At 39.5% G+C, this 115,343-nt stretch carries 102 protein-coding genes and 1 pseudogene (1 of these 103 running past the window's edge); 38 read left to right on the plus strand and 65 right to left on the minus strand.

All coding sequences use genetic code 11. The features are described from left to right. The 3 genes from B5G52_RS08915 to B5G52_RS08925 form a co-directional block, all read left to right on the plus strand. On the plus strand, positions 1-442 hold a 442-nt coding region (locus B5G52_RS08915), incomplete at its 5' end, for a dienelactone hydrolase family protein (RefSeq protein ID WP_140394312.1). A gap of 176 nt (positions 443-618) precedes the next feature. Next, a complete protein-coding gene (locus B5G52_RS08920) occupies positions 619-987 on the plus strand; it encodes a hypothetical protein (RefSeq protein WP_176372530.1) in 369 nt (122 codons plus the stop codon). Next, a complete protein-coding gene (locus B5G52_RS08925) occupies positions 984-1,367 on the plus strand; it encodes a hypothetical protein (protein ID WP_087532319.1) in 384 nt (127 codons plus the stop codon). Before B5G52_RS08920 ends, B5G52_RS08925 begins: the two co-directional genes overlap by 4 nt. A 54-nt stretch (positions 1,368-1,421) precedes the next feature. Here B5G52_RS08925 and B5G52_RS08930 read toward each other — a convergent pair whose 3' ends face one another. After that, positions 1,422-1,895, minus strand: a complete 474-nt coding sequence (locus tag B5G52_RS08930; RefSeq protein ID WP_087532320.1) for a VOC family protein — start codon at positions 1,893-1,895, stop codon at positions 1,422-1,424. A 166-nt stretch (positions 1,896-2,061) separates the two neighbouring features. After that, on the minus strand, positions 2,062-2,970 hold the full coding sequence (locus tag B5G52_RS08935) for a LysR family transcriptional regulator (RefSeq protein ID WP_087532321.1): 909 nt from the start codon (positions 2,968-2,970) through the stop codon (positions 2,062-2,064). 105 nt (positions 2,971-3,075) lie between these two features. On the opposite strand from B5G52_RS08935, the gene B5G52_RS08940 reads away from it, so the two are divergent. The 4 genes from B5G52_RS08940 (at position 3,076) to B5G52_RS08955 (ending at position 8,694) form a co-directional block, all read left to right on the plus strand. Then, entirely contained in the window at positions 3,076-4,251 is a 1,176-nt protein-coding gene (locus tag B5G52_RS08940) for an MFS transporter (RefSeq protein ID WP_087532322.1), read from the plus strand. Next, positions 4,251-5,417, plus strand: coding sequence for an MFS transporter (locus B5G52_RS08945; RefSeq protein ID WP_087532323.1), 1,167 nt, complete (start codon positions 4,251-4,253; stop codon positions 5,415-5,417). Before B5G52_RS08940 ends, B5G52_RS08945 begins: the two co-directional genes overlap by 1 nt. A 69-nt stretch (positions 5,418-5,486) precedes the next feature. Further along, complete coding sequence (locus B5G52_RS08950) at positions 5,487-6,116, plus strand: SDR family oxidoreductase (RefSeq protein ID WP_087532324.1); 630 nt, start codon at positions 5,487-5,489, stop codon at positions 6,114-6,116. 205 nt (positions 6,117-6,321) lie between these two features. Continuing rightward, positions 6,322-8,694 (plus strand): TonB-dependent receptor, encoded by a 2,373-nt coding sequence (locus B5G52_RS08955; RefSeq protein ID WP_087532325.1) that lies wholly within the window; start codon positions 6,322-6,324, stop codon positions 8,692-8,694. 65 nt (positions 8,695-8,759) lie between these two features. Here B5G52_RS08955 and B5G52_RS08960 read toward each other — a convergent pair whose 3' ends face one another. Genes B5G52_RS08960 through B5G52_RS08970 form a run of 3 tightly spaced genes read right to left on the minus strand, consistent with a single transcriptional unit; the run spans position 8,760 to position 12,154 of the window. Continuing rightward, positions 8,760-9,905, minus strand: coding sequence for an ABC transporter permease (locus B5G52_RS08960; protein WP_087532326.1), 1,146 nt, complete (start codon positions 9,903-9,905; stop codon positions 8,760-8,762). Then, on the minus strand, positions 9,902-10,636 hold the full coding sequence (locus B5G52_RS08965) for an ATP-binding cassette domain-containing protein (protein ID WP_087532327.1): 735 nt from the start codon (positions 10,634-10,636) through the stop codon (positions 9,902-9,904). The genes B5G52_RS08960 and B5G52_RS08965 overlap by 4 nt, the downstream gene beginning before the upstream one ends. A gap of 3 nt (positions 10,637-10,639) precedes the next feature. Then, positions 10,640-12,154 (minus strand): alpha/beta fold hydrolase, encoded by a 1,515-nt coding sequence (locus B5G52_RS08970; protein WP_087532328.1) that lies wholly within the window; start codon positions 12,152-12,154, stop codon positions 10,640-10,642. Positions 12,155-12,248: 94 nt separating this feature from the next. On the opposite strand from B5G52_RS08970, the gene B5G52_RS08975 reads away from it, so the two are divergent. The 4 genes from B5G52_RS08975 to B5G52_RS08990 all read left to right on the plus strand — a co-directional run bounded on the left by B5G52_RS08975 (position 12,249) and on the right by B5G52_RS08990 (position 15,676). Beyond that, positions 12,249-12,623, plus strand: a complete 375-nt coding sequence (locus tag B5G52_RS08975; protein ID WP_087532329.1) for a GntR family transcriptional regulator — start codon at positions 12,249-12,251, stop codon at positions 12,621-12,623. Between the two features lie 2 nt (positions 12,624-12,625). Continuing rightward, positions 12,626-13,462, plus strand: a complete 837-nt coding sequence (locus B5G52_RS08980) for an ABC transporter ATP-binding protein (protein ID WP_087532330.1) — start codon at positions 12,626-12,628, stop codon at positions 13,460-13,462. Next, positions 13,459-14,703 (plus strand): hypothetical protein, encoded by a 1,245-nt coding sequence (locus B5G52_RS08985; RefSeq protein WP_087532331.1) that lies wholly within the window; start codon positions 13,459-13,461, stop codon positions 14,701-14,703. The genes B5G52_RS08980 and B5G52_RS08985 overlap by 4 nt, the downstream gene beginning before the upstream one ends. A gap of 169 nt (positions 14,704-14,872) precedes the next feature. Beyond that, on the plus strand, positions 14,873-15,676 hold the full coding sequence (locus B5G52_RS08990) for an ABC transporter substrate-binding protein (RefSeq protein WP_087532332.1): 804 nt from the start codon (positions 14,873-14,875) through the stop codon (positions 15,674-15,676). A gap of 102 nt (positions 15,677-15,778) precedes the next feature. On the opposite strand, the gene B5G52_RS08995 is transcribed toward B5G52_RS08990, so the two are convergent. The 5 genes from B5G52_RS08995 to betI all read right to left on the minus strand — a co-directional run bounded on the left by B5G52_RS08995 (position 15,779) and on the right by betI (position 21,573). Further along, the gene (locus B5G52_RS08995; protein ID WP_087532333.1) at positions 15,779-16,486 is read right to left on the minus strand and encodes a TorF family putative porin; all 708 of its coding nucleotides are present in this window, start codon (positions 16,484-16,486) and stop codon (positions 15,779-15,781) included. A 9-nt stretch (positions 16,487-16,495) separates the two neighbouring features. Continuing rightward, positions 16,496-17,713 carry a choline transporter gene (locus B5G52_RS09000; RefSeq protein ID WP_087532334.1) on the minus strand — a complete coding sequence of 406 codons (1,218 nt, stop codon included), beginning with the start codon at positions 17,711-17,713 and terminating at the stop codon, positions 16,496-16,498. Between the two features lie 134 nt (positions 17,714-17,847). Continuing rightward, positions 17,848-19,518: a choline dehydrogenase gene (betA, locus tag B5G52_RS09005; protein WP_087532335.1), complete on the minus strand. Its 1,671-nt coding sequence runs from the start codon at positions 19,516-19,518 to the stop codon at positions 17,848-17,850. Further along, positions 19,518-20,981, minus strand: a complete 1,464-nt coding sequence (gene betB / locus B5G52_RS09010) for a betaine-aldehyde dehydrogenase (RefSeq protein WP_087532478.1) — start codon at positions 20,979-20,981, stop codon at positions 19,518-19,520. The genes betA and betB overlap by 1 nt, the downstream gene beginning before the upstream one ends. Before the next feature lies 1 nt (position 20,982). Then, entirely contained in the window at positions 20,983-21,573 is a 591-nt protein-coding gene (gene betI / locus B5G52_RS09015; protein WP_087532336.1) for a transcriptional regulator BetI, read from the minus strand. Between the two features lie 420 nt (positions 21,574-21,993). On the opposite strand from betI, the gene B5G52_RS09020 reads away from it, so the two are divergent. After that, on the plus strand, positions 21,994-24,144 hold the full coding sequence (locus B5G52_RS09020) for an exonuclease domain-containing protein (RefSeq protein WP_087532337.1): 2,151 nt from the start codon (positions 21,994-21,996) through the stop codon (positions 24,142-24,144). 89 nt (positions 24,145-24,233) lie between these two features. Continuing rightward, on the plus strand, positions 24,234-25,013 hold the full coding sequence (locus B5G52_RS09025; RefSeq protein ID WP_087532338.1) for a DUF2189 domain-containing protein: 780 nt from the start codon (positions 24,234-24,236) through the stop codon (positions 25,011-25,013). A gap of 4 nt (positions 25,014-25,017) precedes the next feature. On the opposite strand, the gene B5G52_RS09030 is transcribed toward B5G52_RS09025, so the two are convergent. Continuing rightward, positions 25,018-25,992 (minus strand): GNAT family N-acetyltransferase, encoded by a 975-nt coding sequence (locus B5G52_RS09030; protein ID WP_087532339.1) that lies wholly within the window; start codon positions 25,990-25,992, stop codon positions 25,018-25,020. Positions 25,993-26,097: 105 nt separating this feature from the next. Beyond that, positions 26,098-28,326 (minus strand): TonB-dependent receptor, encoded by a 2,229-nt coding sequence (locus B5G52_RS09035; protein ID WP_087532340.1) that lies wholly within the window; start codon positions 28,324-28,326, stop codon positions 26,098-26,100. Between the two features lie 167 nt (positions 28,327-28,493). Here B5G52_RS09035 and B5G52_RS09040 point away from each other — a divergent pair, with 167 nt between their 5' ends. Together B5G52_RS09040 and B5G52_RS09045 are read left to right on the plus strand one after the other, a co-directional pair. Then, on the plus strand, positions 28,494-28,958 hold the full coding sequence (locus tag B5G52_RS09040) for a DUF4920 domain-containing protein (RefSeq protein ID WP_254911174.1): 465 nt from the start codon (positions 28,494-28,496) through the stop codon (positions 28,956-28,958). Further along, positions 28,951-29,523, plus strand: a complete 573-nt coding sequence (locus tag B5G52_RS09045; RefSeq protein ID WP_087532342.1) for a PepSY-associated TM helix domain-containing protein — start codon at positions 28,951-28,953, stop codon at positions 29,521-29,523. Before B5G52_RS09040 ends, B5G52_RS09045 begins: the two co-directional genes overlap by 8 nt. 44 nt (positions 29,524-29,567) lie before the next feature. On the opposite strand, the gene B5G52_RS09050 is transcribed toward B5G52_RS09045, so the two are convergent. Next, a complete protein-coding gene (locus B5G52_RS09050; RefSeq protein WP_087532343.1) occupies positions 29,568-30,935 on the minus strand; it encodes an alkaline phosphatase PhoX in 1,368 nt (455 codons plus the stop codon). A gap of 295 nt (positions 30,936-31,230) precedes the next feature. On the opposite strand from B5G52_RS09050, the gene dps reads away from it, so the two are divergent. Next, positions 31,231-31,743 (plus strand): DNA starvation/stationary phase protection protein Dps, encoded by a 513-nt coding sequence (gene dps / locus B5G52_RS09055; RefSeq protein ID WP_087532344.1) that lies wholly within the window; start codon positions 31,231-31,233, stop codon positions 31,741-31,743. 107 nt (positions 31,744-31,850) lie between these two features. Here dps and corA read toward each other — a convergent pair whose 3' ends face one another. The 3 genes from corA to B5G52_RS09070 form a co-directional block, all read right to left on the minus strand. After that, positions 31,851-32,807: a magnesium/cobalt transporter CorA gene (gene corA, locus B5G52_RS09060; RefSeq protein WP_087532345.1), complete on the minus strand. Its 957-nt coding sequence runs from the start codon at positions 32,805-32,807 to the stop codon at positions 31,851-31,853. A 186-nt stretch (positions 32,808-32,993) separates the two neighbouring features. After that, complete coding sequence (locus tag B5G52_RS09065; RefSeq protein WP_087532346.1) at positions 32,994-36,104, minus strand: efflux RND transporter permease subunit; 3,111 nt, start codon at positions 36,102-36,104, stop codon at positions 32,994-32,996. Beyond that, positions 36,104-37,168, minus strand: a complete 1,065-nt coding sequence (locus B5G52_RS09070) for an efflux RND transporter periplasmic adaptor subunit (RefSeq protein ID WP_087532347.1) — start codon at positions 37,166-37,168, stop codon at positions 36,104-36,106. The genes B5G52_RS09065 and B5G52_RS09070 overlap by 1 nt, the downstream gene beginning before the upstream one ends. Positions 37,169-37,352: 184 nt before the next feature. Between B5G52_RS09070 and B5G52_RS09075 the strand changes: the two genes are divergently transcribed. Next, positions 37,353-38,078, plus strand: a complete 726-nt coding sequence (locus B5G52_RS09075) for a HugZ family protein (RefSeq protein WP_087532348.1) — start codon at positions 37,353-37,355, stop codon at positions 38,076-38,078. A gap of 93 nt (positions 38,079-38,171) precedes the next feature. On the opposite strand, the gene B5G52_RS09080 is transcribed toward B5G52_RS09075, so the two are convergent. From B5G52_RS09080 to B5G52_RS09090, 3 genes are all read right to left on the minus strand, one after another. Continuing rightward, positions 38,172-38,849: a glutathione S-transferase family protein gene (locus B5G52_RS09080; protein WP_087532349.1), complete on the minus strand. Its 678-nt coding sequence runs from the start codon at positions 38,847-38,849 to the stop codon at positions 38,172-38,174. Positions 38,850-39,027: 178 nt separating this feature from the next. Continuing rightward, on the minus strand, positions 39,028-39,255 hold the full coding sequence (locus tag B5G52_RS09085) for a hypothetical protein (RefSeq protein WP_087532350.1): 228 nt from the start codon (positions 39,253-39,255) through the stop codon (positions 39,028-39,030). A gap of 113 nt (positions 39,256-39,368) precedes the next feature. After that, positions 39,369-39,704, minus strand: coding sequence for a zinc ribbon domain-containing protein YjdM (locus B5G52_RS09090; protein WP_087532351.1), 336 nt, complete (start codon positions 39,702-39,704; stop codon positions 39,369-39,371). 160 nt (positions 39,705-39,864) lie between these two features. On the opposite strand from B5G52_RS09090, the gene B5G52_RS09095 reads away from it, so the two are divergent. Then, positions 39,865-41,562, plus strand: a complete 1,698-nt coding sequence (locus tag B5G52_RS09095) for a diguanylate cyclase (protein WP_087532352.1) — start codon at positions 39,865-39,867, stop codon at positions 41,560-41,562. Positions 41,563-41,622: 60 nt separating this feature from the next. Here B5G52_RS09095 and B5G52_RS09100 read toward each other — a convergent pair whose 3' ends face one another. Beyond that, the gene (locus tag B5G52_RS09100) at positions 41,623-41,868 is read right to left on the minus strand and encodes a hypothetical protein (protein ID WP_087532353.1); all 246 of its coding nucleotides are present in this window, start codon (positions 41,866-41,868) and stop codon (positions 41,623-41,625) included. 167 nt (positions 41,869-42,035) lie between these two features. Between B5G52_RS09100 and B5G52_RS09105 the strand changes: the two genes are divergently transcribed. Then, positions 42,036-43,184: a hypothetical protein gene (locus B5G52_RS09105; RefSeq protein ID WP_087532354.1), complete on the plus strand. Its 1,149-nt coding sequence runs from the start codon at positions 42,036-42,038 to the stop codon at positions 43,182-43,184. A gap of 41 nt (positions 43,185-43,225) precedes the next feature. On the opposite strand, the gene B5G52_RS22355 is transcribed toward B5G52_RS09105, so the two are convergent. From B5G52_RS22355 to B5G52_RS09115, 3 genes and pseudogenes are all read right to left on the minus strand, one after another. Beyond that, positions 43,226-43,564: a hypothetical protein gene (locus B5G52_RS22355; protein WP_254911175.1), complete on the minus strand. Its 339-nt coding sequence runs from the start codon at positions 43,562-43,564 to the stop codon at positions 43,226-43,228. Between the two features lie 45 nt (positions 43,565-43,609). Beyond that, positions 43,610-43,941: pseudogene (locus B5G52_RS22360) on the minus strand (catalase); the annotation flags it as partial. 352 nt (positions 43,942-44,293) lie between these two features. After that, a complete protein-coding gene (locus B5G52_RS09115) occupies positions 44,294-44,770 on the minus strand; it encodes a serine hydrolase domain-containing protein (RefSeq protein WP_369679923.1) in 477 nt (158 codons plus the stop codon). 107 nt (positions 44,771-44,877) lie between these two features. On the opposite strand from B5G52_RS09115, the gene B5G52_RS09120 reads away from it, so the two are divergent. Continuing rightward, the gene (locus B5G52_RS09120; RefSeq protein ID WP_087532355.1) at positions 44,878-45,393 is read left to right on the plus strand and encodes a hypothetical protein; all 516 of its coding nucleotides are present in this window, start codon (positions 44,878-44,880) and stop codon (positions 45,391-45,393) included. A 71-nt stretch (positions 45,394-45,464) separates the two neighbouring features. Here B5G52_RS09120 and B5G52_RS09125 read toward each other — a convergent pair whose 3' ends face one another. From B5G52_RS09125 to B5G52_RS09160, 8 genes are all read right to left on the minus strand, one after another. Then, positions 45,465-45,689, minus strand: coding sequence for a helix-turn-helix transcriptional regulator (locus B5G52_RS09125; protein WP_087532356.1), 225 nt, complete (start codon positions 45,687-45,689; stop codon positions 45,465-45,467). Continuing rightward, positions 45,689-46,246 carry a DUF2975 domain-containing protein gene (locus B5G52_RS09130; RefSeq protein ID WP_087532357.1) on the minus strand — a complete coding sequence of 186 codons (558 nt, stop codon included), beginning with the start codon at positions 46,244-46,246 and terminating at the stop codon, positions 45,689-45,691. The genes B5G52_RS09125 and B5G52_RS09130 overlap by 1 nt, the downstream gene beginning before the upstream one ends. A 1-nt stretch (position 46,247) precedes the next feature. Continuing rightward, positions 46,248-47,102, minus strand: a complete 855-nt coding sequence (locus B5G52_RS09135; protein ID WP_087532358.1) for an alpha/beta hydrolase — start codon at positions 47,100-47,102, stop codon at positions 46,248-46,250. A 250-nt stretch (positions 47,103-47,352) separates the two neighbouring features. Next, positions 47,353-47,586 (minus strand): ChaB family protein, encoded by a 234-nt coding sequence (locus B5G52_RS09140; protein ID WP_087532359.1) that lies wholly within the window; start codon positions 47,584-47,586, stop codon positions 47,353-47,355. 20 nt (positions 47,587-47,606) lie between these two features. Further along, the gene (sodC, locus tag B5G52_RS09145) at positions 47,607-48,176 is read right to left on the minus strand and encodes a superoxide dismutase family protein (RefSeq protein WP_087532360.1); all 570 of its coding nucleotides are present in this window, start codon (positions 48,174-48,176) and stop codon (positions 47,607-47,609) included. Between the two features lie 381 nt (positions 48,177-48,557). Beyond that, on the minus strand, positions 48,558-49,502 hold the full coding sequence (locus B5G52_RS09150; protein ID WP_087532361.1) for a diguanylate cyclase: 945 nt from the start codon (positions 49,500-49,502) through the stop codon (positions 48,558-48,560). 461 nt (positions 49,503-49,963) lie between these two features. After that, positions 49,964-50,386 (minus strand): hypothetical protein, encoded by a 423-nt coding sequence (locus B5G52_RS09155; RefSeq protein WP_087532362.1) that lies wholly within the window; start codon positions 50,384-50,386, stop codon positions 49,964-49,966. Between the two features lie 263 nt (positions 50,387-50,649). Further along, positions 50,650-51,882 (minus strand): cytochrome C, encoded by a 1,233-nt coding sequence (locus tag B5G52_RS09160; protein WP_087532363.1) that lies wholly within the window; start codon positions 51,880-51,882, stop codon positions 50,650-50,652. A 225-nt stretch (positions 51,883-52,107) separates the two neighbouring features. Between B5G52_RS09160 and B5G52_RS09165 the strand changes: the two genes are divergently transcribed. After that, positions 52,108-52,416 carry a hypothetical protein gene (locus B5G52_RS09165; RefSeq protein WP_087532364.1) on the plus strand — a complete coding sequence of 103 codons (309 nt, stop codon included), beginning with the start codon at positions 52,108-52,110 and terminating at the stop codon, positions 52,414-52,416. A gap of 77 nt (positions 52,417-52,493) precedes the next feature. On the opposite strand, the gene B5G52_RS09170 is transcribed toward B5G52_RS09165, so the two are convergent. Beyond that, positions 52,494-53,081 (minus strand): ACP phosphodiesterase, encoded by a 588-nt coding sequence (locus B5G52_RS09170; protein WP_087532365.1) that lies wholly within the window; start codon positions 53,079-53,081, stop codon positions 52,494-52,496. A gap of 107 nt (positions 53,082-53,188) precedes the next feature. Next, positions 53,189-54,319: an AraC family transcriptional regulator gene (locus B5G52_RS09175; protein WP_254911176.1), complete on the minus strand. Its 1,131-nt coding sequence runs from the start codon at positions 54,317-54,319 to the stop codon at positions 53,189-53,191. Positions 54,320-54,540: 221 nt separating this feature from the next. Here B5G52_RS09175 and B5G52_RS09180 point away from each other — a divergent pair, with 221 nt between their 5' ends. Continuing rightward, positions 54,541-55,344, plus strand: a complete 804-nt coding sequence (locus B5G52_RS09180; RefSeq protein ID WP_087532366.1) for a DUF2306 domain-containing protein — start codon at positions 54,541-54,543, stop codon at positions 55,342-55,344. A gap of 70 nt (positions 55,345-55,414) precedes the next feature. On the opposite strand, the gene B5G52_RS09185 is transcribed toward B5G52_RS09180, so the two are convergent. Then, positions 55,415-56,434 (minus strand): metal-dependent hydrolase, encoded by a 1,020-nt coding sequence (locus B5G52_RS09185; RefSeq protein ID WP_087532367.1) that lies wholly within the window; start codon positions 56,432-56,434, stop codon positions 55,415-55,417. Between the two features lie 221 nt (positions 56,435-56,655). Here B5G52_RS09185 and B5G52_RS09190 point away from each other — a divergent pair, with 221 nt between their 5' ends. From B5G52_RS09190 to B5G52_RS09210, 5 genes are all read left to right on the plus strand, one after another. Further along, positions 56,656-58,377, plus strand: coding sequence for a DUF885 family protein (locus B5G52_RS09190; protein WP_087532368.1), 1,722 nt, complete (start codon positions 56,656-56,658; stop codon positions 58,375-58,377). Positions 58,378-58,682: 305 nt separating this feature from the next. After that, complete coding sequence (locus tag B5G52_RS09195) at positions 58,683-59,063, plus strand: hypothetical protein (RefSeq protein WP_087532369.1); 381 nt, start codon at positions 58,683-58,685, stop codon at positions 59,061-59,063. A 253-nt stretch (positions 59,064-59,316) separates the two neighbouring features. Further along, the gene (locus B5G52_RS09200; protein ID WP_087532370.1) at positions 59,317-60,174 is read left to right on the plus strand and encodes a chitodextrinase; all 858 of its coding nucleotides are present in this window, start codon (positions 59,317-59,319) and stop codon (positions 60,172-60,174) included. Then, positions 60,171-61,325 carry a KTSC domain-containing protein gene (locus B5G52_RS09205; RefSeq protein ID WP_087532371.1) on the plus strand — a complete coding sequence of 385 codons (1,155 nt, stop codon included), beginning with the start codon at positions 60,171-60,173 and terminating at the stop codon, positions 61,323-61,325. The genes B5G52_RS09200 and B5G52_RS09205 overlap by 4 nt, the downstream gene beginning before the upstream one ends. A gap of 154 nt (positions 61,326-61,479) precedes the next feature. After that, positions 61,480-62,208, plus strand: coding sequence for a chitodextrinase (locus tag B5G52_RS09210; RefSeq protein ID WP_254911177.1), 729 nt, complete (start codon positions 61,480-61,482; stop codon positions 62,206-62,208). Positions 62,209-62,252: 44 nt separating this feature from the next. Here B5G52_RS09210 and B5G52_RS09215 read toward each other — a convergent pair whose 3' ends face one another. Both B5G52_RS09215 and B5G52_RS09220 read right to left on the minus strand, forming a co-directional pair. Beyond that, positions 62,253-62,867, minus strand: coding sequence for a bifunctional 2-polyprenyl-6-hydroxyphenol methylase/3-demethylubiquinol 3-O-methyltransferase UbiG (locus tag B5G52_RS09215; protein ID WP_087532372.1), 615 nt, complete (start codon positions 62,865-62,867; stop codon positions 62,253-62,255). Positions 62,868-62,898: 31 nt separating this feature from the next. Continuing rightward, a complete protein-coding gene (locus tag B5G52_RS09220; RefSeq protein WP_087532373.1) occupies positions 62,899-63,801 on the minus strand; it encodes an NAD(P)/FAD-dependent oxidoreductase in 903 nt (300 codons plus the stop codon). Between the two features lie 167 nt (positions 63,802-63,968). Here B5G52_RS09220 and B5G52_RS09225 point away from each other — a divergent pair, with 167 nt between their 5' ends. The 3 genes from B5G52_RS09225 to B5G52_RS09235 all read left to right on the plus strand — a co-directional run bounded on the left by B5G52_RS09225 (position 63,969) and on the right by B5G52_RS09235 (position 67,350). After that, positions 63,969-64,370: an Rrf2 family transcriptional regulator gene (locus B5G52_RS09225; protein WP_087532374.1), complete on the plus strand. Its 402-nt coding sequence runs from the start codon at positions 63,969-63,971 to the stop codon at positions 64,368-64,370. 308 nt (positions 64,371-64,678) lie between these two features. Next, a complete protein-coding gene (locus tag B5G52_RS09230; protein ID WP_217896182.1) occupies positions 64,679-66,364 on the plus strand; it encodes a cation:proton antiporter in 1,686 nt (561 codons plus the stop codon). 20 nt (positions 66,365-66,384) lie between these two features. Continuing rightward, positions 66,385-67,350 (plus strand): universal stress protein, encoded by a 966-nt coding sequence (locus B5G52_RS09235; protein WP_087532375.1) that lies wholly within the window; start codon positions 66,385-66,387, stop codon positions 67,348-67,350. A gap of 215 nt (positions 67,351-67,565) precedes the next feature. Here the strand turns inward: B5G52_RS09235 and B5G52_RS09240 are convergent, their stop codons facing one another. Beyond that, entirely contained in the window at positions 67,566-68,540 is a 975-nt protein-coding gene (locus tag B5G52_RS09240) for a transposase (RefSeq protein ID WP_087532376.1), read from the minus strand. A gap of 142 nt (positions 68,541-68,682) precedes the next feature. Between B5G52_RS09240 and B5G52_RS22525 the strand changes: the two genes are divergently transcribed. Beyond that, positions 68,683-69,150 carry a DUF6515 family protein gene (locus B5G52_RS22525; RefSeq protein ID WP_369679922.1) on the plus strand — a complete coding sequence of 156 codons (468 nt, stop codon included), beginning with the start codon at positions 68,683-68,685 and terminating at the stop codon, positions 69,148-69,150. Between the two features lie 394 nt (positions 69,151-69,544). Here B5G52_RS22525 and B5G52_RS09250 read toward each other — a convergent pair whose 3' ends face one another. The 12 genes from B5G52_RS09250 to B5G52_RS09300 form a co-directional block, all read right to left on the minus strand. After that, positions 69,545-69,892 (minus strand): hypothetical protein, encoded by a 348-nt coding sequence (locus B5G52_RS09250; protein ID WP_087532377.1) that lies wholly within the window; start codon positions 69,890-69,892, stop codon positions 69,545-69,547. A gap of 78 nt (positions 69,893-69,970) precedes the next feature. After that, the gene (locus B5G52_RS09255; protein WP_087532378.1) at positions 69,971-73,033 is read right to left on the minus strand and encodes a S8 family serine peptidase; all 3,063 of its coding nucleotides are present in this window, start codon (positions 73,031-73,033) and stop codon (positions 69,971-69,973) included. Positions 73,034-73,876: 843 nt separating this feature from the next. Next, positions 73,877-74,851, minus strand: a complete 975-nt coding sequence (locus B5G52_RS09260; protein ID WP_087532379.1) for a transposase — start codon at positions 74,849-74,851, stop codon at positions 73,877-73,879. A gap of 250 nt (positions 74,852-75,101) precedes the next feature. After that, positions 75,102-77,306, minus strand: coding sequence for a DEAD/DEAH box helicase (locus B5G52_RS09265; RefSeq protein ID WP_087532380.1), 2,205 nt, complete (start codon positions 77,304-77,306; stop codon positions 75,102-75,104). After that, positions 77,303-78,901: a dsDNA nuclease domain-containing protein gene (locus B5G52_RS09270; protein WP_087532381.1), complete on the minus strand. Its 1,599-nt coding sequence runs from the start codon at positions 78,899-78,901 to the stop codon at positions 77,303-77,305. Before B5G52_RS09270 ends, B5G52_RS09265 begins: the two co-directional genes overlap by 4 nt. Before the next feature lie 817 nt (positions 78,902-79,718). Then, complete coding sequence (locus B5G52_RS09275; RefSeq protein WP_087532382.1) at positions 79,719-80,003, minus strand: addiction module antidote protein; 285 nt, start codon at positions 80,001-80,003, stop codon at positions 79,719-79,721. Between the two features lie 5 nt (positions 80,004-80,008). Continuing rightward, entirely contained in the window at positions 80,009-80,152 is a 144-nt protein-coding gene (locus B5G52_RS22365; RefSeq protein ID WP_254911178.1) for a hypothetical protein, read from the minus strand. Further along, positions 80,137-80,304, minus strand: coding sequence for a hypothetical protein (locus B5G52_RS22370; protein WP_254911179.1), 168 nt, complete (start codon positions 80,302-80,304; stop codon positions 80,137-80,139). The genes B5G52_RS22365 and B5G52_RS22370 overlap by 16 nt, the downstream gene beginning before the upstream one ends. Before the next feature lie 348 nt (positions 80,305-80,652). After that, positions 80,653-83,544, minus strand: coding sequence for an aminomethyl-transferring glycine dehydrogenase (gene gcvP, locus B5G52_RS09285; RefSeq protein ID WP_087532383.1), 2,892 nt, complete (start codon positions 83,542-83,544; stop codon positions 80,653-80,655). 176 nt (positions 83,545-83,720) lie between these two features. Further along, the gene (gene gcvH / locus B5G52_RS09290) at positions 83,721-84,110 is read right to left on the minus strand and encodes a glycine cleavage system protein GcvH (protein WP_087532384.1); all 390 of its coding nucleotides are present in this window, start codon (positions 84,108-84,110) and stop codon (positions 83,721-83,723) included. A gap of 55 nt (positions 84,111-84,165) precedes the next feature. Beyond that, positions 84,166-85,248, minus strand: coding sequence for a glycine cleavage system aminomethyltransferase GcvT (gene gcvT, locus B5G52_RS09295; RefSeq protein WP_087532385.1), 1,083 nt, complete (start codon positions 85,246-85,248; stop codon positions 84,166-84,168). 161 nt (positions 85,249-85,409) lie between these two features. Beyond that, positions 85,410-86,009, minus strand: coding sequence for a hypothetical protein (locus B5G52_RS09300; RefSeq protein WP_087532386.1), 600 nt, complete (start codon positions 86,007-86,009; stop codon positions 85,410-85,412). A gap of 126 nt (positions 86,010-86,135) precedes the next feature. Between B5G52_RS09300 and B5G52_RS09305 the strand changes: the two genes are divergently transcribed. Beyond that, positions 86,136-86,981, plus strand: coding sequence for a LysR family transcriptional regulator (locus B5G52_RS09305; protein ID WP_087532387.1), 846 nt, complete (start codon positions 86,136-86,138; stop codon positions 86,979-86,981). A 94-nt stretch (positions 86,982-87,075) separates the two neighbouring features. On the opposite strand, the gene thrC is transcribed toward B5G52_RS09305, so the two are convergent. The 4 genes from thrC to B5G52_RS09325 form a co-directional block, all read right to left on the minus strand. Next, positions 87,076-88,359, minus strand: a complete 1,284-nt coding sequence (gene thrC, locus B5G52_RS09310; protein ID WP_087532388.1) for a threonine synthase — start codon at positions 88,357-88,359, stop codon at positions 87,076-87,078. An 18-nt stretch (positions 88,360-88,377) separates the two neighbouring features. Beyond that, entirely contained in the window at positions 88,378-89,304 is a 927-nt protein-coding gene (thrB, locus tag B5G52_RS09315) for a homoserine kinase (protein WP_087532389.1), read from the minus strand. A 9-nt stretch (positions 89,305-89,313) separates the two neighbouring features. After that, the gene (thrA, locus tag B5G52_RS09320; protein WP_087532390.1) at positions 89,314-91,731 is read right to left on the minus strand and encodes a bifunctional aspartate kinase/homoserine dehydrogenase I; all 2,418 of its coding nucleotides are present in this window, start codon (positions 91,729-91,731) and stop codon (positions 89,314-89,316) included. 229 nt (positions 91,732-91,960) lie between these two features. Further along, on the minus strand, positions 91,961-92,326 hold the full coding sequence (locus tag B5G52_RS09325) for a response regulator (RefSeq protein ID WP_087532391.1): 366 nt from the start codon (positions 92,324-92,326) through the stop codon (positions 91,961-91,963). 250 nt (positions 92,327-92,576) lie between these two features. Between B5G52_RS09325 and B5G52_RS09330 the strand changes: the two genes are divergently transcribed. Together B5G52_RS09330 and rdgC are read left to right on the plus strand one after the other, a co-directional pair. Continuing rightward, positions 92,577-94,340 (plus strand): HAMP domain-containing sensor histidine kinase, encoded by a 1,764-nt coding sequence (locus B5G52_RS09330; RefSeq protein ID WP_087532392.1) that lies wholly within the window; start codon positions 92,577-92,579, stop codon positions 94,338-94,340. A gap of 121 nt (positions 94,341-94,461) precedes the next feature. Next, positions 94,462-95,373, plus strand: a complete 912-nt coding sequence (rdgC, locus tag B5G52_RS09335; RefSeq protein WP_087532393.1) for a recombination-associated protein RdgC — start codon at positions 94,462-94,464, stop codon at positions 95,371-95,373. 60 nt (positions 95,374-95,433) lie between these two features. On the opposite strand, the gene B5G52_RS09340 is transcribed toward rdgC, so the two are convergent. Beyond that, complete coding sequence (locus B5G52_RS09340) at positions 95,434-96,273, minus strand: HDOD domain-containing protein (protein ID WP_087532394.1); 840 nt, start codon at positions 96,271-96,273, stop codon at positions 95,434-95,436. Positions 96,274-96,563: 290 nt separating this feature from the next. On the opposite strand from B5G52_RS09340, the gene B5G52_RS09345 reads away from it, so the two are divergent. Next, a complete protein-coding gene (locus B5G52_RS09345) occupies positions 96,564-98,258 on the plus strand; it encodes a Zn-dependent hydrolase (protein ID WP_087532395.1) in 1,695 nt (564 codons plus the stop codon). A 60-nt stretch (positions 98,259-98,318) separates the two neighbouring features. Here B5G52_RS09345 and B5G52_RS09350 read toward each other — a convergent pair whose 3' ends face one another. Further along, positions 98,319-98,894, minus strand: a complete 576-nt coding sequence (locus tag B5G52_RS09350; RefSeq protein WP_087532396.1) for a hypothetical protein — start codon at positions 98,892-98,894, stop codon at positions 98,319-98,321. A gap of 21 nt (positions 98,895-98,915) precedes the next feature. Further along, complete coding sequence (locus B5G52_RS09355; RefSeq protein WP_087532397.1) at positions 98,916-99,320, minus strand: HIT domain-containing protein; 405 nt, start codon at positions 99,318-99,320, stop codon at positions 98,916-98,918. 112 nt (positions 99,321-99,432) lie between these two features. Between B5G52_RS09355 and B5G52_RS09360 the strand changes: the two genes are divergently transcribed. After that, complete coding sequence (locus B5G52_RS09360; protein ID WP_087532398.1) at positions 99,433-101,658, plus strand: S9 family peptidase; 2,226 nt, start codon at positions 99,433-99,435, stop codon at positions 101,656-101,658. 186 nt (positions 101,659-101,844) lie between these two features. Next, a complete protein-coding gene (locus B5G52_RS09365; protein ID WP_087532399.1) occupies positions 101,845-103,482 on the plus strand; it encodes a methyl-accepting chemotaxis protein in 1,638 nt (545 codons plus the stop codon). A 65-nt stretch (positions 103,483-103,547) separates the two neighbouring features. Here B5G52_RS09365 and B5G52_RS09370 read toward each other — a convergent pair whose 3' ends face one another. The 6 genes from B5G52_RS09370 to B5G52_RS09395 form a co-directional block, all read right to left on the minus strand. Beyond that, positions 103,548-105,071 carry a leucyl aminopeptidase family protein gene (locus B5G52_RS09370; protein ID WP_087532400.1) on the minus strand — a complete coding sequence of 508 codons (1,524 nt, stop codon included), beginning with the start codon at positions 105,069-105,071 and terminating at the stop codon, positions 103,548-103,550. A gap of 127 nt (positions 105,072-105,198) precedes the next feature. Then, positions 105,199-106,881 (minus strand): carbon starvation protein A, encoded by a 1,683-nt coding sequence (locus B5G52_RS09375; RefSeq protein WP_087532401.1) that lies wholly within the window; start codon positions 106,879-106,881, stop codon positions 105,199-105,201. Positions 106,882-106,959: 78 nt separating this feature from the next. Continuing rightward, complete coding sequence (dinB, locus tag B5G52_RS09380) at positions 106,960-107,988, minus strand: DNA polymerase IV (RefSeq protein WP_087532402.1); 1,029 nt, start codon at positions 107,986-107,988, stop codon at positions 106,960-106,962. 445 nt (positions 107,989-108,433) lie between these two features. Further along, the gene (locus tag B5G52_RS09385) at positions 108,434-109,282 is read right to left on the minus strand and encodes a hypothetical protein (RefSeq protein WP_087532403.1); all 849 of its coding nucleotides are present in this window, start codon (positions 109,280-109,282) and stop codon (positions 108,434-108,436) included. A 29-nt stretch (positions 109,283-109,311) separates the two neighbouring features. After that, positions 109,312-110,094 carry a hypothetical protein gene (locus tag B5G52_RS09390; RefSeq protein ID WP_087532404.1) on the minus strand — a complete coding sequence of 261 codons (783 nt, stop codon included), beginning with the start codon at positions 110,092-110,094 and terminating at the stop codon, positions 109,312-109,314. Positions 110,095-110,184: 90 nt separating this feature from the next. Then, the gene (locus B5G52_RS09395; RefSeq protein WP_217896183.1) at positions 110,185-111,978 is read right to left on the minus strand and encodes a hypothetical protein; all 1,794 of its coding nucleotides are present in this window, start codon (positions 111,976-111,978) and stop codon (positions 110,185-110,187) included. Between the two features lie 650 nt (positions 111,979-112,628). Here B5G52_RS09395 and B5G52_RS09400 point away from each other — a divergent pair. Continuing rightward, on the plus strand, positions 112,629-113,219 hold the full coding sequence (locus B5G52_RS09400) for a class I SAM-dependent methyltransferase (protein WP_087532405.1): 591 nt from the start codon (positions 112,629-112,631) through the stop codon (positions 113,217-113,219). A gap of 20 nt (positions 113,220-113,239) precedes the next feature. On the opposite strand, the gene B5G52_RS09405 is transcribed toward B5G52_RS09400, so the two are convergent. The 3 genes in view from B5G52_RS09405 to B5G52_RS09415 are tightly spaced (at most 52 nt apart) and all read right to left on the minus strand, a layout consistent with a single transcriptional unit that may run on beyond the window. Continuing rightward, a complete protein-coding gene (locus tag B5G52_RS09405) occupies positions 113,240-114,079 on the minus strand; it encodes a helix-turn-helix transcriptional regulator (protein WP_087532406.1) in 840 nt (279 codons plus the stop codon). Between the two features lie 52 nt (positions 114,080-114,131). Next, positions 114,132-114,398: a hypothetical protein gene (locus tag B5G52_RS09410; RefSeq protein ID WP_087532407.1), complete on the minus strand. Its 267-nt coding sequence runs from the start codon at positions 114,396-114,398 to the stop codon at positions 114,132-114,134. Between the two features lie 8 nt (positions 114,399-114,406). After that, positions 114,407-115,343 carry the 3' portion of a hypothetical protein gene (locus tag B5G52_RS09415; RefSeq protein ID WP_254911180.1) on the minus strand. The gene runs 248 nt beyond the window's last position, so 937 of the gene's 1,185 nt are visible here — the last part of the coding sequence; its start codon lies off the right edge, out of view; it ends in the stop codon at positions 114,407-114,409.

Raw genomic sequence — 115,343 nt, forward strand, 5'->3', positions numbered from 1 at the left:
AGCGGCGGGGAATAAACCCGAAGAGATTCAAAATGATTTTGTCGCCGCCGCGCAGTTTTTAAAATCACACCCTCGTAGTAATGGCAAACTCGGGGCGGTTGGCTTTTGCTTTGGTGGTTATATTGTCAATTACTTAGCCGCCGTTGACTCGACTTTATTAAGTGCAGGCGTTCCATTCTATGGCACTCCAGCCAGTAAAGAGCTACGAAAAAATATTAAAGCGCCACTAATGATCCAACTTGGCCAATTAGATGAACGTGTAAATGCCACTTGGCCAGAATATGAAACCGATTTAAAAGCCCATAATGTCCCTTATCAAATGCATATGTACCCAGGTGCACATCATGGTTTTCATAATGACTCTACAGGCCGTTATGATGAAAAGAACGCAGAGCTTGCTTGGCAACGCACATTAGCGTTTTTCACGAAAAAGCTAGCATAAGTTTATCGCTTTATTATTTGGGCCTGTTGAACTTGTGAGCTAAATAGCTATTGTAAACTCAACGGACTCTAAATTACTTTTAACCTCAAATATATGTTTTGTATATATACTTCATAATGACGCTGTACTATTAACTATCTATAGATAATTTTTGCACGGTGATTTACTCTACCAGCATGACTAAATTCTTTATTTTAAAATATGTCGCTTTTTTTAGCGGTTGTGCCTCGTGCTTTATTTTACATACGCAATTTCCGATCCCCGCCGTGATTGCTTCATGCTTGGTCGGGTTAATTGGCACGTTTATACCAATGCCAAAGATCTATGGGCAACACCCCTATGCAGCGATATATGCAGGTAGCTTTGCAGGCATGTGTTCAGAAGGTCTTATCTCAAGTTACTGGGAACTAGCCGGCATCTCTGTAATCGGTGCGGTTTTATACGCTATTACAACTAAGGTTTTTACTGGTTTTGGTGGGAAGCTAGGCAGCATTGCTTTTGTAAGTGTGGCGCTCTTTATTCTAGCAAAAGGCATCATTATATGAACTTAATCACGATATTAATTTCACTACTTGGCGCGTTTTTAACCTTTCTTTTGGCTAAGCACGATAAAATTGGCGCTATCAGAGCATCTGCTATTTTATCAATTATTGCTTACCTCGCTTTTTCTGCCGCAGAACTAAATTCAGAGCTCTATGGAACGCTCTTTTTTGGTGGTACATTCATCGGAATGAGCACTCCTAAGCGCTTTGGCATTTATACACTATGCTCAGCCAGTATCATGTTCTCTTTATTATTTTATTACTTTGTACCATTAATTAAGAGCTACGGCGGAGCGTTAGGACTCAGCGCTTTTATCTCTGTTTGTATTTGTCATTTGGCAATTTTATTCGGTGCACCGAGAAGCAAGAAACACCTAGAATAATTTAAACTTAAGATAAACTATAGCCGCATTGCTGGCTTTTATAGGACATTGTTGCTATGCATCTTGCTCTTTACTCATAAGGTCAACCATCCGTTGGTTTATCTCCTCATCAGTCAAATCTTCTTTATGAGTGCCTATCGTCCATACATGTCCAAATGGATCTTGTAAAGTACCCGCTCTATCACCGTAAAACTGATCATGTAGCGGGCGTACTTCTGTCGCACCTAAACTAATAGCGAGTTTAAAAACGGTATCAACATCTTCAACATACAACATTAAACTGATCGGTGTGCCACCTAATTCATGGGGACTTTTAAAGTGTGCTTCTGGGCACGTATCTGACAGCATAATGTGAGAATCGCCAATTTTAATTTCCGCGTGAGCAATACCACCATCAGGCAAAGGCATTTGCATAATCAACTGTGCCCCCAACGCTTTACAATAAAAATCAATTGCTTTTGCCGCCCCATCAATAATTAAATAAGGGGTCACGGCATGGTAACCTTTTGGTATCGCTGAAACGGCCATCATTGTCTCCATTAATTAATACTTTCTATAAGCATAGTCAAAAAAACGATAAAGTCAGCTATTCAATTGTATGAATAGCTCTTTAGATAAACTAAAACAAAAGCCAAATAAACTCGCAGCAAAAAATAATTGAATGGTTTCCTCTTGGCTAAAGGCACCTTCACTTTTATTCCATGTTCTTTTTGATCACGGCCTTGTTCTTTAAGGTGATACTTACAAATTCAGCAACCGTTGCACTTAGCTGTGTATTTTTAAACTGTAACTGAGTTGGAATGGCTTTTTCTATATCTGATAACTGTAAAAAGTAACACCCTTCGTGGAATAACTTGCGAATACAATATGGGGCTATTGCGATACCAAGCCCTGCTGAAACTTCTGTTAATAAGGTTTGCATATGCCTTGGTTGACTGACAATGTTTGGCGAAAACTCTGCTCTTTTACACAAACTAATTACATCATCGAATAAGCCAACCGCTTCTTCTCTATTAAATAAAATGAACTTATCATTACTTAATTGCTGTAGCTGGGCTTCTTCATTTTGCCAAAGAGGATGATACTTAGGCACCACAGCCACCAGCCGATCAGTATAAATTTCATGACTTGTAAACCCCTCAACAACTTCTTGAGGTAACGGCCTAGAAAACCCAATATCAATTAAATCATCCTTAAATGCTGAAACTTGATCTGAAGCGGTCATCTCAAATAAACTCACGTGCACATTTGGGTATTGATGCTTGTATTCTCTAACTAAACTTGCCATAAAACTTAAGCATGCCGAGCTTAAATAGCCGATTCTTAACGTGCCAACTTGTCCATTTTGTGCTTGTTTTACTTGGCTTTTAGCTTGCTCAGTTAATGCCAAAATATGTTTTGCATCTTTTAATAACTGTTCCCCAGCACTCGTTATATTTACTTCCCGAGAGTTTCGAACAAACAATGTAACGCGTAAATCAGCCTCAAGCATTCCGATATGACGACTAATTGCAGGCTGAACTGTATGTAGTTCACGCGCAGCAGCAGAGAAGCTCTTATGAGTTGCCACACTGACAAAACTTCTTAGTATTTTTAGGTCCACATATCACCAATACAAATTCGTTATAGATTCTATAAAATAACATCATTTTTATTATAGTCTAATACATTTTATCCTAGTACTACACTTACTAAAGATAAGATCAAGATGACTACGACGCCCACTATCAGCAAACTATTGTTATTTTTGATGACCGCCGCTATTGCGGCTACAGCAGCTAACTTATATTACAGCCAACCCATATTGCCATTAATAGCGCAAGAGTTTTGTTTAACAAATACAAAGACCGGCAGTGTTATCGCATTAACTCAATTTGGCTATGCAGCGGCGTTATTATTTATATCGCCATTAGGTGACTCAGTCCCGAGAAAACGCCTTATTGCTATACTCTCTATTTTACTTGTTTTATCTTCTCTACTCGCCGTGACAGCACCAAACTTAACAGTCTTACTCATAGGCGTGTTCTTTATAGGTTTAAGCGCTAATATTACCCAGCAGCTTATCCCATTTGCAGCATCTTTAGTTACACCAAAAGAAAAAGGGGCAACGCTAGGCACCCTAATGATGGGCCTTACTTTAGGTATTTTATTATCAAGAACCCTTAGCGGCTCAGTTGCTGAATACTTCGGCTGGCGCGCTGTATTTGTGATGTCTGCCTTATTAGCCACTATATTTGGCTTATTGCTTTATAAAGCACTGCCTCACAATACAGTCCATACAAATTTAAAATACACCCAGTTGCTTAAAAGCACATTCGTCCTGTTTAAAAAACACAGGTCATTACAAATCTTTACCTTTGCCGGCGCCAGTTGGTTTGCTGCTTTTAACGCGCTTTGGGCAACGCTTGCAATTCATGTTAGCCATGAACCATTTAATTATAATGCGCAGCAGGCGGGGTTATTCGGTGTTATTGCTTTAGCTGGCGTCATTGGCGCAAAATCATCCGGTAAATGGGTGAACAAATTAGGCTCTAAATCATTGGTAAAAATTGCATTATTTATCATTGCAATTGGTTTCATAATAACTGGGGTGTATGCAAATATTTTAACCGCGCTGATCATAGGAATTATCTTAATCGATTTTGGTGTATTTAGTGCACAAGTCGCCAATCAAGTACGAGTTTTTTCAATAGACCCAAACGCGCAAAGCCGGATAAATGGAGTCTATATGCTCGGCTACTATCTAGGTGGTGCTCTCGGCTCACTGGCTGGTGTTAAAGCGTATCAATATTATGCTTGGCCAGGTGTTGCCTGCTTAAGTATTGGCTTTGTATTACTCGCCTTAACGTTTAACTACTTTGCACCAAAACAACAGGAGTTATAATGAATAAACTTTCGAGCCTTGGCGGCTTTAGCCTACTTTGTATCGCCAGTTTAACGATTATGGTCGGCTCGGTCGTTGCCCCTGGCTTATTAAATATTGCCCATGCTCTAGGCGTAGCTGAACATTCATCATGGTTGATAACCCTCCCCTCACTAGGAGCCATTTTATTTGCGCCCTTTGCCGGTAAGTTGATTGATAAATATGGCGCATACCCAAGTTTAGTTATTGGCTTAATTTTATATGGTGGCGTGGGTGCTACTGTATTTTGGCTTTACGGACCAGAACTGGTTTTTGTAAACCGAATTTTCCTTGGTGCCATCACAGCCGTTGTTATGGCCAGTGGCACGGTATTAATTTCACAGTGGTATCAAGAAAAACAACGCTTGGCGATGATTGCTAAACAAGGGATGGCTATTGAGCTTGGCGGCGTAGTATTTTTGTTTCTTGGTGGTCAATTTGCAGCATCACACTGGGGGTTACCACTAACCCTTTATTTGTTCGCATGGGTGTTTTTAGCTATGTTGCTATTGTGGGTGCCAAGACAACCGCCAAAGTCAACTGAGTCTATTGAAATAGATACACCGGCTCAAGTATCTCGCAACGGTTTATCGTTATTTGGCGTGTACCTAGTTACTTTACTCGCAATGGTTACATTCTTCTCTGCATTTATTTTGCTGCCAAAAAGTATGGCAGGCCAAGGGTACAATGAAAAAGTAATCGGGTATGTGTTAGCCTTTATATCTTTAATAGCAGTCATCGCTGCCCATTCAATACCTAAAATTGAGCAACGGATCGGCGAAATCAAATTACTTGCTCTGGCGTTTATTAGTTATGCCCTTGCATATTTTGCTTTTAGCTACGCAACGGGGTTACCGCTTTTAGTGGCAGGCTCTATTTTAATGGGTATTGGCTTTGGCTTCAGTATTCCGTTACTCAATTACCTAACAGTACAAAAAAGCCCTGCTTCAGTCAGAGGTCGTAATTTATCTTATTTTACTATGGCCGTTTTTTCAGGACAGTTTTTAACGTCATTTCTCGAGTTTTTAAATAGTGAGACTAGCACTATCTTTATCTCATACATGTTGCTGGCCGGTTTTATCGCCGCGGTATTATTGGGTCGTGAACTCTTTATCAAAAAAGATAAAAACGTAATTAATTTACATTAAAGACTTTAAAAAGCAATTTAACCCCCAAGGTCTCTTGTAGGTGATAAATTTAATCAGAAGGAGTTAATTATGAGCAAAACTTTGGTAATTGGAGCAAGCGGTCAAATAGGTAAAATGACCACCAAATTATTACTATCTCAACAACAGCATGTAGTTGCTCTTGTTCGAGATAAAAGTAAGTTAAACGACATAGAGAACTCTAACCTTAGTGTCGTTGAACAAGACCTTGAAGGCGATTTTAGTCAAGCCTTTACAGGCTGCGACCAAGTGATTTTTGCAGCAGGCTCTGGTGGAAATACAGGCGCTGATAAAACGATTTTAATCGATTTATGGGCCGCTACTAAAGCGGTAAACTATGCAAAAAATCATGATATAAAACACTTTATCATGGTCAGTTCGATTGGTGCAGATGATCCCGATGCTATTGAAAGTGAGTTAAAACCTTATTTAGTTGCAAAGCATATGGCTGATGAGCATTTAAAGCTAAGCGACTTAAATTACACGATAGTAAGACCTGGTGCGCTTACTGACGAAAGTGCATCCATGAAGATAAGCTCTGAGCGCCCCAGCGACAGAAGTGACGCAAAAATTAGCCGTGAAAATGTTGCTAATACCTTGGTTCATATTGCAACAAAAACTTTTTCTGACAATAAAGTTTTTGAATTATTTGACGGTGATAAATCTATTTCAGTACTATAAAATATCAGCTAGCGACCCTAATAGGGTCGCTATTTCAAGACTTACTACTCACTTTACTTATGCCCCTAAAATAACACTTAAGTTTACCTGTTTATAATAGAAAAAAACCAATACAAATAGAAATAGTTCTTGATTAGATTTCTACCTTCTGTATCATACCCGCCGTTGTACCTAATTGTTGTAAAATAATAAAGAGATGAAATCAATGTCATACCTAGTAAAACCTAGTTTAATCGCACTTGCTGTGGCTGCTAACTTTTCTGTTCACGCTGATGAAAAAATCCCCGAAAAAAACATGGAACGTATGGTTGTTACAGCAACCGGCTTTGAACAGAAAGTCACTGAAGCACCTGCGAGTATCTCTATCATTACTAATGAAGACATTAAGTCTCATGCTTTCACATCCGTATTAGATGCTGTGCAATACCTAGAAGGTATTGATATAGGTACAACTCGAGATAAAACCGGTCAAGGCAGTGTCAGCATGCGAGGCCTAACTGGCGAATACACTTTATTGCTCATTGATGGAAAACGTCAAAATAACCATGGTGATATTTACCCTAATAACTTTGGCGGTAATGCCTTTAATCACGTCCCCCCTGTTGATGCTATTGAGCGTGTAGAAGTTATTCGTGGTCCAGCTTCGACCCTATATGGTGCTGATGCACTCGGTGGCGTTATCAATATCATCACTAAAAAGCACATGGCTGATTGGGGTGGCGCAGTCTCATTTAGCCGTTCATTACAGCAAGGTGATAGTTTTGGTGACGATATCACCACTGACTTTAACGTTTCTGGACCATTGATCAAAGATGTACTTAGTTTAGGCGTGCGTGGCAGTATTTACGAGCAACAAGCTTCATCACCCAGCTTTGAACCTGCAACAGACCCTAATGGTGAAGTACATTTACGCTCACTCGGTTTTGGTAGCGGTGGCCGTACTGTTGATAATACCAATGAGCAGTTTGGATTTACGATTAATTACTCACCGTTTAAAAATCATCATTTAAGTTTTGATTATGATAACTCAAGCCAAGTATATGATAATACACCAAGCTATGATATTGAATCAGGCACAATCACTTACCCTCTTGGTACAAAAGACAACATTGAATCTATCTGGGCAAGCCGCGGTGGCCAAGTTAGCCCTCGTGCTGGTTATGCTGCGGACCAAAAATTTGACCGCCAATGGTGGTCACTTAGCTACGATGGCGAGCTTAGTTGGGCAACAATGAAAGCGTCCGTGTCTTATGTGGATACACAAAATAATGGCCGAACGTTACCATTAAGTGTTGCTGAGCGACTGAAATTACAAGAAATGTATGATGGTACAGGCGAATACGCCAATATGGACGAGCAAACACGCAAAGACCTTGCTGAAGAAACGTTTTTACCACGCCCTGTTCGTCCACTTGAAAGTAGCCAATATACATATGATCTTCGCTTTGATATCCCATACAGCGGCGCATTAGGCGATCACAACTTTGTGGTTGGTGGTCAATTAATTGATGGTGAACTAAAAGACGGTGTGTTTGGACTAGAAAGCAATGAATCGGGTAAAATCCAAGAGCAAAACATGTACTCTCTTTTTGCTGAAGACAACTGGATGATGACCGACAGCTTCACGCTTACAGCCGGTGCTCGTTTTGATGATCACGACGTGTTTGGTAGCCAAGTCTCACCTCGTTTATACGGTGTGTATAACGTTAATAATACGTGGACTGTAAAAGGTGGTATCAGCACGGGTTATAAAACGCCACAAACAACTGATTTATACGATGGGATCACAGGCTTTGGCGGTCAAGGCACTAGCCCATTTGCTGGTAATCCAGAGCTTGAGCCTGAAACCAGTGTGAACTCTGAAATTGCTTTATATTGGAATTCATTAGAAGGTGCGCATAACTTTAACATCACCTATTACAACACCAAGTTTGAAGACAAAATCGCCCGTGGTGATACGATTTTTAGCTGTGAGCAAACCAACGATGTTCGCCCTTGTGTTAATTTAGGCCAATATGATCAACTTGGATACCAAAGCTACAGTCAAAAAATCAATATCGATGAAGTTGATTTACAAGGTATTGAAATTGCGGGTCAATATGTAATCTCTGAAACAATTTCATTAAATGGTAACTACACGTGGACTGATAGCGAACAACAAAGTGGCTCAGAAGAAGGTCAACCATTAACAAATAGCGCTGAGCACATGGCTAACATAACCCTGAACTGGGAAGCCACTGACTTTATGGAAGTATACTTACAAGGTGTATACCGCTCAGACCGTTACCGTGGTTGGGATAACGTGCACGACCAAGCGCTTTATTACAAAAACTATAACCTATTTAATTTAGGTGCACAGTTTTACGTTAATGAGTACGTGCAAATAAATGCCCGCGTTAACAACTTGCTTGATGAAGACTTTACATCGTATAGCACAAGCTACACTGATTTAAACAATGATGGTCAATACGAATACTTAACAGGCCGTGGTGTAGTAAGCGAAGTAAGCTTTACTGATGACTACAACGTTAAAGATAAAGGTCGTAACTTTTGGGTTGGCGTAACTGCTTACTTCTAAGCGAAGCGATTTAAAAACGACATACTTAAAAGCGGCCAACTGGCCGCTTTTTTAGTCATTACTCTTTATAAACCAAATACCACCTTTTCACTTTTCAGCATTCTTGCACTTAAAAAGCTAAATACGGCACATAATATCAGTGTAATGAGTGTTGATAACAATAACTGCGGAACTGGAATAGGATTACCTTTTATAAATTCCATTAATGCAAATTGCTGCGCGGCTATAGGCAGCCATTGCATAACATCCGTCGCAATGTCATAGGTTGTGATCATACTTAATGCCATTGGAATAAATAACACCATGGTGACGTAAGATTGCGCTTCTTTAAACGATTTTGCCATAAAAGAGACAAACACTTGCAAGCTTGACGACATCAAAGCAATCGGCAAACATATCGCAATACAAAACAGCATAAACTCTGGTGTAATCGTTATGCTAAACCCTAATTGCTCCCATGCAACCATAGGGTAAACCACTTTAGACACAACCAAAATAACAATCAAACCTAACATTGAAAACGCCGCTATTGCGCCCACTTTGGCTAGTACTATATGCAAGCTACTTAACGGGTGGCTTAACAATAAACTTAAAGAGTTACGCTCTCGTTCGCCCGCACTGGTATCAATGGCTAAGCTCATTGCCGCATAAAATAAAGTTAGAATAATAGTGAGAACTACGAACCCTAAGATCATCCCACCTTTAGAATCAGGGGTTGCTTGATCATTGACTTCAATCGCGAGTGCACGCATTAGGTTTGGATCTATACCGCGAGATACCAAGCGTAAACTGGCAATCTCTGAGCCATAAACGGCCATCGCTTTTTCAACGCGATTAATATGTTTACCCAGTTTATCATCTGACTTATCAGCGATAAGCGTCACTGTAGCTGGGCGACCCTCACTCAGATTTTGCTTATAGTCATCACTAATAGACAGCGTAATCGGTTTAAGTAGCGGATCGTTTTTATCATCCGCCATTTTAATATCACTACTGGCTAAATGAGCGACTAAACCCGGTGCATTACTGGCATTTTCAATGGTAATTTTAAGCGCTTCAGGAGAAGCTAATTGCTGTAGTAAAATACTCATCAGCAAGCACATACCAATCGGCGCACCAATCGCATAATAAAGTCCTGCCATAACAGAGCGTTTGTCACGACTTGCATCCATGACTTCTTTTTTAAACAGTACTTTTATTATATTGATCATGCTGCAATCCCCTCATCGCTACCTATTAACGCAATAAATGCTTCTTCTAATGTATCTTTACCTGCTTGCTCACACAGCTGCTCTATGGAGCCCTGAGCAATTACCTGCCCTTTTGCCATAATAACGACGTGGTCGCACAAAGCCGCGACTTCTTGCATCACATGCGATGAAAACAAAACACAATGCCCTTGCGCTTTAAGTAGCAATAACAGCTCTCTTAGAATACGTGTGCTCATTACATCGAGGCCTCGCGTTGGTTCATCCAAAATAACGTTTGTTGGGTTATGAACAACGGCTTGTGCTAATGCCGTTTTCATTCTTTGGCCTTGCGAAAAACCTTGGCAACGGCGATCGGCAATATCATTCATACTTAATTTATCAATTACTTGTGTAGTGGCTTCCTCGGCTTGCGCAGCACTAAGACCACTCAGCTGAGCAAAAAAGCTAATATACTCCCGCGGCGTAAGTCGCTCATACAAGCCACATGGATCAGGAAATAGTCCTAAGTTTTGTTTTGCTTGCATGGGCTGCTTTGCAACATCAATACCGTCAATTTCAGCAAATCCGCTGTCTGCTTTTAATAAGCCAAAAACGGTGCGTAAACAGGTGGTTTTACCGGCACCATTAGGGCCTAGCAAGCCAGTGATTTTGCCATTTTCGGCGCTAAAACTTAATCCGTTGAGTGCGTTAACATCGCCAATCTTTTTGGTCAAATTCGATACATTAATCATAACTTACTCCTTGTTCGTTGCCGGTGTTAAATGAGTGTTTGCAACCCCATTAATATTCATAAAAAACGGCTTGTCGTTTTTATCTTTGATGCAATAAGTATCAATATCTTGCATCGATTTTTGCTCTATAAATTGGGCGATAATCTTTGGTGCACACGTTTGCGAACCAATGCCATGTGTAGCTGTTGGGGCAACAAGGTGTGTTGCATCTGCCATATTTGTCATTGCTAATTCGGCCCAGCTTGGTGGTGTTGCCGGATCGCGCGCCCCAGATAACAACAGTGTTGGTTTATCACTTTTTAATGGTTTATAAAATGCTTTATCGGCAGGCTTAACCTCTAAAATTGGACACACAATATCAAGGCCTTCAATCATGGTTTTACCCATGTATGTACTGCTGTATTTAGTGCGCAGTTGAGGCGTCAATTGGGGCCAATCTTCTGAGCACACAACGGCGTTATGCATGCCCATTGCGAGCGATTGAGTTAAATCTGCGTTTGCCATTAAACCTGCCAATGGGGAAAAATCATCTTGAGCCGCTTTGGTAATCACTAAAGGCACAATTGAGCGGGTTGTGTGACTGTAAAGCGCTAAACGAATGGCACTGTAAAATTTCATTTTAGTAACAGTAAAAGGGATCATTTCATGAGTGCGGGGGTGCCTGACTTGCGCCTCTATGGGTTGTTGCTCAAGTCTAGCCAGAAACTCATTAAAACGTATTTCCAAACGTGGGAACTGCTCATTACAGGCGGCATCACTCTCACAACGTTCAAACAAAGCCTGCAATGAGGCGTCTATTGCCTCGCCGATTGCAGCAAAACTTTGTTGCATTGGCACTACACCATCTAAGGTGCTTGTTATAACAGAAGCAGGAAATTGGCGGGTGTATTCTTGCGCTATACGTGTACCGTATGACACCCCGTATAAATGAAAGCCTTTATAGCCTAGAGCAACACGTACAGCTTCAAAGTCTTTTGCCGCAGCTGAGGTAGTAAAGTGGCTTAAATCAACATTGAGCTTCGCTTTACATTGCTCGGTGTCTTGCTTACTCATGGTTTGTAAATCAGTGATGGCATCATTAAATGCGAACTGTGTTTTTAAATCATCGCTGTCACATTGCAGCTGCTTTGAATAACCGGTACCGCGCTGATCCACAAGTACAATGTCGAGTGTTTCACGGGCAAAGCGTAAATTACGATTAAACACTTGCGCTAAATCAACCGCTCCTTGACCAGGTCCACCAGCAAAACCCAACACAGCCTCTTCGGGGTTACTTGGTTTTATTGCTGGTATAACAGCAAAATGAATATCAATTTCACCATCGGCTGGATTATCTGATAAAGGCTGAGCAATACTGCCGCACATTAATCTATCTGATAGGCCTTCCATGTAACATGGTGTTAATTCTACAGGGTTATTATCGTTTTCTTGTCCCTGTGAAATTGCTGAGTTCACGATTAAAAAAGGTAAAATAGCTAATTTTATCAGCCTATTACGATACTCTGATGTACTTTTCATCACTCTTTCCTTTATTTGCATTTTACACTTAATGTGATAACTTATTACTTAGTGTATCGGTGTATTAATGTATTAATACAGTAGAGAAAGAGTAATGCTAGAATTTATTAATGTCAACCCTAATAGTGGCGATCCAATTTACAAACAATTGCACGAGCAAGTTGTGCGCTTAATTGTGGGTGGGCAATTGTCTGCAGGAGATGAGCTTCCTTCGGTGCGAAAAATAGCCGACCACTTTGCTGTTAACCCAATGACTGTTTCAAGAGCGATAGGCCAGTTAGTCGACCAAGGTTGGCTTGAGCGCCGTCGCGGTCAAGCAACCAAAGTGGCACAAAAAACAGTACAGCAAACTGATCAGCAAGAAACACTACTTTTTAAAGCTATTGATCAACTTATTCAGCAAGCAAAACAGCTTGATGTACCGCAATCAACAATATCCGAACTAATAAAGAAACGGTGGGAATTATAACAATGACACAACCACTTCTTAGCTATAAAAACGTCTCAAAAAAATACAATCAACGCCTTGTATTAAAAAACATAAACCTAAGCGTTGAGGCTGGCATGGTGATAGGTTTATTAGGTAAAAATGGCGCAGGTAAAACAACCTTATTACGTAGCGCGCTGGGTTTAATAAATCCAGACCAAGGTGAGGTAAACGTATTAGGTGAATTAAGCCATCAATTAAGTGCCAGCAATAAAGAAAAAATTGGTTATGTCGCACAGCAAACATTTGGTTATGAAGGCTTTAAAATTGCAGACGCGTTAGCATTACATCGTAGTTTTTACCCTAATTGGGATATGCAATTAGAGGCAAAATGGCTCGCCCGCTTCGAATTAAATAGCAACAGTGCGGTTAATGATCTCTCGATAGGTCAGCGTCAGACCCTCGCCCTTATTATGGCCATGGCTTATAGACCTCAGTTGCTTATTTTGGATGAGCCGGTAGCAAGTTTAGACCCTATTGCTCGGCGAGAATTTATGAGTGATCTGTTCGATTTAGCACTCGATTCGGGATCTGGAATTTTATTTTCATCACATATCACCTCAGACATAGAGCGCGTCGCTAGCCACATTGCGCTGATAAAGCAAGGCGAACTATTGTTACTTGACGAACTAGATGTCATTCGCGACACCGTTAGAAAAATCAACTTTAAAGCATCGACGATAGATCTTAGTGCATACAAGGTACTTAACCAACAGCAAAACTGTGCCATCATTTATGGTTATACGGGTGAAGTTATTCCAGATGCTTTAGCAATCAATACACTATCTTTAGAGCAGTTGTTTGTGGAGCTACATGGATGATGCAAGTCAGTAAACGCCCTTGGTATCAAGGAGCGGTCAACTTTTGGTTAAAAGATGTAGGTTCTGCCAGTTATTTTATCGGGGCAACTATCACGTCTTTGCTGTGCCTTATAGCTACTGGTATTGAAGAGCTTATTACATTAATGATCATGTTTTCAATTATTTGTATGTACAGCGCGATAGCTTGGCAAAGCATCAAAATGCAAGCTACTGAATGGCAAAGCTTGGTTATTGGTTATCGTAAACATGTAATGTTTCAAGGTAAGGTATTCATAATATTGAGTAACTTAGTTGCTCTGTTGAGTATCATAATTGCTGGCAATATTAATCTATTAGCAACCCTCACAGTGGCCAATCTTATTGGCATTATTATCTGGTTTTTAAATCGCTCATTCAGCCACTTATTTACCCCAGTATGCTATTTTAGCTTTTTTATTGCGACCTTAATATGTGTCCTTATAGAGCAACTTCCTGCTTGGCTGATCCCCGTTAACGTCATTGCTTTTATTGCTATTGCGTTATTACATAATAACTTTTCATCTGCCTATACATGGCGCCCTGACGCATTAATAAATTATCATAATGGTTTACAATCAGGTTGGTCTCCTATTCCCAGTGGCTTTTTATCAAATTACGGCAGCCCTATTAATAAAGGGCTATTCCCTCTTAGTTATTTTGTTGGCTCAGGGCTCTCTCAGTACCTTATTTTACTTATGTTTGTATGTACGCTAGGTGTAATAGTGAACTTATTTTATAACATCTCTGAGCATGTCATTTTTGTGTTAACACTGATTTTATTCGCAATTGTTACATTAAGTTTATGGAGCAAAATACAAAAGCAAAACTCATGGGAGCTGTTATTTACGCTACCCATTTATAATTGTAGTTACAGCGCGAAAGTTGCCCTTAGTAACAGCGTTTTAAAACTAGCGTTACTGGTGATGAGCTTATGTTTTGTGACGGCTTCAGCGCTCAGCTTAGCTAACTCAACATTTTTAATATTTAATATATTAAGTTACTCATTGGCTTGCTCCGCAGGGTTATTACTCAGTTTTACTGTTGGTAATGTATGCAAAAATATAAACTTACTTAGTCTATTCTTATGTTTATCTTTTGGGTTAAGCATGGGCTTAGCAATCTATATGTTTGACCATGGTGACAGTTTAATAAAACTTGGGGGAATGGCAGTGTATACATTATTTATGGTGGGACTAAATAGAGCTACTGTCAGATATATGTAAACGGATGGCGCCAAGGAAGTAATGCATACGAATATGGCCTTGAGGGTAAAGTACTTTAGGTTATAAGGCGCTCATCTTTAGTTCGCTTTTGAAAATTTGCTAGGGTATTATCAAATTAATTTAAATAACTACCATAAAGTAGTTCAATATTTTAGCAAAGAGGTTACGTATGCTTATAATAAAAAAAGTATTCATCTTTTGCATACTATATTGCTTTACTAGCCCATTACTAGCAGTGCCAATCGTAGCAAACTCAAACTTAAAAACCATCAATATAAGTGCAGGTGAATGGCCACCTTTTTTAAGTGAATCTCTGCCCCATCAAGGTGTTGTTGCTCACCTTATTCGTGATATCTTCGCTGAAGCGGGTATGCAGGTAAACTTTACCTTCTTGCCTTGGGGTCGAGCTTATCACGACACAAATACCGGTAAGTATGATGCAACAGCAGTATGGATGCACAGCAAAGAAAGAGAGAATGCTTACTATTATAGCGATGTCGTATTAAACGAAAGATTTGTCTTTTTTTATCAACAAAAAAATCATTTTGATTGGCAGAGTATAGCTGATCTTAAAGGGCTAATTATTGGTGGTGGCCTCAGTTACAGTTATGGCGCTGCTTTTGATCAAGCAATTGAAAACGCTGTTTTCGCATTATCACGTGTCGGCACAACAGAACAAAACTTCCGTCGTTTAGCAATTGGTCGCATTGATGTTTTCGCTGAAGAAATAAGCGTAGGCTACCACACCCTTAATAGTCAAGCCCCAGAGCTCATCAAAGATATCACTCATCATTCTAAGCCTTTGCTCATTAACACCAGTTTTTTACTATTTCCGAATAAGGTAGAACAAAGTGAAAAGCTATTACAAATATTCAATATACACTTAGCACAGTTTAAGCAAGACGGGCGCTATCAAGCCTATTTTAAAGGGTTAGAACAAGGTGATTATTTACCTTTGCATATTACCAAGTAATATTCATTATTATTTGTTACAACCAAGCTTAGAAAGTAACGCATAAAAAAACGGCCATTATTAATGGCCATTTTGGTGCTTAAACAAAATAATAAAAAGCACTTAAAGGGAGAAAGTACGCCCTACAGATAGTACAATACGCTCATCTGCAGTATCCCAATCTAAGCTAGTGTTCTCGCCCGCGACCTCAATATCAAAACCCGCTAAACTGGTTTGATATGCAAGGCGATAGTGATTATATGATTTACCGTTTCCATCCCAAGTATGTTTGTCACCATCGAGTGAATTCGAGATATCAAAACTGGCACGTAATGCATGATTAGGCGCAAGTTCTATGGTGTGTGCAACCATAGAAATCACATGCCCAGCCCCTGTACCAAAATAATCCCAGCTGTACCAAAAATTAAGCTCTGTTTGGCCTAAATCGCTGGCATAACCAAATTTAGTATAAGCTTCAAAATAATTACCATCGCTTGAATTGCTCTGTCCATGATAGCTGTAATACGCTAAACCATAATCAACGCTCAGTGCATCGTTTATTTGCGCATATTTACCAAAGTAAGCATCCCACTCAATGTTGGTATCATCACCAAAATCCACGTTTGACGCCCACGTACCTGCGTACATACCTGAGTCAGCAAATGAATAGTCAAGGCTGCCTTGAATAGCCGGATCATTTTGAGTTTGGCTCACCCCATTAAAGGTATAATCCGATACGCCGGTGATGGTCGTTGACCAGTCAGCTAATGCAGAAGTTGAAAAAAGAGCGAATGGGAGTACTACTGCTAGTAATGTTTTTTGTGTGGTCATGTTAATTCCTTAGCTTACTGATTCAATTTTGGTGTAGTCAATTTTGTTATCTTTTGGCGAACTATCGATGTTGCTTACTGTTTTAAATTTGCTATAAGCGATAAATGCAGCACAACCAAAGAACAAGCCAATTACCAGCGCCCCAACCCATTGTATTTGTAAAAAGTTTAGTTTAAATAGTAGAGTTAGCAACGAAAGCGCCACGACATTAAGTGCAATATAGTTAAATTTACCTAAGCGCTTAACAGTCATATTTAGATTGTCAGTGTACAAACGGATCAGTGAATCCAGTGAGTTAATGACAAATACAACCCCGACGAACACCATGGCAATATTTTTAATTCCTTGCGTTGGTATACCCGCTTCGTGATATTGATAAAGCACGCTAAACCAAATGGCTATTGGGATTGAAGGGAAAATTAACATCGCGCCAAGCACTTGATAGGTCTTTAATCCACCGACAAAACGTGAGGTAAACTGGCCAATCATGATACTCCAAGCAAACCACCAAAATAAGTAAAACTCATGATAATCATTAAGCGGTAAAACAAACTCATTGATATTGCCAAAATAATTTCCGATTAAGGCAATATTATTTGTAAAGTCAGAAACCTGTCCGTTTTCACCCATGTACGCGCCAAGCCACATAAAAGCAATCAAACCAATAAATAACCAAGTCGTCGAAATACTTAAAAAACGCACGTACTTAATATCGGTGCTTGAATACACGGCAAAACAAATTGCGGCAAAAACAATCAGATAAAACGAAGGAATAATCGACTCGCCATCACCTAAGCCCGGTAAATACCAAGGTAAGTTAGACAGCAATAAAAAAGCAGTAAATGCACAAGTACCAATAATTACCACATTATTGATTAATTTAACCCACGGAATTTCGAAAAACTTCACTTTGGGTTCTATTACACAGAAATAAAAGCACGTAAGGAAATAAAATCCCCAGATCAGAAAGCCCCAATACCCAAACTCTATAGCTAATGGATTGGCAAACGCATACTCTGGGCTTGCTTTTATGTCTGCATAACCTGCAAACTCAGTCAGTGGAAACATAATCAAGCCAACGTCTAAGCCTGATGTAAATAAGATTGCAATAAAGGTAAATGTTCTAACCGGTGTAACGCCTACACATTGAACATTCCCCCATTTTACTAATATTGCAATAATTGCTAATAGGGTAAAAATAATGCCAGCACTAAGCCATAAGGTCATAATTTCCTCCCCAAAATAAATGATAATACGTCATTTTTTCTCCGTGTTTTTAGCCCCGCATTAACGCACCACAAACAACTCATGATGCGCGCCACTGCAAGCCCCACAGCAAAAAACTGCTGCGGGTGGCCGAGTTATATCTCCGAGCTACGCTGCTTTGTTTGCCATTTTGGTTCCATGACAACCGCTGCATGCGATTTACTAAGTGGTGGCTTACCTAAAATTAAGTCAGCCGCTTTTTCTGCCACCATAATGGTTGGCGCATTTAAATTACCGTTTGGCACTGTAGGGAAAATAGATGAATCAACCACTCGCAGCCCTTCAATACCATGTACTTGAGTATTTGAATTAACCACAGCCAGCTCATCTTCACCCATCTTGCAAGAACATGAAGGGTGATAAGCACTTTCTACTGCTTGGCGCACAAAGGCATCTATTTGCTCATCGGTTTGAATATCTTTACCCGGCTGAATTTCATCATCGCGATAGTCATCAAACGCGCTTTGCTCAATAATTTCACGGGTTAAACGCACGCATGCTCTAAACCCTTCAATATCATCTTGATGCTGTAAATAATTAAACTGAATTTTTGGTGCAACTTTAGGATCAGCCGATTGAATCGTGACCGCGCCACGGCTTTTTGGTTTGTTGTGACCAACATGCACTTGGAAACCATGACCATCAAACGCACTTTTACCGTCATAACGAATTGCCGCTGGCAAAAAGTGATATTGAATATCAGGCCATTCAACACCCGGTTTTGAGCGAATAAACGCACAAGATTCAAAGTGATTTGTAGCGCCAAGGCCACTGCGGTTTAACAACCAGCGGGCACCTATAAGGCCTTTAGAAATAAGTCCTAATTTGCCATTTAAGGTAATGGGTTGCTTACACTTGTATTGAAAATAAAATTCCAAGTGATCTTGCAGGTTTTGACCGACACCAGGTAGGTGGTGTTTTACTTCAACGCCTGCAGCTGCAAGTGTTTCGCTATCACCAATACCTGAAAGCTGCAGCAAATGCGGTGAGCCGATAGGCCCGGCACTTAATACCACTTCTTTGGCGGCAAATACTTGCTTAGTTTGACTATGGATACTGTACTCAACACCCGTGGCTTTTTTACCTTCAAGCAATACTTTTTCAGCTAAAGCGCCAGTTACAACGGTTAAGTTGCTACGTGACTTTATAGGGTCTAAATATTCTCGACTTGCCGAGCTTCTTACACCGTCTTTAACAGTCATGTGCATTGGCCCAAACCCTTCCTGCTGCCCTGCATTGTAATCATCAGTAGCGGCATAACCGGCCTGCTGACCTGCATTAATAAAGGCTTTATACAGCGGGTTGGCCATTTCATTACCGTTATTAACGCCAAGCGGGCCGTTATCGCCACGGTATTCATTTTTACCTAAATAAAAGGTTTCGGCTTTTTGAAAGTACGGCAAGCATGACTGGTAATCCCAGCCTTGTGCGCCATGTTGTTGCCATTCGTCAAAATCTCTTGCATGACCACGTACGTACACCATGCCATTAATTGACGATGAGCCACCTAACACTTTACCCCGAGGGCAATGCATTTTACGGTTATCTAAATAAGGCTCCGCTTGAGTATGAAACTGCCATGCGTATTTATCCGTATTCATCGGAATTGAAAGCGCTGTTGGCATCTTAATAAAAATGCTTTTATCACTGCCGCCAGTTTCTAATAGCAATACGCGATTGTTACTATCTTCTGATAATCGATTCGCCAGTACACACCCTGCAGAGCCCGCACCGACTATGATGTAATCATATGTTTGTGCACTCATTAAAATGGACTCTCTATATCAGTCATACCAACATAAATTGATTTAGTTTGGGTATAATGTTCAAGGGTTTCGATACCGTTTTCACGGCCAATACCCGATTGCTTATAACCCCCTACAGGCATTTCTGCTGGTGAGTTGCCATAACTGTTGATCCAACAAATACCGGCTTGTAACTGATGAATAACACGGTGTGCCCGTTTAATGTCTTTGGTAAATACACCTGCTGCTAAGCCTAAATGGGTATCGTTAGCACGACGAATTGCATCGTCTTCATCATCAAACACCAGCACGCTCATTACTGGGCCAAAAATCTCTTCTTTAACAATCGTCATGTCATCGGTGCAATCAGTGAAGACCGTAGGCGCGACAAAATAACCATTTGGTGCAGAGTCAGGTTTCAGTGCTTTACCACCAGTAAGTAACGTTGCGCCCTCACTAATGCCCTTATCAATGTAACCCATCACTAATTCATGATGATTTTTTGAAATAAGCGCACCTAAGTTTACCTCAGGGTTCATTGGGTCTCCGGCAATAATGTTTTGCTCAGTGCGCGTTTTAAGCTCATCAATAAATTGCTTGTACACATTTTTGTGTACATAAATACGTGTGCAATTAGTGCAAATTTCACCCTGGGTATAAAAGTTACCTAACATAGCTGCGCTTACCGCTTGCGAAATATCAGCATCATCAAATACTAATAATGGCGACTTGCCACCAAGCTCCATAGTCACATCTTTTAGCGAACCTGCTGCACTAGCCACCACTTTTTTACCTGTGCCGACTTCACCAGTGAACGATACTTTCTCGATATCATCACTTTGTGTTAACCATTGGCCAACCTCAGCCGCACCTTGTACAACATTGAACACGCCTGCAGGTACGCCCGCTTCAAAAAAGATTTCAGCCAGTTTAATTGCGCCAAGAGGGGTTTCTTCAGAGGGTTTAAAAATAAGTGCATTACCTGCAGCAAGCGCAGGTCCTGATTTCCAACAGGCTATTTGCAGTGGGTAGTTCCACGCACCAATACCTGCACAAATTCCTAAAGGCTCTTTGCGCGTGTAGTAAAAATCTTCACCGACCATTTGCTGTTGACCAACTTGTGCAGGAGCCAGCCCTGCAAAATATTCAATAACATCGGCGCCGGTTTGTACATCAACACACTCTGCTTCTTGCCAAGGCTTACCTGTATCGAGTACTTCAATTTCTGCTAACTCATCGTTGCGTGCGCGTAGTAATTCAACGGCTTTTAGTAAAATACGGCTACGCTCGATAGGCGTCATTGCTGACCACGTTGCAAAACCTTGTTTTGCACTTTCAGTGGCTGCATTTTGTACAAATGCATCAGCGACTTCTACATGGTAAATTACTTCATCGGTGGCAGGATTTTTAACCGCGAAAGTCTCGCCGCTTTGATTCTTTAAAAAATGACCGTTGATAAAATTTTGATAAACAGGCGTTGTCACATTAAGCTCCATACTGTTTGATAAGTGAATTTACATAGCCTTTGGCTAATTGCTCGCAATGTTCAAATTGATCTTCGTCAGACTTACTCAATACAGCCCTTAACCATAAACCATCAATCATGGCAGCGCATAGTTCTGCTGCAAGTTTGGCATCTGCATCATTCATCAATGCTTTGAATGAACTTGTTAAGTTACTAAAAAGGCGGCGACTATTAACGTTTTGTAAGCGATGTAATTGCGCATCATGCATTGACTGCGCCCAAAAACTTAACCACGTTTTTGTTGTATCGCTTTGCAATTGTAAGCGCGCAAAGTTTGCCTCAACGATAAAAATCAACCTTTGCTCAGGCGTTGTCGTTGTAGTTACACGTTTAATTAACTCACGTTTTAAGTTAGATAATAAATAGCGCACAGTCGCTTCTATCAAGCCTTGTTTACCACCAAAATAGTGGCTAATAATACCCGAAGACAAGCCTGCTTTTTTACTAATGCTATTAATAGTTGTGCCCTGTAGGCCAAACTCAGCAACCGACTCAATAGTGGCGTCAATTAGCTGCTGACGACGGACAGGTTCCATTCCAACTTTAGGCATAATTTTTATTAATTGAACGTTCAATAAAAATAAAGGTTAGAGTAAGTGAACTGATAATTCAAGGTTGACAAACTGTGAACGTTCTAAAGTGACATCAACAATGTGACGCTAAGTTACTGTATTAACTTCTATAACTTGGCTTAGAAAAAAGTTGCGAAAAAAACCGAAAAGGAGTGATTTTCTGGGTAAAAACGGCAAAAATTAGCTATGTTATGTAGTAGCTTTGTGCCACAGTATAAGATTCAATATTTTATATAACGAGAAAATGAATAAGGAAACTCAATGTCTAATTTTAATGAATATAATAATCAAGTAATGGCCAACATCCTCAAACAACTTGCACAGAACAACAACACTTGATTACTTTACCCAAACAATAGATACTGTTTTTTTATACAGCCATCAGCAAACGGTAAAGTGATGCGTAAAGAGCTTCCAGCGAAATATTATTTAGCTCATTTTAATGAGTTACTTACATTTATAAATACTCAATGCAGACACTTGTTAGAGCAAAAGCACATTGATTTTATTACAAAAGTTAATAACTTAAGTGAGCAAGCCCAATGCATGCTCTCGCGTATTTTTTCACGAAAGCCTTTGTTAGTGGCAATACATACGCTTAATTATGATGAAATACCCAGCCCGACACAGGCAATTGATGAGTTAAAAAACGCAGGTCTTATTGCACACCCAAGCCATAACGACTACCAGCATCTACTCGCTCACTTAACAAAACCAGCATTACTTGAGCTACTAGCGCCGTTTACAGCGGCAGTGAATATAAAAAAAAGCGCAACAAAAGCACAATTAGTAGCACAAGCCTGCGATTTCTTTACCAATAAACTCGAGTATTTAACCCCTGTATATAGTCAATTTATTATTAATAATCGCGCTGATATTTACGAGTATTTTGAGTTTTTATATATCGGCCGCTTAAGTAGTGGAGATATCAATCATCAAAATAGTTTTGTACTGCGTGATTTAGGCGTTAGAGCAACAAGACAAAGCCATAATCAAAGCTTAGCGCGCTTTGATACTTTAGATGAGGCAAAATCAAACTATGCGTTAAACCGCTTTCGCTTAGCATTTAAAAGTGCACAAACTGATGACGACTATCACGATTTAGCTCACAACGTAATTGCGCAGCAAGCACAAGGCACGCTGGCAATAACTCTTAAAAACAAGTTATTACTCAGGCTCTACCAACAACTTAAAAAAGTAAATGCAGTAATTAGCTTTAGTATTTTAAATGCCTGTGAAAACAGCTCCGAAGCCACAGAAATACAAATACGCGAGCAATATCGTCAAGGCAATAAAGACTGGGTTAAAGCAAAGCTTGAAGAGATCGTCGAAAATCCAGTGACCGATGATCTGCTCTATTTTGCCGATGACTTCTTAATGCGCAAATTTAATAAACAAACCCGCTCTCGCTTAAGTACTATGCTTGCCGATACAAAGTGTGTAATTGAAATAGATGAGATTTATCGCGGCGATGTAGAGCAAGGGGTGGCACAGTATTACGAAAACCAAGGCTTTCAAACATTTAACACAGAGAACACGCTTTGGCAAAGTCTATTTGGCCTGGTATTTTGGCATGAGCTTTACGTAGAAACTCCTCACCCACCGTGTAATGAATTTGATTTATTTCCACACGTATTACGCACTAACAGTTTTTACCAACTACAACACCAGCAAATCAATACACTACTGACGCAACTGCAAACACCTGACGATTTACTAAAGCATGTGTGCAAAAACGCGGCGCGCTATTTTGAGCAACCAAATGGCTTATTTCGTTGGCATAGTGAGCTGTTAAAACCACTTGAAGTACTGATTTTGAATAGCCCTATCACAGCGCTAAAAAGCCACTTAAAAAACATGACTATGCGCTTTTTAGAACTAAAAGATGGCTACCCAGATTTAATGATTTTAAAAGACGGCACCGTCTATTTTGAAGAGGTAAAAGCACCCGGTGATAAACTCAGGCGTAATCAGCTAACCACCATCGATAACCTGAAACAATCTGGATTTAACGTACAAATTGCAGCTGTGAATTGGGTTAATGATCCTAACCGCATTTACAGTGTGGTCGATATCGAAACAACGGGTAGTTTAAAAGGCGGCAATAGGATCACTGAAATTGGCCTGGTTAAAATGCAGCACGGCAAGGTTATCGAAACCTGGTCAACACTGGTTAACCCACAAATACGCATTCCAAAATTTATTGTATCGTTAACGGGGATCACCGACGCCATGGTGGCATCTGCGCCTAGCTTTGAGCAAATTGCCGATACCTTAGTGAGCAAGTTACAAGGCAGTATTTTTGTCGCCCACAATGTCAACTTTGATTACGGCTTTATCCGTAAAGAGTGTGAAATGGCGGGCATTAGCTTTAAAATGCCCAAGCTGTGTACTGTGGTGGAATCGCGCAAAGCCTTTACAGGGCTTAAGTCGTATTCGCTTGGTAACTTATCAAAGTACTTTAACTTAAGCTTAACTAACCACCACCGTGCATTAGCGGATGCTAGCGCCACCGCCGAACTACTTTTACTTATCCAACAAAGCGCTTAGCAATAAAGAGCTATAGTGGTTAGTTGAAATTTGTAAATAATGGTGATGTGTTCTAAACCTAAAGAGTAGCCTAATACAGGAAGACTCTTATGCCGTCATCGAACACACTTAATAAACACACTGAGTTTGCACGTTGTTTAGAGTGCAATAAAGTAAGCACTTTTGCAGCTTTTCATTGGTTAGCTCTTGCTTTTCAAGACATGATGCGAGCACCCATACTAAGCCTAATTTATGGATTAATTTTTACATTAATCCCGCTGGCCATTGTTTACAGCGGCGTTTATGCCGGCACTTACCTTGTAATACTTCCTGCAACAGTCGCATTTGCTTTGATCGGTCCTGCATTTGCTGTAGGTTTATACGATATTGCTTGGGAGCTTGAAAAAGGTCACTCTCCTACATTCTTACATTCACTTAAATCAATGTTCAGAAACCCAGCAGGCGAATGGGGCTTTGCAATTTTATTAATGGTTATTATGATTATTTGGATGCGTCTTGCCGCTTTAGTACACGCATTATACCCAAGCCACGCAAATCCAACGTTTGAAGAACTCTCAGCATTTTTAACCTTAGGCACCATTATTGGTGGAATATTGCTCGTCACTGTATTTGCGATTTCAGCGTTTACACCGCAAATTATGATGGAAAGACGTGTCGATATAATGACCGCAGTTATGTCTTCTATGAATGCAGTAAAAACTAATTTTAGCGCCATGGTTGTATGGTCTGGCTGTATTTTTATATTAGTTGCTATTGGTTTTATCACTGGCGCAACGGGCTTTATTGTCATTATGCCGCTACTTAGTTACGCCAGTTGGCACGGTTATATTGAAGTAATCAAAACCAAAAAATTACGTGGATATGAATAGTCTTTTATAAAAATTGTTGCGCAGGGAGGTAAAGCTCTTGGCGCAGTAACTTACGCCCTTGTTTGAGTGCATTTTTATATGAAGGCTTATTAGTTGCGTCAATATACCCAAAGAAAAAATTAAAGTCCTCACAATGCAGTTCATAGTACAGACGCTGCATCGGTGAGGCTAAACCTTGGCCTCTAAATTGTTTAGCAATAAAAATATCACTCACCAATAAGCCATCAAAACCCAATTCTTCACTTGCCTCCCCCATAACCATTCCCAAAGGCTGGCCTTGATAAAATGCCATACTGCATAAGCCCGCTTCAATGGACTCACTCAGCTCTTCTTTATCGCTGATTGGCACTATGTTTGCCATTGCTGGGTTTTCAGTTAGAAACTGGTTGTATTCCTGCTCATACCAAGGCCTATCTTTCTCAAGCTCAAAGGGCTGTAAAGAGATATCTGCTTTTAAAGCATCACTCACATCAAGCAATGGCGTTTGGCTACCTAATAAGGAGTCAACAGCGCGAGCACCTGGCAATAACAATAATTGCTGTGCTTGTGGTGAATCAGGTGCTGGCCAAACACAAATGTGCACAGGTGTGCACCAGCAAAATACCTTACGAATGTAACTGGCAAGTTCTTTTAAAACCGATGCAGTTAATGAGTGTTCACTAAAGATTTCAAACATGGTTTCGTCATCATCATTACGACAAACACTGGCTATGAATAAGTTACCATCATTATCTTCAATTACTTGGGCAAATAAGTCGTCATCTGGCACGTTGTCACTGATATTACGTCGCTGACGTAATTCAATAAAGTCATCACTCGTGCAATCGTCATTTAATGCGAGTAAATCCTGACACTCTTTATTGATTGCTTTTTCAATATCTAGATTCGTTATATCTGTGAGGTTATACGTTTTAATAACCCCCGCTCCTAGGCGGTGTAAACGCACGTCGTCGATTTTATAGAGTGGATAATGGCGCATAATTTCCCTTTACAAGTTTCATTTAAACCTTATATGGGGACGTGGCAAGTTTTTATCAAACTAGACCCATAATTTGGGCCTAGTTTGCGAGCATAACCGAAGAGATCAGAATTGATAACTTAGTGATACTTTATAATTGCGGCCAAGCTCTGCTGGGTCGTTCGCTTCAGTCGCTGGCGCTCTTAGATACCGCTTATCCGTCAAGTTATCTACTCCTAACCTTAGGATGATACCGTCCAAACTGCCGGTGGCTTGATATTTGGCATTCAAATTATAAACCGTGTATGTATCTGTGCCGTAACCGTATTCTAAGTAGGTATCGCTTAAACGTTTTTGCTCACGGTAATGCAGCATTTGTAAACCTAAATTAAACTGCTCGGTAAACTGGTAGTTAGTATTCCAAGTGATTTTATCTGCTGGGGCTTCAGCATAAGGTTGCTGCGTGTAATCAATGGTCCCTAAGAAGAAGTTAGGCATTCCTTCAACATCCATATTAATCGTTGAATAACCTAAATACATATCGATTGCTTGGAAGGTATATTGCGCCTCTATTTCAATACCATGGCTTAATAACTTACCAATATTCTTAGCGCTATAATCTCGGTGAGTGGCAACAGGTATACCATTAGTAGGTTGTGGCCCTGGCGAGCCGAGTTGTTTTTCGCCCTCTGCATCGAGGTAATACATAAATGGCACGTTATCGATGTAATTATTGATTTCATTATCAAAGTAAATCGCTTTGAAGCTTAAGCTATCTGCATAAGGCAGGTTTTGCCAACTTAAACCAAAGCCCATTTCAAGGTTATCAGAGTCTTCTGCTTTAAGATCTGGCTGTGGTTCGCTGTAACAAATCTTGCCACCAATATGACAGCGCCACTCATCTTGCTTATAAAGCTCTTGCAGCGAGGGGGCGCGAAACGCTTCAGCACTTTTTAAATATAAATTAAGGTAGTCAGTTACTTTAAATGTAAGGCCAAGTTCGCTCGATAACTCATTCTCATCATTGCTATCAAACAGTTTAAAGTGGTCACTTTCACGTTCATACGCATCAAACCTTAAACCTGCGGTAATTAGCAATCGCTCATCAAAAAACTCACTTTGATCAATCAAAGATAATGACCAGTTTTGAGCATCGCTATTGCCGTAGTATGTTGATTGTTGCTGATCTTCCCATTTTACTTGGTTGAAGCTTTCAACATCATATTGCAGTTCTACAGCAAGCTTATGCTTAATAACATCGTCAAAGGTCGATAAGTTTGCAAACCGAACACCCTTGCGCGAACTTTCTCCTTCACTATTGCTATCATAATTAATTTTATTTGTGCCTTGCTCAATATAGCCTTTGCTGATCTTATCGTACGTTTTTTTAGAGTAAAAAGCTTGTACATCTAAATCAACGTAATCACTTTCTCCTTGATAAGTATATTTAAGCATACCTTCGAGATAATCATTTTTGTAATCTTCAGCAAGTGTGGGGTATGCAATGGCTAAATCAAGTCGCTGACCATAGGGTTGATCAACCGATTCCGTTTTACTGTAATCTAGCTTAGTTTTAAGACTATGATGCGGGTTAAAATACCAGGTATTTTTTAGGGTCGCATTTTGTCGTTTTGATTTATTTTGTATTTTTCTAACTTGCTGAATTTGTTCGTCTTCAGTCGCGCCTTCCTTAGCAACAACATCAATATCATCATATTCAACTTGCCCGAGTGAAAACACAGTATCGCTCACATCATTTAAATAGAATAAATCAGCATTAAAGTCATTCGAGTCTGAAACAGATTGATGTGTCACTGAGAATCGAGTGCCAAAACCTTGTTCATCTCCTAAATAATCACTCGCATCCTTGGTCACTAAGCGAATACTGCCCCCAATAGCACCAGAGCCTACCGTTAATGAATCAGCACCTCGTAGCACTTGAATTTGTTTTAATTGATCGGGGTTGATACCTAATGAGTTAATTTGCGCTATATTTTGGCTGCCATCAGAATCAATTTTACGTTTTACATCATCAACTGAGATATAAATACGTTCGCCATATAAACCACGAATAGCAGGCTGACCTGATAAAGGTGTAACACTGCCTGATAGCTCAACCCCTGGAAGGGTTTTAAGTATTTGGTTTAAATCTGCTGCTTGCTGCCTATCTATTTGCTCTGTAGAAAGTACCGATACAGAACTCGCAACATCTTGATTAAGCGCGGTTAGCTTATGACCTAGCACCTCTATTTGCTCCATTTCCCGCGCTTTTTCGTCCAAGCCTGACGTTGCTGCAACTGAAGAAAAATTAGAAAGGGCCGCTCCAACACATAGAAAAGCATACGTTAACTTCATACTTATTAATCCTTAACAAAAATCATTATCATTTGGTTTAGCGTGGCAATTTTAGGGTTTAACCTATGAAATTGCAATAACTAATTACTTATGGTTATATTAAAAAAGGATTAATAACCCGTAATTTTCAATTAATTTGACTAAATTTCACTGAACATAAGGGAGCTATGATGAATTTTTACAAACTCTTAATTTTAATTATTGCAACAATAGGGTTGTCAACTGCCAAAGCAGAACAATTTGGCGAACCGGTTGATAATGCAAGCTTATTAAAAATTTCGACAATAATGGCCGCGCCAGATACCTTCTTAGATCAACAAGTTACAATAGAAGGTACTGTTGTTGGTGTATGTGCTAAACGAGGTTGTTGGATGACAATAGCCTCTGATAAGCGTTTTGAAAACTTGCAAATCAAGGTTAATGACGGTGATATGGTATTCCCTATGACTGCTAAAGGGAGTAAAGCGATGGCAACAGGAAAGCTAAATAAAATCCAGCTTAACTTAAGCCGCACTAAAGCGTTGTTAGCACACCGAGCGCAACAAGCAGGAAACGAATTTGATGAAAACACAGTAACAAAGCCCATGGCAATTTATCAATTGGTACCGACAGGTGTAGAAATCCTTGAGTAAAACAAGAAGAAAAATAAACTGGTATAAATTAAACCGTAGTTTACATCGTGATATCGGTTACTTCTGTATGGGTTTAGTGATCATTTTTGCAGTATCGGGGATTGCGGTTAATCACAAAGATGACTGGAATCCTAATTACCGTGTCGAGCAAGTTGTAACATCTATATCCGCGCAAAACTGGTCACTTGATAACGATACAGAACTTGCTAATCAAGTACTTGCAATAAGCAAAATTGATGAAAAAGTTAAAACATCTTACTGGGCATCACCAACGCAATTTAAGCTGTTTTTTAAAAATGGCAATAACCTGTTATTAAACCTAAAAGATCAACAATTAATTTATGAAAAAATAGCCCCTCGTCATGTGTTTCAAGCATTTAACCGCCTGCATTTAAACGAGACAAAGGCATCTTGGGTTATATTTTCAGATGCCTTTGCGGCTTTACTGATTTTTTTAGCTTTGAGTGGCCTGTTTATGATTAAAGGTAGACACAGCCCTTGGGGGATAAAATCACTGTGGGTGATAAGCGGTATTGCCCTACCCGCAGTTTATATCTTTATGTAAAAGCAGCAAAATAAAGTGAAGGTATTACCTTCACTTTACAACCATTAAAGTTTAAAGCTATCCCATGGGCCGGTAATTGCGAGTGTTTTTGTTGGCGTAAATACATTTACAAACAGCGTTTTACCATCCGGCGAAAAACACGCTCCGGCTAATTCTGTTTGCGCTTGTAATTTTGCAAAGTTATACACTTCACCTTTGGGTGTAACGCCACGTAAATGATTATCGGCCACATCGGTGTATTGATCTTCACACACAATTAAATGACCATTTGGTGCCACTGTTAAGTTGTCGCCAAAGTTATAAAGTGAACCATCGGTGCTTTCTACAAAAAGTTGAATTTGCCCCGGGGCTGTTTGCTCTTTACTCGTTCCTTCAAATTGCGATGGCACATACTTCATGACTTGACCCAGTTGTTTTTTGCCGCCATTGGTACAACAAAAATACAGTTCATTATCGCCCCAATGAATGCCCTCACCGCGGGCAAATAATGCCGCTCCTTGCTGGTATCCACGTAAACGTAAATCATCTTTCGGACTTTCGGGGTTATCTAAATCAATCCACTCAACATCCATGTTCAGGTGTAATGTCATATTAACACCAGTCCAATTTCGGGTATCAAATTGTGGTGCGTTTTTAATCACCATTGCCTGCAATTGGCCGCCTTTGTGTAATTTACCGTACTCATTAGGAATGAAGCGATAAAATAAGCTGTCGCCTTTATCTTCAGTCAGGTAAACAATACCTGTTTTAGGATCTATCGCGGCAGCTTCATGGTTAAAACGCCCCATCGCTTTCAACGGCTCAGGTTTCACTAAGCCTTTAGCGTTTGCTGAGATTTCAAAAATATAACCGTGATCTTGGCCAAAACCATCGGCTTTAGTTAATGTTGTTTCTTCACAGGTAAGCCAAGTGCCCCACGGCGTAATACCACCAGAGCAGTTGCGAATAGTGCCAATAAGAGATAAGTATTCTTGCTCTTTTTCACCCCTTTTAAGATTATAAATAATGTGGCTTGTGCCACCCGGTAAAGCAATGCCTTGTTCATTCGTATCATAAGCGAGCGATGTTTTATGCTTACGCGCCGCATCATCAGCTTTGGCTAAATCACTGGGCTTGAGTTCATGGTTACGAACTAACGCAACTCGGTCATCGTCTAATGCAAAACACCCCATTCCATCAGCGTTATTGGGTACAAATTGACCGTCATCCATTTTCTCACCAAGCTCAGAGATCACCTTGTAACTAAACCCAGCTGGTAAATCTAACAGCTTATTTCTATCTGCAATTAACGGCCCATATGCAGGTAAATTACTGCCTAAATCACTAACGGGGACTTTACCAAACGCACTACGAGATAGCCCTATAAACGCAAGTGTGCCTGCACTAAATAAAAACTGCCTTCTGTTAATCATGTCTGCTCGATTTATTATTACTGATAAAATTTGCCAACATCATAAATTAAAAACAGCAATAAAAATGGGGCCAAGATACAAATTCATAGAAATGTCATAATCAAGGGCGTGAATTATTTACAAAGCCATGCAGCTTTTTCATACTAAAAACCAGCTAGCAACCACCAAACAAAAATAACCCCTTGATTTAAAACGATATTCAAACAATGAAATTACGGCATAGCCATTGCTCTATAAAAGTATGTTCGCTTAGGGTTATAGCCCTAAGCACTCAGTTTTTAATTTAGGAGGAAGTATGAGTAATAGTAAAGTCGCTGAATTTACCGCCCCAGGCATGAATAGTGAATCTGCTGAGCAGACAATTGCCCAACTCGACAACCGCATGGTAGCGTTAATTGATTTACAACTTACCTTAAAGCACATCCACTGGAATGTAGTTGGCCCTAACTTTATCGGCGTACACGAGATGCTCGACCCGCAAGTGGCCGCAGTACAAGAAATGACTGACACTATCGCCGAGCGTATTGCCACATTAGGCGGTGTTCCTGTAGGAACACCGAAGTCGATTGTTGATCGCCGCTCTTGGGAAGATTATTCGATTGGTAAAGGGTTAGTGAAAGATCACCTTGTTGCTCTTGATAAAGTATACAATGGTGTAAATGGGGATCACCGTAAAGCCCTTGAAAAACTATCAGAGCTTGACCCTGTCTCAGAAGACATGCTCATCGCGCAACTTGCTGATCTAGAACAATTTCAGTGGTTTGTACGTGCTCACATTGAGTCATCAACTGGTGAATTACAAAGTTAATAAATCGTAACCACATCAGTAAAAGCCCAAATGACTTAGTTGTTTGGGCTTTTAGTACCATTTTAAGTGAGGGAGTAATCACAAACAAAAGTCACATAAGCTAAATACTACAACCACCCCTTGTGTTTAAAAAATAAATAAGGTGCAAAACCAGAGAGCAGCATCACCCCAATAGCAAACGGATACCCCCAGGCCCACTCAAGTTCAGGCATGCGATTAAAATTCATACCGTAAACACTGGCCACCACAGTTGGCGGTAAAAACACCACGGAGGCAATCGAGAAAGTTTTAATTATTTGGTTTTGTTCAATATTAATAAAGCCTTGAGTGGAATCCATAAGAAAATTAACTTTATCAAATAAAAAGGTACAGTGTGACATTAGAGTATCTATATCAAGTACAATCTCTCTTAATGATTCGCGATCCTCACCTTGTACACCTAACTGACGTATCAAGAATGAAATATTGCGTCGAGTATCCATTAAGCATAAACGCACTTTACCATTGGCATCTTCTAATCGTGCGATACGACTGATGGCTTCCTCTAAATCAGAGCCATCTTCTTCAAGAACATAAGCACTGAGTTTCTCTAACTGATGATGCATATCTTCCAACATGTCTGCATGGTTTTCGACTTTTTGATCAAATAATGTTACCAGTAATTGTTTTGCCGTATCACACATCACCTGGCCTCTACGGGCTCTTAAACGTAATAATCGAAAGTCAGCGAGCTCATCATCGCGAATAGTCAATAAACAATTATCTTTAAGTAAACAAGCCACTGTGACGGTATTAAACCGCCCTTCATTTGGCGACATAAATAATGCATGTACATGCAAGCCTTCATTGTCAATAAAGCATCGCGATGAAGCCTCAATCTCTTGAACATCTCCAGACTCAGGGAACGTTATATCCAGTGTTTTTGCTAAAATATTACGCTCATCCTCTGTGGGTTTGATAGTATCAATCCAATGTGCACTTCTAATTAATGTTTCTATAGGAGTATCTGAGGAAGGCTCTAACTCATTAATCACTCCCTGTTCGATAGAAAAAAATCTCAGCATACACTTCTCCAATAAAAACAAGACAGTCTAAGTATATGGAACAGATCATTAATCAACAATGACAATGCATTTATTGTTTATCTGACTTTAAAGCGATCAAAAAAGGTCAGCGTTTGTAAAGCCTGACCTTTCTATTCACAAACAGAGCTTAAAAAAGCTGAGGAAGTATCCAGCTTCTTAATATAGTTAACTCTTTTGCTTATACACCATTAATAACATAGCCGGTAGCACGGTGAGACTCACAATAGTTGATACAGCAATACCGCATAGAACGATGATCCCCACACCACGGTACAACTCTGAGCCTTCACCCGGAATAAATACTAAAGGCGCTAAACCACATAATGTGGTCATGGTTGACATAACAATCGGTTTTAACCGTGTTTCTAGTGCGCTGATCACCGCTTGAAAAGCCTCAATGCCCGCGGCTAAATTGCGCCGACTTTGATCAACAATTAAAATAGGGTTATTCACCACAGTACCTAATAAAATCAAAAAGCCCAGCATAGTGATCATATCAAATGGCTGATGAAATCCACCAAACACTGAGCCTAGGGTGTTAATTACATTTAGCCCTAATAATCCACCAGCCATCCCTAACGGCACGGTAGCCATAATAAATAGTGGCTGGCCCCAATGTTTAAAAATAGCGACTAACAATAAATAGCATAACGCTAGAGCGACAATAAAGTTGCCACTGAGGGCGTCGCGTGTTTTTTCTAGCTGATCCGCCGCACCGCCAATACTGATGTTCACCCCTGGAAGCAAATCACCTTGTTGCTGTAGCTGTGGTAGTAATTGCTCACGGACTAATTGCTGCGCCCGCTCAAGTGCCACCTCTCGCGGCGGAATAATATACACAGTAACAGTTCGGCGACCATCTACTCGACGTAAACTGTCGCTGTCGGCCTTTTCATTTAGGTTAGCCAGTGCATTTAACGGCAATAACCCTTGAGAAGTCACCACCGGCGCTTGCTCAAGCCCCTCTAAACTTTGTTTATTCCCGGCCTCTGAGAATATAAACACATCAACTTTATCGTCATCTAAAATTAGCTCATCCACATAGGCACCATCACTTAAAGCTGCGACGGTATAGCCCAGCTCATCTGCAGTCATGCCCACTTCAGCAAGACGCTGCCAGCGCGGCTCAATTTCAATCAAAGGTTGATCAAGGGTTAAAGACGATGGCTCTGAGTCGACTTGTGGATTGTCAAACACCTCACTGGCGAGTCGATATACGGCATCGGCAGCACGATATAAATCCACTTGCTCGGTGCCGCTAATATCTAAGGCAACTGCACGCGTACCGCCGTCATTACTGGAGATAATTGAGCCTCGTGATGAAAACGCCCGCATGCCCGGGTAACTTTTAAATTTGGCAGTTATAGCGGCCATCATTGCATCAATATGTTCAGCATCGTTAGGCTCACTCAAAAACCAAATATTGCCGACGCCAACCGATAATGAATAGTATTTTAACGAGGGTAAATCTGTTTTCCCCTGTGCAAAGTCACTGCTTGGCGCATTTAAGTGCTGATCAAAATAAATTAATAATTCATCACTAATTTTTTGCATGTGACTTAAATTATACCCTGGCGGCGCAATCATCATTGAAAACGCTTTGGGCTCTTCCCCCTCAGGTAGGTATTCTGCTTCTGGCATAAATAACCAAGCACCACCTAGCAAACCAACTACAGCCGTTAACACGCATACAGTGCGCTGAGTTTTAGACGCTAAAAATGACGGGATAAACTTAGGCAGACGCATGGTTTGTGTCATCGCCGCGTCTTTTTTTGTAGCCTCTTTTTTTGTAGAACAAGCAAATCGTGCCGATGCCGCGGGCACCACTAATAAGGCCACCAACATAGAGGCAATAATCGCCCCAGAGATAGCAATAGCAACATCAGAGTATAATTGCCCTGCTTCTTGTACAATAAACAAAATAGGAGCAAACACCAGTACTGTGGTCATAGTGGATGCCAGTACCGCAGGCCATACTTCTTGTACTCCGGTAATAGCAGCATCAAGTTTTGACAAACCTCGTTGTTTGGCTTGTTCAATATTTTCAAGGACCACAATGGTGTTATCTACCGTCATACCGATGGCAAACGCCACCCCAGCTAATGAAATCACATTGATGGTGCGGTCAAATATCAATAAACCTAAAAATGCGGCAATGGTACAAATTGGTACGCCCATCACCCCTATTAAAGTAGAGCGTGGGCTTTTTAAAAACCAAAACATCACTAAGGTTGCCAGTAATGCGCCAATGCCTAAATTGGTCCAAACATTTTTTACCGAGCCTTTTACATAACGTACATCATCGCTCAGCAAAGTTAATTGCAGGCCGTTTTGCGCTAATAAATCACGGTTAATACGCGCAACCACCGTGGTCATTTCATCTTTAATATTCATCACGTTCGAGCCGCTTTCTCGGCGCACCGACAGCATTAAATTTCGCTCGCCATCGTTATATGACACATCACGTAATTCATAATGATCTAACTGTACTTTCGCCACGTCTTTAAGGCGTACTGTGCGCTGTTGATCTTGCGCAATAACAAGCTCTTTAAGTTCTTCTGCCGACTGAAAGCGCCCTACCATCCGTAATAAATAGCGGCGTTTTCCGCTGTCTATATCACCTGCTGAGGCATCTTTATTACGACTGCGAATAGCGTCTCTGACTGCAACTAAACTAATATTGCGACTGGCAAGCTTTTGCTGATCAATTAATATTTGTATTTGATACAACGCCCCACCACGAACACTCACTTGGGATACACCCGCAACGCGTTCCATTTCAGGGCGTACATTGTCTTGTGCAAAATCACGTAGCATATCGATATCGATGTTCAGCGGGTTCCCTGCTAACGGTTTTAACGAAAAGAACATAAATGCGTTAGATGAAAACGAGCTACTGTAAAGTACCGGTTGATCTACGTTTTCAGGGTAATTGGGGACTTGAGCCAGTGCGTTACTCACATTGATCAGCGCTTCATTTACATCAACGCCAAATGGAAACTCAAGCTCGACCTCTGCCTCGCCGGTATTAGCATAGCTCGACATGCGCTTTAAGTTGGGAAGTGAGCGCAAATAACGCTCTTGCTCTATGAGAATTTCTTTTTCAACATCTTGTGGGGTCGCCCCTGGCCACTGCGTTACCACTGTAATTGTCCGCACATCTAAATCGGGGATCATCTGCACAGGAATCTTAAACGCTGCGACAAGCCCTAAAATGCATGAAATAAGCACCGCAACAGCCACCAGCGTTGCATGTTTTACCGCGCCTTGGAGCATTATTGAGCCCCCGTTTGCGATACAGCATTAACTGCTTGGCCGTCTTGCAGTAACTCATTACCTTGCGTAACTACCCACTGATCGGCTGTTAAGCCTTGTACTATCTCAACGTAACCATTCATCCGTGAGCCTACTTTTACACTTTGCCTTGCGGCAACCCCTTCAAGTACAGTAAACACACTGAAACCACCGTCTGGGTGACGTAGTAAAGCATCTCGCTCTATGATGACACTTGCTTTAGCCGTTGATTTTAATGTTACTTCGGCACTGGCTGATAAACCCACTTGTAACTCATCCGAGTTATTTAGCGCTAAGCGCAGTAAAAAGCTACGATGGCTGGTATCAACCACAGGAACTTTGGCGATGACTGTTGCGGTAAATACCTCATTAGGACGTGACGCTAAATAAACATCTACCGCCGTTTCACTATCTACTGCTGAAAAATGCTCTTGCGGCATATACAAATCAAGCCATAGCTTGTCATTACTGACCAATTCAAAGGCGCTTTGCCCGCGAGTAACCCATTCACCAACATCGACCAAACGCTTCGCCACAACACCGTTAAAAGGTGCAACTAGTTGGTGATATTTTAGCAGTTGTTGCTGGTAAGTTTGATTTGCTTTTGCTTCGAGTAAACTTGCTTGCGCACCTTTCACAGCAGCTTGGCGATCAGACAGCTCAGTTTGGGCAAACAATTTTTGCTTAGATAATGACTGCGCCTCAGTAAAACGACGCTTAGCATCATCAACTGTCACTTGCGCACGAACAACAGCCGCTTCATTTGCTTGTAATTGGGCTTTTATTAGCGCTGAATCTAATGCAAGTAATGGTTTACCTTGCTCAAGGTACTGCCCAGTTTCGGCATATATTTCGGTGATCACCCCATCAGCAAGCACCGAAAGCTGTGCATGGCGCTGCGCTTTTAACGATCCAGTCAGTGTCACTGTAGGCGACAATTGCTGCTGTTTAACTTGTTTAGTTACTACATTAACGGGCTCTGCCGTGTAACCTATTGCACAAAAAAACAATAAGCCAACACACCAACAATATGCATAAATATTCAAAATAACTCCCTTTCCTACCTAATAAAAGCCAGCAAGTAACAACGGACTCGAGTGCATGATAATAATCCAGCTAATATAAACAAACCCCGCCCGTAAACAAGAATCATTTGCAAAACAGTAATTTTAACAGCAAAATAGCAGGCAAAATAAACTAAATTTATGACTTTAAACAACTGGAGTGTGTATGCGCCAACAAGCCCTTAATGAAGCAAAAAAATTAGTGTTTCAAAAAAGTAGCGCAGTAATGTCTACCCTTTCGCATAATTTAAGAGGTTACCCGTTTGGCTCTGTTACCCCTTATATGTGTGATGAGCAAGGCCGTATTTACTTTTTTATTAGCGACATAGCGCAGCATACTAAAAACCTAACCCATGACAAACGCATGAGCCTAACGGTGTTTGATGCCGCTAAACAAGGCGATCAAAACGAGCATGGCCGAGTCACTATTGTTGGTGATGGCAGCTTAGTAAACCAAGAACACGCCGAGAGTTTAATAAATAAGTACGTAGCCCTATTCCCAGAAGCACAAAGTTATCGCAATGCCCATGACTTTAACCTCTGGCAATTAGATGCAATACGGGTGCGCTACATTGGTGGGTTTGGCAAAATATTTTGGTTAGAGCAAGAAGAATGGCAGCAGCCAGCTAAGGCATGGGACGATGAACAAGAACTCGGCATGATTGAGCACATGAATGCTGACCACCAAGACGCCATGAGCTTGATTTTAAAACAGCAATATAACCTTGATGACGCATCACCAATTATGAGCGGTTTATTGGCGCAAGGCTTTTACCTACAAAGCTTAAAAAATAATTATTACATTGCATTTAATGAACCATGCGACAGCCCGATGGCAGTGAGAAAGGCATTAGTAAAAATGACGCAAGATGCTCGTCAGAATGCTAGTTAAGATCTGGCTTGGTGAATAACTTTAGCCTGAACGAAATAACGCCAAAATTAAGAGAAGTCAGGTAAAGTTACCTGACTTTTAAAACTACTAAAACTAAGCTTTAGGGTAATTTGATGGGAAAAATGCGCGACGTGCTTGCTCATCAAATTCTTTTTTGAAGTCAATATCAGTGCCCACTCTACGAGCGCGTGCAACTGCTGGTCGACTATCAATACTTGCAAACCAACGCGCTAAATGTGGATAGGGTGCTAAGCCCTCTTCACCTAAGACTACTGTTGCTTTATCTATCCAACCCCAAGCAGAAACATCTGCAATAGTAAATTCATCGCCAACGATAAACTCACGCCCTGCAAGGTGTGTATCTAGTACTTCGTAATGACGCTGCGCTTCACGTAGATAACGATTGATTGCGTAATCTAGTTTTTCAGGAGCTGCATGTCTAAAGTGCACCGACTGCCCTGAATACGGACCAAGCCCTGATGCGATAAACATTAACCAAGATAGCATTTCACCGCGATCTTCTGGCTTACCTGCAAGCTTATTATGTTGTTCAGACAAGTACATTAAAATTGCATTTGAATCAAATACACGGGTTTGTCCATCAACAATTGCGGGAGCCTTTGCATTTGGATTAATCGCTTTAAATTCAGGGGTGTGTTGCTCACCTTTTAGTGTATCAAGTGGCACTAACTCATAGTCTAAACCCGTTTCTTCAAGAAAAAGGGCAACCTTCATTGGATTAGGTGTGTGATGAAAATAAAATTTGATCATGCTGAGCTCCTCAATAGTTGAGTATTGATTAAAGCACAACTTGAGCAGTCGTTCAAATTAAGATTTTGAGTATGTATTGTTTATAGAATAAATTCAATTAAAAACAGCTACGCTAAGCTAGGTATTGCTATTAGAAGTCAGGCGCAGAAGAGGCCTGACTAAATTATAACTATGACGATTAGTTATTAGTGTTGGTGCTATTTCGTTGAATATTATGCACCGCTTTTTTACTTTGCTTTTCAATAGCAGCCATTTGCTCTGGCGTACGGCAAACACGTTTAGCAATATTACTACCGGTTGGCTTTTCCATCTTGCAAATTAACCCATCATTAGTTTCAGCACTCGTTTGCGAGTTTGCACAACCACCGATCAATACTACAAATAAAATTACAGCTAAAAACTTCATTTTCTTCCCTAATAAGACATAAAAATCAAAACCTAATATTACCGCGATGACTGTATTGGGATACACCAAAATGAGACTAACAGGCATTAATAATTGTTAAAGATACCTGATTCTTAGGCTTTTTTTACAAACTTGGCTGTTACCATCATTTCACCTACACCATCAACCTTACAATCAAGCTGGTGATCTTTACTATCTTTAATCCAGCGAACTACCGCTTTGGTGCCAATTTTTATGACTTGTGAGCTGCCTTTAATTTTTAAATCTTTAATCACGGTCACTTTATCGCCTTCAGCCAAAAGAGTGCCATTAGCATCTTTCACTACAACAGTGTCTTCATCAATATCAGCAGAAGGGTCCCATTCATGCGAGCATTCAGGGCAAATTAAAAGATTCAAATCTTGATATACAAATTCAGATTGGCATTTTGGGCATATAGGTAAAGACATACTTTAGCTTAAGTTAACAAAGATGCAGTTATGGTAATTGTTAATTATTACTTTGTCTAATTGCCTAAAAGGTAAAATAATTTATTAGATGAGTGATTGTTACTCGACAAATAAGTCATTTAAGTTGAAAATACAATTAATGGTAATAGGGATTTTATGCATGAAAAATCGAGTTTCATTTGTACTTATATTTTTTTTATTATCACTAACGATAAATCTGCAAGCGCAGCCTGCAGTTCATCCAAGTGTAAATATAAAAGCCCTACCAGTTAACTTAACCCAATTTCAAATGAGTTATTTCATTGATACAAGCCAAGAAATGACTTTTGAGCAAATTCAAAAACAACCATTTATTCCTAGCAAAAATGAAATTACTTTAGGACCAAATGCTAAAACAGCTTGGTCAAAAATCATAATTACGAATGACTCCGCACAAGCATTGCGTTTATTTTTACACAATTCAGATGCATATCACCTGCAACGCGTTGACTTTTATGAAACAAAACAAGGTAAACTACTAAACCAAACCAATATTGAACTTGATAAGTCAGGCCATAAAGCGGATATATTTGGTGGCAGTGCTATCTTCTCATTCATGCTCGCAGCTGGTGAAAAGAAAACAATTTACTCTAAAAGTGTCACCTTTTCTCATCAATGGTACTCATTAGAATTATACGATGAAGAACATTCTAAGCGAGCCTTAGTCAGTAGCAGTAACTACACAGCTTTACTTGTGGGGATGATGCTCGCATTGATGATTTATAACTTTTTCTTATATTTATCAGCTAGAAAAGTTGAAAATATAGTCTACGCCCTCTATCTAATTTCAGGCACAATTTGGGTGGCACTTTCTTATGGCTTAGCTGCAAACTTTTTTGGTATCTTTAGTGCTGAAATACTTCAATTCAATTCTACTTTGTATAGTATGCCCAGCTTTTTAATCATCTTTATGATGCTCATCTTCGGAACAAAAAAACGTCACCCAAAAGAACATATCGCTTTATCAATAATCTTAACGATATTAGCCGCAGCGTTTATTTACAGCTTATTTGACTTAGTCAGTGCGCTAAAACCTGCTAGTACTTTAGCTGCATTAATGATGACAGTCACTCTAGGAGTATCAATATCTTTGTGGAGAAAACGCGATCCTTTGGCAAAATACTTCTTTTTAGGTCACTCGATGTTTATTATTTTCAATATGCTGGCCGTTCTTTATTACAAAGGTTTAACTGAATCAAATCAGATAAATAGCCATGGTGTCGGAATAGGTATTTTACTTGAAGCACTCATGATGGCGTTTATTTTATCTTACCGAATAAAAACATTAGAAAGCATAAAGTCTGCACAAGTAGAATTAAAAAAGCTCGCCGATACCGACCCGCTTACGAAGCTGTACAACAGGCGTTACTTTGAAAAAGCCAGCGCACAGTTAATCACCAAGAGCCAGATTGCCAACGCTGAATTGTCTGTAGTAATTGCTGATTTAGATTATTTCAAAGCCATAAATGATACCTATGGGCATCACATTGGTGACCAAGTCATAATTGAATTTGCAAAAATTATTACCAAGCAACAAAGACCAAATGATATTGCTTGTAGGTACGGTGGCGAAGAGTTTTTACTGCTTGTTAACTGTAATGTAGAGGCGGCAAAAAATATTGCTCAACGTATTCGTAGTGAAGCAGAAAAAACGATTATCAAAACTCAAAAAAACGAAGAAATTCGTTTTACTGTAAGTCTTGGGGTTCATCCACTTTCTTGTGAAGATGATAATATTTCAGAAGCAATCGCATTAGCAGATCAGGCGCTTTATAACGCAAAAAACAAAGGACGAAACTGTGTAGCAACGTTATCATAAAAGAGCAGCTCCCTTTTAAAGGTCACATTGCTCTTTTAATATTTAATTCAAAATTAGTAATTAATGCTTTTTAATACCATTGCGAACCAATTCTTTACCATTTTCAAACACCTCTTGCGTAACCCAGCGTCCTAGCAACAATTTATGGTTATCATCAAGTACTGCCACAAACGGTCGCCCATTACTATTATTGGTTGCTAATGCTAAACCCCCGACATTTTTTAGCCCTAAGCCACCACCTTCAACTAAAAGTAAGAATGCTTCAAGTTCTTCAAGGGTATCAATTACATCGTTGTCGTTAATCATGCTGTTTACTCTATTACAATTTAATGTGTGTAGAATACCATTTTGCTGGATTTGCCTCTAGGGGCTTTAAAATAGCCGACAAAGCTATCGCTTTAATTTGCACTCCTTGTTTAAGCATAGGATAGTTAGTACATTCAGATTTAACAGCCGAAGTTTTTAGGACACACATGATTAAACTACTTTTAAGTTCAAGCTTATTTTTATCCTCCTTTACTGCAATGGGTAACTCGCTAACTGTTGAAGAGTTGCGTATTGAAAAAGCAATGACAGCGATACCAAAGGTGTTAACGGCTTTTTCTGCTGATGTAGAACAATTTGAAAAAAGTTGGAAAAGCGTAGAAAACTATAAACAAGCATCAGACTTAATACATGATTACTCACACCAACTTTGGCACAATGCTAAACAACGCATAATCAAAACTAATAGCTTTGATGACCGCCAGCTATACTGGGCTCGCTTGCTATCAAGTAAAGTTATTCGCTCCCATAAACCTGATTTTGCTATCACAGATGCTGAGCTAACGGCTCTTTTAACTATGTTAGAAAATGGCAGCCGTGGCAGAACTAATCTTGCTTATACAAAAAACACCGACAAAAAAATCTTACTTACTGGCTTTGACCCATTCTTACTTGATAGAAATATTAATCAAAGTAACCCATCCGGTGTTGCTGCGCTTTTACTTGATGGACAAGTGATCACCTATAAAGGTATTACCGCTGAAATAAATACTGTGATGGTGCCAGTGCGCTATGAAGATTTTGATCAAGGTATTATTGAAGCACTACTTGCCCCTTATTACGCGCTGAACAATGTAGATATGATTGTCACTGTAAGTATGGGTAGCAAAGAGTTTGATCTCGAACGTTTTCCGGGTAAGCGCCGAAGTGTTACAGCGCCAGATAACGCCAATATTGTATATGGTGGGACGGCCACAGACCCTAAAATATCGCGCTTAAATGACCGCCCCCTACCAGGTAATGAATTCGTTGAATTTAGCTTACCAGTAAAATATATGCAGCAGGCCAAAGGGTCATTTAAAATAAATGATAACCATAAAGTGATCACATTAGAGAAAGCATTTGAGCCAAAATCACTCGCTGAACTAGAGGGTGCAATTGCGGTTAAAGGCGGTGGCGGTGGCTATTTATCAAACGAGATATCTTATCGCAGTATTCGCCTACGTGATGAGCTGAATTCAGATATTCCAACTGGCCATATTCACACTCCACGCATAGCACAACTTGAACCAGAAACTGAAGCAAAAATTGTAAAGCAAATACAAGCTATGTTAGAGCGCAGCTTAGAGGTATTATAATAAAGTAAAGGCCAGTACAACTGGCCTTTCAATGCATAAAACTACCTTTTCCAATATCTTAGATTACCAAGAGTGGTAATGAATTCAGCTGATGGAATTTTAGCTAAGTTCAACCAACCATCATCACTTTGTTCTTTTAGACCGGCAGCTTCAATTAACGCCGTTGCTTCGTCAGTGAAACCTATGTACTTCATATGGGCATGTGCGTCAGAGATAAAATCTTTCGCTTTGGGTATTTCAGCTAATTGCTTTGCTCCTTCTGCAGTGGTTAATAACATCACTGCATCATAAAGTACTGACGGTCCGCCATTAATCACCTGATCTGCTGTAATATGGTCTCCATCACTATTTTTAGCGCCGCCAACTTGAGGTACTATCACTTCATAATTCGCACCTTCACTAGCAAGACTTGTTGTTAAATCAGCAAAAACCGGCGTTTTTCACCTTTTCGTTGAAAAATATCAGCAGAAGTTAAATCATCTAGCGCGTCGTAAGCTTCAAAATAACCATGAGCACCATAACCTCTAGCATGAGCAACCCGTTCCGGAATACGCTCATGATCAAAATGAAATAACTTTTCATGCAATACATGATCTTCCATTAGCCCAGGCCCACGGTGCCCCGCTTTTAATGAATTTTGATTATCACTGACAGGACAGCCCTGCGCAGTGGTCATTGTCGGCTGATTTGTATCAGCACTCTGGTACAACTCACCGCCATGCCCTTGGTTGTTTGAATACTTAAATGACTCTGCCATGATTTTCCTTCCTAAATAGATTTTTCAAATAGCGATTTGAAACAGTGCTTTTAATTAGCATGCAGAGGTAAGCAAAAAAAGACCATTGAAAAAATTTATTTAAAATCATGCAATAATAATCGTCTGGTGCTGAGCCAATAATAAAATATAGAAAGATTACACAGCCAATGTAATCTATTCCAATCTCTTATTTGGTTACATGGCGTAATGCCTTAGCTATCAAGCTAAAGTGTTAGGTGATTCAGTTTATTTTGAAAGGCTTTAGCTACTATCAGTGGTCTCTACCTAAAGCAAAAGTTAGTTACCACTTTTAAATGCCCATATGCGTTTTCTTTGCGGTGGACACTAAAACTTACAGCTGCTTCACTAGGCTATTAGTCGCAATTACGATTGGCTCAGCCCCACCGGGACTATTTCCCAACACGGCAAGTATATATCCCTTATCACGATAAATGTTAAGCTGTGCACTCATACCTAAATGAGCGCCATTATGGCCAATAATTTGATTACCCTCATCGCCTCTGACCGAAAAGCCATACCCATAATTAGGTGAAAGCATCTCGGGTTTTGCCGATGTAGCTTGAGAAGTTAACTCAGAATTTAACAACTGATGATTAATTAATGAAAGCGCAAATCTATGCAAATCACCAACAGTTGAGTACCCGCCACCAGCAGGGCCGCCTTTGACTGCTTGCTTCATTAAATTCTCAGTGATGGCGTTGGTTTCAAATGAATACCAATAACTTCTTGCCGTATTTTTAATAGGCACATCTAAATCAAAACTCCCACTATCGGTCATACCCGCTTTTTGATAAATATGCTGTTGAATCTATTATTTTTGACAATCACACACAGGAACTCGCACTTGCGCCTCCGGTATGGCTCAGTAACACACACCTTATAAGTGCAATTAATAATCGCCCCTTTGTAATAAGCATGTTAGATAATAACGTAAATATAAAATGGTTAGATAACCTACTCGGTATTCCACTCATAGCACTAGAAAACGAAGATACATTTATGTATGTTGATAAATCAGCTCAAGGAGATTGGCTTTACACATACAACCTAAGCAAATCACTAAAGCAACCTCTGTATGAACAGCTAATTACTCGCCAATTATTTAAAAATGAACAGCAGCAGTTAATCGCAGCTTCCAACAATACAATTGAAAATATCAGTACCAAAACAAAATTAGTTACAGTATCAGGGGCAAAGCTGCGTGTATTCCCTAGCAAAGACGGTATTTACTATCGCAGCTTTAGGAACAACAAATATCAACTTGGGTTTTACGGCTATAAACGTGAAGGATTAAAGCCTCAACAAGAGTTAGCTACACTTTGCGTGCAAATTTGTGACCAGCTACAGGCTGTTACCGACAACTATTATGTCTTATCAAAAAAGGTAAGCCTGGCAAATATTCTGTCACTTGAGATCTCTCGTGAAGAGTAGCTTATCAAGTACATAAATAGCGCCTGTTGAATTACTAAATTAGAACTTAAGAGTGCTTTGTTATTTACTCGTCAGCGGTCGTCTTTGTCTACATCAGATTCAAAACGTAAGATATCGCCCGGTTGACACTCTAAGTGTTTGCAAATAGCATCAAGCGTCGTAAATCGAACAGCCTTTGCTCTCCCAGTTTTTAATACGGACAAATTTTGCGCAGTAATACCAATAGCTTCAGCAAGCTCTGCCGACTTCATTTTACGCTTTGCAAGCATCACATCTAAATCAATTATTATTGCCATTAAATTACTAACTCTTGCTCTTGTTGTAACTGTTGAGCCTGTTTCATTATCCATGCAATAACATAAATAATAAGCCCAACTATAAAGCTTATAATGTCGGTATCTTGAATCACTACAGCTCGTCTGAGCTCACTACCTGTGAACATATTTAGCAGTGTTACTAACAAAGCGGGATAAAAAGCAACAAACAAAAATTGTAGTATTAATAAGCCACCAAGCCATTTAAAGCATTGAATATTTTTTAAATTAAAAAACAACCCTTGGCGGTAAAGCATGAATAAGCGTATTAAAATAAGATTTATAATGACGTATGGCAGCATTTGCGGTAACGCCAACCAAGTCATTGTATTAAAACTATTTGCCGATAATGTATTTGCGGTACTTTTCCAAGAACCGGTCACATCAAGCCCTATCCACAAGTGGGTACCGTTAGCTTGAGTAAAATTTAAAACATCACTGCCATTAAGTAACATTACAAGGGCGGTTATTAATAAAGTAGCTAGGGTCAAAAAAAGTAACGTTAGTATTACGTTACTCATCATTATTATTTTTTTCATTTTAAGATTTCTTTTCGTTCAACTGCTTTACTAATCGCTGATAATGTAGCTGTAACTTATCACCAGTTAATGCATTACCATGATGCTTGCCTTTTACAATATATAATTGCTTTTGCTTTGAAAGCGCATGGTGGTATAAAGTTTCAGCTAATACAGGTGGTGTTTGCGTATCGTCTTCTCCGGTAATTATTAAAAGCGGGGCTGTAAATGATTCCACAACTTTTAAATTATCAACCCTAGCGAGTTCATCACTAAAATTAAGCTCTACAAACGGCTTTACAAACCAAGGTATACGTTGCGAGGTCATTTGCTGCACATTGGTAATACTGCCTTCAAGTACTAACGCACCCACAGGCCGCTCGCTTGCAACGTACCCTGCAATGACACTGCCTAAAGAGTGTCCATGCAAAATAATAGGGGCATTCTCAAGGTCAACAAGGTTGGCGGCATAATCATAAACAGACAATGCATCGCGCTTTAAGTTTTCAACTGTTGGCGTGCCTTCACTATTACCGTAACCTCGATGATCAACCATTAAAATATTTACATTCATTGGCAATATTTGCTGCGCGGGTTCACCTCCAGCAACGCTTACACGAAATTGATTACCACCAAAATAAATGACCGTTGCTTGCGCATTATCAACCTTTATCAAGGTGCCACTCAACGTCACATCGTCAAACCCATTAATGGTTATGTTTTCTGTTGTAGCTGTTGGTTCTATTTTATTGAGTTCTTTAACCTGTATCTTTTGATCTGGATTCAAAAAGTGTGACTCATTAACTGAGATTGTCGTACATGCAGTTTGCAGCACAACTAACACTACCGTAGCAACAGTTAGTAACCTATGTTTCATTTTAAGCTCCCCTAGTAAAGAATTTACTATGGCACTGAAAAAATTAAAAAACAACAAAAATTATCGATAATCGATAACTTGTTATTGTTTTTAACGTTAAACTAACGTCTTTCCACTTTACATAATATCGAGCTCATGTGTTCCACATAGACATAAAAAAAGCCGCTACAGTAATGTAGAAGCTATTTTAAATTATTTAGGCTTTACTAACCTTTAATGGCAAAGCTTTTGCTCAACAGATCAACAATCGCTAGCTATTCGACTTCACCCAATTGCCCTGCTCATTTTTATGATAGCTGTTTTTAACCGCAGACCAAGCAACTTTATGTGCAGTTGTTTCACGGTCGTCATCGTTTTTTCTATCACTGGGATCCTCATAAGTGTCCCAAGCGCTATTAAAAGCCTCTTGATATATCTCTTGAGCATGCTTTGGCAAGTTACCTTTTACTGACTCAGGTAACTTGCTTGTATTTTGATAAGGCATAAATGACCTCCGTATTACTATTACTTAATTACGCCACAAGCAACACGTTTACCGCCACCACCTAATGGCTTAGGCTCATCAGCATAATTGTCGCTTCCTTGGTGGATCATCACTGCATGTTGCTTAAGCTGCTCAAGCTTGAGCCTTGGCGCTAAAACAGGGGATTTAGCTTGTCCATTTTCATTAACAAATAACGCAGGTAAATCGCCTAAGTGACCGTTACTCCAAGGCTCATCGTGGTGTTCAGCGCTGTTTGGATCAAAATGCCCACCAGCAGCCCCAGCAGGAACAACTTTCCCATCTTTTTCCTTAGGCTCACAACTAGCAAATTGATGAACGTGAAAACCATGCTGCCCAGGAGTTAATCCTTTTAAATCGGGGGTAAAAGTAACACCGTGTTCATTTTCTGACAGCGTGATGATGCCTAATGATTGCCCCTGCCCGGCCTTGGTTGCCTGATACATTTCAACGTCAATATTCGCCAAGGCGCTATTTTGTAGACATACACTGGTAAATAATACGGCACAAGCAGGTTTTAAAATACGTGCCATACTTTTTTTCATCATTGAATCAAACTGTAAGCTATTCATTCTAATCTCCTCGTTTAGTAAAAATTTGATAAAACACAACCGCTAACTTAAGCGACAGCTATGTACAAAGCTTCAATCTTCATACCAAACTGGAAAAATTACTAACTCAGCGACAAAAACACGGTAACACATTGATATAAAACTTTAAAATAAATTAACAAGCATGAATGTTAACTTTGTAGTTCTTAATTTTATAATAAATTACGCCGCAACTAAGGCATAATTACAAAGAAATAGACAAGTTTACATATTTGATAAAAGTAGGATTTGCTAACAAATAAAATGCATAAACTTATGTGAATAAAATAAGTTGGTGAATCGGGCTTTTAATCATTTACAAAGTATTTCAAAGCCCGTTAATTTAGTTTGTATTAAAAATTTTTACGCAACAATGGTATTTCGGCCACTTTTTTTGGCTTCATAAAGATTAAGATCAGCACGTTTAGCTGCTTCTTCAGGGGTTTCAGTAGCATTGACTTCGACCACTCCCATGCTAACTGTTGCCTTAATATTCTTTGTAGTATGAATTTGCTGCTCTATTGAACGTCTAATCCTTTGCGCAACTTCTAAAGCGTGTGGCAAAGACTGCCGTTCAAGCACAATTAAAAACTCTTCCCCACCTACTCGGCCGACTTTATCCGACGAGCGTATCGAATGAGACAAAGTATTAACTATCGACTTTATCAACTCATCACCAACATCATGGCCATATTCATCGTTAACCGCTTTAAAGTGATCAATATCAATAGAGATGAGCGAACTTGCTTTACCTGTTTCTTTACCCTGACTAATTGCCCTTTTTTTCATATCTAAAATAGCACGTCGGTTTGCAATGCCCGTTAACTCATCTTTTAATGCTAATAGTTTGAAATGCTTTTTATGTTGAACTTGCTTGTAAGTGTATACAGTTAAAAATAAAAACAGTGCACACATAAAAGCTAAAGCCGTTCGCTGCCACAAAGATTTATCCAGCGCTAAATCCAAAAGTACTCCTTTAATTTCGGCTACTTCTTCTAATCTGGCTATTTCTCTATTTTGCTGATTAAAATTAAACATTAATCGCTCTGATAATAAGACTCTATCAGCTACACTTTTCACTTGGCCATTTACTATTCGCAGCAATTGGTCTTGTGCATCTACTTGCTGCTTGTAGTTACCTAATTGCGCACTCAGCTGCGAAAAAAATGTAAGGTAGCGCTTAGTGAAACCCATTGGCCATGTTTGCTGCCTATCAAATTGAGTTAACATTTCATTTTTTCGTCTCGCAGCAGCAAGATCACCTGTAGCTAAAAGCCACTCGCCATGCGCTAATGCATGCAACTGCATGATCCACTCACTACTAAATGAAAGTTGTTTTGCTTGATTAAAATAAAGCTTGGCCTTGTCAAATTCACTTAATTGTGTGTACAGCTCTGCAACTTTGATTACTAAATATGCAAAAGCATCATCATCTTCAAATTTTCTAACAGGGTCAAAAATCGATAAGTAAAGAGGAATGGCTTTATTAATATCCCCTTTTTGTTCATACGCATAAGCAATTTCGTCAGTGATTTTATACTGCTCTTGTACATTAAATACAGCTAACTCTGATTTAGCACGCTGTAATTGCTCAATCGCTAATCCATAGTTAGCAAGCGCTAAATGTATACCTGCAATTTCACGAAGACTTAAAGCGCGTTCGTATGGGTTATTTGCTAGATCATAAGCCTGATAAGACGTTTGCGCTGCAGAAAATGCGAGCTCGTATCGCCCTTGCGCAACATATACACGGCTTAATACTTTATTTGCTAACCAATAACAGAGTACATATCGGCGCTACGGTTATCAGATGTGAGAGCTAGTTCAGTAATCGGGGTTAACTTGGCTATTGTTTGTGTATATAACCCTTGACTGTAAAACTGTGAGCCCTCACACACATCAAGTGAGTACTGAAGTACTTTAGAGCCAGATCTATTGACCACCTGTGTAGCCTGCGTAAAAAAAGATTTAAATGTATACCGCTTATGCGCTGTATCAGTTTCGAGAAACCAACATTTAAAAGCCATAACGCGTGCATTATCCACACTATTGTCATAGGGCATACCTGCTTCAAGTGTATTTAATATAGTTTTGGACTCAATCGTTGTCGTATGACCATGATAAACTCGGTTTATCATTTCACTAACATCATTAGCAAGAAGGTTTGTTGAAAAAATTAAAAAGAAAAACATCCTGTACATACCCTAAAATCCCTCAGGTTACTGCGCGACGCTTGTTATTTTATTTGCCGCTTTTAAAAATCCTAACAATTATTGCACTAAATCAAATTTAATAATAGCTAACCAATAGTAAAGACTCAAAGAAACACGGACTTAATCAATCATTTTTCATTAGGTTTAGCCATGTTTAAAAGGTGGGTAAACGTAGCTAGTTTGCCAGTTGAACCCCACCATACATAACCATTGGGGTTAACAATAAATATGGAACACAAACATTACTTGGACCATGTAATTTCAGCTAGTTGATTGGTTGCTGTTTGATGAATAATAAGCCCATTATTACCCATTCGCATGTGCCTTATTAAGCCAGAATAAACGCCCTCTTTACTGGGTATTTGCCAGCTTTGCATGGTTTCGCTTGCAAGGTCGAACCTAACTAAGGTTTCAGGTCGTTTTGCTGACTCGTTAAACCAAATAGCGTCATCAGCATATTCAATGGCATACGGGTGACTATCTTTGCCACTGGGGTTATCCCACTGGGTAATTTCACCATTTTTTGGATTATAACGACCAAGCTTCCCCATGCCGGAGTTCACATAAAAAATCATATCATTCGGCGTTATGGCAAGTCGCCGAGTATGAGTTTTCGCGCCAGGCAGTTTGATTTCGCTCAGCTGCATAGAGTTTTTATCAACTTTAATTAAACAGTTGCTGCCGTTGCATGACACCCAAGGCGTACCATTTGAATCAAGCTTTATTCCATAAGGACGAGAACCTTTGGTTGGTAAAGTAACAAGCTGTATGTCGCCATTTTTGGGGTCAAGTTTACCAATCATATTACTGTGTTGCAGGGTAAACCAAAACGTCCCAGCATCATCAAACACACCCGTATGCGGGTCGCGAGCTTTTACATCTGGCATTTTATAAACTTTAAATTGCTCTGTTGCCAAATCTAAATAGCCAACGGTGCCATTTTTATTACCTAAAAACCAAGGCGTCTGGTTTTTATCAAGTGAGACACTGTGCGCATAGGTGCCGCTTGGCAAGGTGTATTCTTTCATATCACCCGTTTTAGGATTTAAACGGCCAAGGATGTTTCCCCATTGCCCAACCCACCAAATAATGCCGTTTTTACCTTGTACTGGGTCTCGCGCACGTTGGCCAAGTGTTGGCACTTGCCAATATTTAAAGTTTAACTTGAGCTCTCCATCAACTACCTTTGAGTCACGCTTAGCGTTAACTGGATAATGTTCTGCTAAATAAGCACTTATGTCTTGAGTTAATTGCGTGTCTGAGCCAGTATCAACCATGTAGCTAATAAGCGTTTTCCAATGTTCTTGACTATAACCCGCACTGCGATCGAGATTCTTAAGGCTATGGCAACTACTGCATAACTGTTCAACTAATTGCTTCGTCTCTTTGGCCAAAACAGATACTGGTGAAATTAATACTCCTGATACGGCCATTACAGCTACATATTTATTAACTACAGATTTATCCCTACTCATAACGCCCCCTTACTTTTTTATCATTAAAGCATAGGGTAAAAACACTTACCATCAATGTTTATTTTGCAATAATTACCGAGCTTTAGCGCCAATATTAAAAATAGTTTATCGTCAAACTAAACCTCATTCTATAAAAACCTTACCGCCACATTGCTGGCTGCCAACAAGCTCAGGTATAATCACTTTTTCAGGCTTTATTTTCAGCCATCTAATTTGGATTACACAATGAAAAAACTCTCTGCCGTGCAAATCAAGCAACAAGCACTTGTACTGAATGTTGCCGACACAATAGAAGAACAAGGTCGCAATGAACTAAAAGGTATGTTGCAATGCTGGTTTGATGTGGAATATCACTTATTTCCTGGCTCACTACTAATGTGTTTTCAATTTGAGGATGAACAAGCACTAGCGGCAGCAGAACCAGAACTTTTAAAGTGGCAAAAACGCTTAAGTGGTGCAATGCTTAAAAAAGGGGTTATCTTAAAAGATATGCGCAAGCATTTAGTGTTCACCCTTAAAGGGCCTGATGATTGATTTATTAAGTAACGAGAAACGGATTACGAGCTTCAAAATTTGCGGCTGGTTACTCTACTCTCGTAACTACTGAAAGCTTAGAGCTCTTCAATCCCCTGCTGTCTCACATGCTCAATAAGTTCTGGAAAAAACGCTAAAAATAGCGCATCTAACTCACGGTAATTACGCTTGATATCCTCCACCGCACCAGTAAACTCATTAATAAAGCGAATGCGCTTTGCTATATTATCAAGTGCAACTCCTACTCCTTCGAGAGTTTCGTATTCTTTAAACCAATCATCTTCAGTCAAACTCGTTATAACGCGCTGCATTTTACAAGGCATAACAGGCATACGCTGATGTAAAAAACCAAAGCTCGTATGTTTAAAGTCAGTTAATCGCTGATGTTCAAAGGTTTGCCAATGCTTAATTAGAAAATGATCAAATAACACATCTATCGCCACGCCCGAAAAGCGCCTTCGTTGTGGTGAAAAATACACCTTAGCGTCTTTAACTAAAGGGTGAGCATCGGTAAACTTATCAACCAAATAATGGTTATTTAGCGCATTTACAACTGATAAAGGGAGATTTTCAGTATATTTACGACCACCAAAATCCCCGAGTAAATTACCAAAATGCGAATCAGCCGTAGGTTTTGCCAAATAAAGATGAGCTAAATAATTCAACGTATTCCTTAAGTTATTTATACAGGCTAATAGCCACAGAAAATTAAAAAACAACAAAATATAAGTGTACGAAAAATAAAGTTACAACCGCCAACCTTTTTAGATAATCAACAAGACCCTACATTCGCATTATTATAATTGTCGCTTTGTTTTCTATACTCATTAGGAATATCGCCCACAATGCTTTTAAATACCCGATTAAACGTTGCGAGAGACGAAAAGCCACTCTCAAGTGCAATGCTCAAAATACTCCATTCTTTAGCTTGCTCACTTGCTAATAACCCTTTCGCATAATTTACACGGTATTGATTAATAAACAGATTAAAGTTAGCAACCTTATAATGATATCGAATCGCTCGGCTAATTTTATATTCAGGCATCATCAGCGCTTGCGCAAAATCTGAAATTTTAAGGTTCGTTTGTAAGAATAATTGCTGTTCATTTATGAGTTCAGAAATACCAGCTATCAACTCAGGTGGTACTTGCTCTTGATGAAGAGTGCTTTTGCTAAGATGTTTTACTTCATCACTATCAAACCCAACCTCATCATTCTGAGGTAGCGTTTGCTTGTTGGCGATACTTGCTTGTAGGGTCATAACTGTGTGCATTGCAAATACAATTAACAGTGCAGAAGAAGTGATAATTAGCGGGTTATATAGCTCAATCTCCGCTGGGCTAAATATAAATACAGGTAATATACTGGCATTAAAAACCGCTAAAAAGTACGCACTTGCAAAAATCACTGATTGCACTTTTTGAGCGTGTGTTTTGCTATTAAAACCTCTCAGCGACTCCCAAAAAGAAAGCACTAAAATGCACGATGAAAGTAAACCTGTTATTTCATTCATGCCTTGTTTTAATCGCCACATTATATGACTGCTAGAAAGTGGTTGCGGGTCAAGGCTAACTAAATAGTGCCATGTTTGATTAAACATGATCAAAAGCGCGATGGTGCTAGCAACTGCCACATGCCTGCGTGAAATAGGGTTATGCTCACGAAATAAGGCCCGTGAAATTAACCACGAAACATTACACGTTGCGCAAGTAAACAAACCAATAAAGTATTGATACTCACCCAAGCGTGGAGCACTAATTTTTTGCGCCCCTACCATACACAGCGAGCCACAAAATATGGCAAATAAATAATGAACAAGCTGCTTATCTTTTTTAAGCCCATTTAAAAGCATCAAGCTCATACAAACAAAAATAAGCATAAAATAAGGAGACGTATTTTGCATAACAGTGCACTTTTACCTGATGTATAAACTTGCCTAGCCACCATAGTACAAAGTTACTTTTCAGTTAGCAAAAAGACTTTGTGAGGGAATGTGTCTGTATAAATTAATTAATGTCAAAAATCCACAATATATCATTGCTCAAATTTCAAATTTGATAAGAAACCGCCCTTCAAGCCCTTTATATTTGCGTTATTCGTTTAATTCAGAAAAAGAAAACATCAATGCATAAAATTAAATTAAACCCAAGTACATTGCTTAATAATAGTAAAAAAATATGGTTTACGTGCCTGCTGATAGCACAAATCTGCTTTGTGACTTACCTCTCATTGGGATACGGGCTTACGGGCGTCACTACAGGAATCTCTGGTTGGAGTCGTCTAAATAGCACCGCCTATGTTGCTAACGACGCAACTGGAAACTTTATGTATGCGCTACATGTATTATTAGCCATCGTGATGATAATAGGCGGCAGCTTACAACTAATACCCTCTATACGAACAAAGCACCCTCGCTTTCATCGCTATAACGGCCGTATTTTTGTGTTGCTCGCCTGTACCATCTCTGTAGCAGGTATCTACCTTATGATAGCCAGAGGAACCGTTGGCAACACATTAATGCAAGGATTAACTATATTTGGTGGTTGCGTGGTCATTTTATCAAGTATATTAGCAATAATAGCCGCCAAAAATCGTAATATTAGCCTTCATAAAATATGGGCAATACGCTTATACCTCGCAGCAAATGGGGTATTATTTTTTCGCTTGATGATTTTTGCTTGGTTCTTAATATTTGGTACTTTAGGAGTCGATACCACCACGTTTACCGGCCCAACGGTGTTAGCTATAAGTATTTGCTCATATGTGCTCCCTTTGCTTATTGCTGAGCTGGTAAGGTATGCAGAAGATACCACGAATAAAGTTATTACACTTGCCACTGCAAGCTTAATGGTATTGATCGCCATTGTATTTTTAGTGGGTTTATTTGGGGTCGTGTTAGCCAACTGGTACCCTGCAGTGATTAACTAATAAGTACTTTATTAGGATCTCTTAAAGCCCCCCCTTATAAAAGGGGGGAAACTAGATTTAGGTCGCCTTATCAGTGAATAGCTTTAGTTGATAAATCAACACTAGGATCTGTAATACGCGAATAAATGAACCCGAGCTTATCTAGTGGAAGCCTATTATTCAGCCTTTGGTAACCCCCGGTAACCCACTGCTGGTTACGTTGCTGTGCAACCACAAACGAGAATACATAATAACTTTCTTGGCCCATTCTTAAGTCACTCATTATCAACTTTTCATCTTGTTGATACACACCGTAAAGGCCTTTGGTAAAATTTTGCAATAATGTGATGGGCTTTTCTGTATCAAGCTGAGTTAATAATGTATTTGTTGTCGGGTAAAAATCTATATTAACGTTTTCTATTGCATCAAATACCGATGCATAAACCTCATAATGACCTTGTTCAGTTACCGCGACTGCTCGCCAAAGTAACGTATTTAAGGGCGTAGGCGTACTTTCATAATGGGTAAATTCGATATTTTTATTGTTCAGCGCCAGATGAATCTTCTCATTGATATGCCACTTTGCAACTAAGCTCCAGATTAAATAAAACGAACTGAGAATCAACGCGCAGCTATTAATGTACTGCGCATAGAGCTTAAAACGCTCAAAACACAATATGATCGTTGAGACTATCAATGGCACAGTGTACGCGGGGTCAATAATAAACATACTCGAAATGCCAAATGGGTATGTCGAAAGCGGCCACAGTAACTGTGTGCCGTACACTGTAAAACTATCAAGTAAGACGTGAGTACTCAAAATTAAAAAAATGGCCACAGACCATCTGGTACACGAAACACTTTTAGCCCAATTCATTTTAAGCATTAGCCAGGCAAATAAAGGGCTAAGTAAAAGCTGCATCAATAGAGAATGACTAAAGCTGCGGTGATAAACAAAGTTTTCAATCTCGGAGCCGTAATTTATCAAAACATCTAAATCAGGCAAGGTGCCAAACGTCGCACCAACCAGTAATGATTTTCGACCAAGCTTATTGCCTAATACTGAATAAGCAACTGCGCTGCCAAGTACAACCTGTGTCAGTGAATCCAATGAAAACCCCTTATAAAATAGCTTAACCGCGAGACTATGTTGTACTGCTTTATCATCGATGTCGATCTCAATGAATAATTAGTTTGTAATTAGTCCCAACTGAAAAAGCCAGCGCATTTACAACGTTAATTTGATACCCTAATTTAAACATAAAATACTCAAAACTAACGTCATACACCACTGTTTTATAAAATACTAACTTGCTAATAATGAGAAAAAACATGCATAAAATAAATCTATTGGCTCTTTCTTTAACTCTTTTTTCATTGCCAAGCCTCGCTGATGACAATACTGATTTAAAAAATATAATTGATCAGCACTGGCAGCATGCACAAAGTGAAAAAATATTTTTCCGTACCGATCCTGATGGGTGGAAACCCAATGGCAAACTTGCAAACTGGACTGAGCAAGCAATACAAAAACGCCAAACATATAACAACCAAGTGTTGCAAAAACTAGCCGCTATTGACGCGCAATCTCTCAGTAAAACTCAGTTAATGAATTACCGACTTTTTAAATACGAGCGCGAAACCGAGCAAAAAAGCTACCAGTCATATGATAAGTACTTTCCTGTAAACTTTTTAAGCGGCTGGCACACGTACTTTGCAGAGGCTCCCGCTAACATGGCGTTTTTAACCACCGCCGACTACGACAACTTTTTAATCAGTTTGGATGACTACCCCCGCTTTAATCAAGAAAACATAAACTTGATGAAAGAAGGTGTACAACGTGGCTACACACATTACTGCACTAGCTTTAAAAACTACGACAAGAGCATCAGTGCGCATATTGTCAAAGATCCAAAAGATAGTGCTTTGTACGAGCCGTTCACCCGCATTCCCAACACCTTTAGCCAACAACAAAAAGCTGCTTATCAAGAAAAAGCTAAAAAACTGATTAGCAATAAAGTAATCCCTGCATACCGACATTTTTATGATTTTTTTGTTGATGATTACATGCCAAATTGTAGGACTGAGCCTGGTATTTCAAGTATTAAAGGTGGCCTTGAATATTACCAATACGCAGTAAATTACTACACTACCACACAAGCAACACCTCAAGAGATCCATGAGTTAGGTCTACAAGAAGTTGCACGTATTAAAGCCCAAATGCAGGCCATTATTGACTCTCTGAATTTTAAGGGCACTTATGCTGACTTCTTACAGTTTTTAGCGACTGATCCTCAGTTTTATGCCGCAGACAAACAAGATTTGTTAGAAAAAGCAGCCTTTATTACGCAAAAAATGTATGGCAAATTACCGACTTATTTCAGCCATTTACCACGTAACACCTTCGCAATTAAAGACTCAGCAACTCGAGGCGCTTTTTATATGCCACCGGCAGATAATCGCTCAGCAGGCACTTACTTTTTAGCTTCAACGCCTTCGTTACAACCTTTATATAATTTAGAAGCCTTGAGTTTGCACGAAGCCATACCAGGCCATCATTTACAAAATGCGATAGCAATGGAGCTTGATGTACCAGAGTTTAGACGCACACTTAACCACTCTGCATTTGGCGAAGGCTGGGGACTCTATGCAGAGCGTCTTGGTAAAGAAGCCGGCTTTTATCAAGACCCATACAGCGACTTTGGCCGCTTAGGCTACGAAATGTGGCGCGCAGTCAGACTAGTTGTTGATACTGGTATTCACGCATTTGGCTGGAGTCGAGAGCGCGCGATTAACTACTTAAACGAGTATACGGCATTGCCGCAAAGTGCCGTAGAAGACCAAATTGATCGTTATACTTCATGGCCTGCTCAAGCGCTTTCATACAAAATGGGCGAGTTAAAAATACGCGAGCTCCGCGCAAAAGCTGAAAAAGAACTTGGCGCTAATTTTGACATTCGCCGCTTTCACGACACCGTAATTGGCCAAGGCTCACTGCCAATAGCTGTACTCGAAGAAGTCATCAACGACTGGATAGCACAACAACAAAAATAGTGTTCATTGCATTTGTTTGATGCATGTTTATGTAATAAGTACCAGTCAACAACCATTAAGTAATCGTTGTTGGCTGACCTCTAATGATTTTTTTACCTACAGGCCAGCACAGCAGCAAGCCACAAACTAGAACCGAAACCACTCCTTCGATTACAATTGTATTTTACTAATTCAGTAAAGAGTCAGCCCTATTTTGCTATCACTGTCACTGCATTTTTTCGGTGCTGTACAAGCTATAAACACCTTGCTTAGCCTCACTTTTAAATGCCAAATTTATTGCAGCAGATTGAGGCTAATTATTCATTATGACAACAACCTTTTTAAGTAACTCACAACAAATGGCTCTGCAACAAGCGCTGATCGACAGTAAGCTTTTAAACAGCGACTCATTAAATAGTAATAACTCACCCTCACCAGAGCACAAAGCGTATAGCCTAATTGCTGTAACACTCTACCGCTTTAATTTACACAAAATAAAATGGTCATCTTTTTTAAAAACAGCAATCAGTGCAGTGGCCAATATATGCCAATGGCTATCTAACGAGTTTGTTAGATGTCAACAAAACTACAAAAATCACCCTAATGAAAGCGAAATAATTGAGCAAAGTGCATTTTTTAATGGTGTGTTTAGTGAGGAACTCGCTTATATAGATACTTTACTGGATGCTGAAGTGCAGGCTAAGTAAAAATTCAAGCCTTGGAGGCAAACTAAATCAATAACTTGATAATCATTTATTTTTAACCAATAAACCCAGCGTTTCATTTCCTCCCATACGACAAAGCATCTCCTTGTTCTCTCGGGTAAAATTCAATTCTAAACTAAAACACAACTTATCCATACTGTAAAAATTTTGAAATTTTTAACCCTCTCACCTTGTTTTTACCTAAAAGGTGGACTTAATTTAAAAAGTAATGAAACTTCATAAAAAGGACTTTGTAATGATTAAACTCATCATTATTGCTTGGTTACTTTTTTGTTCGCATGCTTACGCGACAAATATTTTTCAGCTGAGATCTAAAGCTAACAATATAAATTTCACCGATATTCAACCAAACCACCCACGATGGAATGCCAGCTCAATTTATGTCGCCGGTGATGTTGTTACTCATAACAACAGCTTATTTATAGCCGCTTTTTGGGTTAAAGGCATTGAGCCAATAAAAAACCAGCCCCATTGGGATGGTTGGATTTGGCTGCAAAATACAGTCATAGAAAAATGGCAAGCGAATAAAATGTATCAAGCTGGCAGCCTTGTAAAACACGGAGTCGACTACTACCTTGCCCGCTACTGGAATGAGAATAACGAACCTAAACCTCACAGTAGCTGGCAGCGCATTAAAGATTTATTTTACCTACCCCCAGAACTACCACCTGAACACCCTGACGACTATAAAACGTTGGACGGGGTTGATCAAAATGACAACGGTATCCGCGACGATTATGAGCGCTATGTGTATGAAAAATTTGATTCTCCACAGCTCATCACCTTCAGTTTAGGTGCCGCTTCAACATTGCAACTGGTTATTGATATTGAGCAAGGCCGTATCCCAAATTTAGATACTGAGATTGGGAAGCAGATTATTTTAGATTTTATAAATATAAGCTTCTGCACTGAAATGATACAGAATACGTTCCCTTCTTATCGCAATCCTAAACTGATGTACTTTAATACTATAGATAGGGCCTATGCTAATCGTAAAGCACAAAATAAAGCTCATGATCTAATTCCTTGGGATGACGATTTTCATCTAGATGCTGATATGTCTTGCACAATATTAGAGGAAGTAATGAAATGAAAACTTGCTTATTAATCATCCTAATATTCTTTATTCCAAAGGCACAGGCCGAATTCGATAGTCTTGATAGGTATTGCTCAAAACAAATAGACCAACTGCGCTTGTTCTACGTTAATGGTATGTTTACTAGCTCGGATGATTTTCGAAAAAATTTAGCTTGGTTAGATAATTTTCAGATGACTAAATTAGGTAAATACCTTAAAGGTAGAGAACCAACGGGCAGCTATAACAAAGATGAAGACCTTCATATGCAAATATATGAAGTAGCAAAACAAAAATATGGCGATTTATCCCCTTTTTCAAATAAGTACCACCTCATAACTGCAATACTCGGTGGTACCGTCGATTCTCTTTCTCAGGAAAATATCGCCCATATTGAATCTGTAATTGAAGAAGTATTTTCAAGTGTAACTTATTCAAAGTTAAACGATACTGATTATAGAAATGCCTATCAAAAGCTGCTGTTTCAAATGCACTCTTGCAACCGTATTATTCTTATTGGTCACTCGCAAGGTAACTTTTACACCAATGCTCTTTTTGAGGAAACCATATCTACTTATCAATATAGCGACGGGTATCTTGCTTCCGATTATCCACTGGTTGGCCTAGCCGCAATAGCAACACCAACAAGTTCAATAGGAGGAAGTTTGGGGGAGGAATATAAAGAGATCATTTCACACCTTACACTTGACGAAGACTGGTTCATGCGAGCCGTAAGGATTCTATTTGGTAGTTTACCTTCAAACTATTCTGCTGAGTCTTTATTTGATTCAACTGGTCATGGGCTAATTGATGCGTATCTAAGAAATAATGCTGTTGCAAATGCAATAAGTGCTAAAATTGAATTTTCTATACAGAACCAAACTCCTTTCCCCTTATTTGAACAACACCCTGTAAATTCAGATGCTTTTTCACATATAGGCTATTCAACGATTAATAAAGTTCTTGATCTCAAATTTGAATCAGGAGGTGTTTACCGTTATTACAATATACCCATATTATTATGGGATAAGCTGTATTACTCAACATCAATGGGGAAGGTTTTTAATGATAATATTCGAGGTCAATACCCTTTTAATAAGTTAGATATTGAAAGTATGACTTACCTAAAAATGACATCACTTGAACCAGTTGCAAAAGTTGAAAAATAACTAAACATCACCAAAAGGATTTTGAAATGACTAAACTCATCATTATTATTGCTTGGTTACTTTTTTGTTCGCATGCTTACGCGACAAATATTTTTAAGCTTAACTCACAAGCTAACAATATAAATTTAACCGATATTCAACCAAACCACCCACAATGGAATGCCAGCTCAATTTATGTCGCCGTGATGTTGTCACTCATAACAACAGCTTATTTATTGCCGCTTTTTGGGTTAAAGGCATTGAACCGATAGAAAACCAGCCCCACTGGGATGGCTGGATCTGGCTACAAAACACCACGATAGAAAAGTGGCAAGCAAACAAAGTGTATCAAGCTAGTAACCTTGTAAAACACGGTACTGACTATTATCTTGCTCGCTATTGGAACGAGAATAACGAACCTAAACCTCACAGTAGCTGGCAACGCATTAAAGATTTATTTTACCTAACCCCAGATTTGCCACCCGAACACCCAAACGACTATAAAACGTTGGACGGTGTTGATCAAAATGACAACGGTATCCGCGACGATTATGAGCGCTACGTGTATGAAAAGTTTGATTCTCCACAGCTCATCACCTTCAGTTTAGGTGCCGCTTCAACATTGCAACTGGTTATTGATATTGAGCAAGGCCGTATACCAAATTTAGATACTGAGATTGGTAAGCAGATTATTTTGGATATGATAAACATAAGCTACTGTGTTCGATATTTACAAAATTCACACCCACACTTTAGAGAACCCGAAGTTTTATACTTTAATACGATAGATAGAGCTAACGCTAACCGGAAAAGCCAAAATAGAATTAGTGACTATATTGCTTGGGATGACGGTTTTCATCGAAGTGCTGATCAATACTGTAAAATGCTTAAGCTGAAGGAGTAAGAGCCTTTTTTAAGTCAACGGTTTAATTATACCTTGGGAAAATCTTACATACTTTTACAAACAATAAGCCAAAATATTTGTGAATACTCGTTAACCTCTTTTACTTCAAGCAATCCATAGCTGCTAAACTGTGCCTTGATCGCCGCTTCATCATAATAAAATAAGTTAACCCCATGCTTGCTTGCAAATCTGTCTTTACTTATTTCAACACCTTCGCCATAGGTTTGGCTATCTGTAGATAAAGTAACAAATACCATGTAGCCATCATTTTTAAGTTGTTTATAGCTATTATTTATCAGGTTTGTACGTGCTTTTTCATCAAGCAAGTGAAGTAAAGCATAACAAAAAACGCCATCATATATTTCATCATCAAAAGGCATGTTATTAACATTGCCGTGATGAATCTTCATGGTATTACCGTATTGCTTTCTGGCTATTCCTATTGCAGTCTCAGATATTTCAATACCGGTTACATCAAAACCATGATCACTAAATACTTTGCCGTTTCGGCCGTAGCCAAATCCTGGGATCAAAAGCTTTTTCAAACCATTATTTTTAAAAAGAGCGACAGTTAACGCTGTTGTGCTTGAAGCTTCATCACCCCACATCATTTGCTTATCTTTAAAGGTAGTTTCCCAAAATTCTTTATCTTTTGTCATACTGGCAGCCTTGTGTGCGCTGATACTTTAACTACAACAACTCTTGTATTAATTGTTTATGTACACCTATACCTGCCATTACACCTGATGCAGAAGCAAATGTGGCATTTTGCATTGGGTTAGCTATATCGCCAGCGGCAAATACACCAGCAACTGTGGTTTGTTTAAAATCGTCAGTTACGACTATCGCCCCCATTGGCCCATCTGTAAACTCACAGCCTAAAAGCTCAGCAAACGAGCTCGCCATATGTGTTTTAGGCCCAACATATAAGCCTCCTAATGCAATGACGCGACCATCGGCAAGTTTTACCGCAGAGACTTCAAGGTTACCCCCTAATACTTCAACAACGGGTGTATCTTCAAAGCTAACTCCACGTTGCTGTAAAAATAATTTTTGTTCTGGATCGGGCTGGTATTCACCTTGCGAGAAATAGGTAGTTAAGCCCCAATCAGGGATCATTCCTGCTTGATGTAAAGACATTGGCCCCGTTGCAATAACACCTAAAGAACGATTACGTAACTCATAACCGTGGCAGTAAGGGCAATGTATAACTGTTTTTCCCCAACGCGCTTTAACGCCTTTAATATCAGGTAATTCATCTTTTAAACCTGTGGCGAGGATAATTTTTTTGCAGGCTATTGTCTCACCGTTATTGATTTTTACGCTAAAACCCTGCACTTTTTTATTAATATCAACCACTTTATCTTCAATAATGGTGACACTTTCATACGCTTGTAATTGCTGCCATGTTTTCTCTTTAATAGCCGATGGGCTGTATCCATCTAAACCTAAAAAACCATGCGAATGGTCAGTAAATCGGTTTCTTGGTTTACCTGCATCAATGACAGTTACTTTGCGCTGAGCTCTTACTAATTGCGTAGCTGCGGAAATGCCCGCAAAACTTCCACCAATAATCACAACATCTTGCTTCATCTTTAATTCCTCATTTATTGCAAACCGATTCATTCATCAACTTCAATTCATGAAACATATTAAGTTACATGAGTTTTCAAAGTCAACACATGCAACATTAAAAGTTTCGTGATATTATCAAACGCATAAAATGGCTAAGGCTATTTATAGATTAAGAAGAGAATAAAATGAGAAAAGACAGTCGATTATCGCGCATGCTACATATTTTAATTCACATGGATCACATGGACGAGCCTGCAACATCAGACCATATAGCAACAATGCTACAAACTAACCCTGTGGTTGTAAGACGTACTATGGGGTGTTTACGCGATAGAGGTTATGTCACTTCGATAAAAGGACATGGCGGCGGCTGGCTTTTAAATGTCTCATTAGCAGATATCACCTTGCTAGATATTCATACAGCCTTAGGCGAAAGCTCTGTATTCACTATCGGCTTAAGTGATGAACATACAGAATGCCTGATTGAAAAAGCAGTAAATAGAGAACTCGCCAGTGCACTCAAAGCCTCAGAAGATTTATTACTAGCACGCTTTGGTGAAGTTAGTTTAGATAAGCTAGCCTTCTAGTAGTATGTAGCCATGCTGCAATTGAGTTTAAAAATAACAACACTTAGTTTTTTGAATAAACAGACCAAAAAAACACAGCAGCCTGCTTGACCGGAACTTTCGAATGGGTGCCCCCTTTAGTTTTCATCAAGACTAAATCACTGTATTACATATGTATTGTCACCTTTTTGTTGCTTAATCTAATATTTTTTGTTTCAAATCATGTGTTGTCACTTGATAAATTGTTAATATTTTCTTGAATTTATCCTTTGCTGAGTACAGCATTAGGTATTGTTAAATATATTCTGTGTCTGGATAGGAGTATAACAGTGACTTTAATTGAACTGATCACACAGTCAGCATTTACCGAGATAGCTACACTTTTGGTATTAGCTGCATTGTTGGGCTTTATAGGTTTACTGTTAAGACAACCATTGATTGTTAGCTTTATCGCCGTTGGCTTAATAGCCGGGCCTTCGGTGTTAGATATTGTTCATTCTAAAGAACAAATCCAACTTCTATCTGAGCTCGGAATTGCTGTGCTGCTGTTTCTTGTTGGTATAAAGCTTGATGTAAAACTCATAAAATCCATTGGTAGTGTCTCTGTTTTAACCGGCCTTGGTCAGGTGGCGTTTACTTCCCTATTTGGCTATTTTATTGGTTTTGGCATTGGTTTAGATCATACCACCAGTCTGTATGTCGCAGTTGCTCTTACTTTTTCATCCACCATTATCATAGTCAAACTACTTTCAGATAAACGAGAAATAGAATCTTTACATGGTCAAATCGCCTTAGGCTTTTTAATTGTTCAAGATCTTGTAGTTGTTATGGCGATGATAGTGCTGGCAACCATAGGTATAGGTTCAGGACATGGAGAAGATGGAAGCTCTTCCGTATGGCAAGTGGGAATTTCGGGCTTAGGTTTACTCGCTTTTGTTATTGTTTTTGTTCGTTATATTGCAAACCCATTAACAGAAAAGCTAGCTAAAGCCCCAGAATTATTAGTGGTTTACGCCATAGCACAAGCGGCTTTATTTGCCGCTATTGGTGACCTAGTAGGCTTAGGGATGGAAGTGGGAGGCTTATTAGCTGGGGTTGCTTTAGCGTCAACCCCTTACCGTGAAAGTATTGCCGCGCGACTCGCACCACTACGCGATTTCCTATTATTGTTTTTCTTTATCGCTTTAGGTGCCACATTAGATTTATCTTTACTTGGTAACCATCTAGCTGGTGCAACTATCTTTTCGCTATTTGTTCTTATTGGGAATCCACTTATTGTCGTAATTATTATGGGGCTTATGGGCTACAGTAAACGAACTGGTTTTCTTGCTGGTTTGACGGTAGCTCAAATTAGTGAATTTTCTTTAATCTTCATCGCTATGGGGATAAGTTTAGGCCATGTGCCACAAAATGTACTGGGCTTAGTGACCTTAGTTGGGATCATTACGATCGCGGCCTCAACATATATGATCACTTATTCCCACCAACTTTATTCAATATTTTCTCCCGTACTAAATATATTTGAGCGTTCAGGAACTCCCCGTGAAAAAGTTGCCGACGATCATCCTGATAACCATTACCCTGTGATCATATTTGGACTGGGGCGTCTTGGCACTGCGATTGCCCAACAACTGAAAGCTAAAGGCATAAAGGTTTTAGGCATTGATTTTAACCCGTCAGCAATAAAAAGTTGGAACCATTTAGGGCTAGATTGTGAATATGGTGATGCCACCGATGCTGAGTTTATTCTTGAATTACCACTCAAACATGCAAAGTGGGCTGTGTCTACAATCCCTCACTTACATACTGGTTTATCATCAGAAGATCCACGTAGAACCGTAGTTCAATTAACCCGCTCAGCTGGTTACCAGGGCAAGTTAGCCGCGGTATCACAGAGTACAGCTGATAGTGAAGAACTCGCTTTGTTAGGTGTTGAGTTAATTTTAGAGCCTTTCCAAGATACAGCGGATCATGCTGCTGATATACTTATCCAAGGTGTTAAGTCGAGTAAATAGCTTTATAAGGAGATCGTAATATGAAAAGATTCAGTAACGTATTATATGTAATGAATGAACCGATGGATAAACCGTCACCGTCTTTACTACGTGCCATTTCATTAGCCAAAAATAGTCAGGCAGATCTAACCTTACTTTTGGTTATTCCAAGTTTATCCCTATCATCTGCGCTAAATAAAATAGGCATTGAAAGCCCTAAAATAGAGACCCTTACCCTGACTAAAGCAAATGAAAACCTACGCAGCCTTATTGCTTCTTTGGATAATGACGTAAATATTAAAGCTGAAGTCAAAGTAGGTAAAAGATACTTAGAAAGTATCCGAGCGGTATTGTCGAATAGCTTTGATATTTTACTCAAAGAAGTAGATAAACTTAGTTGGTTTGATCGGCTAATCACCAGTGATGATATGCATTTATTGCGCAATTGCCCATGCCCTGTTTGGTTAATGAAAAAAGATGAAAAACTCAATTATAAACAAATACTAGCAGCCGTAGACTTTGACTCTATAGATGAAAGTAACTGTAATCTTGAATTAAACAATACGATACTTGAGCTGGCTTGTGCAATTTCGTTAGCCGAGTTTTCCACAACTCATGTAGTTAATGTATACGATGCGCCCAATGCAGGATTTATCAGTCTTTGGGTGGAAGATCCAGACAAAGTCGAAAAAGAGTTATATGAATTTGAGCATCGCCACAGTCAGCATAAAATGGAGCAACTATTAGAAAAGTTAAAACACACTTTAGGACAAAAAGCTTATAACTTCTTATCTTTACGTTCACATATTATTAGGGGGACTGCGGAAGAAGAGTTACCTAAGGCTGCACAAGCGGTTGATGCCGATTTAGTTGTAATGGGAACAATCTCTCGTACCGGAGTTGCAGGTCTTGTGATTGGAAACACAGCAGAAACGATTCTTAACCAACTCGATAGTTCGATTTTAGCCGTTAAACCAAAAGGATTTATATCGCCCATAAGTCTTTGATAGAGCAGTAAAGCAAAAACTTTTTATTTACGTAGCTAACCACTTTCTAAAAAGAAAATGCGAGGATCACCCATTAGAAAGTTCCGGTTAAGCAGGCAGCTGTGTTTTCTTGATCTTTTTATTCAAAAAGCCAAGTGTTGTTACTTTTTAAACTTTAAACTCACTTTAAATATGACTATGCATCCAGTAATGACGTCGATTGGTATCGATAGGGGTCAAATCTTGACTTCACACATCAAACAATCTCGAAGTTTTTCGTATTGTAATTTAACCTTCTTATCGTCAATCATTAATGCATTTAATCTACCGACAGTTTTTGATAGAGCCGAATAGTGTTTAACATTAAATATATCTGCTAATGCCTGCAAATTTAATCCCGTTAAATCTTGGCATAATTTAATGGCAAACCAACGGGGTAAATTTTTCTCTTTTCGCCCCTTTTTAACAATTACTATATCATCTACCTCAACACCAAAGTATTGAGCTAAGTAGGAGATTACATCTTCTGCTGAGTACTTTTTAACAACAAGCTTACTTTCACTATTTGGTGATGCGATATGGTCTTTTATATTTTCAATAAAGTCCTCACAGCCCAGAACCGACAATAACTTTTTAGCATTATAAAAAGCGCTTATTTCTTCACTGTTTTCAAACTCCACAAACTGCTTATAAGCTGCATATTTACGCTTTTTGCCTTGGAGCGAAAATATAAAATCTCGAACGAGCCATTTAGGCACCGCTACCCTTTTAATAAAAGCGGAATAGCTAGACCATTGATACTTAGCAAGGTCATCTACCAGCGGGGTGCTCGTTTCAATTGGATTACGATGAATATACCGACTAACATGCAACAAATAGTTATCAGCATCCACCAAAACCGCTTTATATCGCCCTCTAAACAGCGCACCGTCTGTGTTATGTATTCGATTAAAGTATTGAGTATAAAGGCCATTAATATGCTTCATGGCTCGACCTAAATTAGCATCAGGGGTTTTGATGAGTAGGTGGTAGTGGTTGGTCATTAAACAATATGAGTGCACTTCAATATTAAAACGAAGACTTGCTTGCTCAATGCAATATAAAAAATACGTAAAATCGTCATCGCTCAAAAAGGTATTTTCACGCCCTCTTCCACGATTCATCACATGATAAAACGCATTCTCATACTCTATTCGCAGCGGCCTAGACATAATAATAAACTCAATGAGCAATAAACTATAAAACTAGACCATTAATGTATGAAGTCAAGATTTGACCCCTTTGGTTTTCAAAATTGCTCATTACAAATATGACAAGCGTAAATACGCTTATCTAAAAAATAAGCGCCACAATGTGGTTACATACAAGCCTGGACGCTACTTTAGTAACATACCGCGTAACAGCGCATCAGTTAGATTTAATGGTATTTCGTTCACATTTAGTGATGGTATCTATTATCGAAAAGCAAAAAGAGGCTACCATGCTGTTAAACCACCAAGAGGGTTAAGAATCCGCTCATTACCAAAACATTACTCGTATTTTAAACGCCATAATAGAACCTACTACACATATCAAAATGTTTACTATTTGGCAGATAATAATGGATACAGAGTGGTCGATGCTCCTGAAGTGTTAGTTAATAAGGCTGTAAAAGTAGAGAGTGATAACAGTTATGAACTTGGACAAACCTACGACACACTTCCTATCACAGCTGAAGCGGTCACTATTAATGAGCAACAATATTTTAAATACCAAGATATTTATTTTCTACCACAGATAAATGACGATGAAGTAAAATACTTAGCCATAAATTTAGGCTAAGAAGCCGACGAATAAAAAAGCAAGCCGTGTTATGCGCCTTGCTCTTAAGTCATTAAATTAGTTATTCGAGGATCAGGCCTTTAGTTTCCATGATGCTTAATTAAACAGCCTAAACTCATATGGAGTTCTTTACCCAAACCATGGTGAATATTCACACCAATCGACATCGTTACTGGATGCATAGTCATATTTAAAGTGAGTTTAAAAAGTAACAACACTTGGTTTTTTGACTAAAAAGATCAAGAAAGCACAGCAGCCTGCTTGACCGGAACTTTCTAATGGGCGCCCCTTTGGTTATTGAGCAGTGCATTGACAATGCCAAAAACTGGACTGACATTGGCACTAAAAGATGACTGAAGCGAAAGCCAATACGGAATTAATGTAAGTTAAAAAACTAATCTATCTTCGTCAGCGAAACATAATTAACTCGTTTGATAAAGCGCATATTGAGTAAATCAGCAGAGTGAGCACTCATTGTTTTAGGAGCAATGTTATCAAAGCGAATCTTTATTTCATGTAAATCACTATCACTAGAAATAACTTGGCCATTATGTTGTTTTACATACTTTTCCACCACGAGGAGAGTCTCTGAAAATGCTTTTTTGTATGATATTATTTGTAACGAACCACACAGTTGTTTAACGCCTCCATAGATACATTCTTGCTCAGTCTTGCTTTGTACCTTGCATGCGCTCAGTTGATAAACGACGAATATAAATAATATACCTATTCTTATAGACATATTCTTACCTATAAAGTTAAATAGCTGATATTGAAAAAATCTTCCAATATCAGCGGTATACAAGGTTAAATTAAAGCGTTACTCTGGTGCGGAGTCATCAGATGAAGGCACAGAAATTGGGATTACAACCCTTCTGATAACAGCACTACCATCCCCTTTAATCCAAAGTATCACTTCATATTTTAGCGTCTCTAATGAAGCATTTTTGATGCCTTTTAGTTTCACTTCAAAGGTAACTTCTTCTTCAGGTTTTACGTTTTCAATTAACACTGGTGTAATAGTCTCAATCCATTGTTCACCCGAGATAACCTCAATTGATAGATCAATTTCTTTTAAAGCTTCATCAAGTGCTGAAGAGATGGCTTCTGAAATCTCATTACTATCAGAGGATAATAAGAAAGTTTGCCCGTTCGTTGCAGATACAATTGCCTCTAAATCGGTTGTTGCATCACTATCTGAACCACTTTGTAAACCAAATACTGTGACGCCTTCTCGTTGAAGCAAGCTAATCACTTCTGTCTTACCTGCTCCAGGGTAACTTTCATTTACATCAGAATCATGAAATGGTGCGTCAGTTGCTAATAAAATAACTTTTAATGCTCCTTCACGCCACCCTATGTTAGTCGGTGCAACATCACCAACTTCAGTATAACTACCATCGTTGTCTATATCTCTACCAGCTCCAGTTACAACTTGATACAACCCTTCGAGCTGTGATTCAGGTGAATCATAGCCAAAATAAGTCGATAAGCCATTAATGCCTTCTTTAGCGGCATCAACATCGGTTGTCACTGATTGAAGCAAATAAAATGCTTCATCACCTGAGCTCTCATCACCGAATCCGTCAATCGGGAAGTCTGAAAACGCAGACACACCAAAGGCAACGTTAATTCCACGACCTGATAAGTTTTCTAAAATATTATCTGCTTGCGCTTTTAAACTTGTTATGTCGTCATCATAACTACCACTAACATCAATTAAAAACATGATATCGAGCGCTGTAACGGTCGTTGCAGGTAACGTAAAGTTTAGTTGAGCAGTTTTATTAATGCCTTTAGGTAAGACTGCAGGATCGGTAACTTCTAAAACAGAATCAACTGTTAAATCAGCAGTTTGAATTGCAGAGTTTAAGTTTAATAACTTAGTCGGGGTTGTTGTGCCCACTTCAATAGACTCATCGGAAAGTGAAAAGCTAGAGCCTGTAGCAATTAAAATATCACGTACTTCAGCTGCTTTTAATGTGCTATTTATTCCTTTAACTATTCCCGCAGACCCAGTAACTAGAGGTGCTGAATATGACGTACCAGATCCTGTATTACCATTACCCCAGCCAATATTTTGGCCTGGTGCAGCAATATTGACCACTTCACCCATACGTGTAAAACTGGCTTCTTTATTATCGATATCGGTTGCAGCGACGATTAACGCATTTGTTTTCCACGCATCTTGACCTATATCTTCTGCACTAACTAATAGTTGGTCATCATCTTTCTCACAGTTGTTGCCCGCTGAATATACGAGCAAAACGTCCTTTTCTTTTGCATATTCAACTACATTTGTTTGGTTTAACCGCCAATGCCTTCTGCTACTTAATCTTACTCCTGAGCTATCAGTGCATGTACTTGTATCACCCCAAGAGATATTTACAACATTTGCACCATTATCAATAGTTGCTTTTACGCCAGCAATTAAGTCGGTTACGTAGGTTTTAACGCCAAGACCTAATGGGCAATCGAGTGCACTCAATACACCTTCACATCGCTTAGTATACACATCCGTATGAATAACATCCGTACTGTGGTTTACTCCATACAATGGCGCTTCTTCGCTGACATTATAACCAGCAGCAAAACTAGACACCCATAACCCATGATCAACCTCTTCTTCAGTATCATCGCCATCAACTTCTGTAAACTGGCCGTCCAATTGAACCTTAATACGTGTTAAGCGAGATTCTGCAATACTGGTTTGCTCTGCACTAATGCCTGTATCAACAATCCCCACAGTCACAGGAGAAAGAGTGCGCCCTTCTAGCGATTGCCAGCCACTCTTTGCCGAAATCGCTTCTATCCAATAATCACCTGCGTAAAGCGGCTCATCAGCACTTGGCTCAACCATTCGCTGCACCAAAGGTTTTTTGTTTTGTTTTTCGCGCGTATAGTTGCTGAGCATTTTAATATTTTGCGGCAGTACAATGCTGTTAAACCCAGCGTGACGAATACCACCTATGCTGTTTAGTTTTTCAATTAAGCTAGTTTCAGATACCCCTTCTCTAACTCTTACTTGCAAAACTTTTAAAGAGTCGTCAAAACTTGCGACCGCCGCATCGTTGTTCGCAAGCTCTTCATAAATTGATTGCAACTGCAGTTGAGTCACATCATCATTTAAATGAATCAAAATTTCATTTAACGCAGCTTCCACAGTTTGTCCATCAATGACTACATCTTCACTGCCATTGGGCACAGACATAACCGCTGAAGCAACATTTTTTACATCAACAAATACATTTTTGGTCGCAATTTGGCCATCGTTATCAGTTACTGTGAGTGAAAATGTTAAAATGGTATCAAAATCCACTGCAGGAGCAGTAAACATGAGTGAACTCTGCGTTAAGTTAGCTACTTCGACACTCTCTCCGTCAGTTTGTTGCCATGCATAAGAAACGATTGAACCATTTTCGTCTGCTGCGGTGCCAGTTAAAGTAACTGCCGTATTTTCGTTAGCCTCAACTCGCTCAGTTAGAGTCAGAGAAGGTTCAACAAGCACATTTTTAATGGTGATTGAAATTGTATCAGAGCCTGTTAGCCCTTCATTGTCTTTTGCCACTAATTCAAAAACAACAACTTGGTCTTCATCCACTTCGGGGGCTGTAAAGGTTGCTGTGCTGGTGTTAGCATCACTAAGCTCAACTTCTACACCTGACGTTTGTTGCCATTCGTAGCTTACTACAGAACCTGTAGAGTCTTGAGCTGTTCCTTCAAGTGATATTAATTGGTTTTCGTTTACGTTAAGTTCAGCACTTACGCTAACAGTAGGAGGTGTATTAACCGCGTTTGCAGTGTCACTTGATGAATCACCACCGCATGCAGTTAGAATTGAACTAGCAATTAAGCATAGAGCAAAGCTTTTGACTTTTTTCACTGATTAAATCCTTTTATATTATTTTAATGGCTTTCTCAGATCAAACATCCATTTATAATCAAAATTGGGTTTATTGACCCAAAGAAAACACTTCAGAAGTTTTGATTCTAATCAAAACATAATAAAAGGCAACCATTAAAAATAACACAAACATCTTATTCACTGGATATAATACCGTTATTTAAAACAATAAAGGCAGTATCCCAAAATCTCAACTAAATAAAATAATGCAACACACATATCATGAATAATATTGTATCGTTATTTTTTTGGGTGTAATTACATAAGTTTGGAGAAATCCAGCGCCAGATTAACCCAAAAAGCTGAACAAATTTTTTGGGGTAAAAACCATCGAGTAGCCAATAACCAGACGTTTTTAATATTAATAAAGTAATTTTGTTACTTTAAATGTAAATCCTTATAGCCGTTTCCTCGGTATAAAATAACTAAATGCGGTGGTCAGGTCTTGCATCTTGCCAAGACCAAACACCAATCTCACGTTTAACACCCCTCCCCCCGTCATCACACCCTGGAAATAAGTAATTGATGAGTAATTCATTTCATGGATGAAATGAAAGCCGTGACTTCGCCATGGATGGCGATTACACGGCGCTTACGCTCACTTCAATTGTGTTTTGAAGGATTAAGCGTGATGCTCGGAGCGACGTGGGTGACGAGTGACCGAAACGAAGTTTCGCAGCGCGAGGAAGTGGAAGCATGGATGCTGACAGGAACCTAGCTTCAGGGATGAATTGCTTGCAGCAGAATCAATTTGAAAATCGATCGCCCCTTGGCTGCTGCCAGCAAACTAAACCTTGAATAAGGCTTCTAAGAAGGAAAGGGTCAAATCTTGACTTCAGATATCAAACAATCTCGTAGCTTTTCCAATTGTAATTCAACCATATTATCTTCAATCATTAATACATTTAATCTACCGACAGTTTTTGATATAGCCGAATAGTGTTTAACATTAAATATATCTGCTAATGCCTGTAAATTTAATCCTGTTAAATCTTGGCATAATTTAATAGCAAACCAACGGGGTAAGTTTTTCTCTTTTCGCCCCTTTTTAACCGTTACGATACCACCTATCTCAATACTAAAGTGTTTAGCTACGTAAGCAATTACATCATCTGCTGAGTAATTTTTAATAACAAGCTTACTTTCACTATTTGATGTTGCAATATAGTCTTTTATGTTTTCAATAAAGTCCTCACAGCCCAGAACCGACAATAGCTTTTTAGCATTATAAAAAGCGCTTATTTCTTCACTGTTTTCAAATTCCACAAATTGCTTATAAGCTGAATATTTACGCTTTTTGCCTTGGAGCGAAAATATAAAATCCCGAACGAGCCACTTAGGCACCGCTACCCTTTTAATGAAAGCGGAATAGCTAGACCATTGATACTTAGCAAGGTCATCTACTAACGGGGTGCTCGTTTCAATTGGATTGCGATGAATATACCGACTAACATGCAATAAGTAGTTATCAGCATCCACCAGCACCGCTTTGTAGCGCCCTCGAAATAGCGCACCATCTGTATTATGTGTTCTGTTAAAGTATTGAGTATAAAGGCCATTAATATGCTTCATGGCTCTGCCTAAATTAGCATCGGGGGTTTTTATTAGCAGGTGGTAATGATTAGTCATTAAACAATATGAGTGCACTTCGATATTAAAGCGAAGGCTTGCTTGCTCAATGCAATATAAAAAATACTTAAAGTCGTCATCGTTTAAAAAGGTATTTTCACGCCCTCTTCCACGATTCATTACATGATAAAATGCATTCTCATACTCTATTCGCAGCGGCCTAGACATAATAATAAACTCAATGAGCAATAAACTATAAATCTAGACCATTGATGTATGAAGTCAAGATTTGACCCCTTTGGTCTTATTTTAAGTGAGTTTAAAAAATAAAAACACTTGGTTTTTTGAATGAAAAGGTCAAGCAAACACCGCAGTCTGCTTGACCGGAACTTTCTAATAGGTGATCACTTTTGATTTTTTATTCTGGTATTAACCAGAACTGTCTAATGGTTGCTTGCCCTTTGGTTCTCTAGAGGAATTATAGCTTTGCCGCATTTATGAAGTATTTATCAACTCGGCTGAAAGACTCGATTAAGAGCTGATCTGTTTTAATTGCAAGACTAATATCATCCACAGATGCCTCATCTACATCTATCAACTTTTCCCGAAGAAGTTTGAGTGTTTGATGGGGTACACCCATTTCATGAATAGCTGCATAGCCCGCAGTAAGCTTCTGATTTTCCATGTCACTGATTATGTGACTGTAATCAAAGGTTAATCCTATACTTTCTTTCTTATTCAAGAAATACAAAATATTCGCAAATAATGACAAAAAGTTCGGGAAGCTAAACCCATAGACATTTGAGATTATTTTGAGTTCATCATCAATTACACCTGACATTTGCTCATCAAACTCATTTTGAGCGCAATCATCTTCTAGGAGTTGTTTGTGTTTCCATTCCATCTGTTGCTTGAGGTAATCCTCAACGGAATCAGCCGCTAAAAATGCACGAAACTTCCCACAAATGCTTGTTACAGGATCTTTTCCGTCTTTTGGCGTTACGGAAAAGCCGTTCCTTGTCAATACTTTTTTCCTAGTTTCAATAAACTGTTCCATAATAAAATACAAAGCATCTGTGGTTGGTAGCTTAAAAAAATTCAACTGCTTGTACAGTTCAAAATCATAGAGCTGAACATTCTCTATAGCCCTTAACAAGTACTCTATCTTCTCGACCTCAAATGAAGAATTGTTGCGGATTATCTCTGTAGGAATATCAGTTTCTTTACTGAAACGTTCCCATGCTTCTAAACCTCCAGAAGATAAGTGCTCACGATCTATTGAACCCAATAAGTTCAACGGACATTCACTGTCCTCATCTCCGATTGGAATAACCAATTCGTCAGAAGTGTCAGCGTCTGGTTGAGATTGCAGACAATAAACTCTACCTACAAAATGCTTATACATCCTCCCAGCTCTGCCTTTGATGTTGTTATGCGTAAATTTATCTATGCTCTCAAGCCCGTTATAGTTTTCGTATATAACAACATTCTTAGCTCGGGTGTTTACTCCTTCTATTATTGTTGAGGTACAGATTAAGACATTGTGCCTTCTTGACCGATTAAAAATATCAACAGAGAAGTGCTGCAACGCTCGTGGTAATACACCATGATGTAATACAACTCCATGTTTCAGAGCTTTACAATAGTTCCATCTAGAGTCATAAGTTTTCGACAACCAATCGATAAACTCACCCTCGAATTGTTCTTCAAATTCTCCTTCAGTCATCAATAACTGAGCTAGTTTATTGGCGGATTTCGGAGAACGGCAGTAGACTATCGTCTTTTCTCCCTTGCACTCTTTTAAAATCTGTAGCAGTACTTTTTTCTTCATTTCAGCATCGCTTGCAGCAATATCATAGTCCTTAACATCCACTGATACAGTCCGAAAGTCGCTACAAATAAAAGTAAAGTCTCCGACTAAACGTGATAAGCCTCTAACGTTCGTTATATTAGGCCCAATAAAAAACCACTGCTTAGACTTCTTAAGTAGCTGAGACAAAGAAATATTTAGAGATATGGCTCGTTCGTCATACTTCAGAAAACCTTCATTATTGTACTTAAAGCCCAACTTATAGAACTCATCGATGATGAAAAGATCCACATTCTCGATATCACTTCTTTGATTGGCTCTCTCCTGAGTCAGAACGAAAATTGTAGGTACGGTATCATCATAGTGTTGACTGTTATGGTGAATTATCCGATATAGGCCATCCAATGAGGTTGCCAACTTTTTTCTTGTCTCATCAATGAGCGCAATAGTAGGGACTATTAGAACAACCGTATGATATCTATCTTTACTGAGCATATTTGCTAGTATTTCACTTTTACCCATACTAGTAGGAGCACTCAGCACAACATTTTTACCATCACGCAACTGATTGAAAACCCGTGTCTGAGTAGCATGAAAAACAATATCATTCCCTGCTACAGGTTTATTTGCTTCGATTGTTACAATGTCTTCAAGATCATGCTCATCAAATTCACTCTGAAGGTAAGGAAACAACCCTGCTTTCTTAACTAGATGCTTAAGAATTGAGTCATAGCGGTGATAATTCTTCCTCTCATCCAATGCTCTTATCACCATATCACGGCCACTTGCTGCACTTATTGGATTAGATAGAAGCTCGGAAGCAGTTTTTAGGTAAACAATTGGATTGATACTATCTTTAACGTCAATGCTCATGAAGATATCTTACCTTTCAATTTGCTTAATATCGTATCGTTACATGGGGTCGGGAAAACATAGAACCCTAGACGAATTTTATTGAAGAAAGGATTCTTAGAAATCATTGAATCATACATATATTTGATTTTTTCTTTTATTTCTTGGGTTAAATCACCCTCACTAGTTTTGTAGTCATATGAAGGCAACCTGTAAGAAATAAAAACAACAAACTTGAATCGCTTTAGATGAGAAGAGAAACTATTTGAAGTATCTAGAATGGTATCAATATCATGCTTAAACAGATACTTATCATCTTTACCTTCCAAAATTATTTGTCGGTCTTTGTCCATATCAATAAACACTAGTTCATTCATCTTCTCACACAATCTTTCGATGACTTCAAAAATGTCATCGCTATTCTCTATAAATTCAGTTACGCCTATCCACAGTTCATGGTTGTTATCATTTCCACGCACTATGTGTACAGAGTCAAACTTCAGGCATTTAGCACTATTTGCAGCAAACATAACCATGGGTATTGGCTGTGCGACATGCTGCTTTCTTATAATGCTGTTCAAAATTGTTCTAGACGTAACTACTTTCAAATCAAACTGAGCAATCCTAGAGCGAAGATCCATCGACGTGCTTATTGCTTGGGAATTAGCCGTAAGTTCCGAAGGCCTGAGAAATACTTCGTCAACCCAATCGACAAGCATGTCTACCACATGGTCATACCTATATGTATTAAAATTGAATCCTTGTACGAATCCTCGCTTTCTTCGATTCTCTATACGTTCATCAAACAACGGAGTAACTATATCTGGCAACTCGATGTCAGGATAAGCTTTGGGTAATAGAGCATTCTTCAAAGCAAAATCGCGTAATAAGTCGATAGCCTCATTTCGAGATAGAGTCTTATCTTGGACGGAACACGTTTTCTTACACAATTGACTTTTTCCATAAATTCTATTGCACAAGATTTCACCGAGTTGTCTCACTGATTCATTTGTAAGTACGCAGTTTAATAACTCTTCACTTGAAGCTCGTAAATTGTGCTCAACTTGAAGGATTACTAGCTCTATAGAACAGAATACTCGCCATAATGTGTTATCAACCCAATAATCACCTTTATTGCCATTCTTAGAGATAAAGTTTTTCCCTAATGCCGAGTTGATAGACTTAACTAATTTCTCCCGCCCAGTTTTGGCCACTCTGTTCCCTAAAGGTATCTCTAAAAAGCATAAAGGCCCTTTTACTGAACGATCAGTAACCATCATAAATTTGCTTGTCAGATTCGTATCTTTGTCTAGCTCCAAGCTTTTGTGTAATATAGATGAGTAACTTTTTGGTTTCTTATCTTGAGTTAAATTGCGACTCTTTTTTAACTCCGTCAAATTCCAGTCCTTGTCTACAGTACCTGTTTTTACCTGTACGTGCGTAACGACTTTCTTTGGGTGAAAAAGTTCTATGTCATCACCGACTTCACAGCCAACTCCACTGATTCGATTATCAAGAAGCATCTCTGAGGCAAATAGCGTTGCAACGTAGTCTTGAAAGAAAAAACCTTTCTTTGCTCCGACTCCGCCGCCATTATTCTCATCCATTTGATACATTTATAGTTCCTTAATAAAATCGATAAAAAATACCTTACACTAGCTAATAATTAAAAAGTATACAAATAAAGAAAAATCTGTGTATAAATATTACAAAATCACTAGAGTTGTGACCTTACTTTTCATCCCGAACTCAATAACCTCTTTATTTTTATAGTTCTGCGTAAAATAAAATGCGGAGGGCCAAGTCTTGTATCTTGCCAAGGTCAAGCACCCCAATCACGTTTAACATCCTCCCCCGTCATCACGCCCTGAAAATAAGCAATTGATGAGTAATTCATTTCATGGATGAAATGAAAGCCGTGCTTGCACATGGATGTGCTTTCATGGCGTTTACGTTCACATTAATTGTGTGTTTTGAAGGATTAAGCGTGATGCTTGGGTGGAAAACATTCGCGGCTAAAGCCAGCTCCTACAGAGTGTCCAGAGAGGGGTCAGCGGCAGCCCCTCTTTGGCTGCCGTCGCCAGCGCGACAAAACCTTGAATAGGTTTTTTAATGTAGGTCGCGGATTTATCCCGACAAAATATAAAAAGTTAGCGAGTTAGAAAGCTTCAAGTTAGCGAGCAATGAACAGATAACCACACTCGCCAGCAAGCTCAGCGCCTACGGTGGTTAACTCTAACATTGGTGTAAACCATTCGTGGCTAAAGCCATCTCCTACGGCCAATATTTAACCTCTGTGTAGCGAAGCGCATTTGAGCTCTCGGTGGTGAAATTCACTTATCCCCCTAAAAAGCGACCTACAAATAATCTTTATTCACTGGGAGCTGGCAATGGTATTGGAGAGTCGTTGGGTTTCGTTGCACTCTACCCAACCTACGTGACTTGTGTTGTAAGGCGAAAATTAAGTGCTTTCATCACTTTAAACACAGTTTCCCAACGAGGTTTAGTTTTACCATTCACCGCTTTATATAAGCTTTCACGATTTAACCCTGTCGCCTTAGCAATATCGCTCACGCCATGCTTTTTAACCAATAAGCCCAGCGCTTCAATAAACGTGTTGGGATTATCATCAGCCAAACATTCTTCAAGGAAAGTATTAATTTCTTGTTGGGTTTCCATATAATCAAATGGGTTAAAATCTGATGTTTGTAAGGTCATAATCGTTACTCCAATTCACTTAAAAGGGCTTTCGCTTTGCTAATATCTTTACTCTGCGTGCCTTTATGTCCGCCATTGAGTAATAAAATAATCTCATTACCTTTAATTATGTAATAAGCACGATAGCCTTTACCTACGAAAATACGCATTTCAGAGATACCACCACAACGGGTTCACTATCTCCAAAGTTACCATTTATAGCACGCGTGATCCGCTTAGCAATCGCCATAAATGCTTGCCGATCTTTTAGCTTTTTAAGCCACTTGTCGAACTCGTCGGTTTTCTTGACATGATATTTCATAAACCAAGTGTAGCCCAAAGGCTACATACACACAATGTTATTTAAATTACAGACCGTAATGTTAAAACCAACAATATATTTTAAATCTCGGTGCAGCGCGAAGCGCCTCTGAGTTCTCTGTGGTGAAATTCACTTATTGCCCTAAAGGACGACCTACAAACAATCCATATTTACGTATTTGGGAGCTGGTAACAATAATGGAGAATCGTTGGGCTTCGTTTCACTCAACCCAACCTACATTCAAATAATTTACGATTAATCACCAAGCACAAAAAAGCCGCTACATTGCTGCAACGGCTTTTAAAATTTTATAAATTCCCAATCTTTAAATGGAAATTTTAAAAATTATTAATCGCGATATGTCTCTACCGCTGGGCATGAACATACTAGATTACGGTCGCCGTATACGTCATCGATACGCGTTACTGTAGGCCAGAACTTGTTTTTTGCAACGCTTGGTACTGGGAACGCAGCGTAGAAGCGGTCATATGCTCTGTCCCACTCATTACCAAGTACATCGCCTTGTGTATGCGGTGCAAACACTAGCGGGTTGTTTTCGATAGACCATTCGCCAGAGATTACTTTGTCGATTTCACCTTTGATTGACACCATCGCTTCGATGAAACGGTCGATCTCAACTTTAGACTCAGATTCAGTAGGCTCAATCATTAACGTGCCCGCTACTGGGAACGACATAGTTGGTGAATGGAAGCCGTAATCTTGTAGGCGCTTAGCTACGTCCATTTCAGTGATGCCAGACGCTTCTTTAAGTGGACGTAAGTCAACAATACATTCGTGAGCAACACGGTTGTTGCGACCACGGTATAAAATTGGGAAGTGCTGGCTTAACTCGTGAGTTAAGTAGTTAGCATTAACAATGGCCATTTCAGTGGCTTGTTTAAGGCCTTCGCTACCCATCATGGTGATGTAAGCCCATGAAATAGGTAAAATAGCTGCTGAGCCGTATGGTGCTGCTGATACCGCGCCGTTGCCTTCGTTAGTACCAGGTACGTTAATTACGCTGTGGTTTGGCATAAATGGCGCAAGGTGTGATTTAACACCGATTGGGCCAACACCTGGGCCACCGCCACCGTGTGGGATACAGAACGTTTTGTGCAGGTTTAAGTGCGATACGTCTGAGCCGATAGAGCCTGGGCTAGTAACACCTACTTGGGCGTTCATGTTTGCGCCGTCCATATATACTTGGCCGCCGTGCTGGTGCACAATGTCGCAAATTTCACGGATTGTTTCTTCGTATACACCGTGCGTAGACGGGTATGTGATCATGATACATGATAGGTTTTCTGATACTTCTTCAGCTTTTGCTTTAAGATCAGCCATATCAACGTTACCGTTTTTGTCGCAATCAACAACCACGATTTTCATGCTCGCCATTTGTGCAGATGCAGGGTTTGTACCGTGCGCTGAACTTGGGATCAAACATACATTACGGTGTGCATCGCCACGTGACTCATGGTATTTACGAATCGCGATTAAGCCAGCGTATTCACCTTGTGCGCCAGAGTTAGGCTGTAGTGATACGGCATCGTAACCGGTAATGTTAACCAACCAATCATGTAGTTCGTTAATCATGATTTGGTAACCTTCTGCTTGGTCTAGCGGGCAGAATGGGTGAAGGTTAGCGAACTCAGGCCACGTAATTGGGATCATCTCAGCTGTCGCGTTTAGTTTCATAGTACATGAACCTAGCGAGATCATTGAGTGGTTAAGCGCTAAATCTTTGTTTTCAAGACGCTTGATATAACGCAGCATCTCAGTTTCGCTGTGGTACGAATTAAAGTTCGGGTGCGTTAGCACTTCGTCATCACGTACTAGGCTTGCCGGAATTGACTCGCTACCGTTTGCTTCAATGTCTGCTGCGATTGTATCAACACTTAAACCATGGCCTTCGCCTAATACGATATCGAAAAGTTCAGCTACGTCTGCGCGTGTTGTAGTTTCTGATACTGCAATTGAGTATTCGCCGTCGTGGTTTGTTGCAAAGTTAACGCCGTTTGCAACTGCACGTGCGACTACGTCATCTTTGTTATCGCTAACAACAGTTAGAGTATCAAACCATGTGCTGTGCTTAAGTGCTACGCCTTTAGCTTGTAGGCCAGCAGCTAAAATATCAGCAAAGCGATGAATACGCTGTGCGATTGTTTTTAAGCCTTGTGGGCCGTGGTACACCGCGTAAAACGCTGCCATGTTGGCAAGTAATACTTGCGCTGTACAAATGTTTGAGTTGGCTTTGTCGCGGCGAATGTGTTGCTCACGCGTTTGCATTGCCATACGTAATGCATCGTTACCTAAACGGTCTTTAGATACACCGATGATACGACCTGGTAATGAACGTTTGTACGAATCACGTGTTGCAAAGAATGCAGCGTGAGGACCGCCGTAACCCATTGGTACACCAAAACGCTGGGCAGAACCAAGTACGACGTCTGCACCTAGTTTTCCTGGTGCTTTTAATAGCAATAAGCTCATGATGTCGGCAGCAACACAGGCAATCGCTTTTTTGCTTTGTACGCCAGCGATTAAATCAGTGATGTCTACCACTTCACCTGATGTTGACGGGTATTGGAATAACGCACCAAAAATCTCGTGATTTACGGCATCAGCCGCAGAACCAACTACAATTTCAAAACCAAATTGCTCGGCTCGTGTTTTCACTACGTCGATTGTTTGGGTATGGACGTCATCAGCGATAAAGAAGATATTCGCTTTTTTAGCTTTAGATACACGCTTTGCAAGGCCCATTGCCTCAGCAGCAGCGGTTGATTCGTCAAGTAATGATGCACTTGCTAAATCAAGACCTGTTAGGTCTAGGGTCATAGTTTGGAAGTTAAGTAATGACTCTAAACGTCCTTGAGCAATCTCTGGTTGGTATGGAGTGTACGCTGTGTACCAGCCTGGGTTCTCAAGTACGTTACGTAAAATTACATGTGGTACGTGAGTTGGGTGGTAGCCTTGACCAATATAAGACTTGAACACTTTATTTTTGCTGGCTACTGATTTTAAGTAGCTTAGTGTTTCAACTTCAGTGCGGCTTTCGCCCACTGTTAGGCCTTGCTCTAAGCGGATGCTTGCAGGTACAGTTTGACCGATCAGCTCTTCAACACTCGATACTCCAAGAGCACTTAGCATATCGCTTACTTGTGCTGGGCTTGGCCCAATATGGCGGCGAATAAAATCTTGCGTTTGCTCTAATTGTTCAAGAGATTTGGCGTTTGACATTTGTCCAGATTCCTATGATCCAAAAAATAAATGGTTATCACTAATGGGTGACCAGCAATAACTTAAAAGCTTTTTGATTTAGTGACTTACAATGTATGGAAAGGTAAGCAGTAAAATCATAAAAGCCCCGTTAGTACTGTGTATGACGGGGCTTTTAGTGCGGCGATAACTAATAATTAGTCTTCGTCGATGGTGTTTGCATAGCCTTCAGCGTCAAGCAAGTTTTCAAGCTCAGACTCATCAGATGCTTTAATGCGAAATAACCAACCGTCGCCGTAAGCGTCGTTGTTTACAGTTTCAGGTGCATCTTCAAGCTCATCGTTGATTGCAACGATTTCACCGCTGATTGGTGCATAGATATCTGATGCTGCTTTAACTGACTCTGCAACAGCACAATCTTCACCAGCGTCTACTTCGTCGCCAACTTCTGGTAATTCAACAAATACCATGTCGCCAAGAAGCTCTTGTGCATGCTCAGAAATACCTACAGTAAAGGTACCGTCACCTTCGTTGCGAACCCACTCGTGTGAAGAGGCATACTTTAACTCGCTAGGGATATTGCTCATGTGTTTGTTCCTTTGGTTCTATATTGGGTGATAACACCAAATTTTAATTAATACTTTAAAGTACAGACTTACCGTTACGTACAAAGCTTGGTTTAACTACTTTTACGTTAACTAATTTTTTACGCATTTCTACTTGGGCTGTCTCGCCTGTTGAACGTGGTACACGTGCAAGGGCAACACTAAAACCAAGAGTAGGTGAGAAAGTACCAGAGGTAATAACCCCTTCGCCACCTTCAACAATTACTTTAGAACCGCTACGCAATACGCCTTTTTCTTCAAGCACTAAGCCAACTAGTTTGTCTGTGCTTTTTTCTGCGCGTTGCTTAACTAATACATCACGACCGATAAAGTCACGATCTTCAGGTTCCCACGCAATGGTCCACGCCATGTTAGCTGCAAGTGGTGATACGCTTTCGTCCATATCTAGGCCGTAAAGGTTCATACCAGCTTCTAAACGTAGTGTGTCACGTGCGCCAAGACCTGCTGGTTTAACACCTGCATCTAACAGTTGTTGCCAAAGATCAGCGGCTTGATCGTTCGGGACTACTATTTCGTAACCGTCTTCGCCAGTATAGCCTGTTGTCGCAATAAATAAATCACCAACTTGAACACCAAAAAATGGCTTCATACCTTCAACGGCAGCTTGTTGATCTGCTGTTAAAAGAGTCGCTGTTTTTGCTTTAGCGTTAGGACCTTGTACTGCAATCATGGCAAACTCTGGGCGCTCAGTTACTGCAACGGCAAAATCGGCAGATACTTTAGCCATATGCGCTAAATCTTTTTCGCGAGTTGCTGAGTTAACCACTAAACGGTAATCAGTTTCAGAGAAGAAGTAGATGATAAGGTCGTCGATTACGCCGCCTTGTTCGTTTAGCATACCTGTGTATAAGGCTTTACCTGGAACAGTTAACTTAGCCACGTCGTTAGCAACTAATTTGCGTAAGAATGCTTGTGCTTGCTCGCCTTTAACATCCACAATCGTCATGTGCGATACGTCAAACATGCCAGCATCGGTGCGCACTGCGTTGTGCTCTTCGATTTGCGAACCATAGTTGATTGGCATTTCCCAGCCGTGAAAATCAACCATTTTAGCGTTAGCTTCAAGGTGCTTTGCATGTAAAACTGTTTTAGAAGTCATAATATTCCTTCACTTTATAATTAACCCAATATTGGGCGTGGCCTCAATTTAATGAGGGGGAATAACATGGGCGGCGATTATACATAAGTTGTACTGCACTGACACCCAAATTGCGATTTGTTACTACAAACACGGTTTTAATGCCGTGTTTTAAAAACTATTTAAGCAACCTCAGGCAGAGTTAAATCAAACCCTCGTTGCTGTAATGTTGCTTGGCATTTTGCAAGCGCTGGGGTTTTAGCCACCAGCTGAAAATACTGCAGAGATTGTTTATCTATGGCGGTAATAAATACCTCGCCACTTTGTGCGCCATAACAGCTCGCCGCATTTGATAAGCGTAAACCAGGGGTAAGCTTAAAAGCATCAATCAAAGTATCGAAAGCTTGCTCACCACATAAAGTTAATACCGATAAATCGCTGCGTACAACAAATTCAATATCGTAACGTAGTTGTTGCTCACAAATAAGTGACTGTAGTTGGACGCTGGCATCGGTATGTAAAACAAACCTAAATGCCGTTTCGCTAAAGTAATACAAAGCAAAACTATAGGTGCTATTTAAGTCACCGTCTAACGTGCCTTTTAGGCCTAAGCCACTGGCGGTTAGTTTATTTAAATCTAACCCTAAGATAGCCGTTAAAAATGGGATTGCTTCAGTGCCGCTAAAATCAATGACCACACTATTATTATCGGCCTGCAGCATATTGCTTTGCGGCGCATCTAGTTGGCTGTGACGAGCAAACATTATTGGAGTAAAAGTCATCGTTGACACCTATCAATCTATAGTCACAAAAGTATATTGCGGGTGACGTGCAACAACAAATTGTAATTTCTTATCAATTGATAAATAATAATTATGTATTTAACCTGATAAATTGAATTTTTTTATATGAAGAATATTTCAACAGATGGATTACGCACCTTAATTACCGTGGTCGAAGTAGGTGGATTCGCCAAAGCGGGCGAATTATTAGGCCTTTCTCAACCTGCTGTGAGCTTACAAATTAAGCGCCTTGAAGACATGCTCGGCCATAAGCTATTTAAAAAACAAGGCCAGCGCCAAGTGCTTAACCAGTATGGTGAATTATTATTGCCAATGGCAAAACACATGCTATTGCAAAACGACAGTATTTTACAGTTGTTTACCAAAGAGAACGTTACAGGCAAAGTAAGGTTAGGTATTCCCAGCGAATTTGCCGCGCGAATATTGCCCTCTATCATTGGCGATTTTATAGCGCTATACCCTGATGTATCGCTAGAAGTTAAATCACGTTTAAGTAAGCATTTACTTTCAGTGTCACGTGAAGATCAATTTGATTTAGTATTGGCATTAAATGAAGATTTAAATTCTGAGAAATTCCCGGTATTTATGCAAGATCAACTCGTCTGGGTGGGTGATTTATCATTAGCGCAAAACGAAGTAGTAACGCTGGTTACCGCACCAGAAGGCTGTATTTACCGCCGCCGTGCTATAGAGGCGCTGCAAATGGCAGGGATAAAATACCGCATAAGTTATAGCAACGCTGATTTAACTGGTCTCACCGCAGCACTCAAAGAAGGCTTAGGCATTACCGTTCTTGCCAAAAGTACCGTGCCACATGAGTTAAATTATCAGCTTCACACTAAACATTTACCCGAACTTGGTCGCATTGGTATTAGCTTAATAAACCGTGTAGAACACCCTGAACATGCGGTAGCTAAACTCGCTGAGTTTATCAGCCTGCGATTGAGTTAAGGCTCACACGAGCGGTTAATTTTGAGTCCACAAAAAACGGCATCACTTTACAGTCGATGCCGTTTTCTCTGTCGCTTAGGTAAGCTTAATTAGCCTAGCTTAGCTTAGCTAAGATAATCTCTCTAAGTGCGTCATAGTCGTTATCAATATCTTGTGCTAAACATGGCTTAGCAAGTGCGTCTGCAAGCGGTTTTGGCATATCAAGTTCAATATCTAAAATGTCTTCAACACTTTCTTTAAATTTAGCAGGGTGTGCAGTTGCTAAGAATATTCCGGCACTACCTGGGGTTAAATCTGCTTTCAAACCTTGATAGGCAATAGCTGTATGTGGTTCAGCAATATACCCTGTTTTTTGAATTGCTTTCATTACTGCTTGGGTGTCGTTTTCATCAACACTGGTTGAATAAAAGTTATCATAGCTGAACCAGTTGTTATCAAGCATGGTTTGCACGCGAGGCCAGTTATTAGGCTTGCTCACGTCCATTGCATTTGACAGTGACTCGATTGTTGCATTAGGCGCCCAGTTTTTATCTGCAATAAAACGCGGCACTGTGTCATTTTGATTAGTTGTGGCGCTTAGTTTAGCAACGGGTAAGCCAATTACAGCACCGATCATCGCAGCACATACGTTACCAAAGTTACCACTTGGTACAGAAACATGCGCAGTAGCACGTTTTTCTTTTGGTAGCTGTGCGATAGCCTCAAAGTAATAACATACTTGTGCAACTAAACGACTAATATTGATGGAGTTAGCTGAGTTCAAGCCAAGACGTGTTTTTACTTCGTCATCTAAAAAGGCATTTTTTACCATGCTTTGGCAATCATCAAAGCTGCCCTCTACCGCATAGCAATGAATGTTGTTGCCAAGGGTAGTAAATAGCTTTTGCTGAGCAAGTGAAATTTTGCCTTTAGGGTATAAAATGACTACGTCGATATTAGGCTTATTATAAAAAGCATGTGCCACAGCTGCACCAGTATCGCCTGAGGTCGCGGTCAAAATAGTGGTTTTTTCACCTTGGCTGAACTGCGCTAAACACTCCGCCATAAAACGCCCGCCAAAGTCTTTAAACGCAAGGGTTGGGCCATGAAACAGCTCTAAACAATATACATTGTCTTCTACTTGGACTAATTTAACCGGAAAGTTAAACGCATTTTGTACCATTTGTGCAACAGTATCTGCTGGAAGTTCATCGCCAATCAGGTGCGATAAAATCGCCGAGCTACGGCTGACAAAATCCATATCAAGCAAAGCATCAATATCTGCCATGGGTGCTAGTGATTCAGGAAAAAACACACCTTGATTACGGCCAAGACCTGTTTTAACTGCTTCAACAAACGACACTTTTTGCGTGTCGTCTTTTAAATTATGTAATTGCATTATTAGTTCCTTAAATTCTTATAACTGACGCGTGCCGGCATTATCAAGCTTACAGATATGGCAAAAGCCTTGTTCGTTTATATAATTGCTTTGTAGCCATTGCTCGCACTGTTTTGCAGCTTCAAGCGTTTTACACACGGTAAATAACGTGGGGCCTGCTCCTGAAATACTGACAATTTCAGCGCCTAACTCAGGCAGCGCTGCTTTAGCTTCGCTAAACCCAGAGATAAGCGGCGCACGGTGTGGCTCAGCTATTTCATCACTCATAATTGATAAAGCACCATCAAAACGGTTGGTTAGCAGTAGCGTGCTAAACGCCGATAAACGCTGTGCAAATTCTACGCTCGCATGCATGCTTAGCTGTGTGGGTAACACCGAACGTGCCTTGGCTGTATTGAGTGAAAAACCAGGGAAAGCCGCCACGTAATACCAGTTATCATCCACAGGTAAACTAATCGATTTATCAGGGATTAGATCGCCCGTTAGCTGCAAACCGCCTAAGTAACATGGGGTAATGTTGTCATAGTGACGCCCCCCACTGACAATGGCTTCAAAATCAGCCATTAATTCAATTAGCTGAACTTGACTAAGCTGGCTATCAGCAAACTTATCAAGCGCTGCAAATGTGGCAACCACAGAACATGCACTTGATCCTAACCCTGAGCCAATTGGTAAGTTCTTTTTAAGCTCCAGCTTAACAGTAGGCATATTAGGCGCAACATGCTCACGAAAATGCACCAAGCATTGATACGCTAAATTTTCACTGGCATCACTGGGTAGCTTATGGGCATAGTCACCAGAGCAAATAAACTCATCAGCTGGCGCTGAGCTAACAGCAACTACATCACCCAATAAAGTCCCATCAATCGGTGCAAGCGCAGCACCTAAAGCATCAAACCCTACCGCAAAGTTACCGATAGAAGCCGGCGCGTATACTTCAATCATAGCCCTCTCCTATCGAGATAATGTTTTTAAGATATCTGCAAATACGCCTGCGGCTGTTACAGCAGAGCCCGCACCATAGCCACGAATTACAAATGGACGTGGCTGGTAGTACTCACTCAAAATTGCTAATGCGTTTTCACCGTCACGAATAACACTCAATGCGTGGCTTGAATCTACAGCCTCAATACCAACTTTGCAGTGACCTTGTTTAATTGTACCAACATAACGTAGTACTTTGCCTTCACTTGCTGCACTTTGAATACGATCATTAAAGGCGGCATCTAAACTAGGCAGTTTAGCCATAAAGTCATCAACACTGTCACCTTGTGCAAACCCTTCAGGTAGCACAGATTCCACTTCGATATCGCTTAGCTCTAGTTTTAATCCAGCTTCTCGGGCAATAATTAATAGCTTACGCGCAACATCAGTGCCTGATAAGTCATCACGCGGGTCTGGCTCAGTAAAGCCGTTTTCTTTCGCTTTTACCGTTGCTGCTGATAGTGATAAGCCGTCTTCTAACGCACCAAACATGTACGACAGAGAACCAGATAAAATACCACTAAATTCAATAAGCTCATCTCCAGCACCAAATAGTGACTGCAAATTATCAATAACCGGAAGGCCCGCACCTACGTTTGTCTCATATAAAAATTTACGGTTATTTTTTTGTGTTGCGCTGATTAAGTCTTGGTAATACGTATATGAACTGGTGGTCGCTTTTTTATTAGCCGCAACTACGTGGAAGCCAGCATTTAAAAAGTCGACATACTGCGCAGCTAAAGCATCCGAAGATGTACAGTCAACCAACACTGGGTTGATTAAATGATTTTGCTTTACAAATTGCTCAACCAGTTTTAGATCAAACGCCTGTTCTGATGCCGCAAGCTTTTGTTGCCAATCTCCAAATTGCACCCCCTCACTATCAAGGTGTAGCTGACGAGAGTTAGCTACGCCGTACAAATTAAGTTTAATGTTACGTTTTTCAAGCCACGCTTGTTGACGCTCAAGTTGTTGAATTAGCTCTTGGCCGACTAAGCCGCAGCCAAGTAAAAACACATCAATTGATGGAATATGAGTAAAGAAATTTTCGTGGCACACTTTTACAGCATCGTTACACAACTCACCGTCGATAACCGCTGAGATAGCACTTTCTGTTGAGTCTTGTGCAATCGCAACAATGTTTACTTGTGCTTGCGCTAAAGAGGCAAAAAACTTAGCCGCTAAGCCTTTATGCGCTCGCATGTTGTCACCTACAAGGGTAACAATCGCTAAATTGCGCTGTACTTGTACTGGTTCGATTAAGCCCGCTTGCGACTCTAGCTCAAAGGCCGTTTGTAAAGCTTCAAGTGCAAGGGCTAAATCTGATTCATGAACGCAGAAACTGATACTAAATTCACACGATGATTGCGTGATTAATACAATAGACACGTTATCATGAGCAAGGGCATTAAATACTTTTGATGCCATGCCAACCTTGCCTTTCATACCTGGGCCAGACACCGTTAACATAGCAAGATCTTGTAAACTAGACAGTGCTTTTACTGGTTCATCTGATGAGTAATCGTTACCAATCAATGAGCCTTGCGCATCAGGGTTATGAGTATTTTTAATCTCACATGGCACGCCCGCTTTAGCGCATGGTAAAATTGTTTTTGGGTGAAGTACTTTGGCACCAAAATAAGACAGCTCCATCGCTTCTTTATAAGAAAGATAATCAACTTTAGTGGCTTTTTTGATATAACGAGGATCGGCATTATAAACACCATCTACATCAGTCCAGATTTGACACACATCAGCTTCAAGGCATGCAGCGGCTATCGCTGCTGAATAATCTGAGCCATTACGGCCAAGTGTTGTAAGCTCACCTTGATCATTACTTGCAGTAAAGCCTGGCATAATATAAATACTGGCTGGGCTTTCTTTTAATGCAGCTTGAAAACGTACTTTGCTCGCAGCTAAGTCAGCTTCAGCATCAATATGACCACCCGTAGATGCAATACATGCAGTGGCTTCTAAATAACGTGCATTATGTGAACTTAGCAAACACTGCATTAATGACACGCTGACACGCTCGCCAAAGCTAATTACATAGGCACGCACTTCATCGGGGCAGCATTGTATAAGTTTTACACCAGCAAGCTTGTTCGCTAATTCGCTTAAATCTGGCCAGTTTTCGACTTGGCCAAAATCGGCTTCTACCGCGCTTTTTAAACTTTCACAACGCTGTGTTAAAGCTTGCCATTGGTCGCTGTAATCAAGCCCTTGTTCTGCGGTGCTCGCCAGCGCAACAAGTGAGTCAGTCATACCGCCTGGCGCTGACAATACCAATAACATTTCATCTTTTAGTTGTGCTTTGACTAACTGAGCTACCTGTTGTAAACACGCAAAGTCGGCAAGTGATGACCCACCAAATTTTAATACTCGCATTTTTATGTTTCCTCATCCCATAAAACGAAAAAAGGCCTGTGTTCTTAGTGAACACAGGCCTTTAAATTTGTTGCACCGACCTATGCCACTATCCAGTAAGAATGGTGGTTGTAATAATAATGGTCAGTACTTGATTATTTGTTTTCATAGCCTTTAGACTGCCTGAAAAGAGGCTGTTATGTCAACCCTAAATTAAAAGATAAATTATGCTAACTGGTTATATAGCAATCTAATGAATGCCAAATTTATGCAGAATTTCGTTTAATTTCGACTTATCTATTGGCTTGTTAATGAAGTCAATTGCCCCTAACTTTGCCACACGCTGCTTCATTTGTGTTTGAATATCAGCAGAAATCACTAATACAAAGCACTCTATTTTTTGCATCTTGATTGCTTCTAACACCTGTACACCATCGACCTCAGGCATAGTTAAATCAAGACAAACCAAGTCAAAACAATGCTCTTGCAACAACATTAAAGCTTCTTTGCCGTTCTTTGCTTGCATAATATCTGCTTCAATACATTCATTTAAACAGCGAACAACCTGCTTACGTGCTACAGTTGAGTCATCACATACTAATATTGAAAAATTCATACCATTAACAACTTGATTAAGAATAAAAAAGTTAATGAGCGAGTTTTCTACTCATTTTTATTTACTAAACGACTGTGATTTTATAACACAAATAATCAAGCTAGATAAGCTTAAGTTTTTGCTAAAAAAGAATATTTACTATGTTTGTTAACGAAAAATGATTCTTTTATTTATTTTTAGACGTTTATTAGCTAACTTTAGTAGCAAGCATAACTTAATGTAATTGCCACCAAGGAGCTATGGACAATCCATGCTACAAAAAAGCCTCTCTAAAAAGCTATTGACCAGCGTATTATCAGTCTACTTTTTACTTACATTTGTAGTCACTTGTGGCCAAGTTATTGCAGAATACGTAAACACAAAAGATTATATTCGTGACGAGCTTACAACACTACAAAAAACCTTTAGTCGAAGCTTAACCCGTGCCATATGGGAATTAAACACTAAGCAAACAATCACCACAGCCGAAGGCTTACTTGCTATTCCGATGATTGAAGGCATTATAGTGCGTGATGATAGCGGAGAAATAATCTCCCAACTGGGTCGTTCTTTAGATATTCGCGAGTTATACAGCCAGCAACTTGTACAAGAAGAAGCAATAATAGAAGACACACCATCAGGTTTATTTGGTTATACTTTCCCACTCATTTTTGAGTTTTCAGGGCGCGCAACGCAAGTAGGCGATGTCACCTTATTTTCTAGCCGAGAAGTGGTTTTTAGCCGCATTATGATCTCAATTTACTTTTTAATTGGTAATGCGATGATCAAAACCACCTTTTTAATAATTTTGTTTTTAATTGCATTTAGAAAGTTATTAACCGACCCTCTAGAGCAGCTAACAGAGCAAATTGAAGACTTAGAACTTAACGATCTTGAAGGCCAACATATAAATATAGAAACGACTGAACATAACGAATTAAAAGTAATGGAGCAGTCTTTTAATAAGTTAATTGATAAAGTCGTGCAATATCGACAAGAGCTTGAGCATACGCAGAAAGAGTTAATCATCTCCAATGAAAAACTCGATCAACACAACCTGCAATTAGAACAAGAAGTGGCACGTAAAACTTCAAACCTCAGCCAAGCTATGATGGACTTACAACAGCAAAAATATGAGCTTGAAAAGCAAAAGCTAACGCTCACTGAAGAAGTTGATTTACGCCGTCATACCGAGCAAGAGCTGCTTACCAAACAAAAAGAAATGCAACGTTACGTAGATGAGTTAAATCTAGCACAGGAGCGCCTAGTCGGCTCTGAGAAAATGGCCGCTTTAGGCGGTCTGGTTGCGGGTATTACACACGATATTAATACTCCTGTAGGCATAGGTGTAACAGCTACCTCATTTTTACAAGAGCGCTTAATGCAAATAGAAGCCGCTTATAAAGATAAAACTTTGTCGCCTAAAGCATTAGAAGAGTTTATTAATGACGCCAAACAAAGCACCAGCTTACTGACTAGTAATTTAGATAGAGCGTCAGAGCTTGTTGCTAGCTTTAAGCAAATTGCGGTGGACCAAGCCAGTGAAGCTGTAAGAACCATTAACTTTAAAGAGTATTTGGGCGAAGTTATTCGATCATTACATCCAAAAATTAAAAATACTAGCCATCATATTAATTTAGATTGCCCTGAAGATCTCACATTGAATCTACCGGCTGGTGCGATCAGCCAAATATTTACTAATTTGATTATGAACTCACTCATTCACGGCTTTGACGGTTTAAATAACGGCGTTATTGATATTCTGATTAAAGATGACGACAGCCAAGTCATTATAGATTTCAAAGATAATGGTAATGGCGTTAGCGAGCAACAACTCGAAAAGTTATTTGACCCATTTTTTACCACTAAACGCGATCAAGGTGGCAGTGGTTTAGGCACTCACATCACATTTAACTTAGTAAAACAAACATTAAGCGGTGAGATTGAAGCGTCAAGCTCGCCAGGCAATGGTTTGCACTACCATATTAGCTTTCCTAAAGACATGCCAAAGCCGCTTTCTATCTTTAATAATTAACGGCATTTTAAGTTTAGGTTAATGCTTGGTTTAATTGCTGAGCATTAACTAAATCAGCCGTTCCAGCATGCGGTTTTTATTGCTATGATTGAGCAAATTTACCAAATGGATCAATTCCCCTATGTGGTTTAGTAACCTGATTTGTTATCGCTTTAAGCAAGATGTTTCATACACCCAAGAAGACTTCGATAACGCGCTAGAACAAGATGTATTTCGCCCTTGTGGTAGCCAAGACTTAAGCACCTTTGGCTGGACCAAAGCTTTTGGTAAACATGGCGAGTCATTATCTCACTTTTCACAAAAAAGCATTTTAGTGTGCGCAAAGCGCGAAGAAAAAGTACTTCCTGCGGCTGTTGTAAACGAAATGGTTGCAGAGAAAATAGAGCAAATAGAAGCAGAAGAAAATCGCCCTGTTAAGAAAAAAGAAAAAGACGAGCTAAAAGAGAACATTCTTCACACCTTGTTACCACAAGCTTTCAAAAAATCGAGCTTACAATTTGCATTTATCGACCAAGAAAATGGCTGGGTTGTTGTTAACAGTGGCAGTTTCAATAAAGCTGAAGAACTATTAGCACTATTACGTAAATCACTGGGTACTTTGCCGGTTGTTCCTGCGTTTGCCAACTATGATTTAGACGTGTTTTTAACTGACTGGCTCACTAACTTTAGCACTCCAGAAGGATTTGCAATTGGCTCAGATGCAGAACTTGAAGAAGCTGATGACAGCGGCGCACAAGTAAAATTAAAAGGGCATGACTTAGCGTGTGATGAAGTTAAATCACACCTTGAAAGTGGCAAGCGAGTCACTAAACTTGCTTTAGATTGGCAAGAACGTCTTAAATTTATGCTACAAAATGATGGCTCAATAAAGCGCTTAAGTTATTCAGATACGCTTAAAGAGGAAAATGCAGATATTCCAAAAGAAGACATGATAATTAAGCTCGACGCTGACTTTATTCTCGCTTCAGAAGAGATTAAGCAAATGTTAGAAGAACTAACATCTGGCTTAGGTGATGCAGACGATTTAGCTTAACGGTTAAAAAGCAAAAAAGCGCCACGTTTTGGCGCTTTTTACTCAACCTGCGATCAAGCTTTAACTAAAAACCGATTTCACATCATCTAACATGTCGTTGTATTCATCTGTTGCAAATATCTCTAATGATGGAATAACACCTTTATCGATATACATCTGTAATGCCGCAGATTTATCTGACACTTGTAAAATTCCTTCCATAATTGCCCCGATACGAATGAAATCAACATAACAGATATGCTCAGGGCGATAGTTAGGGTTAGCCCAACTTTCAGCCACTTCGACAAATTCGTCAGTGAAATCCCATGCACGCATAATCGCTCCACCGACTTTGCCACTGAGCTTTTGAATCGCATGAGCTAAAAAACTCGGGTTTGCAAACACTTCAGGGTGGCGCTCAGCCTCAGTTAAAATAGGTAACACACCAATATTATAAACTAATGATGCCAGGGTAATGGTATCGCGATTCAGCGATGTCTGCTTGTTCTCTTTTAAAAAGAACTCCATCAATGAAATTGAATGGCACGCCACTTTAAGTGTTTTCTGCCAGGCTTTATCCATATAGCCTTTAATAAGTTCGTTGTTTGACACAAACAGCTGTTCCATCGCCATCGCTGTGGCAATATTTTTAATTTGTCTTAGGCCGATTCGTGTCACCGCTTGATTCAAATTAGTTACCTTTACTGAGCGTCCCATAAACGCACTATTGGCAACTTTTATCATGCGCGCTGCTAATGCTGGATCATGAGAGATCACATCAGCCATTTGCGCTAAATTAACGTCAGGGTCGTCTGCGGCTTGACGAACACGAACTGCAACTTCTGGCAGCGTTGGTAACACTAAAGTGTCGTTATTTATACGGTCAACCAAAATGGTTAATAGCGCGTTTTCTGTTGACATAAATGTGCCATCCTTTTGAATTAGCCTGCAGCAACATGATGCTTGCTAAGCACTGATGTTTTTATAAGTTTAATTGTTAGTATTGTCTAACTTACCGCTAAAGTTAAGAAAATTACACAAATTATCTGTGTTTTATTTTTTCATCATACAATACTACCCAATCTTTATTAGTTAAAGCGCAGCAAACTTGCTATTTGCGCGAAAGTTTTGCTTTAATGCATAACACAAGCGAGCAAGCAGCCTATTTATTTAGCTGCTGATTTATAACTTCACTTTAAACAGGCAACAAAATGACTCTTAACAAAATTAGCCAAGCACTGGTTTTTTGCGGTGCAGCTTTTCTTAGTGCATGTTCAGAACAAGCCGTTACACCTAAAACAGATGCCGCAGTTGCAGAAAAAGCGCCTGCCACAACCGATTCTCCTCAGCTAATTAATGCCAATACCGATCGCTTAGCTATTTACACTGATTTTAGTTTAACGACTGATCTTTCTCACTTAAGCGAAAATCAAAAAGCCATGATTGCAAAGCTAATCGATGCATCAAAAATTATGGATGAGCTTTTTTGGCGTCAAGCATTTGGTGAAGACAAAGCCAGCTTTTTAGCAAAAATTAATGACCCACAAGTGCAAAAGTTTGCAGACATTAACTATGGACCGTGGGATCGTTTAAATGGCGACCAAGCTTTTTTATCTGGGTATGATGAAAAAGCGCCTGGCGCGCAGTTCTACCCTGCTGATATTACAAAAGAAGAATTAAACAGCGCAGATGTTGAAGACAAAAATGGCCTTTATTCTGTTGTTAAACGTGATGAAAATGGCAAACTTTATACCGTTTCGTATTCTGTAGAATACGCACAAGCACTAGAAAAAACAGCAAACCTACTACGTGAAGCGAGTAAACTAGCCGACGATAAAGAGTTTGCTAATTACTTATCTTTGCGCGCTGATGCACTTTTAAGTGATGAATATCAAGCGTCTGACTTCGCGTGGATGGATATGAAAAATAACCCGATTGATGTGGTTATTGGCCCTATCGAGACATATGAAGATCAATTATTTGGCTCACGTGCGGCATTTGAATCTTATGTACTTGTTAAAGACTTAGCCTGGAGTGAGCGCTTAGCTAAGTTTGCAGCCTTTTTACCAGAATTACAAAAAGGCCTACCTGTTGATGAAAAATACAAACAAGAAGTGCCAGGCTCAGACGCCGACTTAAACGCCTATGACGTGGTTTACTACGCAGGCCACTCTAACGCAGGCAGCAAAACCATTGCTATTAACCTACCAAATGACGAGCAAGTACAGCTTGAAAAAGGCACTCGCCGTTTACAACTTAAAAATGCCATGCGTGCTAAATTTGATAAAATTCTAGTACCAATCGCTGAGCAACTTATTGTGCCTGAGCAACGTAAGCACATTACTTTTGATGCGTTTTTTGCTAATACCATGTTCCATGAAGTGGCTCACGGTTTAGGCATTAAAAATACACTTACAGGCAAAGGGACGGTACGCCAATCCCTGCAAGAACATGCAAGCGCACTTGAAGAAGGTAAAGCCGATATTCTTGGCTTATATATGGTTGAGCAATTGCTTAAAAAAGGCGAAATTACACAAGGCACGCTTGAAGATTACTACACCACGTTTATGGCCGGAATCTTCCGTTCGGTTCGCTTTGGCGCATCAAGTGCTCATGGTAAAGCAAATATGATCCGTTTTAACTTTTTCGCAGAAGAAGGTGCATTCTCAAAAAATGAGCAAGGCCTTTACCGTGTCAACATGGAAAAAATGGGCCAAGCAATGGCGAAGCTATCTAACCTTATTTTGACCTTACAAGGGGATGGTGATTACCAAAAAGTAGATCAACTAATTGCTACTCATGGTGATATTAAAGCCGAGCTGGCTAAAGATCTTGAAAAACTAAGCCAAGCAAATATCCCAGTCGATGTTACCTTTAAGCAAGGTAAAAATGTTTTAGGGCTTTAATAAATTTAAAAGAGTTACAGCCTGCGCTGTAACTCTTTTATACATAAAGAATGAGCGAATTCAACTCCGCTCATTTTTTAATGTTGATTTACTAATAACATTACGTACTACTGGCTCAAGGCTTTTTAAGCCCCAGTTTTTTCCCTCACCAATGGAAGCCTCTACATCTTGGCCGCTTTCATAAGCTGCAATAGCCATTAACGCACCGACTCGATTGCTACTAGCACAATGAACTAACACAGCCTCCCCTTTTTTCTGCGCCAAAAACTGCGTTAATAACCGCGCATTCTCCACATTGATGTCTTTAACACCTGTAATAGGTAGCGCGACATAATTCATATTTAAGCTGTTAACCAGTGCTTTTTCATCCCAATCTTGTTCACTTTGCCCACGCAGGTTAATTACATGCTTAATGCCTTCATGCGCTAATGCCTTAAACTGTTCAATGCTTGGCTGCGCTGCTGAATATACGTGCCCTGCATGGGGTGTTAAATTAGCGACACCAATATTGTCAATTGCTTGAAAATTAGCTGGCACTGACGAGCCAACACTTGCCTGCTCTTTAGCTACAGCATAAGCGGCATTAGATAAGGATAATAAAAGTAAACTTGTGCAAAATTGCTTTATACGTTTCATATAACTCTCAAAGGTACGTCGTTAAGAATGATTAAAAACAGCCTTCAATTGCGCTAACTGCTCGCTTGAGTATGGCTTGGCTGGATTTTTACCCCATACAGGTGCAGGCCACGCAGCATCCGTTTTATAACGGGCAATATGATGGATATGCAACTGTGGCACCATATTCCCCAGTGCTGCAACATTGAGCTTATCTGGGGAGAAAACATCTTGTAGCAAACGGCTCAACTTAGCCGACTCTTGCATTAAAAGGAGTTGATCAGCTTCACTTAAATCAATATTTTCTTTTAAACCCATTTTGCGCGGCACTAAAATAAACCAAGGGTATTGACTGTCATTCATTAGCAACACTTTACAAAGTGGCCAGTCAGTAACCTCTATACAGTCTCGAGTAAGCTCAGGGGCTAATACAAATTCAGCTGTCATTTTAATCCTCTTCTATTTAACTTGCTATGTCATAACTTTAAAGCATTTAGTTGCAGTTGCCCACGCTTGGCTTTACCATCAGGCCAGTTTTTATTCGAGCGAAGGTAAATACGTGTTAAAAAAAATCAAACACCTCTCATGGGCCCTACCCTTAGTGGCTAGCGCTGTTACAGTACAAGCGAAGCCGCTTTCACTAGAACGGATTTTTGACGATCCTAGCTTAGCTGGTAAAGCGCCTGTACAACTTAAGTTTTCACCTGATGGTAGCCGTGTTACTTATCTGCAAGGTAAAACCGATGATTATAACCGTTACGATTTATGGGAATACAATTTAAAAGATAATAAAAACCGTCTTTTAGTGGATTCTGCACAGTTATTTTCTGGCCCTGAAAACCTCTCAGACGAAGAAAAAGCCCGCCGTGAACGCCAACGTATTTTTGGTAAAGGTATTTTAGAATACAAATGGTCAAAAGATGGTAAAGCCTTACTTTTCCCTCTCAATGGTGACCTTTATTATTACGATTTAGCATCAGCAAAAAGCCGTAAATTAACCAATACCGACGCATTTGAAACCGATGCCCGCTTTTCGCCAAAAGGTAATTTTGTCTCATTTATTCGTGAACAAAACTTATATGCGCTTAACCTTGAAACAGGTGAAGAAATTCAACTGAGCAAAGATGGCGGTGGCGTAATTAAAAACGGCATGGCTGAATTTGTCGCGCAAGAAGAAATGGGCCGTATGACTGGCTATTGGTGGGCAGGCGATGAGTCTAAAATTGCCTTCACCCGAATTGACGAAAGCCCTGTAAAAGAAGCTATTCGCAACGAGATTTACGCTGATGAAGTAAAACTCTTTAACCAACGCTACCCGTTTACTGGCACTAACAACGTTAAAATTCAACTCGGTGTAGTAAAAATCAATAACCAGCAAACTGATTGGGTTGATTTAGGTAAAAATGAAGACATTTACATCGCCCGTGCTAAATGGTTAGAAGATGACAAAACTTTATCTTATCAATGGCAAAACCGTTCACAACATAAATTAGAGCTGCGCTTTTATAATAGCCAAAATAAAGAGCAAAAAGTCGCACTCACTGAAACGAGTGACACTTGGCTTAATCTACATTTTGATTTGCAATTTTTAAAAGACAAAAAGCATTTTGTCTGGGCGTCTGAGCGCGATGGCTTCAAACACCTTTATTTATATCGTACCAACGGTAAGCTTATCCGCAAAATAACCTCTGGTGATTGGGTTGTAGATAGCCTAAAAGGTATTGATGAGAAAAAAGGTATTGTTTACTTTGCAGGGCGTAAAGATACGCCACTTGAAAGCCATTTATACAGCACGCCACTATTCAAAAAAGGCGATATCAAACGTATCACTGAGCAAGGTGCTTATCATAAAGTCGTTATGGCCAAAGACAGCAAAACCTTTATTGATAATAGCTCGTCGGTCAATCAGCCTAATTCAGCTGCACTACGTAAAGTAAATGGCGAATTTATTACTTGGCTTGAACAAAATAAGTTAGATAAAAACCACCCACTTACTCCTTACCTTGATGATTTAGCCAAACCTGAATACGGTACATTGACAGCAGAAGACGGCCAAGTCATGCACTACCGTTTGTTCAAGCCTGCAACAGTGAATAATGGTAAGAAACACCCAGTACTTGTGAACGTATACGGTGGCCCACACGCTCAACGTGTTACTAACAGCTGGCGTAGTAAAAACTTATACTTTCAATACATGGCCCAACAAGGTTACGTGGTATTTCAACTCGATAACCGCGGTTCTTACAACCGAGGTAAAAAGTTTGAAGACGCAATCTACAAACATTTAGGTGTGGTAGAAGTAGCAGATCAAATCAAGGGCGTTGAATTTTTACGTACACTTGATTATGTTGATCCACAACGTATAGGTATATATGGCCACAGTTACGGTGGATACATGGCATTAATGACTATGTTTAAAGCCGGCGACTACTTTCAAGCAGGTGTCTCTGGTGCGCCAGTTACTGACTGGGCTCTTTATGACACCCATTACACAGAGCGTTATTTATCGCACCCAGACACTAACGCAAAAGGTTACACCGACAGTGCTGTGTTCCCTTATGCTGATGGTTTAAAAGGCCCATTAATGATTTATCATGGTATGGCTGATGACAACGTATTATTTACTCACGCGACTAAGTTATTTAAGCAGCTGCAAGATAATGAAAAACAGTTCGAAATGATGACTTACCCAGGCTCAAAGCACAGCTTACGTGGTAAACAAGTACAGACTCATTTACATCAAACCATAACTAACTTCTTTAATCGTCATTTTGAAGTTAAATAAGTTGCTGTATTAGAATAATTTTTAGGCTAAAGGCTGATTGCAAAATCAGCCTTTTTTTTGGTCATTTAAAATATTTATCACGTCATTAATTTTCATTATTTATGTTTAGCAAGTTCCTAGATTTATTGTCTTTTTTTACTACGCTTAATAGATATTCGGAACATCAGCACACATTGAGGAATACCTATGTCGTACCTTCGTCGCTTTACAATCTTTCAGCGCTTAGCCCTATTGGTTTGTGTTGTCGTGATAGGCTTACTTTTTTTAAGCATCACAACATTAACTCAGCAATATAGTTCACTAAAAGAAGAGCAACATACAAAAACTAAAAACCTGGTTGAATCAGCCCATAGCATTATTACCCACTTTTATGAATTACAGCAAAATGGCGAATTAACCCTGCAGCAAGCTAAACAACAAGCACTTAGCACGATTGCTGCACTGCGTTACGACAATAATAACTATTTTTGGATAAACGATTACCAACCTGCAATGATCATGCATCCTTTTAAACCTGAACTTAATGGTAAATCGTTAAGTAATAATAAAGATCCTGACGGTACTTTATTATTTGTCGATATGGTTAACATCGTCAAAAAACAAGGTGAAGGCATGATCCCTTATAAATGGCCAAAGCCTGGTAAAGATGAGCCAGTTGATAAAATCGCTTACGTAAAAGGGTTTTCACAATGGCAGTGGATTATAGGTTCAGGTGTTTATATAGATACCATAGATGAAGCATTTGCTCACCTACGTAATTTAGTTATTCTAAATGCAGCCATTATTATTGCGATATTAATTGGCCTAAGCTATTTAATAGCACGCAGTATTTTACTACCAACTCAACTTGCTGCCGACATGATGAAAGATATATCACAAGGTGAAGGAGACTTAACGCAAACCTTAGATGAAGATGGAAATGATGAAGTATCTCGGCTTTCTCGCTACTTTAATTTATACACAAAAAAAATGCGTGAATCACTTAAGCACGTTGCGCAAAACGCCCATGACGTAAACCAATATGCCCATAATGTAGATGATGCTAGCAAAACCAATCATTCGTTTATTGAATTGCAAAATGATAGTTCAACCCAAGTTGCCGCAGCCATGGAGCAAATGACTCATCAGATACATGATGTTAGCCGTAACGCTGAGGCCGCTGAGCATGCAGCTGTAGACGCGGCTAGCAACGCATCTGAGGGTAAAAATGTTGTGGCCCAAACAATTAAGGCAATTGAAACACTCTCTAAAAATATTGAAACCGTAAGCCAAGTAACGGCTGATCTGGCCCAAGAAAGTAACAACATAGGATCAGTACTTGATGTGATCCGCGGTATTGCCGAGCAAACAAACCTACTTGCTTTAAATGCGGCAATTGAAGCTGCACGAGCGGGTGAGCAAGGTCGAGGGTTTGCAGTTGTCGCGGATGAAGTGCGTACCCTTGCTAGTCGTACCGGTAAAAGTACTGATGAAATTCAAACGATGATCGCAAAACTACAGAAAGGCGCACAAGCGGCTGTTGATGCTGTTACTGCAAGTCAGCAACTTTCTAGTAGTACTGTAGAACAAGCAGGTACAGCAAATAGTTCATTAACTGAAATAGAACGATTAGTAACTATTATTACCGATATGAACGGCCAAATAGCACGCGCTACTGAGCAACAGTCTAGTGCAGCAGATGAGGTAAATTTACGTATTAATGAATTATCGCAATCAACAGAGCAATCACTGTCAAACACCGCACAACTTGCTAATGCGAGCGATAACTTAAAACACAGCAGCCAAGAACTAACCGACGTAGTGAATCGTTTTAAATTAGATTAACCACGGCTCAAACAATAAAAAGCCCCGCCAATTTAATTAGCAGGGCTTTTTATTTAGCATTTAGGTTACAAGCAGTAACGAGCAAATAGACTACTTAAACCTGCGGCTTTTGGCTTACCATGTTGCCAATCGCCGCCTTCAACGCCACTGCCGGCAATATCCATATGCACATACGGTAAAGGTTGTGCGGATTCAGAGCCATGCTTATCAAGACCACCAACAACGGCTAAAAATGCCATTGGGAACTGATGACCACGAGCTGTAACTGCTGATGCTGCGTTATTACTTGAAAGCACGTCATCGGCCAATGTACGCGGTTTAATAAAGTCATAGTCTTCACGACGACTACGCGATACTTCTGCACCATCTGCCCATAGATCGCCACAATCAGCCAGTTTACGTGATACATTTGTCGCACGTGCTGGGCCATTTTCAACATAAGCACTGTATGGACCCATAGCTCTCGCTGCGTGACCGGTTAAAGTTGCCACAGTGAAAAGCTCAGGATTCACCTCGTTTTTAGCAAGGTCTTTCATCTCACTGAGTAAATCACCCATCGCTAGACGGCCTTCAGCATCGGTATTACCGATGCGTACACGCACGCCTTCACGACTGGTGATTATTTCATCTGGCACAAAGCAATCTGAACCAATTGAGTTACGAACCACAGCTAAATAAGCAATGACTTTAACGCCTTTAGGTTGAAAGTCTGCAACTGATTTCATAAACCCAGCAACTGATGCTGCACCGCCTTTATCACGGCTCATGCCCGCCATAAAGCCACCAACTTTTAAATCAGCACCGCCGGTGTCGTACACCAAGCCTTTACCAACGAACATTAAAGTACGCTTTACTTCACCTTCAGGAACGTACTCTAGTTTAACAACCCGAGGATGATGACGCTCAACTGCATACGATGCGCGTGCCACAGTACTCATCATTGGATAATCTTTATCAATGGTAGCAATATCCGCAATCACTTCAACATTAACGCTAGAGTCTTTAAATAACTCGACGCAGTAATCTGCAAAGCGTGGCGGCGCCATGCGCTCAGGCTCAGTACCACATAGGTCTCGCGCAGCGTATTGCCCTGCAGCAATAGCATTCACCGCTTTTATTGTTTGTTCATTCGCGCCAAATAAGGCAATTTGTGTAATAGGCTCAATACTTTCGCCATGGAATTCTCGTGCTTCAAGTGGCTGCCATAATGCTTGGCAAGCGCCTAAATAAGCCACTTCTAATGCGTATTGATAACGACTATCTTGGCTTGCTTGCGGCAAAAATATCGCTGGTTTTTTACTTCCCGAGGTTTTGGCTTCGTTAATTGCTAATTTAGCAGCATCAAAATAACGACGTACGTCGTCATAATCACGGTTTAACGGACCTGTAGGCGCTAAAATTACACGTTTAGACTCTACAACAAGCAGTGTAACTTGCTTACCGATACGTGCATCAACAGCCATTTGAGCGTTAATTGCCTTGCTCAAATTAGGATCGTCTAGCTGTGAAAAGTCATCTGCAATAATAATAAGCGCATCATGTTTTGCGTTATCTAATTGCGGGGCTGCAACTGCATGCGGATATGCCATAAAAAAAGGTCCTGTTGTCAAAAAAGCTCAGGACCTTATTATCATTTATTTGACTACCTATTGCCAGCTCAGTGCGATGAGATAAAACACCACTGGCAACTTGGCATTACAGTGTAATGCCACATTACTATTCGCTTTTTGGCGGGTTATTCTCGCGTCGGTGCTTCGCTATCACAGACCATGCTTCAAGCATCACCAGTACACTAATCACAAGCACTACAACATCTAGTGTAACGAGTAACCAATTACCTTGTTGGTAATATTCACCTAACTTAATAACACCAGCAAAAAATGCCATAACTAATACAAAGCTCATTGGGATTAAAGTGTATTTCGCTGGCCGATTAGCCTTTATCAACATCACTGAAATAACCAGTAAGGTTAAACTAGCAAGAATCTGATTAGTTGAGCCAAACAATGGCCAAATAATCATTCCTCCACTACCACTGGCACCACCAGCCCCAAAGGCTAATAGCAGGCAACTTAACACTGCAATTAGGGTGGCAACAATGCCATTTTTAATGACTTTAATATTATAAATATCACCCCATTCTTGGATGATATAGCGCTGCAAGCGCACACCTGAGTCCATCGTAGTGCCAGCAAATAACACCACCATCACCGCAAGCAATGTAGAGGCTATTTCATTTGAAATCCCCCAGCCGCTTTCTATTAAGTTTGCGCCACCATTTACAAACGCCCCAACACTACCAGCTCCTAGATGGCTATATATTTCATGCCATTCCTCTGGAGACATAGCCAGTGCAACGCCACTAACGGCAACTAACGTGATAAGCGCAAGCATTCCCTCACCCACCGCTCCTAAATAACCGACAAAACGACCGTCGGTTTCTTTGTTAAGTTGTTTAGAACTGGTACCCGATGACACAATGCCATGAAATCCAGATACTGCACCGCAGGCAATGGTCACAAATAACAGCGGAATAATACTAGGAGTATCAATAGCAGTTTGGGTATTGAATGCCGGCGCTGTGATGTCAGGCATAGAAACAAACACTGCGCCATATAACAGCACTAACCCCACCAGCAATTGCATGCCGTTAATAAAATCACGGGGTTGCAATAGCATCCAAACAGGTAACAACGACGCTATCGCTGCATATACAAATAAAATAATGATCCAATTAGCATTTGCACTCAAACCAAATAGCTCATCTGGTAGGCTAATTGGCATACTGCTACCTAAATAAATGGTGTAGTATAAAATCCCAACGCCAATAAAACACAGCGGAATAAGCGACACTTTTTTACGTAATAGCTGCCCAATAACTAAAGCCACCACAATTGCTGCCCATGCGGGGAAAACTGCATTCGGGCTACTGATAAATGATTTCGCGATCACCACACCAAATACTGCATTTACCATTAATAGCACTAAAAATACGACGATCATAAACAAAGCTCGGGTACGCTTGCCTATCACACTTTCAGACAATGCCCCCATGGATTTACCTTTGTTACGCGCACTAGCCCACAATGCTCCCATATCATGTACACCAGCAAAAAAGATGGTACCAAATACAACCCATAACACTGCGGGCACCCAGCCCCAATAAACGGCAATTGCCGGGCCAACGATTGGCGCAGCACCTGCGACAGAAGTAAAGTGATGCCCCCAAAGCACCACTTTATTGGTCGGAACAAAATCAACTCCATCTTCAAGCTCATGGGCTGGGGTGACAAAACTGTCATCCATTTTGAAAATCTTTTCGGCGATAAATTTAGAATAAACAAACCAGCCAAAAAGCATTCCAACCATACCCAGTAGTACAATTACAACTGATTGCATAGCGTTCTCTCTTATAGTTAATTGTGTGGTTTTATGTTGTCTACAAGCAGTTATTGCTTTAAATATCACACTATATAATTAGTCTAATATACTTAACTGAAGATGCTGTTGCGGCTCGTTTTTAACGCCAATACCAATGCCCAAAAGCCTAACGGGTTGTTGGTTACCACGCTGATAAGCTTTGCTCAACAGTTCTGCAAAAATTGCTGTGTCAATTTGATGATAGGACTGATCTGCGGATGTCACCACAAAATTAGCAAATTTAACTTTAACGCTGAGCTTGTTTATTCGCTGTTCTAATTGTTGTTTTTGTAATCGGCGGGTCAACTCTTCAAGCAGTAATGGCAATTGCTCTAAACATTCTTGTAAGCTGGTTTTATTGTACTCATAAGTATGTTCAACACTGAGTGACTTGCGTACTCGATCTATTGATACTTGGCCAATATGCAGACCCGCACATTTTTGATAAAGCGACACACCAAAATTACCAACATGTTGCTGCATCCAATTAACGCCTTTAGCACAGACATCTGCCCCTGTGTATAAGCCTTTTAAATTAAGCTTTTCGAGTGTAACTTTACCTACACCGGGTATTTTCCCTAACGGCAATTGCGCCAAAAAATCATCAACCTGCTCTGGTAACACCACAAATTGGCCATTGGGCTTGTTCTCATCACTGGCAATTTTGGCAATAAATTTGATCGGTGCAATGCCTGCTGAAGCAGTTAGTCCTGTGACATTATAAATATCAGCTCTGATCTGCTCAGCCATTAAGGTAGCACTGCCTTTACAAATCGTACTATCGGTTACATCAAGGTAGGCTTCATCTAAAGAAAGGGGTTCTATTAAATCGGTATAACGTTTAAAAATAGCGCGAATTTGTGTTGAGATTTCTTTATAGACCTGCATACGTCCGGGCACGATAACTAAATCAGGGCACAGTTTTTTTGCATGGTAATTAGACATTGCAGAGCGAACACCGTATTGCCTAGCAATATAGTTAGCAGTCGATAACACGCCTCTACGGCTATTGCCACCAATCGCGAGCGGCACATTCGCAAGGGCAGGATTATCACGCATCTCTACTGCTGCATAAAAGCAATCCATGTCTTATCTAGGGTTTCCTTTTATCTCGAAGAAATTGACAAGTAAATTAAAATAGTCCTTCCTGATAACAGGCAGCATTTAAATAAAGATATGATCACGACTATAGTTGCAATAATCACTATTAATATTCAGAAAACCTACATGCTGATGCTTTCATCATATCCAAATAAAGTAGAACTATCTGTTGATATCAATTATTGAGTTTTAATATCATCAATAGCTTCATTAAACGTTTTCCTTTTGTAGGATAGCTATTCAGCTTATTGCAGACATTGGTGTTGAAATAACTTAAGGCCGCTGTATACGAAAGCTGACATTAAAATCGATGGGTTTCCTAGTTGTTTTAGTGTTCATTAGACGTTGAGCTGCCTTCATATTGGTAGTCAACAAAGCCATCAAAGCGGTCACTGGCTAAATAAGTTTTTTTCGCACTTCAAACTTGATACTAAGTTGCTAGTGTAAACCTAAAACTGGTTTCTTTTACTATATAGACAAACTCTTTGGAGTTTTGGTCTAGTTCGACTCCAATAGTAACAGTATCACTTGATCTACCCTCTGGATCAGCGGCCAAAACCTTATCGATATTTTCAACTATCAGCTCATACTCTTGGTTGAAATTTAATATTACTTTATCAGAATTTAAGATTGCATTAACTGGTGCTCCATTTCCAGTAACTCCCATACCAGGACATAGATACTCAGTCCCGTCTTGAACGGTAATATTTGCATTCCCATTTATACTTCTAAGAGCCTGGTATTCATCTGTTGTTAGCTTACTAGCATCAGAATATTTTTTGTACACTGAAAGCTCTTGAGGCCAATTGGCATGCATAATTTCTATGAGGTCTAAGTCGCACCATACTCCATGCCCGAAAAAGCCAATTATATTTGCTGATTCGTTGGTAAAATATACAAACAACAGCTTTCCAGTTCGATTTATAAAACCATCACTTTCAATAAACTCTCCTAAGTGGAGGTGCTGTACCCCCCAATGAGATAACATATCATCATCATAATTAAGGTTTTTTAAATTTCTACTTTGATACTTTCTTAGTGGGTTTCCATTTTCAATATCCGAAACGATATTGTCATACGCCCGTTTATGAGCATCAGGAATTACTAAATTGGAAGGAGTATTAACTCTTCTTTGTCTTTCTTCGATAATCCTGCACTTGTATCTTTGATACAGATAAATTGGATCGTTATTTACGTCAGAATACTGCCCGAATTCACTTTTAAGCTTTTGGTCACAATAGACTGAGTAATCATTCAATATTTCGTTTCGAAGTACCATATTCATCCTTTTAAGTAAGGCGTTAGTTTTTAATAATACTCGTCATAAGGGTTTTCTGTTTCTAACTTTTCATAGCAATCTCTACAAAAGTACTTCCAGTTTTCAATACCTTTCATATTACCAAAATCAACACCTTGTATTTCACCTTCAAGTTCTAGTTCGGAGCAATTTTCACATTCGACTGTTGGTTCGTAATACCCACAAACATAACAAGTATCATTTGAGCCCTCGATTACAAATGAATCTCTTTTACATGCACTACATTCCCAGACATTTTCGGCTCTTATACCTTCATCTTCTATTCTAGCTTTTGCTCTTTGTTCAAGCTCATCAACATATTTATCTAGTTTCATTACCTCTTGATCTAAGGGGTAAGGTAAGTTGGAAATAATGTCTTCATCTAAATGCTTTTGGCAAAATGCAGTATAAAAACCTACTAGAGTGACAAAGTTTGATTTTATTTGTTCAATTGACAAATTGAATTCAAAATGAACAATCTGATTTCTCAAATCTGATGCTGTTTTTATCGCTGAAAAATCAGAAGAATCCAACTCTACTTTTGATATTTTTTCTAACCGTCTGATTGCAAGCCATAGATCTACAGTGTGTTTAGGCTTATCAATATTTGAGTAAATCAGTACCTCTTGAGTCCACCTCAGCCTTTCTTTTAAACAAGTTTCAATTGCTTGCACGAGCAATAAAATTGCAAATTTCCATTGTTCCTCTGACTTTTCTGCCTGCACTGCTTTTGATATTGACTCAATAAAGAAACTTTTAGAGTTTTCAAGTAGTGTCATTTTAAGTTTGGACAAATTCACCTCAGACTGGAGTAAAAGCTAACGCTTCACTCCAAAGGACAAAAACCAACTGTTATTTGTCCTTTGGAATAGCTTATTATATTTTTAATCTTCTATGCCAATTATATGGAATTCGGCACCCGAAGATCGTATTGCGTTCTCGGCACTCACTAACAGTACATCTAATTGCTTTTTACTATTTGAATTACTGGCATTCTCATAGATTTTCTTCCTTGTATGGGGTTGAACAATAATTACTCTAGTTCTTGATTTACTCACGCCTTGGATATTGGCAAGTTCATTTATAAAGTCTTCTGCTTTGGCGGGTCTTCCGTTAAACCAACACTCTTTATTCGCAGAGTTATCTAATCTTTCCTGTAGATCAACTGTTAGATTTTTACGCATACAGTATCTTAAATTTTTAACACCTTGGTTCAATACTACGTCATGAGCACCAACTGATATACGTCGTTTAATTGAATCCGATTTTGCAGCTTTGACATGTATTAACGAAATCAGATTCTCTCCTTTATATTTTGTTAAATGGATAAAATCTGCTTTTTCTCCTGCACCATCGTCACAATAAAGCCAGCCTGTAGGAGTTTCTGTTGTATTAAATGTTGATGGATCTAACCAATCGCCATTCCAGCGATTTTTAACCCAGCAAAATAATGACTTTTCTTTACCTATTTTATTTAGTTCGGGCTTGATTGGTGATTTACCTGGCTTCTCTTTTTTTAAATTATAATCTTCAAAGTCAGCCCATAGGAATTGACCATAAGTTACGTCTTGATAACCTGTTTTGAAGATCATTCCGTTAATAATCGCATGTCCCGATTCAAACCAACATTTAATAATTTCTGGATATCTTATTATTTTAATATATTCGTTGAACTGGGCTTTTTTGATAGGATTCTGAGATTTTATGTTAAATGTAACTTGGTAGTCATTAATTAAAGGCTCAAGAGTTACATCACCAACTTTTGAGCCTAGGTGATATATGTCTAATAATATATCTATACCATTAAAACTAGGCTGCAATTCCACTGAGTAATCATACTGAAGTTTTCTTAATAAATCTTTCCTATGCTGCCCATCTTCTTCTGGGAAAAACTCATAATCAATAAGTGAAAAATCATATGGCTCATTTAAATCATCGCAACTAGGTATCGGATAAGAAAGAATACTAATAGGGTCTGAAGTTTGTTTTACGTTAGAGCTTAATAAATCTAATATTTCTATAACTCTGTTTTCAAAAGTTTGCCAATCTTTACAAGGCCCTCTCCAAATAGAAGACTTAAAAGGATTAATTCCTATAGTTGTCTTAGCATTATTTAATGCTTCAGTTCTAACTGCTGACATCATATACGATTGATCAATTAATGGATCTAATGTATCAGCGACACTTTCTCCGCCTAAAACTTTAGAGTCGGCCTTAAAGTTATTTTTACCATGTATGCCTGTTAACCAAAGCATTTTTATCTTGTCTTCGTTTATGAAGTTACCGTTAAGATGATTTATTGAAACAGGGTTAACATTCGGCAAGGACTTTGAATTAAAATATTCTCTTATTTCATCTTTCTTTCCTTGTTCAGAGAAGTAGAAACCATAATAATTATTTACGTTAAAGGAGACAAACACATGATGTTCAACATCGAGAGCTTCATGTCCTTTTAACCAACTAGGAGATTTCAATAATCTATAAGGTGTAAAGGTTACTTCCGCTATTTCCCCGATGAACTCTTTTTTTGAATCAGAAATAACTATTTCATTTGATGATTCATCTTTAAGAATTTTCATTATGTTTGGATGAATATCACAAGGCTGCTTTTGGTCGGATTTAACTCCCATCAATATAGAGAGATAAGGTGCAATATTCTCTTTTTCCAACTCAATCATTTGATACAACTCCATTTGTGACAAAAATATAACAGTATATTAAACGGATAAGAGCCTTGTTCCTACAAGTCACTTTGAAAATCCGTATTTCATACATTATCGAACTAGCATAATTGCTGAAAGCATAAATATCAATGAGTTAAAAATGTGCTTAATTTTTCTTTCTTTCGCTCACAAATTCAAATTAAATATCAACAAAATTGTAGAAAATCGGATTCAACCTTAGCTGTACTTATACACAGATAAAATTTGCAACTTACTAAAATAACTCCCTGCATCCAAACGGCAGCAATGAGCTTAAACCAGCACCACAAAAGTGAGCAGAAAATCTTGGTTAATATTGCTCTAAATATGCTTCTGAATTTGCAAAAGCTTAATGTCTGCAATTGGCTGAAGAAGTCACAGGCTAGATGTTCACAAAGATACGATATTCCACCATAGATAAAAGCATAAACCTTTTGTTGATGATTTCTGTCAATGAGTCGTTAAGCTCAATATAAAAAAACTAGCTTTTCAGTCATTACCATCGATAAAGAAAATTTTCGGTAAATGTTCAAAATGTCCTATTAAATAGAACTATTGTCTCTTTGTTATTCTGTAGCTGTTAGGTGATAATTTAATCCTTAATTTTTGATGTGGAAGAACTTACAATGTGGGATAAAGAATTCGATACAGAAACGTATGTTTATGGCAAAGAGCCAAATGAATTTTTAAAGGAACACTATGAAAAACTCCCTAAGGGCAAGGTTCTCTGTCTAGCTGAAGGTGAAGGAAGAAATGCTGTTTTTCTAGCGACTAAAGGCTTTGATGTTACTGCTGTAGATATTTCCCAAATAGGCTTAAACAAAGCTAAAAAACTTGCTAAAGAAGCGGGTGTAGAAATTAGGACTATTTGTAAAGACTTGGCTGCTTTTGATTTAGGCGAGCAGCAGTGGGATAGCATCATTTCAATATCATGTCATTTACCTCCAGAAATCAGAATTCCTCTGTATCAGAAAGTAGAAAAATCACTTAATAAAAATGGCGTTTTTCTAATTGAAGGTTATACGCCAGAACAATTAAATTATAAGTCAGGTGGGCCACCAGTAGCCGAAATGATGACATCAGCAGACACATTGAAAAATGAGCTGTCAGGTCTTAAATTCACTGTCCTACAGGAATTGGAACGCAACGTTTGTGAAGGAATAAATCACACAGGGCTTGCTTCTGTTGTTCAAGGTATCGCGGTAAAGTCTCTTTAACTACACTAATAAGTAAGTAATTATTTCGGATTTGAAGAAAACCACTTTTCTCTAAATTGTTGAGGAGTGGTTCCTGACAACCTTTTATAAAAACGGCCAAAATAACTGGTATCTTCATAACCCAGCTCCAACCCTATAGTTTTTATCGTCTTGTCGGTGAAGGCTAACATTCTTCTAGCCTCAACGATTATTTTATCATGTATAAGTTGCGTAACTGTATGACCAAATTGCTCTTTACTTAATTCATTTAAGCGTTTATTTGTCATGGCGAGTTCCTCAGCATAGAAACTTGCGTCCTTTCTAGAATGAAAATGCTCATCTATTAACTTCAAAAGCTTAACCATTCTCGTATCTTTCAATGAATAAGACCTAACTTCACTTTCTAAATAACGCATAACATAGCGTAAGAATGATACTAGCAACATGCTCATTAAATCTTTATCTGAGCTATTAGTATTAAACTCATTTTCAATAATTTTAATCAGGTTACTTAGGTCTTTATTCCCTTGTTCATCAAGCACAATATATGGCTTTTCAGAACGGTTTTGTAAAAATAATTTGTCTATAGGTAATTGGCTTTGAACTTGTGAGTTAATAAATTCTGCATTAAATGATATTGCATAAATGTTATCCGACAATTCATGAACATCATGAACTTGCCCTGGAGTAATGAAGAACATTTTATTAGGAGACATTTCATATTCAACAAAATCTATGCTTTGTCTACCGTTGCCAGAAAGTATCCAAAATATCTCAAAATACTCATGTCTGTGTGGTTTAGGAGATTCAGGAATAGAACCAATACCTAGAAACTCTACATCGAATGACGCTCCGTCTGGTAATCTTTTAATTTCTAACATGACTTACCTATATTTAGTGTTTGAGATAGCTTCAGCTATCTCAAATAGTTATTTAATTTTGGCCTTGTTGCCATTCGATTTCATTATCTAACCTGCGCTGTATTTCTTCTGAATCAACCTTCTCTAAAAATGACTTTGCTTCAGCCCTAACTTCGAAAGGCACATTAAACTCAATTCGTTTAACCTCATCATACCTAGCAATTACCCATACTGCATGGTTATCACTACCATCTTCTTGATTTAAGATGATTAGTGCTAAACCATACTTTTCAGTTTCAACGAACTTTCCCCATTTTTCCACTTCAGTAGTTTTATTCATAAAAACCTCTATAAATAATATTCTAATGTTAATTGGATGTAATCATCTTCTTTAATGGAGTAGCTTGGGTCGCTCATATCTTTTGAATTAAAGAATTGTGCGTCTATGACAATTTTCCAATTATTGCCAATTCGGTGACTTCCTTCGACAAACAGACTATTGCTCTCATAGTCGAGATCGTAACCACCTCCAATGAGTAACTCCGTGCTTTGTACATCATTAAAAGTGAATCTCGCTCCAAAAAACAAATCATTTTGAAAGCCCGAATTGGAATCCAAACCTCTATCATCCCAGCCATATTCTAGTAATAGTCCAATGTCAGCATCACTATCTGCTACACCATAAAAACTATATTCAAATCCTGCTTGTGCTGCGGTATAAGTGCCGTTAAGACCGTTACGAGATAACGCTTCAAACTTTAAAAGCCATTCATCAATAGTAGCTTGAGCATCAACACCAAATTGGTTTGTTTGTTCATAAAATGGAATGAAATAGCCATCTTCTCCACCTTTTTCTAAGTGAAGATCTGGATCTCGATTCGTCCCGTTAAACCAATGAAGTCCAAAATCAAAAACATCAATACTATGGCTCCAACGTAAAGCGTAATCTATGTGGTTATCTGTTCTTGTCGATTCATATTGAGCGAAGTCGCCTTCTACATGAAAAGGTGGTCTTAACCTTCCCATTTGGCCTGAAAAAGTTCTTTCTCTAAAACCAGGCAAAATAAATGCATCAATAACGCCCCAATCCCTTATTAGAGACAAGTTAACCATTGGTTGCCCTAGCTTTTCTTCTCCATCAAAACTCTCAACACCATCTGTCTGATTAATGGTATCGACTAAGTGCTGGAACTCTGTAACGCCCCAAAATACTTTACCGATACCTGTTTTTATTTCCCAATCATCACCTACGTGAGTCCAAAGAAATTCTCTTATATCGGCATGA

The sequence above is a fragment of the Pseudoalteromonas sp. A601 genome (assembly GCF_002165575.1).
Lineage (GTDB): Bacteria > Pseudomonadota > Gammaproteobacteria > Enterobacterales > Alteromonadaceae > Pseudoalteromonas.

Bases quoted from the DNA above. Each gene is read 5' to 3' on its own strand.
- B5G52_RS09150 (WP_087532361.1), bottom strand. From the start codon at position 49,502: ATGCAGTTGCATGCATTAGCGCATGGCGAGTGGCTTTTAGCTACAGGT.
- B5G52_RS09300 (WP_087532386.1), bottom strand. From the start codon at position 86,009: ATGACTTTTACTCCAATAATGTTTGCTCGTCACAGCCAACTAGATGCG.
- B5G52_RS09180 (WP_087532366.1), top strand. From the start codon at position 54,541: ATGCATAAAATTAAATTAAACCCAAGTACATTGCTTAATAATAGTAAA.
- gcvH (WP_087532384.1), bottom strand. From the start codon at position 84,110: ATGAGCAATATCCCTAGCGAGTTAAAGTATGCCTCTTCACACGAGTGG.
- B5G52_RS08965 (WP_087532327.1), bottom strand. From the start codon at position 10,636: ATGATTAATGTATCGAATTTGACCAAAAAGATTGGCGATGTTAACGCA.
- B5G52_RS09400 (WP_087532405.1), top strand. From the start codon at position 112,629: ATGTGGGATAAAGAATTCGATACAGAAACGTATGTTTATGGCAAAGAG.
- B5G52_RS09330 (WP_087532392.1), top strand. From the start codon at position 92,577: ATGCTACAAAAAAGCCTCTCTAAAAAGCTATTGACCAGCGTATTATCA.
- betI (WP_087532336.1), bottom strand. From the start codon at position 21,573: ATGCCTAAAGTTGGAATGGAACCTGTCCGTCGTCAGCAGCTAATTGAC.
- B5G52_RS08950 (WP_087532324.1), top strand. From the start codon at position 5,487: ATGAGCAAAACTTTGGTAATTGGAGCAAGCGGTCAAATAGGTAAAATG.
- B5G52_RS09410 (WP_087532407.1), bottom strand. From the start codon at position 114,398: ATGAATAAAACTACTGAAGTGGAAAAATGGGGAAAGTTCGTTGAAACT.
- B5G52_RS09035 (WP_087532340.1), bottom strand. From the start codon at position 28,326: ATGAAGTTAACGTATGCTTTTCTATGTGTTGGAGCGGCCCTTTCTAAT.
- B5G52_RS09370 (WP_087532400.1), bottom strand. From the start codon at position 105,071: ATGGCATATCCGCATGCAGTTGCAGCCCCGCAATTAGATAACGCAAAA.
- B5G52_RS09065 (WP_087532346.1), bottom strand. From the start codon at position 36,104: ATGCTCCAAGGCGCGGTAAAACATGCAACGCTGGTGGCTGTTGCGGTG.
- B5G52_RS09250 (WP_087532377.1), bottom strand. From the start codon at position 69,892: ATGTCTATAAGAATAGGTATATTATTTATATTCGTCGTTTATCAACTG.
- sodC (WP_087532360.1), bottom strand. From the start codon at position 48,176: ATGAATAGCTTACAGTTTGATTCAATGATGAAAAAAAGTATGGCACGT.
- B5G52_RS08985 (WP_087532331.1), top strand. From the start codon at position 13,459: ATGATGCAAGTCAGTAAACGCCCTTGGTATCAAGGAGCGGTCAACTTT.
- B5G52_RS09175 (WP_254911176.1), bottom strand. From the start codon at position 54,319: ATGCAAAATACGTCTCCTTATTTTATGCTTATTTTTGTTTGTATGAGC.
- B5G52_RS09225 (WP_087532374.1), top strand. From the start codon at position 63,969: ATGAGAAAAGACAGTCGATTATCGCGCATGCTACATATTTTAATTCAC.
- B5G52_RS08945 (WP_087532323.1), top strand. From the start codon at position 4,251: ATGAATAAACTTTCGAGCCTTGGCGGCTTTAGCCTACTTTGTATCGCC.
- B5G52_RS09385 (WP_087532403.1), bottom strand. From the start codon at position 109,282: ATGGTACTTCGAAACGAAATATTGAATGATTACTCAGTCTATTGTGAC.
- B5G52_RS08920 (WP_176372530.1), top strand. From the start codon at position 619: ATGACTAAATTCTTTATTTTAAAATATGTCGCTTTTTTTAGCGGTTGT.
- B5G52_RS09105 (WP_087532354.1), top strand. From the start codon at position 42,036: ATGATTAAACTACTTTTAAGTTCAAGCTTATTTTTATCCTCCTTTACT.
- B5G52_RS09040 (WP_254911174.1), top strand. From the start codon at position 28,494: ATGATGAATTTTTACAAACTCTTAATTTTAATTATTGCAACAATAGGG.
- B5G52_RS09265 (WP_087532380.1), bottom strand. From the start codon at position 77,306: ATGAGCATTGACGTTAAAGATAGTATCAATCCAATTGTTTACCTAAAA.
- B5G52_RS08980 (WP_087532330.1), top strand. From the start codon at position 12,626: ATGACACAACCACTTCTTAGCTATAAAAACGTCTCAAAAAAATACAAT.
- gcvP (WP_087532383.1), bottom strand. From the start codon at position 83,544: ATGTCAAACGCCAAATCTCTTGAACAATTAGAGCAAACGCAAGATTTT.
- B5G52_RS09000 (WP_087532334.1), bottom strand. From the start codon at position 17,713: ATGACCTTATGGCTTAGTGCTGGCATTATTTTTACCCTATTAGCAATT.
- thrC (WP_087532388.1), bottom strand. From the start codon at position 88,359: ATGCAATTACATAATTTAAAAGACGACACGCAAAAAGTGTCGTTTGTT.
- B5G52_RS09305 (WP_087532387.1), top strand. From the start codon at position 86,136: ATGAAGAATATTTCAACAGATGGATTACGCACCTTAATTACCGTGGTC.
- B5G52_RS09210 (WP_254911177.1), top strand. From the start codon at position 61,480: ATGGAATGCCAGCTCAATTTATGTCGCCGTGATGTTGTCACTCATAAC.
- B5G52_RS09270 (WP_087532381.1), bottom strand. From the start codon at position 78,901: ATGTATCAAATGGATGAGAATAATGGCGGCGGAGTCGGAGCAAAGAAA.
- B5G52_RS09275 (WP_087532382.1), bottom strand. From the start codon at position 80,003: ATGACCTTACAAACATCAGATTTTAACCCATTTGATTATATGGAAACC.
- B5G52_RS09160 (WP_087532363.1), bottom strand. From the start codon at position 51,882: ATGAGTAGGGATAAATCTGTAGTTAATAAATATGTAGCTGTAATGGCC.
- thrB (WP_087532389.1), bottom strand. From the start codon at position 89,304: ATGATTGAAGTATACGCGCCGGCTTCTATCGGTAACTTTGCGGTAGGG.
- B5G52_RS09200 (WP_087532370.1), top strand. From the start codon at position 59,317: ATGATTAAACTCATCATTATTGCTTGGTTACTTTTTTGTTCGCATGCT.
- B5G52_RS09325 (WP_087532391.1), bottom strand. From the start codon at position 92,326: ATGAATTTTTCAATATTAGTATGTGATGACTCAACTGTAGCACGTAAG.
- B5G52_RS09155 (WP_087532362.1), bottom strand. From the start codon at position 50,386: ATGTTTTTCTTTTTAATTTTTTCAACAAACCTTCTTGCTAATGATGTT.
- B5G52_RS08930 (WP_087532320.1), bottom strand. From the start codon at position 1,895: ATGGCCGTTTCAGCGATACCAAAAGGTTACCATGCCGTGACCCCTTAT.
- B5G52_RS08970 (WP_087532328.1), bottom strand. From the start codon at position 12,154: ATGAAAAGTACATCAGAGTATCGTAATAGGCTGATAAAATTAGCTATT.
- B5G52_RS09025 (WP_087532338.1), top strand. From the start codon at position 24,234: ATGCCGTCATCGAACACACTTAATAAACACACTGAGTTTGCACGTTGT.
- B5G52_RS22365 (WP_254911178.1), bottom strand. From the start codon at position 80,152: ATGCGTATTTTCGTAGGTAAAGGCTATCGTGCTTATTACATAATTAAA.
- B5G52_RS09030 (WP_087532339.1), bottom strand. From the start codon at position 25,992: ATGCGCCATTATCCACTCTATAAAATCGACGACGTGCGTTTACACCGC.
- B5G52_RS09020 (WP_087532337.1), top strand. From the start codon at position 21,994: ATGCGTAAAGAGCTTCCAGCGAAATATTATTTAGCTCATTTTAATGAG.
- thrA (WP_087532390.1), bottom strand. From the start codon at position 91,731: ATGCGAGTATTAAAATTTGGTGGGTCATCACTTGCCGACTTTGCGTGT.
- B5G52_RS09365 (WP_087532399.1), top strand. From the start codon at position 101,845: ATGTCGTACCTTCGTCGCTTTACAATCTTTCAGCGCTTAGCCCTATTG.
- dps (WP_087532344.1), top strand. From the start codon at position 31,231: ATGAGTAATAGTAAAGTCGCTGAATTTACCGCCCCAGGCATGAATAGT.
- B5G52_RS08925 (WP_087532319.1), top strand. From the start codon at position 984: ATGAACTTAATCACGATATTAATTTCACTACTTGGCGCGTTTTTAACC.
- B5G52_RS09355 (WP_087532397.1), bottom strand. From the start codon at position 99,320: ATGACAGCTGAATTTGTATTAGCCCCTGAGCTTACTCGAGACTGTATA.
- B5G52_RS09140 (WP_087532359.1), bottom strand. From the start codon at position 47,586: ATGCCTTATCAAAATACAAGCAAGTTACCTGAGTCAGTAAAAGGTAAC.
- B5G52_RS08955 (WP_087532325.1), top strand. From the start codon at position 6,322: ATGTCATACCTAGTAAAACCTAGTTTAATCGCACTTGCTGTGGCTGCT.
- B5G52_RS09130 (WP_087532357.1), bottom strand. From the start codon at position 46,246: ATGAAAAAAATAATAATGATGAGTAACGTAATACTAACGTTACTTTTT.
- B5G52_RS09195 (WP_087532369.1), top strand. From the start codon at position 58,683: ATGACAACAACCTTTTTAAGTAACTCACAACAAATGGCTCTGCAACAA.
- B5G52_RS08995 (WP_087532333.1), bottom strand. From the start codon at position 16,486: ATGACCACACAAAAAACATTACTAGCAGTAGTACTCCCATTCGCTCTT.
- B5G52_RS09340 (WP_087532394.1), bottom strand. From the start codon at position 96,273: ATGTCAACAGAAAACGCGCTATTAACCATTTTGGTTGACCGTATAAAT.
- B5G52_RS22370 (WP_254911179.1), bottom strand. From the start codon at position 80,304: ATGAAATATCATGTCAAGAAAACCGACGAGTTCGACAAGTGGCTTAAA.
- B5G52_RS09395 (WP_217896183.1), bottom strand. From the start codon at position 111,978: ATGATTGAGTTGGAAAAAGAGAATATTGCACCTTATCTCTCTATATTG.
- B5G52_RS09050 (WP_087532343.1), bottom strand. From the start codon at position 30,935: ATGATTAACAGAAGGCAGTTTTTATTTAGTGCAGGCACACTTGCGTTT.
- B5G52_RS09350 (WP_087532396.1), bottom strand. From the start codon at position 98,894: ATGAAACGTATAAAGCAATTTTGCACAAGTTTACTTTTATTATCCTTA.
- B5G52_RS09135 (WP_087532358.1), bottom strand. From the start codon at position 47,102: ATGAAACATAGGTTACTAACTGTTGCTACGGTAGTGTTAGTTGTGCTG.
- B5G52_RS09075 (WP_087532348.1), top strand. From the start codon at position 37,353: ATGCGCCAACAAGCCCTTAATGAAGCAAAAAAATTAGTGTTTCAAAAA.
- B5G52_RS09345 (WP_087532395.1), top strand. From the start codon at position 96,564: ATGACTCTTAACAAAATTAGCCAAGCACTGGTTTTTTGCGGTGCAGCT.
- B5G52_RS09215 (WP_087532372.1), bottom strand. From the start codon at position 62,867: ATGACAAAAGATAAAGAATTTTGGGAAACTACCTTTAAAGATAAGCAA.
- rdgC (WP_087532393.1), top strand. From the start codon at position 94,462: ATGTGGTTTAGTAACCTGATTTGTTATCGCTTTAAGCAAGATGTTTCA.
- B5G52_RS08975 (WP_087532329.1), top strand. From the start codon at position 12,249: ATGCTAGAATTTATTAATGTCAACCCTAATAGTGGCGATCCAATTTAC.
- B5G52_RS09125 (WP_087532356.1), bottom strand. From the start codon at position 45,689: ATGGCAATAATAATTGATTTAGATGTGATGCTTGCAAAGCGTAAAATG.
- B5G52_RS09260 (WP_087532379.1), bottom strand. From the start codon at position 74,851: ATGTCTAGGCCGCTGCGAATAGAGTATGAGAATGCATTTTATCATGTA.
- B5G52_RS09375 (WP_087532401.1), bottom strand. From the start codon at position 106,881: ATGCAATCAGTTGTAATTGTACTACTGGGTATGGTTGGAATGCTTTTT.
- B5G52_RS09165 (WP_087532364.1), top strand. From the start codon at position 52,108: ATGAAAAAACTCTCTGCCGTGCAAATCAAGCAACAAGCACTTGTACTG.
- betA (WP_087532335.1), bottom strand. From the start codon at position 19,518: ATGAGTGCACAAACATATGATTACATCATAGTCGGTGCGGGCTCTGCA.
- B5G52_RS09405 (WP_087532406.1), bottom strand. From the start codon at position 114,079: ATGTTAGAAATTAAAAGATTACCAGACGGAGCGTCATTCGATGTAGAG.
- B5G52_RS09100 (WP_087532353.1), bottom strand. From the start codon at position 41,868: ATGATTAACGACAACGATGTAATTGATACCCTTGAAGAACTTGAAGCA.
- B5G52_RS08960 (WP_087532326.1), bottom strand. From the start codon at position 9,905: ATGATCAATATAATAAAAGTACTGTTTAAAAAAGAAGTCATGGATGCA.
- B5G52_RS09080 (WP_087532349.1), bottom strand. From the start codon at position 38,849: ATGATCAAATTTTATTTTCATCACACACCTAATCCAATGAAGGTTGCC.
- B5G52_RS09220 (WP_087532373.1), bottom strand. From the start codon at position 63,801: ATGAAGCAAGATGTTGTGATTATTGGTGGAAGTTTTGCGGGCATTTCC.
- B5G52_RS08990 (WP_087532332.1), top strand. From the start codon at position 14,873: ATGCTTATAATAAAAAAAGTATTCATCTTTTGCATACTATATTGCTTT.
- corA (WP_087532345.1), bottom strand. From the start codon at position 32,807: ATGCTGAGATTTTTTTCTATCGAACAGGGAGTGATTAATGAGTTAGAG.
- gcvT (WP_087532385.1), bottom strand. From the start codon at position 85,248: ATGACTTCTAAAACAGTTTTACATGCAAAGCACCTTGAAGCTAACGCT.
- B5G52_RS09240 (WP_087532376.1), bottom strand. From the start codon at position 68,540: ATGTCTAGGCCGCTGCGAATAGAGTATGAGAATGCGTTTTATCATGTG.
- B5G52_RS09120 (WP_087532355.1), top strand. From the start codon at position 44,878: ATGTTAGATAATAACGTAAATATAAAATGGTTAGATAACCTACTCGGT.
- B5G52_RS09090 (WP_087532351.1), bottom strand. From the start codon at position 39,704: ATGTCTTTACCTATATGCCCAAAATGCCAATCTGAATTTGTATATCAA.
- B5G52_RS09085 (WP_087532350.1), bottom strand. From the start codon at position 39,255: ATGAAGTTTTTAGCTGTAATTTTATTTGTAGTATTGATCGGTGGTTGT.
- B5G52_RS09205 (WP_087532371.1), top strand. From the start codon at position 60,171: ATGAAAACTTGCTTATTAATCATCCTAATATTCTTTATTCCAAAGGCA.
- dinB (WP_087532402.1), bottom strand. From the start codon at position 107,988: ATGGATTGCTTTTATGCAGCAGTAGAGATGCGTGATAATCCTGCCCTT.
- B5G52_RS09190 (WP_087532368.1), top strand. From the start codon at position 56,656: ATGCATAAAATAAATCTATTGGCTCTTTCTTTAACTCTTTTTTCATTG.
- B5G52_RS08940 (WP_087532322.1), top strand. From the start codon at position 3,076: ATGACTACGACGCCCACTATCAGCAAACTATTGTTATTTTTGATGACC.
- B5G52_RS09095 (WP_087532352.1), top strand. From the start codon at position 39,865: ATGAAAAATCGAGTTTCATTTGTACTTATATTTTTTTTATTATCACTA.
- B5G52_RS09235 (WP_087532375.1), top strand. From the start codon at position 66,385: ATGAAAAGATTCAGTAACGTATTATATGTAATGAATGAACCGATGGAT.